Below are 115,343 nucleotides of genomic sequence, written 5' to 3' on the forward strand. Positions count from 1 at the left end.
CGTGTTAAGCGTTTACAATTTATTTATTGTATTATATAATTTAAGGGAAATCCAATATTTTTGCGGCAAAATTAAATCAATGTTTCTTTTGATATATACATCACTTTTCCGAAAACAACCTTACATTTTCAGGGAAAATACATGAATAGTTTGAGAAATTTTGGATTGAATCTCTTCCAGTCTTCCCCTATAATGCAATGTAGACGTGGATCCCGTCGTTCGCAACGATCATTTTATGTTTTTGCCGCAAACATTTATTTTACTTTTTCATGCCTCATCCCCTATGAATGCCATTACTATGACATGAAACGTCACTATTCCTCCGTTTTTTTTGACTAAAGCAAACTACTTTTCCCACCTTATGAACGACATCAAGACGAGAAAGCGTAAGCGAATAACCTACATTCCGTATTAGGAGGTTTACTATGAACACATTGTTCAACCGAAGCAAACGGACCATCGGATTGGTTTTTGCTCTCATTCTCATGTTCACCCTGTTCTTGCCTGGGGCTGCTCCAAAAGCTTCTGCCGCCACGATCACCATTGATGGCAACGTCAGCGACTGGAGCGGAATTGCTGCGCTCGCAAGCCAATCAGGCACGGCTCAGACGCTTAAAGCAACCCATGACGGGACAAATTTGTACCTGCTCGTTCAGGGCTCAGGTTTGAGTACGACTATGGGAAACTTCTGGATTAATGTCGATAACGATGCCTCGACAGGATACCAAGCGTCCGGCTGGGCGGCCACCGGAGTCGAATGGTTGCTTGAAAATCAAGGACTATACCGTTATGGCGGCAGCGGCACCGATTGGGTTTGGAATTCGGCCGCAACATTGACGAATTCCCAATTTTATCGCAGTTCCTCCGTCATCGAGGTTGCCATTCCTTTGGCCACCCTGCAGGTCGGAGCAGGCAGCACGGTTCGGGTCGGTTACATTGATAACGGTTCAGATACGGCCAGACTGCCGGCAGCAGGCCAAGCGCTGCCAGGCTATTCGCTGACCTCCGGTTCCGAAGGCGGTTCCGGCAATGAAACGGTCGCGTACCCTCTGGAGCTCGATAGTCCGCTTAACAATCCATTCAAAGGCTGGGCCCCTTCCGCCAAATCCACCGACTATGCACAGCCGCACAGACTGGTGTATGCCGGGGTTACCTGGAAGGAGCTGGAGCCCGTCAAAGGAACGTATGACTTCAGTGCAATCGAAGCAACGAATCATTTTGCCTACTGGAAAAACAAGGGCGTCAAAGTGGTGCTGCGCTTCATTCTGGACAGCCCGACCGGTCAGGCTCACCGCGATATTCCAGACTGGCTTTACAACGATATGGTCGCGCGCGGGGAATCGCCCGGAACACCTTACAGCGACGAAACCGGAGGTATGGGCACAGGAAACAATACGGGCTTTTCGCCGAATTACAGCTCTTCTTATCTCCAGGAACGGCATAAATTGGCTATCGAGGCCATTGCGGCACACTATAATACCAATGATCGCCCGGTTGCGTTCATCCAGATCGGTTCTCTTGGTCACTGGGGCGAGTTCCATACCTGGCCTTATGTAGGCCCCAATGGCGAAACCAATTACACCGGGGTTTTCCCTCCCAATGCCGTTTCGAACGTTTACGTGCAGCATTACATTGACGCTTTTGCCGGCAAGGAGGACAAGATGCAGGTCTTGATCCGCCGCAGCATCGCTTTGGCGAAAACCAACAACAAGGGCATGATCATGGGCATGTTCAACGACGTGTTTGGACACAAGGACAGTTTCGATGCGGATTGGGGTTGGTACACCGGCACTCAGAACGGGTACTGGGATGATATCGGCCAGCAGCAGCCCGCACACGCCAACTTCTGGGAGACGCGCATCTCGGGCGGCGAATTCTACGGGGGCGCTTCCGGCATGCTTGCCGCATTGACCAGCGGCAGCGGATATACGGAAACTTTGCGCCAAACCGAGCTGAGCAAACCAAGCTGGCTAGGACCCAACTCGCCGGCGTCCCTTCCGCTCAATCATGCGCTTCAAGCCAATATCGATGCCTTGAAGAAACGCATGGGTTACCACTTCGTGGTGAAGGAAATCTCTCATCCTTCCACCATTACCGGGAACACGTTTACGCCAACGATTCAGATCGAAAATAAAGGCGTGCAGCATTTCCCGTTTGCATGGGCGGTGGAAATTCAGCTGCGAAGCGGAAATACGGTCGTTGCCAAAAAGACAACGTCAGCGAACTTGACCACTTGGAAAACGGGCAGCTACACGCTGACCGATTCCATCCCCGTATCGGGCCTGGCCTCAGGCACCTATGACATCGCCATCGCGATCATCGATCCGGCAACGAATAAACCCGGGGTGGATTTTGCGAATACGAACAGGCTCGCGGACGGCGCATACAAACTCAGCAGTGTAACCAAGTAAACGGATAGACAAGAAAGAGCAGGATCAGAGGACATTATGCCTCAGAACCCTGCTCTTTTTCGCATTCTCCTTATTGCAATGCCTTTTTCCGCAACTGGCTGTAGTACAACTCACTATAGAACCCGCCTTGTGCAAGCAGCTGCTCATGCGATCCTTGTTCCAGCAGCCGCCCGTCCTTCAGCACCAGAATCCGGTCCGCCTGCCGGATCGTATTCAGCCTGTGGGCAATGACAAAGCTGGTCCGTCCCTGCATCAGCCGCTGCAATCCCTCCTGGATTTTGATCTCCGTCACGGTATCGATGCTGCTCGTCGCTTCATCCAGCACAAGCATGGACGGATCGGCCAGAATCGCGCGCGCAATGGCAAGCAGCTGCTTCTGGCCCTGGCTGATGCCGCTGCCTCCGTCCTGCAGCACTTTATCGTAGCCGTCCTTCATGCGCACGATAAAGGAGTGGGCATTGGCCAGACGGGAAGCCGCCTCGACTTCCTCATCGGTGGCATCCAGACGGCCAAACCGGATGTTCTCGCGAATCGTGCCTTGAAACAGGAACGAATCCTGCAGCACAAACGCCATATGCGAGCGCAGGTTTTCGCGCCGAATGGTCGTAATGTCGCGGCCATCGACGGTAAGCAGGCCACCTGTCGGGTCATAGAAGCGGGACAGCAGCTGGATCAACGTCGTTTTGCCTGCGCCGGTCGGTCCGACAAGCGCGATCATTTCGCCGGGTTTTGCCTCAAAACTGATGTCGTGCAGAATGTTGCGCCCCTCGTCATATCCAAAGGAAACGTGCTCGAAGCGGACCGCACCCTGCACTTGCTCCAATGCAACCGCCGCGCCTTCATCCTTTGCTTCCTCGTCTTCGTCCAATACCTCAAACACGCGCTCTGCGCCAGCAATCGCCGACAGCAGCGTGTTCCACTGGTTGGCGAGATCGTTCAGCGGACGCGTAAACTGGCGGGCATATTCCACGAAGATGATAATGACGCCGACCGTCACCGAACCCTGGATAGCCAAAATACCGCCGATCCCGGCCACGATGGCAAAGCTCAGATTGTTCAAACCGTTCATCAGCTTGGGAATGAAGCCGGATATCGTCTGTGCCCAGAACGCCGAGATGCGGATTCGCATGTTGCGTTCCTCGAAGCCGCGAATAACCCGCTCCTCTTGAGAAAACGCCTTAATGATCCGTTGCCCCGATAACGTTTCTTCAATATATCCGTTCAATTCACCCAAATTCCGCTGGCGTTCCTTAAACAGCGGTCCGGTTCTGCGTGTAATCCAGCGCATGCCGAGGGCCATCAGCGGCACCACCGTAAACGTCAACAGGGTGAGCAGCGGACTCAGCCAGACCATCACCCCGAAAGTCCCGAGCAGCGTGAGCACGCTGGAGAAAATTTGGATAGCCGAGCTGTTCAGCGTACCGCTCACATTTTCGATATCGTTCGTCACCCGGCTCATAATCTCGCCTTGCTGGCGCTTGCCGAAGAACGGGATCGGCAGCTTGTGCAAGTGGGAGAACAAGTCGTAACGCATGCGGTACACGGTTTCCTGGGCGACCTCGATCATCCAGATGTTTTGCAGCCAGGACGTCAGCGAGAAAAGCAGATAGACTGCTGCCAATGCCAGCAGGAACAACGTCCAGCCGCCTTCCCCCGCGTCACCGGAGATATAACGGTCCACGGCCATGCCGACCATGTAGGGACCCAGCAAAGCAAGGGCCGAACTGGCCAATACCATGAGAAGCACCATGCCCAGCTTGACTTTGCGCCGCGCCAGATAAGCCCAGACCCGGCTTAACGTGCCTGACCAGTTCTTCGCCCTCGCTTTGGGCTTGCGGCCTCCGCCTTCCCGGAAAACGTTCGGGTCAACCGGGGGCGGCGGCTGGCGGAAAGGTTCAATGAATGCTTTGAACATGCGGCGTACCCTCCCCGTATTGTGATTGATGGATGCGGCGGTATAACTCGGACGATTCCATCAAGTCCTCGTGTTTGCCTTGTCCGATCAGCCTGCCCTCATCGAGCAGCAGGATCAGGTCGGCCGAAGTGGTGGAGCTGATTTTCTGCGTAATGATGAAGGTGGTGCACGAGAGCTCCTCCAGCGCATCCAGCAGCTTGGCCTCCGTGGCCACATCCAGCGCGCTGGTGCTGTCGTCCAAAATAAGAATGCTTGGACGGCGAATCAACGCGCGGGCGATGGACAAGCGCTGTTTCTGCCCGCCGGACAAATTGACTCCGCGCTGTCCCAGCATCGTATCGTAACCATCCGGCAGCTTCTCGATCGTTTCATGGATCTGGGCACGACGGGCCGCTTCCTGAATCTCCTCCAGCGTAGCGTCTTCCCGTCCCCAGGCAATATTATCCTTCACGGAACCCGTAAAAAGAATAACCTCCTGCGGAACGTATCCGATCGCTCCCCGCAAGGCCGTCACGTCATACTCGTCGGCATTCGTGCCGTCGATGCGAATGATGCCCCGATCCTGGGCATACAGCCTTGGGATCAGCTGCACCAGCGTCGACTTGCCGGAACCGGTGGCCCCCATAATCGCGATCCGTTCGCCTTGCTTGGCCGTAAAACTGATGTCCGACAGCACCGTGATGTCACTGTTCGGGTAATGGAACTGAACGTCGCGAAATTCGACTGCGCCCCGAACGGCAGCTCTCTTCCCGGTACCCACAGCATTGGAAATTGCATGCGGCGTCGCTCCTGGCTGCCCCGACATAGCCTGATCGATGCCGTCCTCCGGCGTGTCCAGCACCTCATGAATCCGCTGCGCGGACGCACTGGCCCTGGAGAACGTGACGAGAATCCACGATAATGCCGACAGCGCGCCAATGGTTCGCAGCAAATAGTTGATGACGGCAACCACTTCGCCCACGCTGGCATGGCCCACGGCGATGTCCCGGCGGCCAAACCAGAGGACGGCGATGATGCACAGGTTCATGACCAGCAGCATGAACGGCATCGTTGTCTCCGTCAGGCGCAGCGCGGAGATCGTGCCTTTCATCAGCTTGCCGCTGAATCCGGCAAAGCGCTCGATCTCATGGCCCATTCGCACGAATACCCGAATCAGCCGAATGCCTGTCAGATTTTCCTGGATGACGCCGTTAACGGCATCCAGCCTGCGCTGCACGTTGCGGAACAGCAGCGCTGCCTTTTTGATCATATACACCACGCAGAGCAGCAGCACCGGAACCATGACGACCAGCAGCAGCCCCAGCTTCGCATTGACCACCACGGCCATAATAACGCTTCCAATCACAACCAGCGGGACCCTCGTCATGAAGCGCAAGCTCATGAATATTGTGTCCTGTACTTGGGTGATATCCCCGGTTAGACGGGTGATCAGCGATGAGGTCGCAAAACGGTTGAATACCGAATACGTGAACGACTGCACTTTGCCGTATAGTCTCTCCCGCAAGTCGTAACCAAACCCGAGGCTCGCATGTGATGCAAAAAACGAACTCGCAATGCCCGCGGCGAAGGCCACGACGGCACTGCCTACCAATACGCCGCCCCACAGCCAAACGACCGACAGATCTCCCTGCTGGATCCCGTGGTCAATGATTTTGGAGATCAGATAAGGCTGGGCCAATTCGACGGTCAGCTCAATCAGCATCATCACCAAGGCTGCAATCGCGGCGACTCGGTACTTTTTCAGATAAACCAACAGCTTGATCATTATGCATACCTCCAGCCCGGAGGGCTTGTTCCTTTGCCCAAGCACACGTCAAATTTACAATAGCCGCTCCGTTCGTTCCCTTTCTTGTAATCTATGTAAAATTTCACGTACCCAATACGGCTATTATAGCGCATTTTGCACGAACGAACCGCCAATATCTTCTTCCCCTATCATGATTACCCTGAAATGGACGCCAAGAACGCCTCCTTGCAAAAAGAAAAACCCGGGCAATCATGCCGCCCAGGCCTCAATATTCATAGTATGTCTACCATCTTCTGCGGTCATGGTCCCCGTAACCCGGATCATAACCATTCATGCGCTCAAACTTCTCGCCAGTCTCTTTATAAATGCGAATTAAGGCTTGTACCTTGGCAAAGTCAGCATCCTCCGGTCCAATGCCTTCCATGAACATGCGCTGAATGATTTGCTGGAAAAAATCCACTCGTGACCGAATCTGCTCCAGTTCAAGCTGCAGCACTTCATCAAAAGTATGATTCTCTATGTATCGCATAAGTTCGTCATCCTCGTCATAACGGTCTCCCAACCTGCGATCGGATAGTCGGTCTTCATAAACATCCGGTTGATCCAGGTTAATCGTGGTCCGCAATTGGGATAACATGATTTTTTCCTTGGCCAGCATGACATGAAAATCCTTGTTCTTCAGCAATTCAGACACGATCAGCCGGCACATGTCGCGGTTTTCGATCAGAATGCCGTCGAACGGATGCAGCGTCCAGCCTTCTTGCGTCCAAAACAAATTAAAGTTGAACATCTCGCTGCCGTACCTGTACTGAATGTTAATTTTGGTCTCGTCAATAATCTCGAATGAAAACTCCAGCATCTTAAGCAGACTCCTTCATGAACTCCCAAAGTTTACCTATATTCTATCAAACCATGCTTGAAAAATATAGTTCATTAGCGTTCATTCAACTCTGCAATAGACTCTGCCTTTTCACTGCTGGCTACCACGATCAGAACTAGCAGAATACCGGCAATAATGATAGGTAACATCGTATGATCCCTCCCGCAAAAGTGGCGATCCTTCTTCCTTACCAGAATGTATGCGAAGAAATTCGATGTATGCCATTATTTCCGCTGCCTGTCCAACATATACAAAAAAGATGCCTCACGGTGAGACATCTCTTCAAACTTGATTTTAGTTATTTGGTTATTATATAAACCGCACTAAACTATCACACAGGGCACTGCGAGTCCAGTACCATCTTCCGATCGCTGTTATCCCCAGATTTTTTCAAATTCCCTTTTTCTAAGGGGAAATCCGGTGATAAGCCTATGCTTCCGATGCAGCTTTCTTTCAGAAAGCTTTTAAGCGACCGCTTCGCTTCTCCAGATTGGTTCTGCCTCTCCGTTAACGTGTGTATCTTTTTTGCGGTTTATATAGGCGGTGAATTAGTCCAAAAAAGACTGGATGGCACTGCGGTCCGGCTGTCCCGCGCTCCGAATGGCTTGTTGGCTGGAACCTTCCAGAGCCAATCTCTCACTCATTTTAGCGTTAAGCGCCGTCATTTTGGCCGTATAATCGTTGCAGCTCTCGATAATTCTGCGATTGGACTGCTCGGAAAGATCCAGTGCAGACATCAGATCGCCGATGGCCTGGTTCACCGACTCGATGGACATGGCCGGCTTGGACAACAGATCGTTGGTCCGTTCCGTCGTCGTACGCAGCAGCCTTGCATTTTCCTTGAACTGATCCTCGATCGTTTTGTTGGTCGCCTCTACGGCATTAATGACCTTCTCCTGATCATTGAGCGCCATTGCAATCATCGCGGATACGGTGATCAGGTTGGCCGTTTTGTCGATCGCGTTATTGACCGAATCAATGAGCTTGTCGTTGTTGTCATTGATGATGTCCGTAGCGGCAATAGCCTGGTTGTACAGCATGATCATTTCCGTCATGGACTGTATGCGGGTAACCACTTTACGCAATCCACGTTCGAGATGTGGCCTGCGCGTTTCGTTCTCCGGTTTGGCAATCTCGGCCTCGAACAATGCCTTCAACTGGTTGCCGAAGGCAATCTTCGTCTGAATATTGTAAATCTCCTGCATGGAGGAGCGCTTCAGCTGCCGCATGTTTACGATATTTTCCTCAAGATTATCCTTCCCGTCCCGGAGGCCGTTGATGATGCTGTCGATATTTTTGCGCACCGATTGGTATCGGTAGACGTAATTTTTGAGCGGACTCTTACGCAGCAGCCTTCCTACAAAACTTACGTTTTTGCTCTGCTGCAAGCTCTCGCATTCATCGCGCAGTTTCAGGATCATGTTGGACACTTCAGCTCGGTTGCCTGACATCAGATCATTCACGGGCCGATCCAGAAGCTTGAGCGTCTGCCCTGCCTTTTCCTGCGTCTTGACGCCAAGCTTGCCGATATCGTCCATAAGCGTGTCCAGTTGGAGTGCATCGCTCTGCGCCACCTTTTGGATCAGCTGAGCTGCCTCCTGTTGTATGCGCTGCTCGTCTTCCTGTTTTAATTGAAGCAATTCCGTAGCCATGTCGTTCCCTCCTATAGCTCCGATCCGTTGTATCGCTGATGAATCAGCTCTGCCTTGTTCTGCAGCTCCATCAGATCTTTATGCTCGATGGTTGATACAATTTCGGATATTTTTGAATCCACATCCTTCAAACCGCCCAGCAATGTTCGCCGGTTCGTACGTTTCGCATCGCCGCTCAGGCGCAAGAACGGATTGATTAATCCGTTCAGGTCTTTTAGAATCAATCGCCGCACCATATGGTTAATATCCCCGTTATTCAACTCGTTCAGAGCAGGAATGACACGCTGCAAACGCGCGAATAATGCCAAGGACTTCTCAACGATTTCGTTATCCAGTTCATTCTTTTGCCCTTCGGAAATAACCATGTCTTCCAGAACCTCAAGGTACTCGATGACGGGACCAAACACAGGATCAAGCTTACTGATTTCGGCAGCTCCCTGGTCTTGAGCTGGGGGCTCCTGCCCGAATCTGACCGAAGCTGCTGTTTGCTGACCATCACCCGCTTGTCCCTGAGGGCTTCTCTGACGCTCCCCATTGTCCGTGCTTCCACCTGGCTGCCAATCCTGCAAGTTCTTTTGGTTGGCACGATTTCCACGACGATCATCATTCAGGCGAGCTGCGTCTTCGGAAGCACTCCGTGACCGGGGTGCAGCAGACGGTAACATTCCGGCAACCAATGTGGTCACTGCGGGAATGGCCCAGGACACAAATTCGGGAACAAAAGGACTGCTGACCGCAGCGACGACATATCCGATTAGCGCTCCCCATCCGATTTTTGTTTTCCGTAACATGATTAGTCCTCCTGACTATAACAGCACCTGCAACGCCAACCGCGACGCACCCTCTCAGTAGACAGACCGCCCTTAGTCGTAGATTTTCTTGCAATATCAGGATGCCTATTCTTCGAGGTGCAAGCTTTCTGATATTATAAGAAAATCACCCATCGACGCATCCCCACTGTAGACAGACCGCCCTTAGCTGTAGATTTTCTTGCAATATCAGGATGCCTATTCTTCGACGTGTAATCTTTTCTGATATTATAAAAAAACCGTTCAGAAAGTGTCAAACTATGGAAAGCAGTCCTAAGTACCGACGACCTTTCCCGGATCAATAACCAGCGGCTGTTCGACATGGCTGCCAAGAATGCCGTACTTCGGCTGCAAAGGCCCAACTTCGTATCCCAAAGCAAGCTTTACGGCCAAATACGGAAAATTGATTCCCGATAGACAGGATACATGCAGGCCACCCGACATACGCGGATTGATTTCCAGCAGTTTGGGGACGTCTCCGCGGTATTTCATCTGGATGTTGAAATTGTAAGGAATGCGGTATGCCTCCGCCACATCCTGCGCAATTTTCAGCAGTTCGGGATGCTCCTCCAGCAATCGCAAACGTCCGCCTGCCTTACGGCGCGGCACGGCGGCGAGCAGATCTCCATTCCCGCCCGCAAGGCAGTCGATGCTGTACTCGTAGCCCTCTAACCGTTCCATTACCATCGTTTTAGGGAAAGATTCCACCGAGGAGAACGCATCAAGCGCGTCTGGATAAGAAATGCGGTTCTGCGCATGGCCGAACAGCTCCTGCAATCGATCCCGGCTGTTATCGATCACCCGGAAGCCCATCCCGCCTTCCCCGTTGCAGGGCTTGAAGCATACTTCGTGCCCACGGGCAGAGAGGGCTTCGTACGCTTCCCGAAACTCGGCGGCATTGCTTGCCGTGAAGTACTCGGGAATGCTCATGATTCCTTTCTCCCGGACGGACTCGTAGAACCGGTCCTTCTCCATAAGCTGCTCCAAAAGCTCTGTATCCGTACAGACGATGACTTTGGTGCCGATCTCTTCGAACAGGTGCACATGCCTGCTTATATCAAGCATGTTCCAGCGAGGGATAAAGACATCAATTTGGTGTCGGCGGCAAAAGTCCAGACAGAAATCTACATATTCCCTTCCAGTGACTTTCGGTTCCACTTCCGCATAATCGCATCCCTGCAGCGCCATATTTCCAGGATCGGAATGTGTGCCGTAAATTTCGAACGGCATCCCATCCTCGTTGTTACGGATCAAATTCATGTAGTGATATGCAACCGAGAACCAGCGATTAAAATAAATGCGCACTTTGCTCATGAGGCAGCCTCTCCCGTCAATGCTTGATGTGTTGTCCGTACATAATCCACGATCTCGTTTGCCGCAAATATGCCGGCTTGTTCCGTAAAACGATATGGGATTTGTTCAGGATAGCGCTGCTTCTCCCGATATAACTCGCCATGCCGCGGGGCTATCGCATAGTCGGCAGCATCCAGGAGGCAGCGATCCAGCAAAGAATCCCCTGAGGCAAGGACCGGCCCGCCTCCAACCTGCTCTCGCACATAAGCCACGGCATCCCACTTGTTCACCGCCGAGGGAACAAGGTATAATTTGCGCCCCTGAATGGAAGCTTCCCAGCCCAAGCGCCCAAGCTGTTCGATCTTTTCCATGACTGCCTCCAGCGGCATGCGATCCCGATGAATGACGTATGCGTAGAACAGCCCGTCGCACAATCGTTCTCCGGCCACCCAATCCGTATTCAGTATGGGTTCAATAAGTCGTCTCGCTTCTTCGGGCGCTGCGGACTCTTCCATCAGCCTGGCCCGAACACGCTTATGCCACGTTTGATCAACAAGTCCGTCGACCAGAATATTTCCACCATTGCTGGTGATGGCAAAGGACGGCAAGAGGTCTTGTTGAAAAATAGCAATCCGCTTATACTGTTCGACTGTCCGGGTCGTCACCGGGACAAAGGTAACCTCTTCTGCAAGCGCCTGAAGCTGCCTCAGGGCAACTTCAGACATATAAGCGGACAGTTCCCCCTTAATCCATTCCGCAGGCAAAAGCCCAGGGGTTTCTTCCGACACTCCCATCGAACGGCGGGAATAGATCAACGTCTGATCCAAATCGCTGGCATAGATCATTCTCCTCCCCCCTTAACCGATTGAATGATTCCGCAACAGGAGTACGTTAGTCCGGGAAATACTTCCACAGGAACGTTACGATCCTTCGCAAGCAGCATGATGTGCTTCAAATTCGGATTATCGGGGGAATCAATGAGGATTTTCCAAGGAACACGCCGCAGCAGCACTCTTGTGGTTTCCCCGATTCCGGGCTTCACCATATTGACGTCATCAATGCCGAATGCCTCTTGAATGGAACGGATATCCTTCATGCCTTGCCAAGTCACCGCAGGGGGATGCAGCAGCGCGTCTTCTGCCTGCCGCTGCGCCAAATCCGACACTTCGGCGAAACAGCTGGATATTCTATCGACGAAATACCGGGACAAATCGGATTCGGACCACTCCTTGTACCACTTGGCACCATGGAAATCCTCCGGTCCGATCAGATCATCCCGCAGAACCGTCCGGCTCATTAATCCGGAGACGGTCGAATTCAGGCAGGCGCTTGGAATGAGGTAGTCCTCTCGCGTGCCATAGGTGGCGGAACATTGTCCCGGATCTGCAAGCACGGCCAGATCGTCATCGAGTCTGATTCCGTATCGTTCCTCCAGCATACGGCAAGCGTCCATCAGAACATGGCGTATCGCCCCCTTGCCCGTCCATCCATCAATGAATTGCAGTCTGGCATCTGCTCCATGCTGCTGCAAAATATAAAGAATCGCATTCTCGTCGATGCCTTTGCCACGAATGATCGAAATGCTGTAATGGGGAAGATCCCGATTCGTTTTCATTTTAATGTAGCGTTTGATCAAAATGCCGATCGGCGTCCCTGCGCGCGCAAGCGATACCAGAACCGGTGGCGGCCCCTGCTTCCGCAAAATCATCTCGGCTACCGTGGCGGCAGCCAAAGCCACTTTCGCGGCGGAGTGTTCAAGCGTTTCATGAAATAAAGCTATATATTCATCCGTAGGGTGATATTCCACAGGCAGCATTTCCGAATAATGCACGCCTGATTGAATGGCATGTTCACGTTCCTCGGTCTCTTTTTCCAAATTCACATTACTTAGGTCCTTTAACAGAAAAACAACGTCAGACGGGTCATAACTCCCCATCGGTACAGGCGGGTTCACCTTACGCTGCATGACTTGCTCAATAACGGATACATTCATGCCCCAGCTTCATCCTTCCTCTGAAATACCGCAGTACACCATATGGATGTGCTCACATCCAAGGCCCGACAATGCATCGATCATCGGCTGCATGCGTTCCTTCGGCATCTGTCTCTCAACCAGGACAAAAATTTCGTCGTACTGCCCTGGCACTACATTATAGATATAATTCATCACGGTCGGGTCCTCCGGCGAAGCATAACTCTTTCCGGCAACAACAGCATAGTCAGGTCTGTCGATCGTTTGAATCGGACTGCGGGTAGTCGATTGATAATAAATCCCTTCTCCCATCTCCGCCGCAACTCTCATTGGAATGTACATGAATTCCCCTGTGCCCATGACCAGTGTTCGTTCTCCTCTTCGCCGTTGGCGCAACATCTGGGCGATATCGGAAAGATCCGAACGCAGTTTAGCATTATCAGTCGATTGGATCCCGAACCTTCCCGTCATTCTGACATAGGGACCGGAGCAGCGGCGTCCTTCCGAATCCGCGGATTCCATGATGACGGAGTCCAGCTTGTCCGCTACGGATATGTGGTTGATATTCGTGCGTTCAGCGTCGTGACGGATCGGTTTCATTGGTTCTAAACGTGGTTCTCCTTGTACCCAGAACTTGCCTTTAAGCAAACTCAAAGGAATAATCTCGATTCCCAGCTCGGCTTCCAGTTCGGCGAATCGGCGCTCATCTGCCTCGGTTCGCCAGTCAAGCAGGGATGCAATGTAATACCTGGAACGCGGATACTGCCGCTGGATGTCCCGTATAATGTTTAACGTTGTATTGCCTGTAGTGATTTCATCATCCACCAGAACAAGAGGCCCGCTGCCTTCCAATGCTTCCCTTTCAAGAGCGTAACAACGGTGAGCGGTAGCATGGGAATGCTCCTCTTCGAATCGGATATTCGGCTTCACATCCGGGAAATATTCCCTTGTCGAATGAATATACGTCGCCTGTTCCTTAAACATCTCATACATGCTGTGCCCAAGAGCCGTAGCCGTTTCCGCAAAACCGACGAAACGAACCTTTTCCGGCAAAAGCATGCCCGCATCAAGCAAAACTTGGTAAGCTTGCTGCGCATGGTCAGCATCCGTGATCCCCCTGAATATCTGCCGCTTCCATTCGGATATCCGTTCATCCGCTCCCTGCACGCAATCTTCATATAATAATACCGCAAGTGCCGCGCCGCTCAGCAACGAACTGTACGGATTAACGGGAATATGTTTGCCGAGTACCTTGCTCACAAACAGAAAAGAGCGCTTTTTGTTGATCCGGGCGGCCATGGAAAACAGGCATTCCAACGGGATCTGCAGCGGATTGTGCGCAGCTTCGACCGTCACGCTGAACGTATCAAGAATAGGAAACGTATGAGTGCTGGTGCTTGGGCAAGAGCCCGACATAGTGCTGCTGTTCATGTAACACCCCATATATTTTTGATCGAATTAAAATACGACGAGCCCAACTTAAATGTGGTTTGATTTCATTCATTTTGTTGGTGTAAATGCTTTTGAAAACACCTAAAGTACCGTCGTTCCGCGCAATGATCTCTTGAGCATCCATATATTCTTCATGCGTTACGACGTACATAGCCTGTACAAGCTTGATGTGTGACGGGTGGATAATCGTCTTGCCGACGATGCCATTCTCCTTGTCCAACATCACTTCCTTCATCAAGCCATCCATCGAGTTAGTGATATATTTCATTCTCAAACTCCGGCCCGTTCTGCCCAACGTTTCTTCAAACGGAGTCTGGCGCAACTGTGGTTTGAATATCCTTTCCCGTTGGCTAAAATACTCCCAGACCGGTCCGGATATGACGTATCCACCGTCTGTGCGTCCGAAGAGATTAATGATATCCGCAATGCAATCCCGGATGATCGCCACATCATAGATCGTTATCTCAGGACTGCGCCGTAAACCGAACAAGCTAGAAAAATCGGTTGCACCGATCCGGACATTCAGCACGTATTCCGCATATTCATCAATAATACGTTTAAGATGCACCAGCGTTTCCCAACGAGTCTCACGGTAGATGATTTCGGCCGTTTCCATGATGGGCATTGCATACAACACCGGGGATTCAGAAGATTTCTGACGGTTATATTCCCGGATCAGACGGAGATAAGCTTGGCCGTTCTCCACCCCGAATTTCGGCAAAGCTACGCCTGTTAGCAGGGATACCCGATCTCCAAGCACTTCAAGTAGACGTTCCAACTGTTCCGGTGTCCGAACTCTGACAAAAAGCAAAGGAAGCCGTTCCGGAAGCAACCTTCCCGTATGCAGATCCTCTTGAATTCGGGAAAGGGATTGTGCTAGACGATGCTCCGCCAATTCAACCTCCCCATCCCCTACAGCATCTTCCAGATCCATAATAATGGTCGTTAACCCTTCGTGTTTGCCGCTTAAAATATCGTCCGCAATATGGGGACGCGTGGCCGGCATATAGAGGGCGGCTCCGACAGCGTAGGCCAGCATGTCTTTTGATGTCAGACGATCGAACGGTTCTGGTGAAGAATAGAAGAGGGAGGCCTCCTCGTCCGGGTTCAAAAAACTGAAGTATTTCAAAATATCCTCTCCTTGCTCTGTAGCTTGAGGCGATCTGCACTGTTTGCGATTCCGTCCGAGTATAAAAACCAATCCCTCCAAGATGACGGAGGGATTGATAATTTTTGATCTTTGTGTGAACAGGTTATTAAACCTGGCTTTTGTTTTGTTTTTTGTTTCGAATCGAACTGAGAATCATCGTTCCAACAAACACTGCGATCAACAGCGAGAAGAACGCAACGTTCGGGATGTGAACCCCAAATGCGCTGAGCATCATCTTGACCGAAATGATGGCAATCAGAATGAATGCCGCCTTCTCCAGTTCGGGAAACTTGTCAATCAGGCGCAAGAATACTTGTGCCACTCCACGCATCATGAGAACCCCGATGATGCCTCCAAGGAAGAGAACCCAGATCTGTTCGCTGACGCCGAACGCTGCAATGACACTATCAATACTGAATGCAATGTCCATCAGTTCGACCATAAGCACCGTTCTCCAGAAGGAATATTGCTTGCCTTCCTGCTGTTCTTCCGCTTCCGATTTGAACAAGCCTTTGTACGCGATATACAGGAGATATAGTGCTCCAAGCACCTTGATCAGCGTAAACTTCACTAAGAAGGTACCCAAACCGATGGCAATGAACCTGAAAATGTACGCTCCAAGAATACCGTAGAACAAGGCCCGTTTTTGCTGGTCTTTCGGCAAGTGCTTGACCATAACCGCGAGCACCAGCGCATTATCGGCAGACAGTAATCCTTCAAGCAAGATCAATGTACCGATAATCCCCCAGCTCACCGGATCGGATAATGTAGCTACGATCTCAGTCCAAGAGAAGAAATGCCCGTAATTCTCGCTAATGCTTCTAAAAAAATCACTAAACATGAAAAGGCGGCCTCCGCTAATTCAAAATGTTATTTACTTCCGGCTGTCCAGCGCATGTTCCAGCCATGTGCCCGGTCCAGATCGCGATGTCCTGGATAAAACTCGACAATCCGCTCAATGCTGAACGTCTCGTCATTTTGATTGCTGAACATGGCTATGCCGCACATGCCATGAGAACTGCCATACTCGTTCATCCGAACGATAATATCCGGACCGTCCTTTTGGTATATCGTGACTACCCCGTCGGCCTGGGACCAGTTGGCAACTCCATCATAAATGTACGTAAATACAAGAATCCGTTTAATCTCGGATATGCGTGCACCATTAATGCGAAGATTTTCGCCCGTTTTGACCGATCCGGTACGATCGTCGCCATCCAGAGCAATATACGGGAAGCGATTCAGTGAACCAAAGGATTCTCCCAGGGCCTGAACAACCCCTTTGCTCCCATCCTTCATTTCGTACAGGCAGCCGAGATCCAAATCTACACCTTTGCTGCGTCCAAACAGCCCGCGGCTTGTCTGTTGGTTCCAGTTTAGATTGATCAGAATCTCGCCGAGTCCGCCCGCGTTTTTCTTCAGATTGATGGAATCTCCCTTTTTCTTCAGCTCAATTTTGCTCAGATTCAATTCCGGCTTGGGCTGAGGCGGCGGTGCGGGAGGGGTTGGAGGCTGCGGAGCAGGAGGAATCGGTGCTGGCGGTACCGGTTGCGAGGAGGAAGAACTGCTATCAACATCCACCCCGAAATTTCCGCACAACGCATTCAGTCCTCCGGCAAATCCCGCCCCGACCGCGTTGAACTTCCACTCCCCGTTATGCCTGTACAATTCTCCGATCACGATCGCCGTTTCCACCGTAAAACCGCTGTCCAGATCGTAGTTCAATACGTCCTGCCCATTAGCGGCATTGGAAAAGCGGATAAAGGTGTTCTGTACCTGTCCAAAGTTCTGATTTCTCGAATCGGCATCATAGATGGTCAAACTGAACGCAATCTTCTCGATCCGGGCAGGAATGCGGCTTAGATCGATGTCGAACTGTTTCTTGGCAGGAGCGTTTGCCGCGTCTTTGTACGTAATGAACTCCGTGGACGGCTGATTATAGAAAATGAAATCCGCATCGCCGGATACTTTGCCGTTCGCCCCCAACAGGAATGCGGAAGTATCCAGATCAAGCGAAGAAGACGAGTTCCAGCCGATGCTTACCGTCATTCGCGCAAGTCCCGGGTTGGTCTTGGTCAGGTCCGCCTTCTGCCCTTTAACGACAGTTACAGCCATAGTCAATCACCTTTCCTGTCAGTTCTTCCTTATTGCGCATCCAAACCGTAGTTTTTGCAGAGCGCCGCGAGACCGCCGGCAAACCCGCTGCCAATGGCTTGGAATTTCCAATCGATGCCTGAGCGGTAGAATTCGCAGAATACCACTGCGGTTTCCGTGGAGAAATCCTCTCCAAGATCAAAACGCAGCACCTCGCGGTCGCTCGAGGCATCCACAACACGCACGAATGCGTTCGAAACTTGACCGAAATTCTGGCCACGGCCCTCATAATCATAGATCGTTACCGTAATGCCGATCCGCTGGATGTGAGCAGGCACTTTGCTGAAATCAACGATAATCTGCTCATCATCGCCTTCGCCCTCACCCGTACGGTTGTCTCCTGTATGGGTAACGGAGCCGGCTCCGCCTGTAGGGTTGTTGTAGAATACGAAATCATCCGCGCCTTTGGCTTTGCCGTCCTCATGCAACAAAAATGCGGAAGCATCAAGGTCAAAATCGGCACCGCCGCTATATTTGTTCGTATCCCAGCCCAATCCGACGACAACTTTCGTCAAACCCGGATTTGTCTTTGTAAGATCGATTCTCTGTCCTTTTGCCAAACTGATTGTCATTATTCATACCTACCTTCCCTTAAAATTCGTGATGCAGGAATCCAAAAAACGGAACTCCTGCATCAAACAGTCTTACGAAATAAATCCTCATCCTCGATTTTTATTCCTGAAAAAAACGCTTCGCAGAATAAGTCGCGCGGACGGTTCCTTACTTATTGCAAACCGTAATCACGGGTCAGCCCCAGCAGACCATCCTTGTAACCGCTGCCGATCGCGCTGAACTTCCATTCGCCATTGTGGCGATACAATTCGCCGACCACAACGCCTGTCTCGATCGAGAAGTCCTCTCCCAGGTCAAAACGGATCAACTCTTCGTTGTTCGCTTCGTTTACGATCCGGGCATAAGCACGGGATACTTGACCAAAATTCTGGTTGCGCTCTTGCGCCTCATAGATCGTGATCGTGAACGCGATTTTCTCGACGTTCGCCGGAACGTTCGGCAGGTCGATTTTGATTTGCTCATCGTCGCCGTCCCCTTCTCCGGTACGGTTGTCGCCCGTATGTACAACGGAGCCATTTTCATTTTGCGGGTTGTTGAAGAAGATAAAGTTTTTCTCGCCTTCCACTTTGCCTGCCGCATTCGCGCAGAACACGGATACGTCCAGGTCGAAATCTTTACCGCCGTCATACTTGTTGGTGTCCCAACCAAGTCCAACCGTGATTTTGGTCAAGCCAGGGTTGGTTTTCGTCAAATCCACTTTTTGACCTTTTGACAAATTGATTGCCATTATTCTCATCTCCGCTTCGAATATAATGTTTGAACTTGAATGCTATCAACCTTCTATATCAAAACTAAAATCATATGATTACGTATAACGGCGGGCCAACTCATCGATATGTACCGCATGATCACCCTCACCGATTGCGGAAAACTTCCATTCGCCATTATGTCGATACAACTCTCCGCAAATGAGAGCCGTCTTGCCGGCATAACTCTCAGAAAGGTTAAATCGAACAAGCTCCTCAGAGCCCCGTGCATCGAGAATACGGATATAGGCACGTTCGATCATTCCGAAATCCTGCTTACGGTTGATGCAATCGTAAATGTTGACCACAATGAGAATTTTGTGCACATCGGCAGGAACGGCCGTCAGGTTGATTTTGATCTGCTCGTCATCTCCCTCGCCTTCGCCGGTAAGGTTGTCCCCACTGTGAACGACGGATCTGCATGCGCTCTGCTTATTATGAAAACAAACGAGATTGCTCTCCTTCGTTAACCTGCCTTGATCGTCAAGCAAAATGGCCGAGGCGTCACAATCGATGTCCGCCTGTTTCTTTCTTCCGAAAAAACCACGGGCCACGACAGGATCCCATCCCAATCCGGCAATGATGTGAGTCAGGCCTGTCTTTCCTTTGGTCAGGTCAATCTTCTGTCCTTTAACCAGACTGATTCCAGCCACTGATACTCACCTCCTTTCAATAATGATTCAAAGCCATCCCGAAGTCTGTCTTTCAGCCTGTATTAAAGGTTGAATTCGCCTGGATTCAGACCAAGCACCGTGCATATCTCGGCTACAACTTGCCGTTCCTGATCGTCGAAATTCCCGTCTGCTGCACCAATGGCGCTGCACACACCTACAATGACCCGAGCAACTTCAGGTTTGGATTTAAACTTGCCGATCGCTTTTAATGCCTCTTGTTTCCCGATCTGCGGTGAAAACTCGAAGTTAGACACGTAGTAATTGAAACGCTCGATCACGACAGCCATGTCGAATACTTTCAATTCTTGGCTCAAATTGATGTATCCGGCCATCTTGTTCTTCTCCGATGCGTCGATCGTGCCGTCCGCAAACGCTACCAATGCGCAGCCAGCAACAACGGCATCCATAAAATCTTTGTTTTTAAACTTTTTGACTTGGTCCTCAAGTCCCTGTTTAGCTGTATTCAACCAGTTACGAAAAGAGCTCATCCTGATCCTCCATCTACCTTTTTTCATATTTACGAAAATTCAAGAGATTAAAACATGCAATTTCTCATCTAAAAAATGATAGAAATCAAAGTTAAATTATTCCTCTACTATACTCTTTTTTTTGTCATTTTTCTACATATAAAAGTAAAATATTACTCTCATTACTCTCTGTGTAACGAAAACGACATCCTATTTCGACTTTTTTTCCACAATACCCCAATATGTATTTCGCATGATTTCTCCCCATGATTTCATCATAAGAAAAAAGAACTACAATGTACATGAAACAAAATAACCCGGGCATTGCAGCCCAGGCACATTTGCTTTCTCCCATTTGTACTCTGCTTCTCCGTTCCTCTACGCCTCGCAAGAGAGGTCCTGACACCCAGAAGAATTCCATGCGACAGTCAGCCGATCCGGCTGTGCGGAGGTTACTTCGCTTTCTCGAAATCCGCCTGCTGCTGCTGATAAATCTCGTAGAAATCGTCCCATACCAGCACGTTGTCCTTCTCCTTGCTCCACCAATCTTTGTACCAAGCCTCGATTTCAGGACCGCCTCCCTGCGCCCACTTCTGCCGGGCTTCCGTATCGGCCTGTTCCACCGTATATTTGCTGCCGCCGATGATCGAGCGGGTATATATGTCGTTAATCGCCGTCGTTACGTTGGTGAGCTTCACCTGCAGCTCCTTCGGCAATTGCGGCATATGCTCCGAATGCGTGACTCCCTCGCCGACCGGCAGATCGCTCATGTACACTTCCCGCGCTTCCTTGAAAAGGCGAAGACCTTCCTTTTGCGACGGAATATCGTCGCTGAACAGCATCTCGGTATACCCGCATTTGCCTTCTTCCAAGCGGCTGTACAGCATGGAATAATCTCCGGCCCAGCTGACTTCCTGCTTGTATTTCTCCTGGTCGGAGATGCGCGGGCAGCCTTCTTCGTTGAGCGTATAATGCGTGCCTTCAAAGCCGTTCTTGAAGGTCCTGCCCGATTCCGTTTTGGTCAGGAAATCGATGTACTGCATAACGGCTTCAGGATTTTTGGCACGGGCATTGACCACGGCGGTCATTTGCACCGGGTTGTTCCAGACCATCGTATACTGCCCCACCGACGTTGACGGCAGCGCAATGACCTTCAGCTTGGCCTCGGGAACGTTCTGCATCAATGTATCCAGTTCTTTGGCGGCAAAACCGGTATAATCCGAAGTCATCGCGGCATACATGCCGATTTTTCCGTTCAGGAAATCCTGTTTGGACTTGGCTCCGTCCTTGTCGGTAAGGAAATCTTTGTCGACCACGCCCGCCTCGTAGAGGGCACGTTTGAAGGCCGTCGCCTCTTTCATGTGGTTCGGCCCAACGACGAGCTCGCCGTTCTCCACGTTCACCCAGTTGGCATTAAACATGTAGCGGAACAGTCCGGCCGTATCCCCGAATTGCAGGCCGCCGATGCCGTACGTATCCTTCACGCCGTTCCCGTCCGGGTCCTGTTCCGCAAACGCCTTGGCCACCGCGAGCATCTCCGCTTCGTTCGTCGGCACGTCCAGATTCAGCTTCTCCAGCCAATCCTCGCGGATGAAAAAGCTGGTCAACGGAAACACCTCGTTCATGCGGCCGACTTCGTACAGCTTGCCGTCGCTTTTGATGCCTGCCTTCCTAAGCTGCGGATATTTCTCCAGCAGCGCTTTGTATTCCACGCTCGAATTCGCGATCAGGTCATCCAGCGGCATCAGCTGCTTCTGATTGAACAGCGTGTTGCGGATCGGCGTCCCGAATTCGAAAATGACGTCCGGCGCGCTGCCGGAAGCAAAGAGCACATTCAGCTTGGACTGCGATTCCCAGCGCGGAACGGCCGTATATTTTACGTTCACGGGACCGTTCTCGTTGATCCATTTGGACCACATGTTGTCCTCGATCGTACCCATGCCGCTCGGCACCGCCCCGCGGTCATAGATCGTCGACGTAATGCTGCCGCGCGCTCCTTCCCCATCCGCCGGTGAGCCTTCCCCGTTTCCGCTGCCGCAGCCTGCCAGCACTCCGCCAATCAAGCCGAGTACAAGCCCCGACTTCAACCATGCCTTGATCGAAACCGCCATAGATCAGACCCTCTTTCTTTGTATGATATGAAACGAAACTGCCGGAACAACCGAATGCCACTCCAGCAACATCAAGTCAGCCCTTGATGGAGCCAAGCATGACGCCTTTCACGAAATACTTTTGCAAAAACGGGTATACGGCCAGAATCGGAATCACCATCACGATGACCGCGGCAGCCCGGATGCCTTCCGGCGTCAGGTTGGAAATCATCGTCGGATCGGTGAAATCCTGCACGTTCAGATTGGACATGATCATGTTCTGGACCAGCACTGTCATGTTGTACTTCGACGTATCGTTGATATAGATCATGACGCTCATGAACGAATTCCAATAGCCGACGCCGTAAAAGAGCGCAATCGTCGCCAGCAGCGGCTTGGATAACGGCAGCACGATGCGGAACAGCAGTCCCAGCTCGCTGCAGCCGTCGATGCGTGCCGCCTCATCCACTTCGCCGGGCAAATTTTCGAAATACGAGCGCATGATCAGCATATTGTACGTGCTTACCAATCCCGGCAACCACAGTGCCCCGTAGCTGTTTACGAGCCCCAGGTTCTGCACGACCAGATAGGTGGGAATCAAGCCCCCGTTGAAAATCATCGTGAACACCATTGCCATCGTGAAAAAGCGGCGGTGATAAAAATGCCTGCGCGACAGCGGATAAGCCGCCATGATCGTAACGGCCATGCTGAGCCCCGTGCCGATCAGCGTGATTTCCACGCTGTTCCAGAACGCGTTCAGGATCGGGGTGCCCGTTAGCAGGCTTTGATAGGAAAACCACGTAAAATCGACAGGCCACAGTCCGACCTGGCCCGACAGCACGGCCCTGGCGTCGCTCAGCGACAACGCTATAATATTGAGCAAGGGCAGGATGCAGCTCAGGGCGACCAGCGACAACAGCGCGTAATTGACGATGTAGAATATTTTTTCTCCACGGGTCGTTCTCACGTTCCCCCTCCTCACCACAAACCTTCGTTAAATCTTCTGGCAATATAGTTGGCGCAAAAAATGAGGATGAACGCAACCAGCGACTCGAACAATCCCATAGCCGTGGTCAGGCTGAACTGCGCTCCCTGAAGCCCCGTACGGTAAATGTACGTGCTGATGACGTCCGCGACCTCGTTGACGTTGGAGTTCTGGAGCATGTAGACCTGATCGAACCCGACCTCCATGACACGTCCCATCGACAGGATCAGCAGCAGGATGATCGTGGATCGGATGCCCGGAAGCGTCACATGCCAGATCTGCCGCAATTTGCTTGCCCCGTCCATCTGCGCCGCCTCGTATTGGCTCGGATCGATGGTCGTCAGTGCCGCCAAAAAAATAATGGCGTTGAAGCCCATGTCCTTCCAGATGCCCGAGCCGACGAATACGGCGATCCAGGAGCCTTTGTTGTACATGAACGGGTACGGTTCCCCCCACCATGCTTCGACCCAGCGGTTGACGATGCCATTCTCCAGCGAGAATACGGTCATAATCATCATCGCGATGATAACCCAGGAGAAAAAGTGCGGCATGTACACGATGGTTTGCACCGATCGTTTGAACGCCATGTTCTTGACCTCATTCAGCATGATCGCCAGCACAATTGGAATCGGAAAACCCACGATGATGCTGAGCAGGCTGAGGAACAGCGTATTGCGGATAATCTCCACCGTGCGCGGGTCGCTGAACAATGTTTCAAAATGCAGGAATCCTACCCAAGGGCTGTTCCAGAGGCCATCGTAGAAATTGTAGTCCTTGAAGGCGATGACCAGCCCGCCTATCGGGGCATATCGGAAAATCAGGTAAAACAGGACCACAGGCAAAAACATCAGGATAAGCGGAATGTTCATTTTGAATCGTCTGATTCGCTGCTGCCGAATTCGTTCTCTTACTTCGCTCTGGGGCGTTTGAAATCCGGGCGGTCCTGCGGTAAGCTGCCCTTTCATATGCCTCCTCCTCTCTCGGCTGTTGTGTACATAGCTGTATTGTAGAAAATTATGTAAGCGCAAACATTCGATATTTACCGATCCTTTATCAAATTTCTACGCAAAAAAAGCTCCCGCTTGGGGAGCTCTGCCTATCCTTCCCGGCCATGCTGCTTGCGATAGGCCCGCGGAGATAACCCGGTCAACTGTTTGAATACGGTCGTAAAGTAGCTCGAATTATCGAACCCGGTCTGTTCCGCGATGGCCGCCATGCTCTGGCGGGTGTTCTGAAGCAGCAGCTTGGCCTTCTCGATCCGCAGCTTGCTGACATACTGGCTGAATCCTTCGCCGGTTTCCTTTTTGAACAGGTGGCTGAGATAGTTGGGAGTCACATGGACGTGGGCGGCGACGGTTTGCAGCGTGCAGCTTCCAGCATAGTGCACGTCGACGTAATTCATGACCCGCGTAACGACATGATCCTGTTGCTCCCTCAGGAGGCGCTCCAGCAGGTGCAGCCACTCCTCGCTCTTTCGGCGGGACCACGCCGCCACCTCCGGCATGGAGTGCATCCATAGTAATGGATCCGTTCCTCTGGCAGCGCCATCCGCAGGCTCCCTGAAATTGAAGTGCTGCGTCAGCATGTCTTCCATGACCTGCAGCAGCCTGTGAATTTCGGCTTTGCCATCCGGCAGCGGCATGCGCGAGGCCTCGTCCAGCCATTCCCCGACACGCGCCTCCAGGGTCTCAAGCTGCCTGCTGAGCAGCAGCCCCGTCAACTCCGTCTTCCATCGTTCGATCCGTTCCTGTTGATTGAATTGGTTCATGATGTGCAAGTCCGCCTGCTTGCGGCGAAACCTGTCGTACGCTTTGCGCAGCACCCGGCACGCTTCGTCCAAGGAGAACGGCTTGAGCAGAAACTCAATGGCGCCATAACGAATGGCGCGCTGTGCATACTCGAATTCCCGGTATCCAGTCAAAATGATGATCATGACGTCCTGGCCGCGGTCATGAAGACGCTCGGCCAAGTCCAGCCCGTTCATCACCGGCATGTTGATGTCCGTGATGATCAAATCGGGCGAGCAGCGATCCACGGCCTGCATAGCCTCCTCCCCGTCCGCAGCCTCGCCAACGACTTCCCAGCCCAGCGGATTGCTGCCTACCATATGAACCAGGCCCTGACGGATCAAGGCTTCGTCATCGACTACCAGCATACGTCCATTCACTGTATCGTCTCGCCTCCTTGTTCGATATGTTCCCCTTCCACCTGATTCGTCAGGTACGGCAGGCAAAGACGAATCAGCGTTCCCTGCCGCGCGCCGCCGGATTCAATCTGGACCCCGTAAGGCTCCCCGTGGATCAGTTCGATGCGCCGGAGAACGCTGCGCATGCCGATATGCTGGCGCTCTTCCCCGGCTTCTTCCATCGGAGCCATAATACGCTCGATCGTCCTTTCATCCATGCCGCAACCATTATCCTCAACTTCGATGATAAGCATCTCCGGCTCGCCTGGTTGCGCATCCTTCATCCGAGCATGAATGTGCAAATGGCGGTTGTTCTTTTGGTTTGCAAATGCGTGCACAAAGACATTTTCCACAACAGGCTGCAGCAGCAGCCGGATCATCTCGCAGTGATGCAGATTTGGCGGCACGGAAATGACGACCGATAATTCCTCGGGATACCGCGCCTGCTGAATCTGCACATAATGGTTGATTAACGTCATTTCGTTCTCCAGCGTGGTCATCTTATGGACGGGCTCCAACGTATACTGAAGCATTTCGGACAGCGCCGTGACCAAGCGGGCGGATTGCTCGTCCCCGAGCATATAAAATTTCCAGAAAAACATGCTCAGCGTGTTATACATGAAATGCGGATTCAACTGGGCCTGAATAGCTTTGAGTTCCGCCTGCTTCTCGCTCAACTCGCGCTCATACACCTCATGGATCAACGTATCGATCCGGGAAGCCATCGCGTTGAACCGTTCCCCGATGAATCCCAGCTCATCCGACGTCTCGACGGGAACGCGCGTATCGAACCTTCCGTCCCTCACCCGCTTCATCGCATGGACCAGTCTGGCCAAGGGGCGCAATAACCTGCGGCTGACGACCGTGATGATGATCCAGGAGCACAGCACGCTGGCCGCCGCCGAAAAGACGGCCACCTGCACGATGATTTTGCCTTTTTGCTGGATCTGGGCCAGGGACACTTTGCTCACCAGCGTCAGCTTGGCTTTGTCCGACGTCTGTTTCGTGTACAAATGGGTCGTCCCGTTTTCATCCCGGATCTCCGTGGCTCCCATGTTCAGCCGGGTAAGCGGCGGGGGATCGGCATCCTGGTTGCGAAACGCGTAGATCATCTCTCCGTTCCCGTCCAGCAAATAAGCCGCCACATCCTCGTTCAGGCGCAGGTCTTTGAGATAGGATTCGAACAAGGACGTGTTGAACAAAATCAGCATTACGCCATAGGTTTCCAGGTCCACCGATTTCATCAATCGCCCGGCCATAATCCAGTTCGACTTCTCCTCCTGCGCGAAGGCATCCTTATTCAGGCGGTTCCAGACATACTCTCCGCCCGTTCCCTCCAGCTTATGAACGAAATCCGCCAAAAAGGCAGGGTCCATCTGTTGAAAGGAGCCGGCAAACGCACCAAGATTGAACATATTTCCCTTCAGGTCGTAAATGCGGATTCCCATAATTTCCGGCGCATCGAGACGAACCTGATAGAGTTGGTCATCCAACTCGTCCTCCAGCTTCATCTGGTCGTACGAGGAAATGCCTGCCACCTGGTCCTTTATGGCGTTCTTCACCGAAGGGTTCAGCGTGATGTAATCCGTCACCTTGTACATGTCGTTCACCCTGGAGTCGAGCCTCGCCAGCACCTGTTCTGCCGTCAATCCGTATTGGCGGCTGACTTCTTCGTTAAACAAGTCGATATGGATGCGATAGGTGATCAGCCCCGTTAATCCCGAGATGACCACCGTAGCCACAGATAAAATCAATATCAGCTTCGTCCTGAATTTAAAGCGTTTCCAAAAACGTCCTCGCCAAAGCATCAGCACCGATCCCCCTGCTCCGAGCCTCATGGCTTTTCTTGTAAAAAGATACCATACCCCTTCCCAAAAAAACAGAAAAACTCCGACCGTGTCATCTTCGGTCAGAGCCGTTTATGTTGGGTATATTTTATGGAGTCGCAGTATCTTCCTGCTCGGCCAGTGCGTTCTCCAAACGTTCCTGCTCATTCGTTGACAGCAAAATATTAAGCAAACCCATGGCATTGTTGGTCGCGGTTCTAGCTTCCTTGTAAGTCTCTGCGAAGGCCGTCTCATCCTGTTCCGGATCGATGGCGGCCAACCTGCCCCATGCCTGACGAGCCTTATCATAATGCTCGCTTAACGTAATGTCATACGGATGCTGGGCGACGGGAGCCATAGAATCAAATTTCGCCGCAGTCTCAAAAAAGTTCATGGAATCCCTGAACGAGCTGCTGGCGTAGTCCTTGTCGTTCATGGCTTTCTCGGTAAGCAGCAGCCCCTCGCGGGATATAAACAATGTTTTGACCATCGCCCGCTCCAAATTGGTTGCTTCCTCCCAGGTCACATAGGAGACATCAGGCGCCTGTGCCGTTGTAAAAAACGGAAATGCATCGTCAATCAGACGCTGGGAATCGCTATGAATCGGTATGCCCGTATTCATATCCACCACGGCATCGCTGTAATTGGCGATGTTAATGTTTTTTGCATCGTTCTGGCTAACCCGGCGGACCGGGTGATCGGACAGCGGCACGCGTATGTATCCAAGACGGTCTGCGTACTTCTCCTGCAGCTCTTCCAGGGTTGAATCAAAGCCGATTTTCCCTTGATCTGCAGCAGCATCCGCAGTCCCGGTTCCCGAATCGGATGTGCCTGCAGACGTACTTGATACATTTTGCGAATCTCCATTTCCCGCTGCAGGCGAATTCGAGCTTTCGGCTGCCGTTGCTGCCCCGCCTTGCCCTGCAGCAGACGAATCCGTCTCCTTTGCCTTCCCTCCGCATGCTGTCAGCATGACGGCCAGCACACTGACCACCGCAATTAAACGGATAGATCGATTCCATTGCATCATTCATCTTCCCCTTGTCCTTGGTTGTACGCACTTTCATATAACAAGCATGGTTCATACCCAAAACATGGTGTACATTCTATCATAAGTTTGCTAGGAGAGGATATCAGACGATGTACCCGTGCCTTTCGGTGGCCTTTCCTTCATTGCATGGATCATTAGAATTACATAAGATAACCCTTGCCCAAGCCTTTCTTTAGAGAAAAACAGACCGCGTTTTCAGCGATCGGCATTCAAATCGAGCTTCGTTGACCGCAATAGTAAATCACACTAGGTCATTACGAGTGCAGTACCGTATTCCGATCGCTGTTATCCCCAGATTTTTTCGAATCCCCTTTTTCAAAGGGAAAATCCAGTGAACAGTCTATGCTTCCGATGCAGCTTTCTTTCAGAAAGCTTTTAAGCGACCGCTTCGCTTCTCCAGATTGGTTCTGCCTCTCCGTTAACGTGTGCATGTTTTTGCGGTTTATATAGTCTAAAAAAAGCGCCATTCTCCTTGAAGAGAATGGCGCTGATGCCCAGCTTATTTGATCCCTTTGGCTTTCTCCATATGCTCTGCACGGATCTCGGAGTTCGTTGCATTGGCCGCGCACAACAACTCATGAATCGTTTGAATATCCTGTTCCGAATATCCCTTTCCCGTAGATTCGGTCTCCAGTTTTTCCGTTTTGCGAACGATGGTTTCTACCAACTCGTGATCGTAGACGACCAGTTCATCGGATTGCATGTAACGGACATCCGGGTCTACGCTAATGCGGCAGCGATTCGTAAACGTGACGACGGAGACGATTCGTATGCCTGCGTAATCGCCGAGGTGCGCCTGAATGGCCTGAACATGTCCCCGATGCTGCATGAGCGGGTTGTACATCTTGACTTTGCTGGTGCTGACCGTCCAATTGGCATCCCGCCGACCGCCGCGAATCTCCCCTGTGGTCATGCTGCGCGTCTCGATCACGAATACGCACCTCGGGCCAATGACGACATGATCCACCTGCGAATATCCCGAACGGGACTTGGAGTTGGGCACAAGCAGGTCGTTCAGGTGTTTGTAGCCATCCGGCAGAAGGTTTAACCGCTCGGCCGTTCTTGGCTCCTCGATAGCACTTAACCATTCCGAATCGATGCCCTTTCGCCGGCTGCGGGAACGTCTTAATGCTGCCGGGGCGCTTTCTTTGAGCGAACGTGTCGAAACCGCGACATTGTCGGCCGGCGCTGGTTGCGTCTTGAACAGAGACAGGATTCTCTTGAACATGGGCAAGCTCCGTTCTATAGGGAATATGAATCATGAAAAACTGGTTTATTATGTAAATACATTCGAGCAAACCGTATGTAGATCCTTCATTTCTTATTTCGGATGATTCGCGGCAAAATTAAAGGGGGATTTCCGATTTTGCCCGGTTTTTTTACGCATACCTATGAATATTTAAACAATTTTGTGACTTTTGACTCATATTTGTGCGAAAAAACGTGTCCTCATGTTTTTATAAGGACACGTTTTTAGAGATGCAATTCATTTTCCAGTTCAAGATGCTTTCGGGAAACAGACCTTGCTAATCTTTAAGCTTGCAAGTAATACGTATATAACACCTGAGTGCCTTTTTCGTCGAGTCCGTTCCGGGCTATTTCCTGATACAGCGACTCAGCCAGCGCCAATCCTGGCGTTTTCATGCCCATGGCCTTGGCAGATTCCAGTGCAATGCCCATGTCTTTAATAAAATGCTTCACGAAAAATCCAGGCTCATAGTCGCCTGCAATCATGCGGGGACCCAGGTTGCTGAGCGACCAGCTGCCCGCTGCTCCCGTAGCAATGCTTTGGAGCACGTTTTCGGGGTCCAACCCGGACGTTCTGGCGTACGCCAACGCCTCGCACACCCCCATCATGCCTGAAGCAATGGCAATTTGGTTGCACATTTTCGTATGTTGGCCTGCCCCTGCTTTTCCTTGCAGCACGATATTGGTTCCCATGCACTCGAACAACGGACGTACGGCTTCGAAATCTTCCCTTTTGCCACCAACCATGATGGACAGCTTCGCATCGCGGGCTCCGATATCGCCGCCCGATACAGGCGCATCCAGCACATGCAGCCCTTTCGATTCCGCGGCTTCCGCGATTCTCTCAGCGAGCAGCGGGCTGGAGGTGGTCATATCGATCAAAAACGTTCCGGTTTTGGCGCTGTCCAGCAAACCGTTCTCTCCCAGGTAGATCTCTTCCACATCTTTCGGATACCCGATCATGGTGATGACGACATCACATGCGGCGGCAAGGCTCGCCGGCGTATCATGCCAGATGGCGCCTTCCTTCACCAGCTCTTCCGCTTTGGAAGCGGTTCGGGTGTACACATGAAGTGGATAACCGGCCTTTTGGATATGTCGGGCCATACTTTTGCCCATCACGCCCGTACCGATAAATCCGACATGCGTCTCGCCAGGTGTTTTCGAATGGATCATCGCAGGTTTCCTCCCATTTTCTCTATGTTTTGCTTGGATGCTTGTTCAACACTTGCTTAGTTCAATGTTATAGCTTTTGGCCGCTTCCGTCCATCCTTTGCAGCCGCTCCACATTAAATACATCATGCAGGAATTGAAATTCCATATGCTGCACATCCTAACGCATACTTCCTTGATCTCTTTCGAAAGGAGGCTGCGTCCTTGAACCACTCCAAAAACCAGATTACCATCTGGTTGTCCTTTTCCATCATTTTGCTGAGTGCCGGCCTCGTGTGCCACGTCTTGTCCATTTCGGCGATCCTGGAAACGGCAGGAAGGGACGGTTGGCTTTCCGTCGTGGCTGCCGCGCCGCTCTTCATGCTGTTCCTTTGCATGCTGTTCATTATCGTTCGCCGAATTCGGGGTCAGCGATTGACGGACTGGATCAGTCGCGAATTCGGCATCATTCCTTCATGGATTTTTCGGATTACCGCCGTCATTCTGCTGCTGTCCTTGGGCACTCATACGCTGTATGAAACGACCAACTGGACGGTGTCGACCTACCTTCAGTTCACTCCGCCATACGTTCTGGCCGGGGGCGGAGCGCTCGTAGCCGCCTGGTCTGCCGCCAAGGGCATTCGCTCGATTGCCATGACCTCCAGCCTGTTGCTGCCCTTCGTCATTCTCCTGGGTTATTTTGTCGCGTCCGCCAACTTGAAGTACAAGGACTACTCCCTGCTGTTCCCGCTCATGGAAAACGGATTTGAGCCTGTCTGGAGAGGCATGTTCTATTCCCTTGCCGGATTGATGGAGATTTGGATTCTCATGCTGTTCCAGCATGACATCCGGGGCAAGATCCGCTGGTGGCATTTATTGCTGCTTGGTTTGTTCATTCTCAGCATGGCCATCGGGCCCACAATCGGCGCCATCGTTGAATTCGGTCCCGAGGAAGCCGCCAAGCAGCGCATCAGCCCTTATGAGCAGTGGAAGCTCGTGAACATCGGCAAGCTTTTGCAGCACGTTGATTTTCTATCCATTTACCAATGGCTTAGCGGTTCCTTTGCCAGACTTGCCATCTCCATTTACTTAATGGTGGACCTTCTGGATATTCGCAAGCCAAAGAAACGATACATCGCCATTTTATCCATCGCCTGCATGATGAGCGCAATGGCCATGCAATGGTGGCGGATCGACTATGTCGACTATTACGTAAAACACATTCAGTTTCCGGCCATGCTCGCTTACGTGTCCATCGTAACGATTCTGTTGACCCTGGCAGCGCTCATACACCGAAAGGACAAGGAGGTACCGGATCATGGCAATCACGACTCCATCCAACACAAATAACCGCGCCGAACCATTCCGGTTGAACGAACATAACCTGCGAACATTCTTCTCAGGCTCCGACGACGTAATCATCGCCAGCCACATGATCGGGGACGCTCCTGCCCAAATCGTCATGGTTTATTGCAGCGGCATGGTAAACAGCAAGGAGATCCAAGAGACCATTCTGCCCGCCATGGTCGATGCCTACGAGGGTACCCGCTTCCTTCGCGTTTCGGATATCGAAAAAGCCGTGCGCATCCAGTGGACGCGCCTTGATTTGCAGGACCCGGCTTTCGGCACCGAACTGATGTCCGTTCGCGTGTTTGAAGGCCACATGCTCATCGCAATCCCTTCCCTGCAGGCCATATGGAGCATCGACGTCTCGAATATGCCGACCCGTACCCCGGACGAGTCCTCGACCGAGGTGTCCATTCGTGGAGCCAAAGACGGATTCATCGAACCGATCGCGGTCAATGTGGCCCTCATCCGCTCGCGTGTGCGCACCGCCCAGCTTGCCTGCAACTTCGAAGTCATCGGCACGCGGTCCCCGACGAAGGTCGCGCTCATGTATCTCAAAAACATTGCCAATCCGGAACTCATCGAACATGTCCAGAACCGTCTTCGGCAAATCAAGACCGAACGGCTTATCACCGCCAACCAACTGGAAGAATTGTTGTCTCCCTCAAAAGTCACGCTGTTCCCGGTAACCCATTATACGGGGCGACCTGACTTTGCCGCCGAATGCTTGCTCAACGGACGTTTTATTCTGATCGTGGACGGAAACCCAAGCGTCATTATCGGTCCGGTGAACCTGTTCCTGCTGCTCAAATCGCCGGAGGATGCCAATTTCCCTTTCCTGTCGGTGAATACGGGGCGTTTGCTGCGCTTTTTTGGCCTGCTGACCACGATCTTCCTTCCGGGTTTCTATATCGCGCTGACTTCGTACCATATGGATCAGCTTCCGTTTCCGCTCGTCGCCACCATCTCTGTCGGACGGATGGGGCTGCCTATGGAATCCGGCGTGGAAATGTTCCTGATCATGCTGTTGATGGAGCTGTTCAGAGAGGCCGGGGTACGTTTGCCCAGCGCGATCGGGCAGACGCTGACCGTCGTTGGCGGCCTGATCATCGGGGATTCGGCCATCCGCGCCGGCATGGTCTCGCCGCTGATGATCGTCGTCATTGCGGTCACCGTCGTCGCCGGAGCAACCGTCGTCAACCAGGTGATGACCAGTTCCGTCCTTATACTGCGTTTCCTTTGTTACGTGCTCGGCGCTTCTCTGGGCATTTTTGGATTCATCCTGTCACTGATCCTGTTCCTGATCTACCTGACAGACCTCAAATCGTTCGGCATTCCCTACTTGACGCCATTGACTCCGCTGAATTTCAAACAAGCCGTCGCGGCGCTCTTCAAGCTGCCTAAAGGGTTCAACAAACGCAGGCCCGTCTATCTGGAAACGCAGGAGCCGAACAAGAAAGGAAAGCGGCCATGAAACATATGCTGCGCAGAAGTTTGCTTGGCATGGTGTCGTTGTCCCTGTGTCTTCTTACAAGCGGGTGCTGGAGTTCATTCGAAATTCAACAAGTGGATTACGCCAAAGCATTCGGCATCGACTACAAAGACGGAATGTACCATCTATACATGCAGTCCCTGGATTTTTCAAGCATCGCCAAAAGCGAGGGTTCCGGCAAAACGTCTTCGCCGCCTCCGGTATGGGTCGGCCATGCCGAAGGCAAAACGCTAAGTCTTGCCCTGAACGAGCTGTTCCGGACATCCCAGCTGCACATCGCGTGGGGGCACGTCACTTCCATCGTCATGGCCGAGAGCGTGTTGACCAGCAAACATATTAAAGAAGTTTTTGATATGGTGGGGCGTTTTCCCGAATCCAGATATACGGTCTGGGTATACGGCACGCGGGAGCCTTTGGAAAAAATTTTGAGCGCAACATCCATCTACAACTTGAGTCCGCTGGACAGCATTCTCCATAATCCGCTGCCAAGCTACATGGAAGAATCCCTTTTTCCTCCAGTGCTCGGCTTTCAGCTGATCGCCACGCACAACGATCCGGCAACGACCACCTATTTGCCATGTATCGCGCTGAATGACAACCATTGGACGGAGAACGAAAAGAAGCAAGATCTGTTTTATATCGAAGGGGCATTTTTCGAAAAGTCGGGTTCCTCGTTCGAGTATTTCCCCCATAGCCAGCTTCCGGGCTATCATTGGCTGCGGAAGGACATGAGAAGGGCTGCCCTGCTCCTGCAAAAGGACGGCGAAATCTACGGCGCGTTAAGCGTTGGTCTGCCCAAGATCAAAATCAAACCGATCGTTCAAGGAAACCACGTTGCGTTTGATATCAAAGCCAAGTACCTGACCGCGTTGTACGAATATCTGGTGCCTATCTCGTATGACGAAATGGTCGCGATGAGCGAGGTCAAGCTGCGGGAGCAGATACTGCAAACCTACCGCCACGGCTTGAAGCGAGGGATCGATATCTTCGGGCTGGAAGAAGAACTGTACCGCCAACATCCGAAGCTATGGCGCAAGCTGTCCAACGACGGGAGCAGGCTGATCATCGATGAAGACTCCATCCGGAAACTCGACATTCACCTGACGATCCCATATACTGGAAAATACAAAAGAAAAGTATAGCTTCATCCTGTTGATACCGGATCGGCTCTGTATCCAGGAATAGCAAAACACCCCCATATTCATTGGACGCAGGCCATGACAGGGGGTGTTGTATTCGTTTGACCCTTCGAGCTTGGAAAAGGTCATGCGCATCCAGGCATGCACAAACTCACTGCATGTTGTAATACTGCATGATTCTCATGCGCATAGTCAGGATCAACAGCTGCGGGAGCATGACCACGCCAATATAGACCAGTACGATCAGCCACAAATGCGCCGCAAAATTTTCCGCTCCGGCGGACGGTTTCGGAAGCTCGACAAAATACCACCAGCACGGGATGGCGACCAACCACGTCAGCGCGGTGGATATGAAAAACTCCTTGATCCCCCTCCATAAAAAACAAAACGCAACCCCAAAGACGATGGGTCCCTCCCATGAATGCAGGATTGGCCCGAAGCTGCTAAACCAAAAGATTGTTGCCGGGTACAACAGCGTGATTCCCCAGCGGATCAGGGGATGCTCGTATAGCTTCATCTCATTTCCTCCTTTTCGGTCCCGCGCGCATAATTTCCATTATGCGGTTCATACTACGTTCAGGAAAATATTGAGGGAGTGACCAAGGTGAAATCCAGAACATGGTTGACTGCCGGAGCAGTAATCGTCTGCTGCACGCTGCTCTGGGGATGTACGAACACAGACCGCAGCCCGTCCCCATTGGCAAATAACGCGGACGTTGTCCAGCCCGAAGGTTTCGGCGATCTGAAAAGGTTGGAAGCTTCCCACCTGGAAGCACTGGAGCGCATGGAGAAAGACCACATTCACCGCATGGTGTCCCTAAGCGCCCGCACCGATGAGGATCGCGTCATGACCGTGCTCGATCGTTCCAGCCAGAAGCTGGAGGAAATGCGGCCGTTGGCTGAAATGCTGCAATACCAGGGACATCCTGCCCTTTTGCAGCGTATTCAAGAGATGTCCAGCGACATCCTGGGCTCCCAGACTGTTCTTGCCCAAATGAAAAAGGTCGCAAACGACGGCAGCATCAAGATCCAATCGTCCAAAACGGATGCGCTGCAACACATCAACAGCTTCAACGACTATCATCGCTATATTCGGGAAGAGGTTCAGACGCTGAGCGGCGAATCCCAATCAACCAAGTCCGTGCGTTGACGGCTTGGATTCGACCATGAAACAGATTAGGTGGGTATGGTGCATTCCCGTCTAATCTGTTTTTGCATGCACATGCGCTGATCTTGTAACATAACCCCCGACAACCCGCTCGGTCCCCTATTATAGATCATCTATACCCGCCAAGGTAGCTGGTCATCCAAAAACAGGAAAATAGTCACCGTATCATTCCAATTAGAGCTGTGGCTCATTGGATGGGTATAGGCTGTTGTTACCAGAATCGGAGTTGGCTTAACGAACCTGACACGTCTTATTTGGCCTGTTTGTGCCTGCGATCATTTCTAAAGAACCTGAGACACGTTATCCGTGCAAAATCAGCTCCGGATCGCCTACTTTGGTGCATATAAGCTCGCTGATGTTCGTTAGAAATTCGGGACTGTCCATTTCCCCGAAATAAGGTTCCTGATGTTCGTTAGGCCTGCACCGCCGCTTCAAGATTCATTCCGGTCGGCTGCAAAAAGAGGCCCTCTCCGCTGTCGATCCCGTATTCAGCATCATGCCAACGGACGTTCACATCGGCCATCGGAATGATCTGAGCAGGATGCTCCATGACGAGCGATACAGGGAATACCGTTCCCCCATCTGCCAGCACGCACGCATTCTGCATTTCGTAGATCGTCGGAATCATCGCTTGTCACCCTATGGTAAAAATCCCCGAGCATACCACATCCCTATTCCGCCCGTCCCCCTTGCCTCAGTGAAGCAACTTAACGAAAAAACGGCCTGGACTGGAAAGTACCAGTCCAAAACCGCTCTGATCGGACGATGCGATATAATTATGGATTATGCCGAAAGTACGGCATTCAAACAGATTGCGCCATGTTCGCGCACGTTGACCACGATGACCGGCGTATCCAGCATGCCGCGCATCCAGTTCATGTACTCTTCGGCCTTGTCGTTCGGCACGATCGCCAGAATAACGCCGGCGAAACCGCCGCCATGAACGCGGCACGCGCCATCGTCCAATTGGGCCAAATAGTTCTCCGTCAGCGCAAGCGCGACCGAGATTTCCTGTTCGCGCACGGCACCGCTCTGATATACGTTCTGCAGCCATTTCCACGAGGAGTTGCCCGATGCCGTAATCAGGGACAGGAAGTCTGCGAAACGTCCTTCGCGCAGAGCCTGCACCTGACCGTCCACGCGTTTGTTCTCTTCCAGGAAATGAAGCGCGCGCAGCACCGCCCGGTCCCCGGCCGCTTCGCGTATCGCAGGCAGCTTGGCGTAGATGTCTTCCTCCGAAATATCGCGAACGTACTCTCCGCCGAGCGCCTCGGCCACCGCTCTCATTTCGTTCGGCACGGAGGCATAATCTTCGGTCAGGTCGGCATGGTTGCCGCCCGTATTTACGATGACCAGAGAATAACCATTCTCCTGGAAGTTCCAGTTCACAGGTTCGATCACAGGCTCGGCTGCATTGGCAAAATCGATCGAGATCAGTCCGCCGTACGCACATGCCATCTGATCAAGCAAGCCGGACGGTTTGTTCCAGAAATTATTTTCCGCATACTGTCCGATCTTCGCCAGCGTCACGACATCCAATCGGCCTTCATTGTAAAAATGGTTCAGTATCGTGCAGATCAGCATCTCGAACGATGCGGAAGAGCTCACGCCGGACGCCGAAAACACGTTGCTGGAGATGTCCGCCTGGAACCCGCCAACGTTGTATCCGAACTCCACGAAGCCTGCTGCCATGCCGCGGATCAGCCCGGTTGTTCCATCGTCTTCGCTGTTGGGCTTCAAATCCGCCAGATCGATGACGTACTTTTTGTCGTATCCCTCGGAATAAAACGTAATCACGGCGTCGTCCGTCGGCACGGCCGCTGCAATCGTATCCAGCGTAATGCTGCCCGCAAGCACTTTCCCGTGGTTATGGTCCGTATGGTTGCCGCCGATCTCGCTGCGTCCTGGCGAACTGAATAATTGCACTCCGTCCTGTGCGCCAAAATGCTGCCGGAACGACGCATCCAGCTTCTCGTAACGTGCTGCCTGCTCCTCGACGTGCTGCGCTCCGTACATTTGGGCCAGCAATGCTTGTCCCTTTGCCGATCTGATGATCTCTGTGATCTGTGTCATCTGTGTATTCCTCCCGTTTCATATGTAAGCGGTATAGTTTTGGATTATCCATGTTGTTCTGGTCGAAAAAATATCGCGTTTACCTCCCCCATTATCTCAGCTTCCGAAGGGAAAAGGTAGGGCAGTTTTGAAATTTGTAAGCGTTTTTTGAAAGATGTGTCCGAAAGGGGACTTTATGGTCCAGAACATACCTCTAGGCGACGGTCCGGCAGCTTCCGGAAGCTGCCTTCGGGGAATGGAACAGGTGTCCTTGCACGGAAAAAGCACTTGAATGCCTTCCCGATATCCACTAAATTTGTATTTAATGGAAACTGGGACTTGCAGCCTCATTTATGGGATACATACTTTTGAACATGGGAGGTCTTGATGAAAACCAAAACGAACTACGCCAAGCTCTTTGCCGCGTTCTCCATCACGTTCCTGGGGGACGGTCTCACCATAGCGGCAGTGCCTTGGCTGATTTCCACCCTCACCAGCGATACGCTGTATGCGTCCATCACGATGACCGCGTTACGTCTGCCCTGGCTGCTTTTCAGTTTGCCCATCGGCGTCCTGATCGATCGCTATTCACGCAAACACCTGTTGGTCGGTGCCGGCATGGTCCGCATGGTCCTGCTTGTTTTCATGACCTTGTGCGTGTGGAGCGGATGGATCAGCATTCCGGCGCTGGCCCTGTTTATGTTCGGCATCGGCGTCAGCCGGGTCATATTCGACAGCACCGTGCAGACGATCCTTCCACAGATCGTGGATGAACGCAAACTGGAAAAAGCCAACGGCCAGTTTACCGCAGGCCAGCTGATCACGAGCGACATTCTGGGCGTGGCGCTGGGCGGGTTCATTCTCGGCATGCACATCGTCTTTCCTTTTGCCATCGATGCGGTTACGGCAGTTGTCGCGGTCTTGCTTCTGATCGGATTGAAGGGGACCTTCACACCAGGGCAAACCGCCAATCTCGATGTACCGGCTGCGCCGGAGCATGGACAAGCCTCCAAGCCTGATCGGCCCATGACCAACTGGCGGCGGGAGCTTGGGGAAGGCATTCGGTACGTGATCCAGGATCGTTTCCTTCGCGGCTTGGCACTGCTATCGGTTACCGTGACCTTGATGTATGCCGTCATTTTGTCGACGCAAATCTTTTTCGTGCGGGAAGTGCTGCATCTCGAACCGCATGCGTTCGGTATGCTCATTGCTATTGCCACCGTGGGCAGCATTATCGGCAGCCAGGCCGTAGCCCGGATGCGCAACCATTGGAACGCCAAGCAGCTTATCTTGCTATGCGTGCTCAGCATGGGCGTAATCTATGGTCTGGTGGGCCTTACTAAGAACGCTTATGCCGTGGGGGCATTGTACTTCTGCGCGGCCTTTTTCATCGTCGTTTACAACGTGATCCGTTCCTCCATCCTGCAGCGTTCGGTGCCCAATGAGCTGTTGGGCCGAGTAGGCAGCGTGTTTCGTTTTCTTTCGTTCGGCATTAGCGCCATCGGTACGTTTCTCGGCGGATTGTTGGTCCGGGTTAGCGAAAACTGGCTGGATCGGGAACTCTCCTTGCAGCTGCCCTATCTGTTGCTGAGCGCAGTCTACCTGCTCTCCTGCTTGTTGTTTGCCGTGAATTTAAGAAGTCATCCGGCACAAACAAACCACGCCTCACGAATGTGATCCGAATAATCATCCATTGTGCATAGCCAAAAACCTTTGAGTTCTCGCTGCTGCCTGGAGCGAATCATCAAAGGTTTGATTTGCGTACCTATATAAACCGCAATCACAAATCACACCAGGCCACTGCGAGTGCAGTACCATCTTCCGATCGCTGTTATCCCCAGATTTTTTTCAAAGGGAAATCTCATTGAATGGTCGACATTTGTGCCGAAATGGACACGCTGCCGTCCTTCACGACCACCTCGTTGAAAAATGGCTCAAACAAGGAAGCCGGCACATACGTAACGCCTTTATGCGTTTGGACCGGTGCGGGTAAATCCACTTCTTGCGTCAGGTTAATGATCTTCAATTTCCCGGTAAATTGAACCGCTTGGCTGCCGCTTTTCACCAACACCCATTGAATGCCGTCTTCCACGCGAACCGCCTTCTCTGCCGGCATCCAACTTACGGTGTACCCCAACGCCTCTGCCGTTTGGCGCAAAGGAACCATCACCGCTCCTTGTACTTCATAGGGCGAAAGAGCGTGGCCGTCCGGCTCCACGATTTTTCCGTTGACCTTTAACGTGTACGACGGAGAAGCTTTTCCCGTGCCGGCGTTGGACGCTTTTGCTTTCGCTGCATACGCAGCGCCTGCCACCGTGACCACGCAAAGTGCAGCGAGCAGCATATAATATACTTTTTTCATGTTACGCCTCCTCTCTACGATTTCATCCATCGCTTGTCTTCCTTTATAAACGGGATTATACGGCGTTTTGTTTCATCATGATGATCATGGAGACCCCTTAACTCATCATAACAACAAAACAAAGGAAAGCAGGGCACACAACCTCCCTACTTCCTATGTATTTTCCAGACTGCATGGATTGGATTGAAGCAGACTCTCCTCTACCTTTAAGAAGAACCATCGGATTGTTCCGTAAGAAACAGTTGTTTGCAGAACTCCGCATACGTCGGAACCTGATCCAGCTTATAATTCATGATTTTGTTGATCAATCCTTCTACAATGGTCTGGGACAGATCGTCCCGTTCCTGCGGTCTGACCTCGCTCCTCATCTTCTGAATAACCGGTTGAAAGGCGTTGATGATGCGCAGCATGCTATCCCGATCACCACGCTGTGCTTTTTGAACTTCATCATAGAACTCAATGTTTCCTGGATTCATCTTTAATCACCGCTTTGATGACTTCGATCAGATTCCCTATGTTCAGGGAAAGCTGGTCCAGCTTTTTTTCGAATCGTGTGAACAAATACAACGTGATCATAATGGGGAAACCGACTTGACTGATCCCTGCGATTAGCGTCGAAATAGAACTTTGGTCCATCGCTTATTCCCCTCTCGCCAGTATCGTTTTCATTTTTTTCAATGCCGCGTTTCTCGTCTTCGCTACAGCCTGTTGGCTGACCTGAAGACTGCTGGCAATTTCATGATCGAAATATCCTTGTCCGTAATATAATGTCGTCACTTTCTTCTGTTTTTCCGTCAACCGCTCAAATGCCGACTCCACCTGTTCGTTCTCAAAACCTCCCCTGAACCGAATCGTCTGCTCATCCGATATCGGGGCTTCATATGAAGCTTGATATGCAGTTATCGTTTCCCCAAGTCGCGTGTCCGAATCTTCCGCGGATGGTTTGTCATAGATAAGCACATTGCGGGTGGCATAACGCTGATTGCGCCTCATCTGATCCAAACTCATGAATTTGAGCGAAAGCGTAATGTACGTAATGAACCGGTATTGGAACAAATAACGCCGAAACGACTCGTTCAGTTCTTTTTCCTTCCCCTCCTCGCCTCTGATCGACTGGATTAACAGCCTTCTGTGCTTTTCCTGCTCAAAAAAGGTGGCAACGACCCGGTTCGTAAATAACGCGGGATGCTGCTGTTTGTACTCTTCAAACTGTGCGCTCCATGTTTGCGTGGCGTAATCGCGATGTCTTTCCAGGGTGCTCATCCGACTCCCCCTCCTTCATTCTTTATATATAAGAAGGCGAAATTCAATCCCTTAAAAACAACCAAAATAAGAACACTTGTTCGTTTTATTATACTATATTTTTTTCCATTATGTACAAAATAAATAAGCAGCAGACGAAGTTATTTGCATCTTGGTAACCCATTTTCCGCTAGCGGCACGTCTGATCGTAAGTTGCTCCTTTTTAAGAAATAAATTACATGTTATCCACTTCTATGGGTTATAGATGATGTAAAATCATCTTTGTAAAATACACGAGCATTTAGAAAGGAAGCGATTTCAATAATTTTCAAGAAGCCTTCGTTTGTCCTAAGCTCCATAGCTGCAGTAAGTATTTTGTTATACGGATGTGGTACTGAGAGTTCAGAAAAGCCTATAGAACAGACCGAAAGTACATCGACGGAGACGAATAAGGGTGATGAATTCAAAAGTCAAAATCCAAAATCGTCCTATGCTAATGTAGTTAAAATTGATTCCCATCAAGAACATCCGACTGTTCGAGCCCGGATAGATACAGATCACGGTGAGCTATATGTTGTTTCCAAAGGAAAAGAAGCGATTGGCCATGTCACTACACCAAGTGTTCTAGGGAGTGAAGGAGACTTCTTTTATCAAGGGAATTATTCCGTGATTTCCAAACATCATGAGGAGATAAAAGAAATAAAAGAACTACAGGAGCTTGTGTTTATTCAACCTTCTGACCAACCTATTTCCTTCGAGAAAATCAGCTTTGAAGCCATGGACGTTTTCCTGCTCACTCCTGAATATACCTCTTCAAGAGGGTACAATTCTTATGCTTTTGGCGTGGATAAAGAAAGCGGAGAAGCATTTGCAATCCCTTTTAAAAAGGCTGACAACGTTCAGGAAACAATCAATTATGAAAAGACGAGTACTCCCGATAATGAAAGCGAAAAGCTGGTCGTAACCACGAGAAATACAGAAGGACAAGGCGATACATTAACTACAACATATAGCTTTAATAAAAACAGTAAACAGTTCGTTGCAGAATAGATAAGCATGAGAACGTGTGAACCGGTAGATCGCTAAACCTTGGGAACAAGGAAAAGAAGCTGCTGCAATTAAAAAAGGACATCAGCCCGGGCAAGGGCCAACGTCCTTTCATCGATTTTTTTGCTGCATGGAATGTTTATTATTCACGAGGAAACTCATCTAACTGATGGCTATCATCCAGTTGGATCTCCACCTTCTTGATCTTGCGACGTTCCGAGGATAACCAGTCTTTGATCGCGTTAAAATCACTGGTATCCAGGGCTGCCGTTTCGAGATCGAATCGATCGTTGTTGATCCATGCATAAGACAGGACTGGCCATGTCGGCTTCAACATGAACTGCTTTTCAAGATCGGGCGATGCATATCGAATCACTTTAAAGGAGTCTAGATCCACTGCAACGATAATGTGCCGGACGACCACACCGCCTTCATCGTTGGCATACCGAAACAGCATTTTATCATGATCGGGAGACAGCTTGTAATCCTGAAAAATGCCAACAGGCATCGTTAAACTATCGGTATGTTCGCCATCGGTTCGGATCAGGATCGTGGAGCACGCTTGGGTTCCGCAGCTATACTTCAACATCGCATACGTTTCAGCAGTAGCTACAGGAAGCTTCACAAACTGCGTGCGCGCAATCTCTGATTCGATATTTCCCTGATTCAGCAAATACTTTTTATACTGCGGGATGTCGTTAAGGTGTACTTTGAGGGACGTATCATCGCTTTTGAATTCCACGACATCAGGCAAAGAAGCCGCAGCTGAGTCGCCAGATCCGGAGCCAAGTCGTTCCATGTGTACCGCGCTTGTTTCGGCGGCCTGACTTGTTGTCATGGTGCTTGTATAGACCCAGATCAGACTCCCCGTACCAATTATAAAGAAGATCAAGAAAGCGAGGGCATATTTTTTCATCGAAGATTTTCTCCATTCCAGGTTGTTTTACGCCAGACTTCATTCGCTTTATGAGTATTCCCAAACATAAGGAGATGAAGCACATGGCACTTACAGACAGCTTGAAAGACAAATTGTTGAGAAACACCGGATTCTTTGAGGGTAACAACGGTTACTCCAACCTGAGCGGCAATTTTGACGGGCAAGGGTTATCCTTCGGCATCATCCAGTACAATTTTGGCCAGGGCAGCTTGCAACCGCTGCTGAAGGAGTATATCCAGAACAACGAAACCGAGTTCAAAGGCATATTCGGCACCACCAAGGCAGCAACCTTGAAAGACGTCGTCCTCAACAAAACGAAGACTCAACAGATTGCTTGGGGGAAAAGCATCTCTACAAGCAGCGGCGGGGTCGTCTCTGAATGGAAAAGCCTGTTCGAAGCGATGGGCGCCAAATCGGCAAACCAGGCATTGCAGCGCAAGCATGCTCAAAGTTATCTGGATCGCGCCGTTGCCTTCGCCGGAAAATTCGGCATCGTGAGTACGCAAGGCCTTGCCTTCCTATTCGATCATGCCGTTCAGTCCTGGAGCCTTGATGGCGAGAGCTCGATTATTTCCGAGATCACGTCGCTTGAGAAGGCTTGGAGAAATTCCGGCGAAACGGGCCGCTACCCTGACAAAGACCGTCTATACTCCGTCTTGAAAGGCGTCAAAGGTTCTGACCCCATCGCCCGCAGGACGGCGATCCGCAACGGTTCGGGGACAGTGCATGGCAAAAGCTATAATATTTCGTCCTTCGGATTGTCGTACTCGACCAATTTCTAAGCGTAGTCAGGCGGAACACCCCTCATTGGGGTGTTTTTCCAATTTAAGTCATTATATAATACGGGATTCCGATTGGGGTTTCAGTTCGGTATCAAAGCCGGAAAGAAGAAAACCAATATTGTAACTATTCGTAAACAAATTGGAAATAGATTAGATGGAAAAAAGCCCAACCTTCAAGAAACAAAGATCGGGCTTGGTTATGGTGAATTTGTTTAAAGGGAGCATGCCGGGCCTTTCGCCATATAGATTAAATCTTTCTTTCTATTCTTTCACACTTCGTCACAACAACCTTAAAGTGAAATCACATTTTTCTTTAATTTAATCCACGAGATAACTCTTCAATAACTTCTTTGGTTCGTTCAATCAACTTGTCAATTCTCTTCTTACTTTCAACTACTGAATCGGTGTATGACTCCTCTTCTATTTCGCAAAGATTTTGCATTGTACCAATGAATAGTGCTACTTCTAAACTATTCTTTGATGGAGGGTTACCCTGAACAAGTGGAAGAATCTCATTCATAGTAAAAATTGAAGGAAGATCCATGCTGTGCACTTTATGAATGTACACTGCCTTCAAGATTGAATTTATTGCCCAATTACACAATACCAGAGCAGCATTGAATTGATGATGAGCATTCATCCTCAAAGAAAGCCTAAGATGATACTCTGCTAACATTCGGTAATCGGAAACATGATCTTGATAGGGATTAATCCCTTTAGTGGGTAGATCTAATCTTATGTTTTCCACGATAGAAGACTTCAATGATGATTGTGTCTGACTTGGATGGTTAGAACAATGATTTGAAACAAGTTTACTCATCGTAATCCCTCCATAACGTCACGTATATTTTTCTTACCTATAGTGAAGACTATAACACAAATATAACTGTATAGTAGTTATATTTCAAATTTACTTACTATCTATTGGTTAAACACTCTTCCTCAATTCACTACACTTCTAAATAAGAGAGGTGTTGAATATGTCCGAACTTCTGGAATTAGTCGGTACTCGCATCAGGGATATAAGAAGATCCCAAAATCTATCACAAGAAGCCCTAGCAGAAAAAGCTGGATTCAATCCAAGTTACATCGGATTCATCGAGCGGGCCGAGCGTAATATTTCATTAAAGAATTTGGAGAAAATTGCATCCGCCCTAGATGTAGGCGTAAATGAATTGTTTACATACGTACAAGAGCATGGTGAACTTTCTGAGGGTGACGAGAATATAAAACGTCTGATCTCGCTACTTAGAAAACATAATCCTGAAGAAGTCTCCATGGCACTTAATGTGATTACAGAGATATTTAAAACATATGACCGAAAATAAAGCAGGCAGCTTTGGACTCTGATCTGAGTCTTAAGCTGCCTTTTAAGTTTCATCGCCACTTCATCAAAAATTCACGTAATTACGTAATTCCCCTACAAATTTTTGCGTGATAATCATTGAACATTTGTTCGTCTTACGATAAAATCATATTACATTCTACGATATTACGTACGTAAAACAGGAGGATGTCTATGAACTTTAGTTATAGTTTTCCTGCAATCCGAGGGATTCAAGCAGGTAGAGAGTTTTATACTGTCATGTGTCCACTGAGGTTAATCCCCAAAATTTTCCTCTTTGATGAGGAAGAAATTCCTGCTGAACACCGAGCTCAACGGTTAATGAATAAATCAAGGATTCCTGATATTACAAATTACATTCTTGAGAATCCTAGCGACTACATATTCTCTTCATTAACTGCATCGGTTGACGGTGAATTAATTTTTCAGCCCCAGTCAGAGGAATTCAGAGACCTAGGCTATTTAAACATTTCTTTGGATTCCAAGTTTCTCATTAACGATGGACAACATAGACGCGCCGCGATTGAAGAAGCACTGAAAATCTCACCAGAACTTGGTGATGAAACAATCTCAGTCGTGTTTTTTCATGACCTTGGTTTAGTTCGCTCTCAACAAATGTTTTCAGATTTAAATCGTCATGCCGTGAACACTACTTCATCAATCGGAATTTTATATGATCACCGTGATCAATTATCTTTGATTACGAAGAGTTTGATTACCGAAATCCCATTACTAGAACGGTACACGGATCGTGAAAAAGTATCGTTGTCTAAAAACTCTCCAAAGTTATTTGCTTTAAATCATATTTTCAATACAATCTGTAGGCTGCTAGGTAAACGGAAAGGTGAGCTAATCTCAGAACCCGAGAAAAAATTTGTGTCTGAGTTTTGGGCACTTCTTTGTGTTTCTATTCCAGAATGGCAGGACGTTTTAGATAAACAAACCTCTCCAAGAGACCTTCGAGCAGGCTCTGTCGTAGCACATGGTGTCTTCCTTGAGGCTATTGGTATAGTAGGCCACTATCTATACCGCTATCATTCGGATGAATGGGAAGTGTACGTAAAAAAACTTTCAAAGATCGACTGGAGCCGCGATAATAAAACAGATTGGTTAGGCCGTGCTTATGGACAGACTGGACGGATCAATAAGACCAATGAGACCATTCAATTGACTGCGAACCATATTAAGATCAAACTCGGGCTTCCTCTTACTGAGGCTGAGCAGAAAATTGAAAATAAAATAAAAGAAGGTACACCCATCCATGTTTAATATATTTGAGACCGGAAGCAAATTTGTCGAAGCCAAAGAGCTAGTCAAAGAAGTATATCAAGCTGATGAAAGACCTTGGGTTGTTGGTTTCAGTGGAGGTAAAGATTCTACTGCTGTTGTACAGCTAGTCTTTCAAGCTTTATCCGAACTGGAACCTTCTGCCCTGAAGAAAAAAGTATACGTCATTTCATCTGACACACAGGTAGAGACTCCTTTAATTATAGATAAAATTACGCGCACTCTTGGCCGCATACAAGATCAAGCACTCTCTTTAGGGCTACCCATTGAAACTCATAAAGTTCGACCTAAAGTTGAGCAAACATTCTGGGCATCTATTATCGGTAAAGGGTATCCAACACCTCGCCAAAAATTCAGATGGTGTACGGACCGGCTTAAAATCGAACCAGCAAACCGCTTTATCCTTGATAAGGTCGATCAGTTTGGCGAGGTTGTCATGCTACTAGGAGTTCGTGACTCCGAGAGTTCTACAAGAGCAGGAGTAATGCAATCTCATACCATTGAAGGTACAAATTTAATGCGTCACTCTACACTTCGGAATGCATTTGTTTTTGCTCCGATCCGCTCCTTTAATCTTGATGACGTATGGGAATTTTTGCTGCAGTACGAATCCCCATGGGGTGACGATAATAATGAATTACTTCAACTCTACCAGGATTCAAGCAGCGAATGTCCACTTGTAGTAGACAAAGAAGTAAAAGAAAGTGCTGGTTCATGTGGTAATAGCCGTTTTGGTTGCTGGACATGCACTGTCGTGAATGAAGATAAAGCTTTGAGCGGATTTATAAATAATGGTGTAGATTGGTTGCGCCCCTTATATGATTTTAGAAACTTTCTTGTTCAAATCCGGGAAGATCGGACGAAAAGACAAAAACATCGCATGAATGGCGAAGTTTATCTAACGACTAATTTGGGCGATATTGATCCTAATGATTTGAGTCACCCAAGGATCTATAGATCCGAAATTAAAGATTATATCGAACAACACAAAATCGACCTTGCTTCCGTTGAGGAATTGGATGTTCTGATTTTTGAAGATGAGAATCCAGATGCTGCTCCTAAGCGTTTTGGTGTTGGACCTTTCACAATGAAAGCTCGCGAAGAGATTCTGCGAAAATTGTTGCAGACCCAAGAGGAAATTCGTAGAATTCACGATCCTAATGTTGAATTGATTACATTTGAAGAACTTAAGGCGATTCGGAAATACTGGCATGACGACTTACAATGGGAAGACCGTCTTCCTCTCATTGTGGAAGAAGAAACAGGGGTAGTTTATGATTGGCATCAGAATGACCGCCCTGTATTCAAAGAAGATCAGGTAACGGATTTAGAGTCTCTTTGTAAGGAAGAAGGAGTCAACCTGAATCTTCTCAAAGAACTGATTTCCGTGGAAAAGGAATTCTCCGGGGTTAAAGTAAGAAGAGGACTATTCCAAGCATTCGACAAAACACTTAGACAAGACTTCTTACATTTATAAAGGTGGATTAAAATTAATGCTTATTCAAAAACTGGCTCTCCGAAATATAGGTGCTTATTTTGGAGACCTTAATAAATTTGATTTCCGTACTACGCCAAATCGCAATGTCGTTCTGCTTGGCGGTAAAAACGGTGCAGGAAAAACCACAATACTGGAATCTTTAAGAATCGTTCTATTTGGTTCAATGGCATACGGTTTTATGACTGATAATGAACCATATTTCCGAAAAATTAAAACCTTGTTAAATCGCAAAGCAATCAATGAAGGGCTTACAGATCAATACCAGATTACTCTTGATTATAGTTCTACAGAAGATTTCGAATTACATGAATACTCCTTAATAAGAAGTTGGAGTCTTAAAGGCGAACGAATAAGAGAAAGCTTTGCTGTAAAACGGGATAATCAGTTTTTAAGTGCCCAACAAACTGCTGATTTCCAAAATCGTTTGCGTGAAGAAATGCCCCCTAGACTTTTCGAGCTGTGCCTTTTCGATGGTGAGGATATCTCACGTATTGTATCTGAAGAAAAGATCCCTGAATATTTAAAAGAATCAGGTAAAATTTTATTTAACCTTGATCTCTTTGTAAATTTGGAAAAAGATTTAAACACGTATAGAATACAATATGCCCAGCAAAATGCTAGTGCAGCAGAAGAAGTTGCTCAGCATGAAAAGCTTGAATTGGAGATCAATCAACTAAAAGCAGATATCAATGAGAAGCAACAGCTTTTAGTAATGCATGAAGAAGAAATTAATCATCTGAATGATTCCATTAAACAAGATAAAAAGGATTTCGAGATCCATGGCGGATTACTTCAAGAAAAACGACAAGAATTGGTTTCAAGAATAAACATGATCGAGAATAAACGTAAATCCAATTCGGATCAGGTACGCCATTTCATTTCATCCCTCCTGCCCTTCTTTATTGCCAGGAAACAATTGCAGGATGTGGCTGAACAGTTGAATGCTGAAAAACAATATGAGTCTTACTACTATGTTGCAACATCCCTAGAGAAAGAAACACTAGGTTTACTTCTAAGTGAAGTACTTGGCTCAAACAAGGAGATTGAGGCAATCAAAGTAACATCTATTTTCAATGGAATCTTAGATCTAATCAAACCGAACCAAACCAATTTGCTTCATAGAGCTTCATTTGAACAACGTAGTGAAATTCATAATCTATACAAGCAAATTCAAGCACTGGATGCATCGGAATTTATCAAGCGATTCGATGAAAATGCTACGTTACTGAAAGAATCACAGGAGTTAAGGGCTCAAGTTGAAACAAACGATCAATCTAGCGAGTTCAGAGAACTTCTGGAACAAATTGAACACAAAACCAAACAAGTTGAACAAAACAAAATGATGTTGGAACAACTTGAAGCCGAAATTCAGACAATGACTGAAAGTTTAAACTCCAGGATCCTTTTGAAGGAGAAAGTTGAAGAAAAAATCCGTGAGTACCATAAATCCGAAAAATCATATGCAATGACTGAGAAATTACTTAAGGTCAGCGAGCGTTTCAGAGAGCGTCAATGGCGTAAAAAGCTTGATGATGTTGCCAATGAAACCGTGCGCATGGTGGATATGCTTTTCCGTAAGAAGGACTTTATTAAACGGATTCATATTGACCACACTACATTTGAATTAAAACTCTATAATCAAACCCATCAAGAGATTTCGAAAGAACGTTTGTCTGCCGGGGAAAAGGAAATGTTGATGCTTACAGTAATCTTGGCTATGTTTAGAGTCTCCGGATGGAAACTACCATTTGTATTCGACACTCTTATGGGAAGATTAGATCAAGATCATAAAAAAGCCTTGATGAAACATTTTGTACCACGTTGCGGAGAACAAGTTCTCATGTTTACTACAGATTCTGAAATCACACCGGAGCAGTTCCATATAATTGAGGAATACACGGCACGCTGCTATACGTTGGAATACAATGCCACTGACGAGAGCGCAGTGATTGTTAAAGATCACTACTTTGATATCGTTAGAGAGGCGGTGCAGCATTCATGAATTTCACATTAAAAACTTCCAAATATGCTAAAGAGATTCTTACGCAAATCCATTCGTCATCTGGGATTACTCCAAATATTTTAATTCGGTATGCAGTCGCTCTATCATTGAAAAAAAATGATCCTAACAGTCCCATTGAACCGATTAAAAAGGACTTTCCAGATGGGCTTGTATTGAATCGAAGCACCGTCACCGGTGAATATGACTACGTTTTTCGTGCGATGATTACTCAGGCTGCTGGACAAGAACTGACCGACGAAGAGTACTTCCCCTCTTATTTTAATGCTCACTTGGAGCGTGGAATTCGTTTGTTAGCTTCAGAGTACAAAAGTGCCGGGAATTACGAAAAATTCATTCGTAATTTGTTAATTTAACGAAAGTAGTGATTCTCATGTTGTATCTAGATAATAGTGCTACTACAAAAATTCACCCAGAAGTTCTGGAAGCAATGCTACCCTATCTCCAAGAGGAGTATGGCAATCCATCTAGCAAGTTCTATTCCCTAGCAGAGAACGCTAAAAAAGCGGTATCTACGGCACGTGAACAAGTTGCCCACCTTTTAGGATGTGACCCGGATGAAGTTGTTTTTACCAGCGGAGCAACCGAAAGCAACAACATGATTATCAAAGGTGTCGCCGATTACTATGGATATAAGGAACATGCGTCCAAATTCTTGTTAACTTCTGCTGCCGAGCACCCTTCTGTTCTCGAAACATTTGAGTTCTTAGGAGAACGTGGATATACTGCACACTTCCTAGATGTTGATTCTTTTGCAAGAGTAAGCGTACAAAGCATTGCAGAAAAGGTGAATCAAGAACAGCCGCTTCTTACCTCTATTATGTGGGGAAATAATGAAGTTGGTTCCCTAAATCCAATTGTTGAGCTTTCCAATTTATTCGCGACCAATGAATTGTTTTTTCACACTGACGCGACACAAGTTATTGGAAAAGTTCCGGTAGATTTGCGAAAACTCAGTGGGATTCGTTTTCTCTCTATGTCTGGACATAAAATTGGCGGCCCCAAGGGAGTCGGAGCCGCCATCATACGTAAACAATCTAAAGAGATTTATACTCGTCTTACCCCTCTTCTTCACGGGGGAGGACAAGAAAATAATTATCGAAGCGGAACTCTGGCTGTTCACAACATCGTTGGGTTAGGTAAAGCCGCAGAGCTAGCGTCGCAGAATTTAGAGAAAAACGCTCAACGCCTAACTCAATTGGAGAATTATCTAGTTGATATCCTTAAGACAAATCTTGGAGACAAGGTTACCTTTAATAGTGATAAACAAGATAAAATTCCAGGATTAATCAGTCTCCAATTTATCGGTGTAAACAATGAGTTGTTGCTCAAAAAATTATCTAGCTTCATTGCACTTTCATCTGGATCAGCATGCAGTTCAAGCAAACCAAGTCATGTATTGAGTGCTGCCGGTAAATCCTTAGAAGAGGTTCGCCAGACAATTAGGATTACATTAAGTGCTGATGTAAGTGAAAAAGAGTTGGATTTGTTTAGAGAAATTAGATAAGCTGTACTACTTAAAATGTTAATTCAAAATCAATAAAAAAAGGGACGATATATACGCCCCTTTTTATTTTTGTTTTGGATTCCATGCTTACTACTAAAAAGATTCACTCATGATACATAAAAGCTCTTCTAAGCAATTCTTATTTCTATTCATCTGAACTTTTGTTCATTAAAATTAATACTCAATAAATTGTGAAAATTTTATTGAATGCTAGATCAGCAAGGAATTTTGTCCTCGCATTAATATCTTCAATCGTCCATTCATTTTTCTCGTGATGTTCTCCCATAAACTCTTCAACAACTTTAAATTGAGAATCACAATATATTTTTTTCTTATCTTTAAAGTTCTTAGACCCACATTTGGTGTTTAATTCCTGAGAAAGCGGCAATAGATTACCTATTGAGTGGGCTTCTTCAACTCCACTTGATTGATGTAATATATGCTCAATACTAATGTTAGTTATCTCCAATTCATTCCCGCTTCTATAGTATCTTTCCATTTTTTTAAATAAGTATTGAATCACTTTCTTTTCTTTCGTGTAAGAATCAGAAAAACGGAGTTTATTTGTGAATTGCAGTTGAAACTCCTCATAAGTTGGCTTCTTTCCACATAAATCATTAATTAGCTCATTTATAATTCTATGGCTGTCTTGTTTGTTATTAGAATTTCTAATGTCTCTTGCAAAGCGAGAGTATTTACTTTCTAAACCTGAAGCACTAGAGGAACAGATTGTAGAAAAAATAAAATGAAACTCTTCAATGGCTTTCAGAGCCTTTTTAATGTAATCTAATGAGATTTTTCCTTCTCTTTTACCTTCCAGTAAAGATAATAACAAGGGTCTTGGAGAGACGACCCTCATTACGCTTAATGCTTGCAAAGATTGATATATCTCAACATCCTGTTGTTGCTTCCAATCCTCTGTAACTGGTGAAGTTATTGTTTTATAATGTTGTGACTCAGTTACAAGTTGATCCAAAAATGCCTTCATAATAATTTTGTCATTTCTAGGAATTCGTCTAATAAATGACTGATATATTTTTCCCTCAGTTGCGTGTTCATACTTTGAAATCCAAAAATGCCGCATAAATGTCTTGATATCTGTCTGATTTTCCCTTTCTTGAAGATTTTTCAAAAGGATGTTCCATTGCCCTTTTGCATAATCAATGGGGTGTTGATCTTTAAGCACTTTAAAAATTTGGTTTTTTATCAAGTCAGCCATCGATAAATCAAGTCCCTTGGCATTCAGTGTTTCAAAAATATTATATGCTTCATCTTCATTAGGCTCTGTAATATAAATAGTTTTGAAAGCCAACACTTGATTTCTTACTGCTGTGATGCAATCGATATAGCTTTCATCTGTTTTATCTTTATTTGAATGAGTATAATGATTTATTTCTTCAATCAATTCTTGCTTTTTAAGTTTCTTTCTGAAAAAGTTATATGCAAACGCCAGATTCTTCTCTTCAGTTGTATTTGGGGCAATATCCTTTTTTTCTTCGTTTTGAATTGCCTGTTTAATATAATTCGATGAACGTTCATTTTCTAGTCTAAAATATGAATCATCATCTGGCGTTTTCCCCTCGATATATTTATAACAACCACGTGCTTTTTTCTCCTCTTTCAAATCCTTATAAGTTTGCACTAGTGCACTTAATAAGACAGTTATTGAAGTTAATCTCTGTTGACCATCTACTACTTGTAAGTCATAGGAATTTTGGTTCCCAACCATAACTAAAGAACCTACAAAATAATTTTTAGCAGTAAACTTCTCATTTTCATATGTTATGTTGACTAATATGTCTTTCCATAATTCAGTTAGCTCATCAATTGTCCACGAATACTCCCTTTGAAATCTGGGAATAATATACCTTTTTTCTGAAGAGAATATTTCCATTATCGATTTTTGTACAGAGTGAAATTCCATGCTAAACCCCCATTAAATAAACTAACTATAAACAATAAATATTAAAAAAATCTACAACGATACTCTTTTAGACCTTGAATCTAATCTTTTTACACAGACTTTCACGTTTATCCTTCAAGAAAATACACATACAAATTCAACAAAATAAAGTACATGCTTCCCACTACCTTTACAACTCCCAAAACGCCTTATCCCGCATCCAAATCGGCTGTCCCGATCCAGCTTTTACAATACTATAGTGCTTCTGCAGCGACTTAATTCGGTTCATAATGTTATCTTCTTCTAACTTGCTTTGCGTACCGAATACCATTCGAATTTCTTTGGCAGACATTTCGGATACGTTATGCACAATCCAAGTCAAGATATAGTTTGCATAATCATTATCTGAAGTAGAGAAATGACTCAGGAACTGTGTAGATAGAATCGTTCCTACACCGTACTCCCGCCCTTCTTTCAGAATCTTCTTGATGGAATTGAAATCTTTACTAAGGAAGTTATCTGCCTCATCGACCAAGATCATTCGTGTAATCTCACGATATGGCCCATCAATTGCACTATGTCCGAACATTTGCATCTGACTATAGAAAACATCAAGCGTAATCGAAACCACTAGGTTCTGAATGCTCTCACTATAGCCAGACAAGTTAATGACTGTGATTCCATCAATCATATCGAACAGTGAGATCGTTTTGGACGAGTCTGTTTCGAACACTTCTGTCTCATACAGCTCCTTAAGGGCTGCGTACAAGGAATCGACTTTTGCATTTTCTCTCCCAGCATAAAGTTCATATACGTCGCTCATCGTAGGAGCAGGCAAATTCCAAGTCGTAGAATCACCTTTCACAATCCCCTTCTTAGCATAAGCTTCCATCATCAGATCCTTCAGAGTAATTGCTTGAACCTGTCCGAGATTGAAAGATCGTACAATCGTATCTGTTAGAGAGTTGCTTGTATGAAGCGGCAACAAAGGTTTAATCGGTTCGGCCATATACAAAGATAACGGATTAAACGGCAAATGATGCAAATTATATACTTTAGCATTTGTTTTCTCCGTAAAGTCGGCCTTAATATAATCTCCTTTATAGTCGAAGATTAATATCCCGATGGGTGTGTGGTTCACATTATCATAACTATTTCGACTCAGCTGGGTGATGAGAGATTTCGTAAACTGCGTCTTCCCTGTACCCATCGTTCCAATGATTCCAGTATTGGTGTGCATGATTTTATCCGTAGACGTAGGGAACCATTTCACCTCTTCATCCGACGTAGCTTTATGTCCAAATAATACTTCTAAAGGTTTACTTTGTTTTTCTTGTTCTTCTTGAACCTCATTATGAGTTTCCCGGGCTAAATCTACCACCGGTGCACTCGCTTCGTTAACAGTAGTGGTTGCTGCCACTTCACTTTGACCTGCATCATACGAATTATTACTCTCTGCAGCAATAAAACCTGCTTCTTCAGTTGATGAGAATGATTCATAATCATTCTTTGAATACTTATAGAGATTACTCAATAATTGCTCAGGAGACAGGTCCCCTTGATTACTCTGAATATACTCCTTCATCTCTTCTACACTTTTGAGGATGAATTCATATCCGCTCTGTTCAGGATAATCAAAGATCATCACATCATCGCTTACTCTAACATCGGTAAACACAACATCTTTCTTAAATGAAATTACTGCACCTTGTCCAATGTATTGATCTAATGTATTTACAATAGTGTAATTATCATTAAGAAGGCGTTCACGAACATCTGAATCCGTAATCTGGCTCCACATCTGTTCTGGCCATACCGAATAAAGTTTCATTTTTTCTGCACTCGCAATCGCCAGTTGCATAAAGAAATTTCGGTAGAGAACCGCTTGAAAGCTTTCGTCATCTGTTAAAAATTCCACTAACAATTGTTGTGTCTCTTTAACTTGTTCTACTGCCTTATCTTGCACTTTGGCTCCATTATGGCCGATCTTTACTTCAATCGGGTAAAAATGAACAAACAATTCCTCTTCTTGCAGCTCGATTCCAATAAATAATAAGTCATCACTGTAGGAACCAAATCTCCCCAGCTTTCTCGCAGAGAATAGTCCTTCTGATTGTCGAAGGCCTGTTCCGCCTGAAATCCTAAGGATCTCTTCCATTGAAATTGGAATCCAGATAATTTCACGATGTGCATAAGCAGCGAGCGCGAGTTTTACCGCAGAAAGAATACTGATCTTTTCTTTTGGGAAATAATTCTTCTGCGCCAACAAACGAAGCAGCCAATTACCATTAATGGCATTAAAGAAATTAATAATTGGAGGCAACATCTGATCTTCAACGTAAATTCTCTGATGTCCAAGGAACTCTTTGATGAGGCGTTGATATTGTTGAGAACGTCTGGTCACCGTGATCGCATCAAATCCGCTAGAGGACGTATATTGGTCACTATAATGAATAACAAGCAAATCCTTCTGTGTATCACTATTCTTAAAGAAACTCAAATCCACTTTTGGTTCAATAAATGTAACCCAATGTGCAGAATCATATACCTGATCCAGTTGTTGCTTGTGATTAGCCGAAATCGCTGTAACAATATTGATATCCTCTTGGTAATTATCCAGGGTTCTAGCCACTCTCAGTAAAGAATTTAGCTTAGGTACCATTTTTAAAAGCGGCGCTTCTTGTGTAGGATAGTATCTGGTTCCGAATCCTGTCTTATAATCCTCGTTAATAAATACGGAGGGAATCCCCGAGACAAGGCCAAATAAAGATACTCCTGTTATAATTTCGGAAGCATTACTTGTAGCAATCTGCTCAATTTTATTCATCTGATAAAAAGTGATATGGCTATATTCATAAGTAGACGTATCCGTGCTCTTAGAATAGAATCTTACCTTTTCCCGGAAAATATTCAATAATTCTTCCGGGTGATAACCATCCAGTTCCAATTTAAGATTAAAATGTTTGGCTATTTCTTCAGCATCTGAATACTGCGACATCTCTTCAAATACATTGTTAATTCCTTTTTCAGCATAGATGTAAATCTCGATTGGCAAAAGATTTGCCTTCTCCAGGTTGTCTTTCAATTGTTTCTTGTAGTATTCAAAAAGGCCTTGAAGTATTTCCTGACAGTCTCCCATATTAATCGTATTTATCTTCAGTGGTGCCCGACGATCCAATTCGAAAAGATATCCAAAATGCCCAGTGAACTCTTCAATTTTCTCCTGTACCAGCTTGTTCACAAAGATTTTGGAGGATTCGAACCTCGGTAAACTTTGATCAATATATGAGGCCCACTCATATGAATCCGTCATCTCAATCGCCTTATACAGTTTGGAATTGAAATGGACATAAGGCAGCAAGTTCGTCGGTCTCATGGAGTGCAATAATTCCTCATTAATCGGTTCGTCTCCAACCAACTGGTTTAATTGTATTTGGTATGCCAAATTAAGAGGATGCAATGGCGTGAATAGCCATTCCGGATTTCCATGTCCCCTTTGAATTGTTCCAACCAAAACAAGATCTCGTTGACTCTGATTGAGTGATTGTCCATTTTGTAATTGCTCTAGTTCATGCATATATGCATCAATATAATTTTTGGCTAGTGAAATATAATCCTCATCCAAATACGCTAAGCTAGGAAGCAAATTGTTGGTCCTAAAATAGCGAAGGAGATCACAATATGCCTCTTTTAAAGGTTCTGAAACCGATATAGACTCAGGCACGATCTCTCCTAAATTGTCTTCAGAGAAATACAAGTGATTAGTTTCCAGTAATTTTCGTTCTCTTTCTAAACTACGTTTAAACTCTCCCTGTGCAAAGGTCTCTCTTGTACCTTGGACAATTTTCATTTTTTCATTCTCAATACGGTACGTAAAATGCTCTTGCTTTTCACGTTTCAATTTCCATACACTGAATCCACCGATTGGAACGGGTCGCTCAACCTGATCCTGTACTGCAAAAGGAATATTTGTATGCGGCAGTTGAATATTAAAGTAGATAAGTTCCTCGTCGCTATTGTTCTCCTCACTACGAGAAACAACGAGCTCCTGATCTTCCGTAATATCAAATGTACTTTGGGATTCGACAAGATTAACTTTGATGATCTCAGCAGCATCTTTGTTAAAGAACCAATGTTCCTCATCTGAATTGATTAAAAGACAGGAACCTTTGGACTTGGATAAGTTGATAGCGTATGAAGTTTGGATCGTTTGGAGAACTTTGGCATTTGTCTCCACAACAGTGATCCTGAACTCGTATGCAGGAGATACCTCTGTTTTGTATTTCAATCCGTAAAACGTAGTTTGACCAATTTCATGTTTCAAATGCACACGAATCTTTTTGCCTGCTTGTTCAACTTGTATAGGATGTTTGATTTTAGTCTCATTAATATATTGGTTTTTAATAAAATCATTAAAGGCAAATTCAATAGTAATCTGCTCTTTTTGCTCAGGGTTAAATATAATAATGTTTCTTTTGCGTTGTTTGCTCTTTGTTTCTCCATCCGCTCTTTCCCAGTACTCCAAGCCTTCTACTGTCAGTTTTTTGCTTGCCTCTAAGTATTCTAGTCCTTTTCCTTCTAATTTCTTTTGATTTGATCTTCTCACCGAGCCAAAATCAACATTTTGCCATGTTTCTGGTTCGGAAAGTACTTTTACTCCCTGATCGTCAAAATGACGTTCCAAGCTTGTTTCTACAGCGCCATGTTGGTGGGCAAGTTCTACATCACTATAAAGCGAATGGTTTTCTTTTAGCCTCTCTTTGATTTCTTTAGGCGTTCTGGGCGTGTTAAACAACTCAGCATCGTAAAAAAGGCCGAAATTTTTATATTCATATGCCTCAAGCTTTTCATTGTTTAAAACGGTAAGTATATTTTCATAGTCAAATAGGGTCACCTTCTCATGCAGCCCTTGTTGTGCTTTCATTGACTCTATAGAAAAATTAAGCACTTGCTTCTCTTCTAATGATAAATTAGATTGTTTCATCATTTCTTGAAGGTCTTTTTCAATGGAATCAATATGGAATGGCATACCCTCTTTTGAAAATGAGGTCATTCCTTGAACTAAGCTATCCAAGTTAGAATTATGGATCAAGAGCATCGCCAAATCTGCAAATGGCTCTTCTCGAATCCCAACTTTATTACGTAATGTTGTCAGGAAGTCAGGAGTAATTTCTTCAATGTTTGATGCAATCAATACTTTTGTTTGGCCGTAATCTAAAGTTTGGGACTGATAAAATCCATCCTCCGTTGACATGGAAAAGGGACTGATTCTTTCTACATTCTTGATTTCGTTAACTAGATTTAAGACCTGTTCATCACGCTCAAATTGAATATGATACTTTTCTCCTGGCTGAATGTTGACTCCGCTCAAAAAACGATCAATGAGATGAGCAAGATAACTATAAAAATGCTTTGACATAAATGGCATCCCCACTATCACTTTTTTTCTCTAACAGGTTTAGCTTTTCAAAGTATTCAATAATAGATACTTGAGTATCTCTGTCATAAATAATTCCTCTTGTTTCGAATTCTTCAAAAAGTTTTTTCAGCCTGATTTTAGGCTCATTTTTAATGATGACTTTTGTAAGGAATAATAAATAATCCGTATCCAGGATCAACATTTTTCCAGATCTTCCCCGGGATTTGAGAAAAGATTTCTGACAAAAATGTATAAACCACGTCTTATATTCGTTATACGGCTTTGAGCGAAAAGTATTATTAAATTGGTAATCGATCATCTGAAACAATGTAGATAATTTGTTCAATACCGGTAGATCATATTGTTCTGAATTGAAATTCATTTGAGCCCACTTTACATCGGATAGCCCTTCCCGATATTGTTCTATTACCTCTTCTACAACCTTCTCAATTTCTTCGATCTCTTCAACATTACGATTACGAATAAATTCTGCAATCTCATGATAGGAATAAATTTGCCCTTCTTCCTCCACGGACATATTAAGCATTTTAAGAAAATTTACGTGAGTAAACATTCGACTGATGGATCTCTCAATATTTTTCCATCCATATTCGTAACTAACACGAGTTTTCGATAGTCTCTCTTCTTCTTCAAATGTAAAATAAATCGGTATTACACCCTTCTCGTGTTTGGTGAAGAGATGTTCATTTCTTCGTGACATTTGAGTGATATAGAAAAAGTAATAGTACGATAGCAATTTTTCAAATTGTTGTGTAAATAAATCTTGTTTTGTTGCCAGCCATTCAAAATCAGAAGCAAATAATTCCGACACTTCCGGCAGCAATACTGCATATTTTTTAGATCGGCCGTTGGAATCTTGTAGTTCAGGCAACGCACTAAATATCAATGAACTCATCAAATCGTCAGTTTGTATTTCCTTATCGCTAATATTCCAAGTCTCCTTACCATTCCACAACACTACATAAAGAAACTCGGCTAACTTTTTATTCTCATTTTCAACCGTGTTAATGTAGTAGAGCGTCTGCGGATGGAATAAAAAGAGCTGATTATTCTCGTCAATGAATAACGTCTTAATCATCTGCTTGAATTCATTCTTTTGACTTACATTCTCGAATTCAATCGAATCAAGCACCGCTTCAACTAATTGTTCTGGGTTTGCCTCTGAAGACATTTTCTTTTGTCCTACCAAGCGCAAAAACTCACCGATCACTTCTCTAAAATTAAACTGCGTGTCTTTAAACTTCGTATTGTAGGGCAAAATCTCAACAGGCAATTTAGGATTGTGTCTAATGGATGTTTCAAATTTAAACTTATCCTTGATCTCCTGTAGATTCAACTTATAATCCATATTTTCACATCTCCGTAAATGAATATTGGTTAAATAAATCATCGTAAGTCAAACGATATCTTTGCGACTTCCCAAACTTCTTACTCTCGAAAATAAGCTCATTTCTATCGTTGCCTTTACTACTAAGTTGATCAATAAATTCAACAAACTTAATAAATTGAAACTTATCTTTTTTGTTCGGCCGGTAACCATTTTTGATTCGAATTAGCAAAGAATATAATGAAAAGTCAATGTCAATTTCAACAGGTTCTCCCCCTTTTGGCCTAAATGCAATCGTAAGCATAGGAAGGAATTTCATTAATGTCTCTTCTTGACGTGGTTCAACACGCTCTAGGGCAGGTTCGATTTCTAATTTTTGTAGTGCATAATAGTGGGTTTGCGGTTGGCCAATTTGAACATAAATTAGTCCACCATGCCCCTCACCATTCCATTTATAAATAGCATCACGCACATCTTCCCTATAAAGCTTGGATAACTTACTCCAAGATTTCCTATTCCAATGGAATAAATAATTCATATATTGATCATAAACTTGATCATCAAACGAATTATGCGGTTCCTTAGGAACTAGGTAGTACAGATAAACGAATAATTTAATCAATTCATTCTTAAAGGAGTTACTCTTTTTGTCCTCGCTCTTCCAAGGAGAGTTTGGAAGCAGTGATTTCGCGAAATAGGGTGCACGGTTTACATCAATGTATTGGCTAAATAAATAAGCACCATCTTTTCGGGATCTAAAATCGATCAAATGTTTATCAAGCAACTCTGTCCGATATTGTGTTGGATTAATATGATTAATCGCTTGATGAATCGCAGATGCATCTTCTCGATCAAATAATTGAAATGGCAGCAAACATGCTGTGTACGATTGAAAGTCTTGATTCTGAATCAATTCCATTAACTTCTCATGTTCTACATTGTCCATGGAGGAAGGAACGATTATATTGTAAATAAAATCAAGCAAGGCTCGCGTTGAAATGATCAACTTTTCTTTGACCATGGCTTGGATCAATAAATCTATTATTTTTTCTTGAATATCGTCATGTTGTAACAACTCATAATTTTGGATGATCGGATTTTTTTGAGCAATTTCAGAATTTTCGTTCTTTTCTCTAAGATAAGCTTGGTAAAATGGGTTATAATCAGATCTCTGAGTGATTTTCTGGAGAATCCCTTTAATATAACTCGATCGAGGCCCATTTTCCGTCAGTTCGTACATATGATAATCACTAAAATTAACATATTTGAAAATATGATCATCCACCGACTCTTCTTCGACCATAATGGAGTCCATAATTTTCTTCGCATGAACATAGTTTTTCAGTCGTGTAAAACTCTTTCCTTCATCAGAATCTATGAAGTTATTCAATGCGCCAAGATTAATTGCCAAGACGATATTTAATTTCTGCTCTTTCTCAATCTCCTCGTCTAAAAAAGGCTTTAGTACCTCGGCCAAAGTTTCAATTGAAGTTTTCCGCGGTGAAAAGCTCTCTGTAGCGTCATTATGTAAATAGAAACGATCAGAATCAGCTAAAAAAGCATATTTATTTTTTAAGAAGGAGAGGATATGCGATTTACCATCACCAACCCCACCACATACCAAGATCAATTGAGCTTGATTGGATTGATTAGCAGCATTAATATGACGCTCAAGTTCTTCTTCTACTGGCCTCTGAACATGCATATATTTTTTAAATTCGCTGAAACCTTCCAAATTTTCGACAGCTTCTTTTGAGGACTGTTTACAGCGTTTTAGAACATCAATGAAATGAATATCGGTAGACATAAAAATCCCCCAAAACACTTATTTTTAAAACAACAAAAAAAGACACAGCTCTTCCCTAGGAACCATGTCTCTCACAATAATTTGTTACACGTGTAATAGACCATGCCTTGGTCCCGCATACATGAAGTTCAAATACTATATGAAAAGAGCTTGCAACTTTGCGAATCGTAAAACTACACAATATAACTTTTATAGGATAAATATACCACAGTTATGGTTCTTAAGATATATCATAAAAAATCAATAACATCATTGCTCAGTCTTCTCCATTCAAAATTATAATGATACTTGATAAAGTTGCTAAAATAGAGAAACTATATAAGTTAAATCCCGGATGTGGTATGCACCAGGGCAATCCGTACATCTGCTAGATGATCGGTAATCCATTTGACACTAAGCTTCGTCGACATCGATCAAATACACCCGTTCCTGAAATCCGCCGTGCGCCTCGGCTTTGTCCGCCCGCAACTTGTCCAGCTGTGCCGCATTCGCGCCGTGCACTTCAGCCAGAGAGCGAATTACTTCCAGCATATCGGCGAGTTCCTCCAATGCTTCCTGATCGTTCTTTGCGCTAAAGTATTCGTCAGACTCCTCGTGCAGCTTCATGCGCAGCTCTTGCTTGTACTCTTCCGGGTCCAAAATGCGTGTGCGGCATTCTTTCCCTGATGAAGTGATGATGTGGGGGATCTTATCCCGCACCAATTTGTTGTATATAGGCATAAGGCAACATCCTTTCTATAAAGAGGTTGTTGGGGCAGAACGCCACAATATCCATTTTTGCCATTATACCATTTACCATAGGAAAGGAAGTCGGTTAACAAGGGGAGAGGAAGGAAACATAACAGGCGTTGAGTTCAGCTTCTTTAGCTAGGCTAGGTATTTACTATTCTCAAATTATTATTTTACTAATTTACTTATTAAAAGTTATATTTTCTTGCTCAGTCTCAATCAATTTATGATTAGAGATTTGCCAGCATAGATCTTTCGCTCCATCGTGATCATCGATTAGAAAGTACCCCGTTATGTCGGAAATGGCAGCCATCTCTGATAGTTGCTTTCTCATAAAATCAAGATAATACTCTCTAATATCGGCCCCATAAAACACATAAGCTGTCCAATTGATTTGTGTCTCCGGAAAAGTCCAACCTGACTGGTACATTTCTAATTTGCTCTTGTCCAGTAAAGCATCATTATAATTCTCGGTATAATCATCCCGAATCTTTCTAACCTCGTGCACAGTTTGTTCATCGCACTCTAACCAACCTCTAACAGATACATACTTTCCCATCCTAATCCTCCAGCTATTCTAACTATAATCCCCTTTTCCTCTAAATATTTTCTCACTTTAGGATGAATCCCGTACTTGAAGCAATATTCAGCCTTAATCCGTTTTCTTCAGCATATTGTATTGTGGCTTGTAACTGTTTCTTCATTTTTTTATTGAGGAAATTATCTGGTTTAGTAATAACGGATGTTCATCTCTTGGCTTCAATTACAGCATCTGAAGTAACACTAAAGACCGACTATGATTCTTTAATGCTCTTGTTTTATCAGATAATACATTTTTTCAGAAGTATGACCGCCTCTAGTAAAAAGCTATTACAACTATTATCGGCCAATTTGTGGTAGATTGCATCACCCTCCATATGAAAATCTGACCAGCGATAATTCAAAGCCATGTTTCTAAATGTTCTTGTTGTAGTATAATGACAGTAGTAGATAAAACGTTAAACTAAAAAAAGCCAGTGGGCTACCCACGGCGAGAGATTCATACGGAATGAAAAACCACCGGTTTTGGCGCCAACCTATCGCCGGTGGTTTTTCTTGTCTTTAGAATCTTCACCAAAAGATCAAACGACACAGTTTCACCCCCTTTTATCCAAGAAAGGAAGTGATCATCTTGCTCAAATACACACGTTTCATATTTCTACTAACTTTTCTGATCGTTGTACTTACAGCTTGTAATGAGTTATCAGAGAAAGAAAGAAATAATTACTTTGAAAAGGCGATCCCGATCGGACAAAAGTATTTCATGACTCATTACGATACTGAAGTTGAATTCACTAGCTTTCAAATCAATACCCCAATGTCTTCAACCATGTTCTTACATGGATATACCAAAGATAAAAACCAATATGATGTTAGTCTTACCCTTGAGTTTCCTTCTCTTGAAGTAAAGTCTGCTGGCGGCCCTAGTGATTTCATCAAAAAACGTAAATAATAATATAATCCGACATAGATCAAACCGTTCGTGTTCCTCGTCATGTTGGAGATAGCCAGTGAAAGAATAAATTTAAACTACCCGGGAGGATCGTTTATTTCCGGGGTTTAAACATGTTTTCCACGTTCAAATAGGATCTGAATTCCTTTATATATCTGCTTACTGGGTGCGGGAATTTCTGATAGAGAGGAAACAAAAGTATTTGTAAGGAAAAGGTTAATTCAACGTGTTCACCTGTACTTACAATAGATCCCAATTAGTTTTTTATCTGAAAGGAGGAAAATCAAATTTTGACTTATGATCGAAACATTCACTTCATGGTTCTGGTCAATCCAAATCATGAATCCATCCTTTTGATGTGCGACAGTGACGTCGCTAGGTTGTGAATCGATTTTGAACAAAGGAACCCCTTTTACGGTTTCAACAAAGCTATGTTTTGGCCAAAAAGACTGCTCTGAAACCTTGGGGAAAATGAGCTCAAGCTCCCCTAATTCTCCATTCGGTCCAAGCCATATCATCGCAGACTGTGCAAGTCGATATGGAACATAATCGTCAGACATCAAATTTGTTGTCACGTTATATGTGTTTACTTGATTGGAGTATTTTACTTCGCTCTCCATTTGGATGTCTCTTACTTCCAGTACCTGTATCATTTTCTCACCATCCTGACGAATTCACCTTTCTCTACGTCTTCCAATATAATCTCACTCGCTAATTATGTAACAAATGCACAGATGGAACCGTTTAGATTTATAAGCGATCAGTCATGCAAATTTCCGGGGCTGAGGGCCTTAAATTTAATCTTTAATAAGGTGGATAGTAAACATGAGAAATAAAAAATGGTTTCTTGTCGCAGCGGCCGTTATCGCCCTAAGTGGCGCGTTTTACATGAACTCCATTTCTGCTGAAAGTCCTGCCCCATTAATCCAAGCTCAACTTGTTAAGGAAGGGGTGGCTATTTCTAAAATCACCACTCAAGAAAGCTATTTAAAGTTGGAAATAAAATCAGCCTCTACCTTAGAAAAAGCAACCATAGACGATATTAAAGCCATCCGAACAATTCTGAACAAAGTAAGAAGTGGGGCTAATGGAACCTCACAAATCAAAAATGTTGATCTCACGATCATAGGGAAAAATGGTCAAACGATTTACAATGGTGTTTCTAATGACATTACTCGAATACCCGATTTCTCATCTAAAATTGCAGGAACGCTCGATTCTGAATCAGTCCAGAACGCTATATATGGTGAATCGAAGGCAAACGGTGTGATTGTGGAATCGACAGAAGTTAAGGATAACGTTCTGGGTGGAAAAATGGCCTCGATCGTGCTCGCAGCGAAAATCTCAGAGGTGAATAGTCTGGTTCCTAAAATGGAGCAATGGATCACAGCGCTTAATGATTCTGATGATATTGGAGTTTCTCAATATGAACTGACCATTAATGATAAGAGTGATCATTCCATCTTGTTATATTTGACAACGGATTTAGTGTATCGTGATTTTTATTGGTGGCAGTCTCCGGAACTTGACGATGAAGGACCTTACTTTTAAAAAAGCAAATTGTCTGTCCCCACCCTGCCTCGCTTTCATTACGCTTGCGGTACATCGCTTCTGTTTTGCGACAATTCGGGTCATTGCCCTTTTTTGTTCAAACCATCCAGTGGAGCTTTATCAAAAAATCGTTCGTACCATCCATTTAAAGGATATGTCCCACCGTTTTTGATCACTAGTTCACGTAGTGTAATACGAAAGACGCCTCCCCTTTCCAAAAGAGTAATTAAAGGGTCATATATGCTTATATATCGATGTACATCAGGATTTTTGTCTGCGTACCTTGCCAATTGCAGGTAATATTGCATCATTCTTTGGATGTTCTTATCTTCGGACAAAAATTGAACAACATCTGAATTGCAAAGTGCTGCTATCTCTATTTCTCCTTCGGAATCACCAAGTAAGTTAGCTACATTGGCGAGACCTGGCGGTTTAGGGGCAAGTTGTGTCTCTTTAAAAAAGCTAGCTAGCCGTCTCATAAATTCGTAGCCTACGTCCGCATCTTCTTTATTGGACACTGTACCAACTAAACTCCAGTTTATATTATTCAATCTGAGAATGGCTTGATCCAGGTACATCTTTTTCACCTCGGACTAGTAATCCACCAAGAGCTTTCAGAAGTGTTATGTGCAATCACCCAACAACTTAGCTTGATCCAATCTCATTAGCTCCAAGATCAGCTTGTCCACATTTTTCAATTCTTCGTTGATGGTAGGTACAATCCCTGCATTCTGTTCCTTCTCCAATTCAGCTCTCATTGTCAAAAGGTTTTGAAACAAATCGGCATACTGCGCCTCTTCCCCGTCCCAACCTCCGTCTTCGACAATACACTCGATTCCAGCCTTGAATTCTTCAGTTAAACATTGAAGCATGCAATGGATAGTCTCACTGTTGGTTTGCCTTTTATCATAGAATTGCGAGGTATTCAAGAATGTCAGATTTTCAATTTGATCATTACAGAACAATCCGCTTTCGGCATGGTACATGCATACCTCTTTCCTTTTATCAAGAATAGCGTATATCTCTTTACAAAAAGATAAGGCAAAGAACACTGCATTTCGATCTCTGCTTGGTTGTACAAATATAGCTGTTTGCATCTGACGCTTCTTTGAATCTGCCAAGGAATCACGAGAAATGTCCAGCCAGATGTCCCTGATTTCTTCATTGTGTTCAAGAACGTAGTGGTTCACCCAGAGCCAACTGCCCGCACGTTCCATCCCCCAGTTCGATAGTTGATCTACAGCATTGAACTTGGACAACACGCCGCGCCATTTTTCAATATTTAGCTCTTCCTCCGTATAAATGACGATATTGGATCGAGACATGACATGGCTCCCTCCGGGTCTGACAATCTGCCCTCTTAATCTTTATACACTTCAGAGTCAATGAATGTTGGACTAAAAAACGATCTTGCTCATTCAATCTTCCATGAAGTTCGTTGAATTTATCGTTGGCATGTTGGTTATCCAACAACGCTAATGTCGCTAAAGCCACATGCCCTATTTGCCAAGGTCCGATAAATTTATGATCTTCCAAACGTACGCTTAGTTCAGATAATCTTTCAATGATCCCCTGGTCACAATAATTTCTTTCGATCGCTTTGAACATGGCCATAACCACGATTCTGTAACTGTAATTCTGCATGCAAAGGGCCAAAACTTCATTAGTAATGGTATCTTCGTCAAGCGCCTTTTCCAGTTCTTTGTTTGAAGGCAAATGGATGTGAATGTTGGATTGGCGGTCCCGTAGAAGACCACGATAATTCTCGTTCAACCACTTCATATACACCTCGTTAAATAGAAACTGGCCATCTTTATGGAGAAATATCTCATCACCAGATACATGATGCAAAATGCCTTGTGCTTCGAACATTTCGAGGATCGCAAAGCAAATTTCATACATGATCCTATAAGCTGTCTCGTAATCTCCTGACGGATTCAGCTCAAAAGATACTGTCTCTTGATACTCAAAGTCCTCTTCCAGAAACATCGTTTCATAAGCATAGCCAGGATGATTCGTCGGTAAAATATTCGCAAAAATGCTTATGCTCAAGCCGATGTCTAAGATGATTTCTTCAACAACCTTTGAATCGATATATTTCACAGAATCACAAAATTCAAGCTGCTGCTTTTCCAAATAAATTTTCAAACGTACAACGTCAACTTTCTCTCCATTTATCTTCAAAGAGTATTCCATGCATCCCTCCTGCGATCTTCAAGAATATACAGAAACACTCTTGTTCACCAATCCCTTGGATTAACATAACACCAATGATCCACATCATTATCCCTAAGTTTGTTCAGATCGGCCAATGTGTAGAACCAGTCTTCTTCGATCCAAACCGTAGCGGTGGGGAATTCATTGAGGAATGCATATAGAAATTTGAATAATAAATCTTCGTTGTCCACAAAATCGCCAGAAACTAACGTTTTAAAATACTCTTGTGGGGGAGAATCCCAATCGAAATCGACAAGTTTATGTGGATACGGTTCATCAGCAATACCAAAACAAATTGGCCTATCATAACTTTCATATAATGGAATATCGCTGACACAGTATTCGCAGTATTTTAATTTTCCGGCATCGTCTACTTTATTCAGGGTGTGGCTGTAGAACATTCCTTCGTTCGCGCATAACTCACCTAATCGAAGCAATAAATGGTTTATTTCAATGCTATTTCCGCTTTTGAAAAGGATGTGTGCAGAAATACCCATTTTTCCCTCCTTAGTAATAACAAGCACGCTTTCCCATTCATGATTCAATCGAAAGTTTAAACTCCGACATTCTCACACGATTTTCTCACTGGACCATAGCGGATTGTAAGGCATGTTACTTAACTTAATAAGGTCCTTAGCCGTATAACACCAATCCGCATCATCAAACCATAGGTAATCTTCAGGATGATCTCTAAAATACGCTATAACAAAATGATAATTGAACACTCCCACCACTTAGCTTTCGCTTGAAGTGGGGGATTCTTGGGTCATCGAACCTCTTGGTTCGAAGTGGACCAAGCGATCCCTGTGGTCCCCACAGTTCTCGAGCGATATGACGATCGATATGGCAACATCCTTAATGTTTCGGGCTGCATTGACATCCCGATCATGGAGGGTCTGGCAGGATGGACACACCCATTGCCGTACCGAAAGATCTTTCACCTCTCGGTGTAGCGCTCCGCATACATGGCAGGTTTGACTTGTCGGAGCAAACGTATTCGCAATCTTGAGGGTGCGCCCGTACCATTCCGCTTTATACGTGAGCTGCCTTCTGAACTCACTCCAGGACGCATCGGCGATCGATTTGGCCAGCTTGTGATTCTTGAGCATGTTAGACACCTTTAAGTCCTAGGGTACTGATCGTTTGGTTTTCACGAATCAGCTTGGTGGACAGCTTGTGCAAAAAGTCATGGCGGATATTCGCCATTCTTTCGTGGATCAGGGCGATCTTCCGTTTGGCTTTTTGCCAATTGGAACCGTCTTTCGTACGCCGGGCCATCCTCCGCTGCCAGCTCGCCAACTTCTTTTCATACCGGCTCCAGGCTTTCGGATGAGTATCCCGCATACCCTCGGAGGATACCGCAAACGTTTTAAGTCCCAGATCGATCCCTACCGACTTCTCGTTATGCGGTAAGGGCTCGATCTCCACTTCACAAATGAGCGATACAAAATACTTCCCCGCGGCATTTCGCCGTACCGTAGCCGAGAGGATGCGTCCTTCACAGGGGCGAGAGTTTGCAAACCGCAGCCACCCCAGCTTGGGGAGCTTCAGCTTACTTCCATTCACAGTGATATTTCCATTGGTATATCGGGTCGTGTAACTTTGAACCGGATGTTTACGGTTTTTGAAACGTGGAGCCTGCGTCTGCTTCTTGAAAAAACGATCAAAGCTATCGGCTACATGCCGAACAGCCGATTGTAGGGCAATACTATCTGTTTTTTTCAACCAAGGATGTTCTTGCTTTAGATCTGGAAGCTGTGTTGCACAAGTATTGTACGACAAGCCCTTGCCGGTGGCGTCAAACGTATCCTTCCATTGTCCCAGAAAATAGTTGAACACAAAACGGCAACATCCAAACATCTGATGGATTAGCTGCTGCTGTTCACGATTGGGGTAGATCCGATACTTGTATGCTTTATGGAAGAGCATGCCATACACCTGCGTTCCTTGCAGTTATTATAGCACATACGTTCGGTTTCGAATACAAAAAATGGCGATTCATCCCCCACCTAAAGCGACGCTTTTGAGGAGGGAGTCTTCTCGCCTTCAACGATAAACGCGTAGTCATCTTTAATATTTTAGATATCGATAGCCCAAAAATACTTTTCGTTTTGTGTTAGCCAAGTGAAGCTGTTGTCATATGAGTCTTCATTCACTGGATTAATATTAAATGTGAAGTACTTAAGATGCTCTTTGTTACCTGTATTTAAAAATGCAGCCTCATCCACTTCCGATAACGTTCCTTCGCCAGATACAAAATCGACCATCGCTTGACTCCGTTCTTGTTAAAATGCAAAACATGCCTGCTTTCGTAGCGGCCTGTTTAAATGCTTCTAACGCATGTTCGGGAGAATAGTTCTCTATATTTTTCAAAAAAATGATCGAGCTCATTCTATAGGGTCTCCCTTAGGCAATTTGGAATAAAACTCCTCGCTAGCTTGTTCCACACGATCAAACCGATCTCCGATTTCAATATCGTTTACAAAATCGTGATAATGATTCACGCGCTGGCTGCTCCAAAACTTGCGTTCATCAATAATTTCAGAAGCAGGACCGCTGATTTTGGCAGCAGATCGCGCAATTATAGCAGCTAATGCAAACTCGACAGGTTCACGCTCCCCTTGTACCATGACTCCCATCCAAAATCCAGATTCCTCTTCGTCCACATAAGGAAGGGTCGGATCTAGATAAGTAAACGCCAATCCAACCTCGCTTTCCATCCCTCTAAATGCGACTGCATACGCTTGACTCTCCTCAAAAAGAGCAGTATCACCAAGATCAACTCTTTGCCCGCTTAAAACCTGTTTAATGGTGACTTCAGGAGTCGTCTCTACCTTTAAAAGTCTGACAGCTTCTTTGGATATCTCTTTTTTTAATGCATTCATATGAATGATTCTCGTCATTCTTACATCAAGATCTAGGGACATACGATCACCTTCGTAATACAAAATGATACCACCAGAAGAGAATCAAACTTCATTGGTGGTTTTCAAATTTTCTGACCATTATCTATTTTATTTAAGGTTACTGATATCAAGTGGTGTTTTTTCAATAAATCGTTCGTACCATCCACTCAAAGGATATGACCCACCGTTTTTTACCACAAATTCACGTAGTGTAATGCTAAATAATCCTTCACGTTCTATGATAGTGATTAAAGGATCATACACGGTCAAATATTGCTGTGCATCAGAATTTTTTTCTGCGTACCTCGCCAGTTGTAAATAATATTTAATCATTCTTTGTACGTTAGGATCTCCATTCAAAAATTGAATCGCTTCTGAGCTGCAGTATTCTGAAAGCTCGATTTCGCCTTCGGCATCGCCAAGTAAATCAGCTATGTTCGAAAGCCCCGGTGGCTTGGGTGTAAGTTGTCTCTCTTTAAAAAAGCAAGCTAACCGTCTCAAAAATTCATAGCCTAAGTCTGCATTTTCAATGTTGGCAGCCGTTCCTACTGAACTCCAATGTATATTATTCAATCTACTGATGGCTTTTTCCAAATGCATCTCTTTCACCTCAAATTTAGTATTCATCTTTACTTCTATCCACATTGTCTTCGAAGTCCTTAGAATAGTCATAATCAGGCAATGCTCCTGGGTTTGGTGCAGTTTCATTTGCCTTATCGTGTGCATTTTTCTCTGGATTCACATCAAACCTGTCTCTTTCAGGGTTCCAGGTCGATTCATCCATTAGGGGCATTCCTGAATCCATTAGTTTTTTTTCTGTTATTTCATGATCTGCCAGTTGTTTAAACCACTTCTTCTGATCGGCTGTCAACTCTCCATTTTGAGCCTTTTTCCACACATGTGCAATATCCGGATCAGCCTGAAAGTATTGTTCTTTGTAAGGTGAGCCAAGTATAGAAAGTTTATGGGTATCGAGAAAGAGATGTTTTTTCATGTCAATAATTTCTTGCTCGGATAAACCTGTATTTTTTGCTACAGTCGATATGTCATCTAGTCCTGATTTTCTAATAGTTATATATTCTCGCTCTAAGAATGCATCAAAACCATCCTTAGGGGGCGTAATAAATACCCGCATTTCGTCGGTATATGGTCTAAACTCAGCACTCCCTGTCCTTACATCCCCCTTCCCACTCTCCGACTTCGACTTCCCTCCACTTGACCCACCTATCTCGCCATGCTTATTATCAACCGAGCGCAATGCTCTCCCAAAGAATACATAAGCCAACGCTTGACCCGTAAGAGCACCGCCATAATACCCCGTCTTGTCTTCGGTGATCATCTTCTTCTGCTCTTCAACAAACTTCTCGGCGTCCGAGCGGGCAGTTCCGGTTCCCCATAATGCATCCCATGCAAACGAAATGCCTCGTCCGACATCCACAACTCTGCCTACCGTCAACCCATAGCCCAGACTCGCCAATGTGCCGAAAGGATCATGCCACAATGCATTAGCCGCGTCCCCGATTCCGGTAACCGTTTCGCCTACAGATCCATCTAGCAAACCTACGGTAAAGTCTCTCTTCAACTCTTCCGGAATATAAAGAGCAACCTCCCCCGTGTTATCGGTCGTTCTGAAGTTATTGGCGATAAACGTGAACTCGTTCTGAATGCTGCTTAACAGTCCTAGCGTTGTGGGGAATACTTCCCTGGCCAATCTGAAATCTTGAAAAAACTTCTCCCCGGTGATCCCCGACCATTCCGACTGTAACATATAAATGGACTTCTCGAGCTCCCAAACCATTCGCTCAAGTTCCTGCTTTTTTTGCTGAACCATTCGTGCCTTCTCATCTAACAAATCAGGATGAACCATAATGCGTTGCATGCCGTCTTCACCGCCAAACTGACCTTGTTTTATATCTAAATTTTAACAAGTAAGACGGTTCATTGGAATCGACCCTGCGTTGCATTTTCCCATGACTTCTAGTCCGTAAATAACAATGCTTGTTGACTACCATACCTACATATTCGTGTAATCTCCTCAACAGGCTTACTCTTGTTAACATTTATTCTTTGGTCAAACGGACCTATGTGTGCTTCACCTATGATACTTCCACCGAAAAAAACGCTCCTTCTCACCTGTCTATTATTGAGGAACAATCAAAATTCAGATTCACTCTTTTGGTGATATGGGAAACTAAACTCTTTATCAAGTTGTTATATACTAATAAGTACCAACTTACAAATTAAGGTTATCGTTCTGTTGAGTATAGATGTGAATGAACTAAGAAACACTAGCTTCCCCAGCTGTCAGCACCTTTTCACCTTAAATAGAAAGGTTGTCTTTTATGAAAAAAATAGTCACTAAGTTAGCCTCCGTACTGGGTTACGGTGTTTTAATTGTACTTGCTATTTTTTTCCTCATAGCGCTAATTGCGATTATTATTCTGGCTATTTACGAACTTAAGAAGTGAAAAAGTTTAAGGCGACTCAATCTTGTGTCATCCTTTCATTATGAATCCCAACTATCATATGGTAATATTACCCTCAACTAGAAGGGAGAGATATGAATGCCGAGAAACTTCTCATCGCTCTTGGGATTAACGTTGTTGTCCTTCGCACTCATAAGCGGATGCACATCACCCGGGCCTTCCAATGAGACGGATGCAGAACCCCCCATGAAACAATCGGAGACGCAGCAGCCAGATGTTACCCCGGATACGTCGATGGATGAACAAGAAATTGCCGAAGCCATGAAGGCAGCGGAGACGTACAAAACCAAAGAGTATACGATCGACGAGATCCCGGAGACGCCTTTGGAGGACGAGGCCATGATGAAACGCCTTGCAGAAATGGAACCTCTATACGCCGATAATTACACCGACAAACCGGGTAATACAAGCTACGGTGTCTTAACGTTCCGAATTGCGAGCGTGCAGCAAGTTTCGATGAAACCGGAGAACCTGACCTTCGAACTCTACCAGGAAGCGGAAAATTACGTGGATTTCGATTATACGGTAGACTTGATTCTGACCCGTCAAAACGGGGAAAGCGAACGTCTTCCTTTGGAAGGCCGCCTGACCCTCGTCCGTAAGAACGGAAAATGGCTTGTCCAAGCGGATGATATCGACCCCGACTTTGGCAATCGTGTAATTACACACAAATAATTCCTCAACGCGTAAAACTTGCTGAGCAAGATGAAAAGGGAGGCCCTCGTCACCCCATCGTGACCGTAGGCATCCCTTTTTGTGGTTGGACCATCCCCCGGTCCAACCTCATGTAAGAGCCGAAAATAAAGTATTAGACTTTCAATACTTCATCAAGTGCTCAATGAGTAGGTCAGCAACTGACATAACGTCCCCCCATTCCTTCATTGAAAGGATTGGGGGTAATTTTTTTTCTTACCCGCCGGACTGACTCGTACTAAACGACCCGGAATTTGAAGAATTTTGTATCAAATCCATATCATATGGTAACTATTTTGTCTCTAAAAGCGTTGATAGTAGTGAGCGAAAGGTTATCTTGGTATCATTGTAAATAAGATGTAGTTCCAACAAAGTAATTTCACGGATTCACAGGATGATGATGTATAAATATTTACAATGTAATAATCAGGTGTTTGTCGGTCCGATTGTTCGGCTTTCAACGAACTTGCGGGTCATGGGAGGTGAAGGTTTGATCCCGCAGACGTGTGTTGTCTGTCCCTAGCTCCGTGTGTAGAACGATTCGATTTCTTATGAAGATAACCTTCCTGTGATTCCTTAGAATAAAGAAATTGCTGATAGCTTGTTTATTGTTCATGTTTCGATCCAAACCGCCGAATGTTCATATAGTAAGCTAATTTAAAACAGAGGTGTGAAATGAAGAAATCTATACTTATGTTATTGTGGTTTAGTATACTGATGCTTTTTCTGCTTCCCGTTCAAACCAACGCAGCTGCAAATCAAACGAAAATTATTTTGGATGGCCAGGAACTAACCCTGCCCAATGACGTTGAAGTCGTGAATGTACGAAACAACATCATGATTCCCATTCGCGTCGTTGCCGAAAATTTGAAATTCAATGTGAACTGGGACCAAAAAACACAGAATGTGAGCATTCAACAGGGGTCCAAAGCGATTTCGTTGACCGTAGGACAACAGGAAGCCATCGTCGAGAACAGCAACGTAACGCTTAACATCGCTCCCCAAATGATCAAGAACACGGTTGTTGTTCCTCTACGTTTTGTTAGTGAAGAAATGGGGCTTCGGGTCGGTTGGAATAACAAAGAAAAGATCGTCACTCTAACCAACACTGCCTCCGTTCCGTCCTCTCCTTCGAATGGTAACGGGAATGAAGGGACAACGAACCTTGTTCATGAAATAAACTATGCGAACAATCAGCTTGTCGTTTCTATGGATCAGGAAGTGACGCCGGTCATCACCACGTTAAAAAATCCCGAGCGGATTGTTGTGGATTTTCCTTCTACGGATTTTGGTAATATGGGGCAAGTGCTGCCAGCAGGTTCGATGGGCAAATTGGATACGAGCGACAGTCCGAATGTTAGCGAGGTACGCTATTCCCTATTCAAAAATGATCCGGCTCAAGTCCGAATCGTCATTGAATTAAATAATGTCAGTGCGGTTAATTATTCTCAACAATACGTTGCAGGCAAATTCATCCTTGATTTGAGCATGGTCAACGGCCCAACGCCTGCAACCCCTGTCACGGATGGCAAGAAAGTCGTCGTTATTGATCCAGGACACGGGGGAAGCGACCCGGGCACCATAAGCTTTACGAACAAACCTGAGAAGAATTTCACTCTTGCTTTAGGTCTAAAGGTACAAGCCCTGTTGAAACAAGAACCAGACATTGAATTGATTATGACGCGAGAAACGGATGTATATCCTACGCGTTCGGAGCGAGTTAAACTGGCTAACGATCTTAATGCGGATGTTTTTGTATCCATTCACGGAAATAGCGTAAAGGGGTCTCCTCAGGTAAGCGGTACCGAGACGTTTTATTACCAGCGTGCAAGCAGTAAAGAGTTAGCAACCATTATTCACAAACATTTGATCGAGGCTTTAGGGTTCAAAGATCGCAGCGTCAAAAATGGCAATCTTCAAGTCATTCGAGAAACCACCATGCCCGCAGTTCTTCTGGAGATCGGATTTTTAAGCAACAAAGATGAAGAAGAAGCGATGATGTCGGAGAGCACGCAAGACAAGGCCGCTCAAGCCATCGTTGACGGGATTAAAGAGTATCTGAACCTATAAAAGCCAGCGAATAAATCAAGAGGATGTGCTTCTATGAAAAAAGGAATTCAGCTCGCACTCGTAGTCTGTGCAATCAGCTTGGTGGCAGCAGGATGCGGCACCAAACCAACCTCTTCCGGACCGGTGCAGGCCTCTAATCCTGCAAGCACTTCACCGGCGGAACAGCAAGAGGAGAATAAGCAAACTCAAGAAATCAAGGTATATTACGTGGATGATCAACTAACTCAACTGGAGCAAGGTACGAAGGAAATTACGTTTGAAGACGACTCCGATAAGTACAGCCAAACGTTTGCCGCTCTCCAAAGCAGCGATCAAACCGAACACATCTCCCTGTGGAACAAGATTGATTTACTGTCATCCACGTTCGATCAAGGGGTGCTGACTTTAGATGTCCATATCCCGGAAGACGCAGCATTGGGGGCTAGCGGTGAGCTTTTAGCCTTGGATTCCCTCAAGGAGACGTTTTTTCAGTTCGAGGAAGTGACGAGTATCGATCTGCTGGTAGACGGAAATGCAGCGGAAAGTTTAATGGGGCATGCCGAACTGGACCATCCCATGAACCGAAATTGACTTGATTTTCCCGTTAAGTCTTCCCGCAAATCGTAGACATTGATCCGTAAGGATAACCAGCCTCATTTGCGTTGTCATCGTGATTTTATTCCATGACTGATCCGGCCAGTACATTACTGGTCGGATCTTTTTTACCTTACGATAGGCGTTGAGGATAACGCTGAAATGACGAAGAACAGCATCTCCCGAGTTAAACGAAAAAAAGACCTTATAAGGCTCTTCGTCCTTTAAGGTCTGCCCGTTCAGGGGCTCTTATCCGAGGATTGCCAATTGTATCTTGGATTCAGCGAATCTTTCCATAGTCCGATTATGTAGGCCTGACGGATGTGCAACATCCGTCAATGGTTCATCTTCGTTCAGTATCTTTTTTTACCCCAACGTAATCGACCTACTTCTCCATCCCCTTGCGCAAGCTTGCATAAAACGCCTGCGGCTCCGTCCCGTCCGGCAGCCCGGCAACTTGCCCGTCGCCCAGCTCCATAATGATCCAGCCACCGTTCTTCCGCTTCGCGAAGTCCATCGTGAAAAAATGGCTTTCCACCGACCGGGCCACGTCCAGAAACGAATCCAGCACCTCCGCAAATTCGCCGTCCTCGCCGGCTTCCCAGTAGTTCGAGACGAAGACAGGCTCGCCTTTCAGGAAAAAGACCCGCATTTCCCGCGACAACGGCATGCCGCTGCGAGCATGGTAGGAAAGAAACTCCAATTCCGCAAACTCCCGGAAAACAAGGCCTTCGTTCAGGTCGTCGCCCTGCCGCGTCACGAAGTTCCGCACCACTTCGGCCACCCGTTCCGCATCGGATGCATCGGGGATGTAACACGCTTCGTTCCACTCATGTTTACGGGATTTGACGTAATCCTTTACGATGATCGGGCGCTGCCCGAATGCGCTGACCGCATGTTGAACGGCATTTTCCATTTTTTTGACCTCTCCGATCGGCAGCCATGTCGACTTCGGCGTATATTCCTGGATTTTCGCGTACGATTCCGGCAGGTAATGACAGTGCTTATATTCCTCCGGCCGGTTGATCAACTTCAAGTTTTTAGCCAGCAGCGCGTCGTATAACATGGCATAATCTTTCGGTGTCAGCATCCACCCGCGATATAACACGTCTTCCCGATCGCTTGCAGACGGCAGCCGTTTCACAGCACGAGCTGGACTCTGTTCCGCTATGAGCTGCTCCAGATTTACCAGCCCTACCTCTAAGCCAGCCTTTGCAGCGGCAGCATATTCCTCTTCATACATTTCGTCCACCTTTCGTTCATCCAGCGGTGAACTGCCAAATAGGATCAACATGTCTCTCCCCCTCCCAACTGCCATTTCTCTATAACTTGCATATGCATTTCATCGGTCTCATAGATCCTACGCTTTACTCGTCCGTAACAAACGATTGTTTTCAATACCAAAGCACTTGGCATGAAGCTAGTCGAATTCTGTCAGGGACAGGGAGCACTCAACCGCTACATGCTATAACTTTGGCAGCATAAACGCGTAGTCTTCATTTTCGCAACCAGTAAGAATGTAAAATTCTCCGCCCTGCTCCGCCTTCATGGTGCCGATGCCCTGGCAAGCATTGTTCACGATCCGGCCTTTTCCGGCGTAGGCGTCCCTCGTATTGTCATAGCTGTACTGTATAGCTGTACCATCATAATTCAGTTCATAGATGATCGGATCGCCTTCGATCGTATAGATCGTTACGCGAACCTGGTCCTGTTGTTTGGCATGGACTTGGTCCATGAATTGTTCCCACCGTTCCTGGTTCGTCACCTGGCCGTGCAAATTAACGACATCGCCGTTCTGCTTCGCGTGCTCAGGGGTATACGGATCCGTGATTGCCGGCAAAGCCGTTTTAGGGGGTTCGGGAGCATCAGGCACGTTGGCCACGCAGGCCGTTAGCAGCATGATCGCCAAGAGCAGAAGCATCAGAACGGTCTTCTTCTTTTCCATAACATCACCTCATGGACAATAACGTTTGGGGTTCCTAAAATGTTCCAGAAGTTCGCTTCATTGGACCGACCCAATCACCCTCCGCATGGATTGGATCACGCCCAGATGGTACCACTCATGATATAACGTGCGCGGTATGACTTCCCCGATCGTGCTCATGCCCAGTTCGCTCACCCGGAGCAGCGATTCCTCCAGACGGCCTTTGAATTTCGCTTCCAGTACCCGGGGCTGAGCGATCAATTGCTCCATAAGTTCTGCCCAGGATGGCGGTTCATCCGCCCATGTTTCCGGGCTTGTCCCATATCCAAAAAAATGCTGATAACTCGCCGGAACTTCCGCCTGATCGTGTATCAGGTAATGAAACCACGTATCCTGATCCAGCACGATATGTCCCACGTTCCATAGGATTGAATTGTTAAACCCTCCAGGCACGACATGAACCTGCCCAGGATCAATCTCAAGACATACGTGGACCGTAAACTCCCGCACATCCCGAAGTTGATTCCATAGTACCTCTTCCTGGTATTTCATAGCTCCATCCCCCATTCTCCTGATCCGCTCTTCAAATCATTGGAATATTTCCATTTTATACGTATTGCAGCACAAAAAAAAGCAAGGCCTGATCCATGCCTCTTATCCGACAACTCGCCAAAAGTGCCCCTTCACTCCCGTAACTTTCGTCCTCTCACATACGTTTAGAAGGAAGAATGCAAAATCCGCTAAATCATCCCATATGAAAGAAGGCGACAATATGCGCTGGAGGAATCCATCCAGTCATTCGGATCTACATCAGGTTCCGTTCCCCGTCACCAGCGACGCGGGCTCGAACCTGCGAAAGGAAACTCGCCAGGCTTCCACGCTGCGCGCCCTGACCGCCGCAACGCTTGCAGCCGTACTGTTATCCGCCGACCTGCCTGCCGGGGCTGCTGCCGCTGCACCTGCACCAATCCCGCCTGCTATGCCGGCTCCCACATCCTCGGCTCCAAGCTCGGCGAATGAAGCAGCCGCGGCATCAACGGCCAGAGACAACCTGCATTACACCGCCGTCGAAGGGGCTCACTACCATTCCGTTGGCCTGCGCAGCGACGGCACCGTCTGGGCATGGGGACGCAACCTGTGGGGAGAACTCGGCGCGACGGGCAAGGTACGATATTATAATACGTACAGTCCCATCCGTATTCCCCGGTTGGAGAACATTATCGCCATTTCCGCTTCGGGCTCTTCTAACAAGGCTGCGCTTCGGGAGGATGGGAGCGTGTGGGAGTGGGGTGGAATTCAAGGCCTGACTCAAGTCGATCAGGTAAGCAATGTGAAGCAGATCTCAACTGGCGGTCACTATAACATGGCCCTGCGCGAAGACGGTACCGTGTATACATGGCAGATTGCATCATATGAGATCGAAGCCCAGAAAGCTCGAAAGCCAACAACCGTCAAAGGTCTTGCTAACATAACCTACATCGTAGCGGCTGAATCCACGGCCTATGCCGTCAAAAAAGATGGTACAGTGTGGCGTTGGGATGAACCAAGAACGCCGGGAACAGCGCCTTCCTCCCCTGTAAAAGTGAAAGGTCTATCCAACGTACGTTCCATAACCTATGGAGATGACAATCTCTACGCGATGGATACCAAGGGCAAGGCATGGCAAGTGAACGCTCAGGGCAAAGTCACCGCCTTTCATCCCGAATTGACACTGAGCCGCATTGATGCAAATGCCAGCTATGTATTATTGGCGACGACCTCTGGAGATGTCCATACTTACGGCTCTCGCACCGTTACGGGGAAACAAGGCAAAGTGAACGGCTTATCCAATATCGCCGACATTTCGGCAGGTACGTATCATGCCCTTGCCTTGGATGCAGCAGGATCGATTTGGGGCTGGGGCGGCAACAAAAATCAGGAAGCCGGCGGACCTGCAACTTCACCAGGCGGGATGACATACACTCCCATTCAAGCTCCCCTTGGCACTGATGTTTACATCAACGGCCAACTGCTGGAAGCACCCTATGCGACGGTTGCGACTGCAGCGACGGTCCAACTGCCCGCCAAAGCGGTTGCTGCCGCGTTGGGTGCTGCCTTCGCTGTCCATCGCAGCAACGATGGCTCCATCGATTATTATTCGCTTGTCCTTGGCGACGCCAAAGCCACGATCCGTCCGGGAGATACAGAGCTCCACGTGACGATTGACGGGAAAATCAAGGACAAAATCGTTCCTTTGCCGGAGCCCGTCGGCAGTTACTCCGGAGGAACCACATTGCCGTATGAAGCGCTGGAAGCGCTTGGTTTAACCGTTCATTGGGATGCACAGCGATATATACTGACCATTGACGATACCCACTGACGGTGCCGATCCACGCGAAAATCCCCTGTGAGGACGCTAGGCCGACATGGCTTTACGCGCCCCCCACAGGGGATTTGGTTTAGTTATGCTTCACGAACCGTCCATGAGCATCCCGACCTGGTTTCGGGCCGTAAAAGGAAAGGATGGTTCGTCTTTTCATTCCACTTATTTCTCGAATCGGAACCAGCCGAAATCGAAGCTGCTGCCCGGCAGGAAGATGAACGTCACCTTCTGCACGCCCGTCACCTTCTCCAGCTCGAACACGCGCTCCTCATAGCCTGCGGATTGCGTGAACTCGACCAATTGGTTCATCTGGCCGTCCGCTCCGGAGAAACGGATGTGAATCGTGTTTTTATCGATCGGCGAATGGCCGTGGATGACCAGCTTCGACGTGCCTTCCGCGCCAAAGTCCATCGCGTCGAACTCCAGCGAAACGTTGTTCCCGATGCCTTCGACGAAATCGCCCTGGATCGTGAACGTATCCCCATATAGATGGTCGCAGGAAGCGGCCGTGTTTTGCTCGTACGCCCGGCTTTGCCGTTCGAAGGAGAATCCTTTGATATGGATTTTCTGCTTCAGCACAAAACAGATCGACGTGATGCCCTGCAGACGTTTGTTCAGCTTATACGTCTCCTCTTGATACACGTTCCACTTCGTTTCTTTCTGGTACACGACATCGGCCAGCTGCTCGCTGCCTTCCTCGCCTGGCATGCCTTCCCAGATTTGCAGGAAATACTCCTCGCTCGACAGCGCAAAAATCGGAATCGTGATCGTATCCGAACCATAAGCGCCGAAATCGATGTTGCGGAAGCATACGTGCGTCTCGCCGTCACGGCTCGTCGCCACGCCGCGTTCGTTGCCGTTGCCGACTTCGCCCTTCGTATCGTCGTATAAACCGCCCGAGATAAAGCCGTACGGATCTTTATATGCCGTTCCTAGTCCCGCTGCTTTGAATTCCAGCTGGGAGATCAGCTTCGTTTTGTCTGTGCCGTTGCTGCTCGTTGCCCGCAGTCTGAACTCGCCGTCACCGAGGGCAAACACCTTCACTTCCAGTCCGTTCGCTTCGACTCGCGCAATGTTGGATTCAATGCCTGCATCGTTGACGACCGCCCACTCGATATCGCGGTAGGACGTGTTTTCCGGATACAGCTTCGCTTGGACCACCATCTCCTGCGTCGAAGGATCGAATTGTTGTCCGGCTTGGCTGATGATCTCGATTTTGCGCAAAGGAATTTCCCGGGCTGCGCCCGTAACGACAGGATACTCTTTGTTGCTCGTCAAAGTCGAAGCAGCCGCCGAGCGTTGTACATCGCCATCTGCTGCTATCGGCGCCGCAACTGCGGTGAATTCGGCCACGGCGCTCTCCAGTCCTTCGGATGTTACCTCGATGCGGATCGGGCCTTCCTCGTTCGTCGCGCCGATGATCGCCATCAGCTTGCCGCTGAACAATCTGCGGCTGAGGCCCTTGTACTGGTCGTAATCCGTGCTGTCGCCGTTGTCCAGGCCGAGCAGGCGGCCAGCGCCGGTCACGTTCACGTTCACGCGGTTGTTCGCGTTCTGCACCGGATGGCCTGCGGCATCGTCCGCCCCGATCTCGACGAAGATCAGGTCCTTGCCGTCTGCGGTCAACTCGGTTTTATCCGCTTGCAGCCGAATGCTGGCGGCATCCTTGAATGAGCGCTGTACGTCCGTCGCAATGACGTTGCCTTGCTCGTCATAAGCGATCGCTTTCAGTTCGCCTTCCTCGTAAGGCACTTTCCACCAGCCGACCAGTTGTTTGCCGTGCGCATGGTCGATATCGAACGTGCCGATGGACCGGCCGTTCAATTGCAGCTCGACCTTCGGCGCATTGCTTGCTACGCGTACGTCGATGATTTGCCCGGGGTTGAAGTCCCAATACGGGAGCAGATGAACCATCGGGCTTTTTTTGTAATCCGTCCAGGCGGACTGATAAATATAGTAGGAATCTTTCGGGAACGTTGCCGTGTCGAGCTGGCCGAAATACGAGTTTTTCGTATGGTACGGCGTCGGCTCCCCGATATAATCGAATCCGGTCCACAGGAACTGTCCAAGGGAATACGGCGTATCGCGTTCGGCCAAAATGCAGAACTCCGGCGATTTCGCCCCCCAGCTCGTCGTGCTGTTGCCAAGCGCGGAGCACTGCTCGTCATCGTCGGCAAGGATCGATTGCTCGAACGGGAAATGATAGATCCCGCGGCTCTGCACAACCGAGGCCGTTTCGCTGCCGTAAATGATCCAGTCCGGATGCTCGGCATGATGCTGGTCATAATATTTCTCGGCATAGTTGTAGCCGGCCAGCTTCACGATATCGGCGCATTTCTGCGCGTTTTCCCATGGCATGTAGTTGGAACCGATCGTTACGCCCGCGTTCTGCTTCGGATCGAATTCCAGCACGTAATCCATCAGCATGCGCGTGACTTCCTGCCCGCGCTCGTCGGCATGCGTATCGTAGATTTCGTTACCGATGCTCCACATCACCAAGCTTGGATGGTTACGGTCGCGAGTCACCCAGCTTTTCACGTCGGCATGCGCCCATTCCGGGAAAAATCTCGTATAGTCGTACGGCGTCTTCGCCCGTTCCCACATATCGAATGCCTCGGACACCACGAGCATGCCCGTCTCGTCCGCCAGATCCATGAACTCCTTGGCAGGCATGTTATGGGAGGTACGGATCGCGTTGACGCCCATCTCCTGCAGCAGCTTGAATCTGCGGCGCAATGCCGTCAGGTTGAATGCCGCGCCCAGCGCGCCGAGATCGTGGTGCTCGCACACGCCGTTCATTTTCATTTTGACGCCGTTCAGGCGGAAACCGTCGTTCGGGTCCATCGAAATTTCGCGGAAGCCGATGTTTTGCGTGATCGATTCGATCAAATGGCCATCATTGCCGTTATCCGTCAAACGCAGCTCCGTCACGAGTTGATACAAGTTAGGCTGCTCCGTGCTCCACAGCTCGGGCTGCTCTACGGTCAGCTGCTGCTCATTTTTCCGTACTCCCGCCTCCCCGGCTTGAACGGAGATGGCTGCGCTGCTTGTCGCCACGACCTGTCCATCCCGCACAATCGTATGCGTCAGCTCCGCATCCTGATGCAGGTTCACGTCCGTGTCGACTTCGACGCGCCAGTCCTCTTCCTGTTTGCGGATCGAGACATAAATGCCGTGGCTCTCGACATGGTTGCGGTCACGCGTTTTCAACCAGACGTTGCGGTAAATGCCCGCACCGGAGTACCAGCGGCTGTTCGGGCTCTGATGAACGACTTTGACGACAATTTCGTTGTCGCCCTCCACAAGCGCCTCTGTGATTTCATGCTCAAACGCGGAATAACCGTATTTCCATTCGCCCACAAGCTGTCCGTTCACATATACGGAAGAATCCATATACACCCCGTCAAAGCAAAGCAGCAATTGCTTCCCTTCATCTTTGTGTTGGAACGTTTTGCGGTACCAGCCGATGCTGTCCTCATACAGATTTTGCGAATCGTAAATCAGCCAGTCGTGCGGAAGCTCTACCTGCTCGAACGCCAGTCCTGTCGGCTCCGTGACTGCCAAGCTGCTTTTGGCGAATTGCCATCCATCATTAAAAAGGGTTCTTTGGTTCATCGTGAATTCTCACTTCCCTGAAGTTGTTATGGTTACGTTTACATAAATATACTTTTACTGCACCGAGAATGAACCATTCCATGTTCGGAAATCTTGCTGCTCGTACCGATTATACCACTAGAACGAACTTTGTAGGGTCAATAAACAAAGTTTTTTTGACAATAGTGCATTGAATCACGAAAAGCTGTAAATCTCCCCTCCGCGATTGACTGAGGGGATGGCCGGCAGTAGAATAAAATCCTTAAACATGAAGCCGCACAGACACATGCACTTGGCCATGATTACAACAGATGCGAGGGATGAAACGATGCACATACGCGAGATTGAAGAACAAGATAACCGGGCCATGGAGCAGATCATCAAACGTTCGCTGGAATCCTTCGGATTGAACATCCCCGGAACCGCCTATTTTGACCCACAGCTTGGCAGCCTGGCACAATATTACGAACGAATCCCGCTGGCCAAATATTGGGTGCTCGTTACGGATCAGGGCGAGGTCACAGGCGGCGTCGGCATCGGCCCGTTCGGCCAAAATCCGGAAATTTGCGAACTGCAGAAGCTGTACCTCTCTCCTCAAGCCCAAGGCAAAGGGCTGTCCAAACAACTGATGAACGCTGCATTGGACTTTGCCGCAGCGCATTACCGTTACTGCTATCTGGAAACCTTCGACAAACTGGAGGCGGCGAACGCCCTGTACGTGAAGTACGGTTTCCGGCCATTGGAGCAAGGCTTGGAGGAGTCCGAGCATAATGCATGCGATGCCTGGTATATAAAAGAACTCACGTAAATGGAAAATCAGTGCTTTTTTCATATAAAGCGAAGATTTTGGGACTAATTTCATCATTCTGATCGGGAACGGATGTTCATAAATCAATATATTTGCCCAACCTTATACCTAATAATTCCGGTTTCCGCCCTCCTTCTCATCATTGCAAGGCATTCAGATTCGTATTTATACCGTAAACAAGGAAAATTTATGAAGGCGATTGGCAATCAATTCCTGTCATATTTTGTGATCTCATGTTAGTTTATGTAATAGAAAATAATCACATATATAGATAAGGGGAATTACAATCGTGAAAAAATCTTGGTTGCTTTCTTTGATGATGAGCTTTGCTTTGCTGGGCGGCGCAGTGCTTCCAACAGGAGCTTCCGTTTCTGCGGCAAGCGACACTACTCCTGTTTACTACGATGAGAACAGCGCAGTAACTGAGGATACCGCAGGGGAAGATACTTCTGCAGATGAACCTGAATTTACGGCGGACGAAGCCGACCTGCTCGACTATATCGATCAATTGGAAGCGGCTGCCGTATACGAGGAAAGAGCGTTCAATTCCTTCAAAGGCGGAATGACCATTACTTCGGCCAACCGCAAATCCATTTTCCTCAAGTTGAACAATACGGCCATTCCTAACTATACCAAGTATGTGTCCAAGCTGAAATTGATTAAACCGAAGAACGCCGAGCTGCAAAAAATCCATGCCAAACTGGTCAAAGGCAGCTACACGCAGCTTGAAGCATATCAGTTGTTCAAACAGTCCGTTTCCAAAACGAAAGTGAACAGCACCCAATTGAAACAAGGCAACGACAAATTGGCCGCAGGTGCCAAACTGATCGAGCAATCCAACCAGGAATTCATCAAATATGCCAACAAATTGGGATTCGATCTGTAATCCATACAGGACTGAATGGAAAAACCCGTCTGCATGCAGGCGGGTTTTTCGTTGGCGTCGTTTCAACATGGAGCGAAATGAATGGCGCCATACAAAACAGCAAGAATGGTGCTGGGAGGAAACTGAAGCCCGTTATTTGTCACAGGTGTGCGTTACGCAAGCTTGAATTCTCTCAGGGTGAAACTGTAACGAACCTCAGACACGGTATCGGAGACCATTTTGCATGTTTGAAAATGTAATGAACCTGAGGCACGTTATTGGTTCAAAAACGTGCTTCTGCCGGCGATCTTCACCCGAATAAGACTGCTCATGTTCGTTAGCCGGGGAATAGCCTCATACATGCCCGAATAAAGTGCGCTATGTTCGTTAGATCATCGGCAGCTTGCTTTAACACGCTGCAGCCAGCTTCATCGCACAAAAAAGAAGCGCTCCCGCCAATTGCAAACCCGTCGGCGGAAGTCGCTTCGTTCTAACATACAGGTTATTCAATCATCCGTTATGCAGCCTGTTCAGTCACCAGCACCATGAGCTAATCCATCACCGGCACAGCCTGTGCGCATTTACGCGAAACAGCCCTTGCCCAACCAAAACTTAATACGAAGTCCATCCTGCGTCCGCAGTGACCACGGTGCCGTTCACGAAGCTGGATTCGTCCGATCCGAGGAACAAAGCCACCTGCGCGATTTCTTCGCTCTTGCCCAAGCGCGGGTTGATGGCCATGCCGAGCTGCTGGCGGCCTCCGCCGAACGGGCTGAAGCTTTTCATCGAAGCGCTGATATTCGTTTCTACGCCGCCCGGTGCAATCGCATTGCAGCGAATGCCTTGGGGAGCGTACATGTATCCCGTATTTTTCGTAAAACCGACCACCGCGTGTTTGGAAGCCGTATAAGCCGCGCCTGCACGACCGCCAAACAGCCCGCCTGCGGATGCGACGTTAACGATCACTCCTTTTTGTTTCTCCAGGAAAATCGGCAGCACTTTGCGCGTTGCGCGCATTACGCTGGTTGTGTTGATCGCAAAGATGCGATCCCACAGCTCGTCGGTGATCTCCCCGGCTGGCTCCATGCCGTCCATGATGCCCGCATTGTTAACCAGAATGTCCACCGTACCGTACGTGCTCACCGCGGTATCGATCAGCCTCTGGATGTCGTCTTCCTGCGCCACGTTGGCTACAACCACGATCGCTTCCCCGCCGCTCGCCTTGATATCGTCAACCACCGCTTGAGCAGTGCCTTCATTGATATCCGACACGACCACTTTGGCGCCTTCCTGCGCATACAATGTCGCAATCGCTTTGCCCATGCCCGATCCTGCGCCAGTAACTACCGCTACTTTATGTTCAAGTCTCATATGGATCTTCCTCCCTGTATTCGTTTACATAAAGTTAACAAACAAATGTTCATTAACTCTTGTCTTTAGTATAATAAGTCATGGCTAAGCCATTCAATCAGTAAACGAGGGCCGGAATGTACGTTATCGAACATATGGTGCCCATATTGTACTTTTTCGTCAAAAAAGCTGTTGAAAGGAGCATGCACTATGTCTGATCTCCCGGCACAGGACCGCCGAATCAAAAAATCGAAGGCCGCCCTCAAGGACGCCTTGATCGCTCTGATGCAAAAGAAACCTTTCAAGGAAATTTCCATTACGGACATCGTGCAGCTCGCGGACCTGAATCGCGGTACCTTCTACAGACATTATCAATATAAAGAGGATCTGTTCAACGAGCTGATCGAGGATGTCGTTCAGGATCTGGTCACTTCCTTTCGCGAGCCGTATCGGGACAAAGATGCCTTTCAAGTCCATGCCATGCCGTCTTCGGCCATCACCATCTTTAAGCATGTTCACCAACATGCGCCCTTCTATACCCTTGTCGTGAAATCGGATGCTTCATCCCATTTTCAAGAGATGATCTGCAATGTGCTGCGCGATCTTGCCCTGCAGGATCTCAACGACATTTTCCCGGATCACATCAATCATGAACTGCTGGCCAGTTATCAGTCGCATGCCATCTTCGGCATGATCCTCGAATGGATTCGTCAGGATTTCAGGCACACGCCCGAATACATGGCAAACGAGCTGTTCAAAATTATACACATGAAGTCCCCTGAAGCTTAACCGTGCATTTCTTTCTTGCAGCTCCTCGAACTTGTTGTTAAGTCCAAAACAAAACGGTTGATGCAAAGTATGCTCTGCTCAACCGTCTGTGGCATCTATGATATGTAATGTCGGATTCCTACCGGTCTATGACTTTGCCGCTGATCCATCCGTACTTTCCGCCGCTTGTCCATACTTCGTACCAAGTGCGTCCATCCGTCGGATCATACACGGAGCCGCCCCAATGTTCCAAACGGTCGCCCTTGTCCACGACGGCTACGGCAGCCCCGTTGATCGAAGGCACTTCGCGCATATTGGCATGCGCCACCGTTACGGTCAAATACTCTGCCTCGTTCCATACCGATGTGTCGCCTTCGTAATAACGGCCATCCGACTGCATGACGACTTTGCTGCTCACCCAGCCGATGCTTCCGTCGGCAGTGCTTACCTGATACCAGGTGCGGCCATCCGTCGGATCGTAATTTTTGCGATGCAAATATACAACTTCCTCGTCTTTGTACAGCACTTTTACCGAACGTCCGTGAATGCTCGGCGCTACGCGCATATTGATTTCCGAAGAGGTCGGCTTCATATAGTCGATGCTCTGCTCGGCCGACGTTTCCTCTACGGCATAGCTTGCTTCTTCCTTTGGTTTCTCTACGTTTCCGGAATCTGCTTCCTTCGGCTTGGCCGCATTGTCGTCTGCCAGCTTAACCGTCGTTTCAGGCACTGCTTCGGGCTGTTTCCCACCGCTGATCGGCTCTTGCTGAACCGTCGTCGGAGAAGCCTCTTCCGCCTTTGTGCCGCCCCCTTCCTCCTTAATCGTGATTTCAATCCCTCCACAACCGCTGACAACCACGGAGATGCCCACCAGCAGGGCAAACAGCTTGTAACTCCTCATTCGTATTCCTCCAGCTCATGATGTAAAAAAGTCGACTGCTCCGCTCCTGCAGGAGCTTCATTCATTGTAATCCCCTTGGGTAATTTTGTATATGGGGTGGGAATGAAAAACGGCCCACGCAAAGGGCCGTCTCCGGAATATCATTATCCCGACCATGGAATTGTCGCATTCGAGATTCGAAATCAAACATTCATCGTTCAGGGCCGTGCTTCTTAAACGTACTACAAGCCGAGCTTCTGGCCTTTCTCCAGCCGCTGGATCTGCTTCTCCCCCGTGTCGGCCAGTTCGCGGAACTGGCTGATCGTCTCGCGCATCCGCGGCAGCGCCTCCTGCTTATACTGGCTGATCGAGTCGAGCGCGCTCAGCACGTCGGTGAAGGCCTGCTTCATCGTATCCACCGAAATGCTGGCATTGTAGGCCTGCTTCTGGATCGCGATGCCTTGCTCCTTCAGCATTTTGGACGTGCCTGCGATCAGGTCGTTCGTGGTCTGATTCAGCAGCTCGATCTTTTGCAGCACGATTTTCTGGTTATATAACGCGCTCGCTACCGTTACGGCGATCTTCAATGCCGAGATGGTCACGTTTTTCGCTCGATCCACGCCCCGGATCAGTTCGCGATTGTTGCGGATCACGACTTCGATCGCCATGATGCCCTGCTGGTTGACCACCAGCATCTGCTGCAAATCCATCACCCGCTGGCGCAGCGGGAACAGCACTTCCTCGGTGATGAAACGCACCTTCTCCGGGTCTTCGCCGCGGATTTTGGCCGCCTCGATCTGACCATCGATCGATTCGTCCATCAGCACGCCGAGCTGGATTTCCTTTTGCAGCTTCTTCGTCAGCTCCCGCAGCGTCTGCTGTTCCAGCTCCAGCGTCGTATTGTCGTTGCGCAGCGTCGCCCGCCCTTTGTCCAGGGAGACGACGATGTCCGCAATGACGGCATCCGCCTTCTGGAACTTCAGGAAGTAGGCCCGCAGCGGGTTAAACAATTTGCCAAGGAATCCGCTCTTGGCAAAGTCGACCGCGCTGGGGTCGAGGTCTTTCAGCTGCATGTGCAGCTCGGTCAAGCCTTTGGCGACCGTCCCGCCCTCGTCTCCCGTCTTGGACAGGTGTCCGACGGAGACTTGAAGCAACGCGTTTTTCTCGGAAGAGCTGCTCATCGTCTTCATGCCGAACCCTTCGATCGACTGCAAAATTTCCTGGCGTTTCTCCAGCGAATCGAAATCGAGGGCCATGATCGCCTCCACGTTGGCACTTGCTATCTGCTGCAGCTCCGCCACCTCGGCCGGCACGGGTTTCACCTGCTCCTCAATGACTGCCTGAATCTCCTTCGTGCTCGGAATCTCCATCGAAAATGACATCCGCGTTCCCCCTCATTCATGGATTGAATTACATCTGCGCGTTGAACAGGTTGCCGATCTTGTACACGACGTCGTCGGTATCCGCATTGATGCTCGCCGCCTCGTTAATGCTCGATATGCTCTCCAGCGCCTTGATGTCGGCGTTATAACCGATCGTATAGATCGGAACCTGAGCCGTCTCCACCAGATCGCGAATGTCCTTGAGAGTGTGACCCTCGTTCGTTTCGCCGTCACTCAGGACGAAGATCAGCGGTTTCACGTTCGGGTTGTCGACCATGTAATCCTCCAGCATTTTCATCGCAACCGCGATGCCGTCGAACGTTGCCGTGCCGCCCCCTGCTTGCAAACTGTCCACCGTGCCGACGAACATGGACTGCTGGTTCGTATCGTATTTGGCAATCGGCAGATTTATGGTTACGCCGCTCGAATAAGACACGAGGCCGATGCTGTTGTCGGTTCCCAAATATTTTTGCCCTTGGCGGAGCGACTCCTTGAGCCGATTCAGCGGTTCGCCGTCCATGCTTCCGGATACGTCGGCGACAAACACGGCAGCGATCGGTTTGGCGCCGTTTTTCTTTTCTTTCCACACTTTCTGGGCTGCAAGCAGCGTGCCGCCGTCAATGGTGGCCAATTCGGATTTGTAATCCTGCAGGCCGTTGAAGCCGAATTCCTCCGCCGAACGCTGGTATTCATCCTTTTCCGCAAACGCGGCGAATTGGCGAATGATCTCCAGCTTGTTCTCCGGCAGTTGGCCGAGCGCATAGAGCGGGCTGTCGTGTCTTACGCCAAACGGCGTGAACACGTAACCGCTCTTCAGGTCGGCTGTATTGACGTACGTCTGATACTCCAGCACGAACGCATCCAACCTGCCGGACTTGGCCGCTTCCCGCATCTGGATCGTGGTAGACGCGGTAAACGGCACGTTGGCTTGGAATTTCTCGAAGCCTTGAATGGCCGTTTCGCCGAGCGGATCGGCGCTATCGTAAGTGTTCAATGCCGTAACGAGAAAATTAAGCCCCGTCGAACTCGCAAATGGATCGGTATATCCCATGGAAAGCTCATTGTTCGCAATCGCTTCGGTCACCGTTTTGACGTTTACCGAACCGTAGGTGTCCACCAGCGCATCATATTTCGCTTTCGAGATGACGATGCCGGGCACGTTGCCGACCAAACGCTGGGCGACCATATCGGTGTTCACCCCGCTCGCCGCGACCATCTCGCCCCAAAACTCGTTCGATGGCGTATAGGCATCAGGCACGTATTTCCCCGACTTGATGTAATCGGCGGCCGTACCGGAAGCGATGTTGCGTATTTTGACCGATACCGGTTTGCCATCCACTTGAATGCCTGCCTGGTTAAACGCCTCGGCCACTTCCGTCAGCCAACCGTCCACGCCGGTGCCCGATTTCTCCGGAGACGAAAAGATTTCCACGTAATCACTGGTCGTGCTTTCTACCGTGATCGGAAATTTCGAGATATCCGGCAGAGCGTCCGCCACATTCACCGGGTCAAGGTCGATTTGCCCTTTTACCGGCTCTGCCGTGCCCGGATGGATGTCCGCAACCATTTTGGCCAGCTGCTTCGACGCATTTTCAGTGCTCACTTGCGAACCCGTTTTGCCCAGGTTGGACGTCAGCGTAATGCCTGCATACACCAAGCCGAACACCAGCACCAGCATTACGATGGAGGTGATCCAAAACTTCCCCTTCTTCGCCATATTCCACAACCCCTCACTGTCTGTATAGTTTGGTATGCCTGATCAATTGATCGATCTCCTTCATGCAAGGCATATGTTCAATCTCTTCGGCTGCCACGCCGTCCAGGCGGGAGATTTCCAGCAGCAACTGGTCAAGCTTCAACAAAATTTCCTCGTTGATGTGCAGCGTGCTTTTCATATAGGACAAGTAATCCTGATAAACCTTCGCTTTCTCCTGATAAAGCTGCTCGGACATCCCGGCCGGCTTCGATTTCATCATGCTTGCATACTCCGCTTTGTCGAACACGTTCAGCCGGTTCAAGATGCTGCGGATGTTCAGATAGAGCAGTTTCTCAACCTCCATAGCCACGCCCGCAAACTTCTGGTAGCTCAGTTCGCCGGGTTCGAAGCGCTGGTTCAATACGTTAATGAGCGTTTCTTTCTTGTTTTTCATCCGGTTCAGCTGGGACATGGCAAGTGCTATATCTTCATGCAGCACCTTGATTCGCCTGTAAAAGGATAACGCCTGGGCGTAATCTTCGTGGGTTTCGATCCGTTTCACCGGCAAAGCGACGGGCTGCCTGAACAGCAGGGCATAGCTTCCATACAGCAGCGCGGCTGCACTGCCGAAGAGCAGGGTTACGGCAAGCGCGGTCGTAAAGGCGCCTCCGTCAAAACCAAGCCCGATCAAACCCGGGGAAAAGATCAGCACGTTCAGTGCGGCGAGGCCAACGATCAGTCCCAGCATTTTTATGTATCTCGTCATGGGCATCCGGTTCCTCCTTTCATAAAGGGGTGGTCCTTTCTGACAAACGAAGCTTGTTTTTGCGTTTATTCAAAATATACGTGAGAGTGGCTTATCCCATTTCCATTTCATGAGGACAACAAGTAAAAATACGCGGGAACGGAATGGGATGCGGAACAAGGCAGGAAAAGCATAGTAATCCGCTATAGAAAAAGTGTATGTAATGGGTAATACGCAGAAAAGATGCAGACGTGTCACTTTTTGTATAATCTTCCTGCAAAAAAAAATGCCCCGACGAAAGTGTCAGGGCATTAGCAAGGATATATGGATTCGCAAGCGTTCTGAAAGTCCTAAGATTCGTCGTCCAGCCTGAACAGGCTCGGGAGTGGGATGTTCAATGCGGGATACAGTACGGATTGGATCAGATCCTGTTCCGCATACAACTGGCGACTCTGGTAACTCCCCTCTTCCAGCGTATATACATGTACGGTTCGGTTGCCGGGATCCACGATCCAATATTCGCCCACGCCGTACTTCTGGTACAAGTTGAACTTTTCATTAAAGTCCTTCAGCGCCGTCGATGGAGACAACACTTCGATGATCAGCGAAGGAGCGCCACTGCATCCTTGGCGGGAAATTTGCTCTTTCGAACACACGACCGACAGATCGGGCTGCACCACATGATCCGGCGAATCAAATTGTCCACTCTCGCTAAGAAAGACGTCAAAGGGAGTCGTAAACACCATGCAAGCATCGTTTCGGAAAAACGTGCGCAGCGAAAAGTGCAGTTCTCCCACGACAAATTGATGCAAGGAAGCTGGTGCAGGCGACAAGTCATGTGCTCTTCCGTTAATCCATTCCCATGATCCTTCCCAGCTCAGCCAATCCTGAAAGCTATAAATGCCGTTTGGGTCGGGTTTTGCCATGAGATCAGCTCCTTTTATGACCGTTTTTCACTCATTTTATCACGGCTTGAACTAATCTCATCCTCATCATCACCGACGATCAGGAAAAGATCGATTGCGGTTTGCTTCTCGTCGTGCGCACCTCGGTAACTTTGCCCGCGCAGCCCTGCTCCCCGCTGGCCCGGAACATGACGGTTACGTTGTCTTTGCCAGACGTCGCTTCCTCCGGAATCGCATACGCCACGTGGAAGACTTCCCCGATTTTATTCATATGAATGCGCTGGTCACCCACTACAATACCGTCCACGAGCACTTCGAACTCCCGTTTGTACAACGACCCGTCCCGTTCGAACGGCGAATGGTCACCGCCCCAATATGCGACGGATAGATAGTTCGGTGCCGTCCCCTCCACAGCAAGCTGGTAACTGAAGTAAGCGTCGTTCACGCCATAGGCCTCGCGCCACATTACCATCTTGTTGCGCCCGTCCGCAAACGATCCCTGGAACGTCGTCTCGCGGCAGTTGCTGTCCATCCGGTGACCGATTTCGTCCTGCTGGCCGTCCGGCTCCACGCGGTCGATCGTAATGTCGTTCAGCGCTTTCTCCACCGCGTTGCCCTCGTCGTTGTATGGCCAATACACGGTATAGAATTCATGATGGATGTCGTAAAAAGGAATCAGCTTCACGGCTTGGCCGTCCGAGGTGACTGTGCCGGACAGTTCAAAGATCAATCGGTCCTTGTCCACGGGCTTGATCCATTCGGTCACGTCATCCTGCTCGGTCCAGATGACCGGCACGGGTGCCGTCTTGGCATTCAGCGCCGTCTCGTCGATGATGGTATCCTCCGGCAATCCGTCGCTTCCGAGCGCGCCCGCGAGCACGATCGGGCCGTACAGGAACGCGACCTTGTGCGCATCGTCGCGTGCGGTGTATTTGCGCAGAGCCATCGGCAGCGCAATGGTCACGGTATCTCCGGCGGACCATGTCCGTTCCAGGGAGAGATACCCGGGTTCGATGCGGGAGACGGCCTGCTCCTCATCTCCGTTGACCGTCACCGTCATCGGCTCCTGCAGCCAGCCCGGGACGCGCAGCTTGAGATTGGCCGGGGCGCTGCCCTCGGTGATCGTCAGGGTTACTTTTTCCGAGTAAGGGAATCGGGTCTCCAGCTTCAGGTTCAGCCCTTGAGAAGTCCAATCCAGGCGGGATGCGATGTACAGGTTCACGTACAGGTCCTCGCCGTCCTCAAAGTAGATCGCCTCGGCGTATTTGCCGGGATTCTCCATACCCGAGCCCGTGCAGCACCACCAAGCGGTGTCGTGCGTTCCGTAAATTTTGAAATGGCCCTGGAGCGTGGAGGAGAAATACGTTTTGTGGCCCGTATCCGGGTCCTGCGTGCCGAGAATGTGATTGTAGATCGCATTTTCGTAATAGTCCATGTAGGCGCTGTCCGGCGTCCAGTCATAGAGCTGCTTCGTCAAATGCAGCATGTTGTGCGTGCAGCAGCTCTCCCCGGTTTTGATGCCAAGGCTCTCCATGCCCTTCGCCTCGTAATGCTCCGAAATGCTCGTTGCGCCAAATACGTAGGAACGATGATTGACGGTCGTGCTCCAGAAAAACTCCGCCGCTCTCCGGTAGCTCTGCCGCGCCGGGTCCTGATTGTAGATTTCGGCTGCGCCGATGACCTTCGGAATCTGGGTGTTGGCGTGTTTGCCTTGAAGATCGTCGATTCTGCGTTCGAGCGGTTTCAGGATGATTTGGTGGGTGAACCGTTCGGCAGTCTCCAAATACTCCGGTTTGCCGGTAAACCCGTACAGCTGCGCGAACACCTCGTTCATGCCCCCGTGCTCGCATTGAAGCATGTGCTGCACCTGCTCTTCCGTCATCTTTTCCATGCCGGCCACGGCCCAATCGGCGAAGCGTACGACGACATCCAGCGCTTCTTCATTGCCCGCCAATCTGTAGGCGTCGATCAGTCCGCGATAGATTTTGTGCACGCTGTACCAAGGCACCCAGTATTCTCCAATATTGAAGCTGCCGATGTGCTCTGCCCGAAAGGCGATACGGAACGCTTCTTCGGACAAACCGCCGATGTATCCGCTGCCCGTTGCCTGCTGAATGGAGGCCAGCTCGCTGACCGCGTAATCCAGTCTTTCTTTTAACGTTTCATGGCCTGTAGCCTGGTAGGTGACGGCGAGCGCCGACATGTAGTGTCCGAGGGAATGGCCGCTGATGGAGCGGGCTTCCCACCCGGCGTACCGTTCTTTTTTGGCGGTCAATCCGTGCGCTTCGAAACATGGAGCCAGAAAACGGTCGATGTCCAGCGACAGCAGATACCGTTCTCCGACCTCCTGCGATGTTTGAAAGATGCCATCCAACAAGTCTACATGTTCCGGGCCCAGAAATCCTTTTTTCGTATCGATCATGAAGCTCACTCCTTCTTGGTATGTAATCTCAGGCTGTGTACATGCTCTCCTGTGATATAAAGGGTAAAATCCGTGGTTATCATCCAACCGCTCGAAGCTGCACTGTTCGCCTGATGGCTTGAATGTCCCCATATTATCAAATAAAATACAATTACATCAGACTCATAATCCAAGAAAAGGTGGATAAATCCGTCCTATGCGAAAGTCACTGGAACATTACCTGTGCGGCAAGTTCATCACCGAAGGCAATTGGAGCCATATGCGGCGCAGCATGCCTGTTCACGAGATCATTTTGATGCTGGAAGGTGAGATGTACATCGCGGAAGAAGAGGAGCGGTTCGTCGTTCGTGCCGATGATCTGCTGTTCCTGAGAGCTGGCCGCACCCATTACGGCTACCGGATCAGCGACGCGCCCGTTAGCTTCTACTGGGTTCACTATGATGCCGTGCAGGCAGAGTTCCGGCACTTTCCGACGCATGCCACCATTCAGGTGCCTTCCATGGCCAATCAGCTGTTCAAGCAGCTGCTGCATGTGTCGTCCTTCTCACCGGAGGAAGCCGATGCGGCTACCCTCTTGCTGCTCCGAGAGCTGAAGCGTAACATCCAGGCCGATTATCGCCCGCACAATGCGATTGTGGACCATATTTGCAAGTGGGTCGACATTCATCTGCATACAAACATTACGGTGAGCCAGATCGCGGAGAATTTTAACTTTAACAAGGACTACATCTCCAAAATGGTGAAGCGCGAGAAGGGAGTCGGACTCAAAACCTACATTCTCACGGAACGGATTCGCCGAGCCAAACAGCTACTGCTGAACACCAATGCCAGCGTGAAAGAAATTGCCGGACAGTGCGGCTTCTCCGATTACAAGCTGTTCCTGCGCATGTTCAAGCAATACGAGGGCAACACCCCGACCGAATATCGCAATCACTTGTACTCGACGCAGCTCAATCGATAATGCCTTGGTCTATAGAAATGACTGAGTCGCATATAGAAAATTTGAATGAATCCGATGAAATGGGTTGTGATACAATGCATGATAATTACATTTCTAACTTAACCCATAAGATAAAGGGGATTAAAGATGACAACGGCTGCCATTACGATTCATCCTGCCACCAAAGCCGATCACGACGACATTGTACATATCCTTGTGGCGAGTTACGCCGAGTATCGGGAGACGTTCGAACAAGCGGACCGATGGGAGGCCTACTTGAAAGATATTCGGGAATCCGTGGACAATCCGTACCTGACGGAATTGTGGATTGCCAAGATCGAAGACCGGATTGTGGGCACGGTTCAATTGTTCGAAACGGCGCACCGAGCCTATCCGAATTTTGAATTGCCGATCGATTATCCATTTATCCGTTTGCTGGGCGTCGATCCGGAGTGGAGGGGGCACGGGATTGCACGGGCATTGCTCCAAAAATGCGTGGAATCTGCCAAAGCCATGGGGAAAAATACGGTCTATCTATATACGGGCGGTCAGATGGTGAATGCCATCCGATTATATGAACGTTTCGGCTTTGTCGAGGATGCGGAGTTCAGCTCTGAGGGGAATGGAGGCAAAGCTATCTGCTACCGTTATGATTCATAGTGGAGGGATCCATGTTAAAAGGACCGCTCACCCGAGCGGTCCTTTTCGTTGAAGTGCTGCATCATTTGCATCATTCAACTTTATTTTAAATTCTTAGCTTAGCCTCCGATCTCCACCAAAATCTTCGCATGGCTCTTATCGCTCATCAACAGCTCCAGGCCGTCCTGCACGATATCATCCAATTTGATCTTTTTGGTGATGACCTGTTTCACATCAAGTGCTCCTTCTGCAATCAGCGAGATTACCTCTGGAAAGATATGGCGATATGCCAATGTCGCGGTCAGATTTGCTTCCTTGACCAGCAGTACGAAGAAGTTCACTTGAAGCGGGTTCGGAATCGCAGCGATGACCACGACTTCCCCGCCTTTTTTGACTACGGCTACAGCACTGTCCATCGTTGGCTGCACGCCAGCCGCTTCATATGCAACGTCGATTCCACCCGATTGCTGCAGGATGACTTCGGTGGCATTGACTTTGGCGCTGTTCACCGGAATCGCTCCCAATTGGGCTGCCAGGTTCAGGCGTTCCTCAAACACATCGACGGCATAGATTTGAGAGGCACCGGCAGCTTTGGCCGACAAAATGGTCAATAAACCGATCGGACCGGCTCCGTATACCGCTACCTTGTTCCCCACTTTCAGCTTGCTGTGACGCACCGCGTGAAAAGCTACAGCTGTCGGCTCTACAAGCGCGCCTTCCTCAAAGGATACGTTATCCGGTAACGGATGCACCATATAGGCTTCGACCACTACATACTCGGCAAAACCGCCATCGCCATTCAGCCCAACGAATCCGAATTCGGTACATTGATTATACCGTCCCTGGATACAGTACTCACATTTTCCGCAATGATAGAGCGGCTCCACCACGACCCGATCGCCTACGCTGATACCGCTTACATTCTCTCCCAGTTCACTGACGGTTCCTGCAAACTCGTGCCCGAGCGTGAGCGGAGCTTTCTGTCCCGAGAGCGGATGATTCTCTCCCTCCTGAATCCCTACGCCATGGTGATAAGCGTGCAAGTCGCTGCCGCAAATGCCGGCATACTCCACTTTAATCTTAACCTGACCCGCCTGAGCGACCGGAACCTCGCGATTTTCCACGCGAACGTCTTTATGTCCATACCATACCGCTGCTTTCATCACGTTCATCCCCTTTGTCTACATGCCTAATAGCAATGAATGTCATGCTTGTCTTTTTATTATATCGCCGTTCATGTATTATTCATATTTATAGATATTAATGTTAACATTAGATATATTAATACTAAACGGAGATGAGATCATGAATCTGGAACAGCTTGAATATGTCGTCGAAATCGCCAAAACCCAATCGTTCTCCGCTGCCTCGGAGCATCTTCATGTCACGCAATCCGCGATTAGCCAATCCGTTCATCGACTGGAGAAAGAACTAGGGATGACCCTGTTCGAACGCTCCAGACAAGGTACCCACCCCACGTCTGAAGGCAAACAATTTATTGCCAAAGCGTTAGACATTTTGCAACGAATCGATGAATTGAAATCGCTGAACGCCGAATCGTCCTCCCTGACCGGAGAGCTTCATGTGGCTACTTTCCCCAGTGTCATGCCTTATCTTGTCCAGTCTGCTGCAGAGATGAAGCGAGAGCATCCGCAGCTAAGCATTGCCATTGAAGAGAAAGGGTCGATGGAGATCATTGAGGATATCCGCAACAATAAAACCCATCTGGGCTTTATCGCGATCTACACCAAGCAGCTGCGGGAATTCGACGGTCTGCATTTCACGCCCATGTATTCCGGCAAGCTCGTCGTATGCACCCATCATCTGTCCGAATTGGCCAAACAGCCGCGCGTTACGCCTGACCAATTGAAAGAACATAAACTCGCCCTGTACCGGGACGGCTTCATCGAGGATTTTCTCCGGGAGTTCACGTATGATTACGGGCCACTGTCCATCCTGTTCAAAACCAATAACTCCGAAGCCATTAGCACCGTGTTAAAAAACAATATCGCGGCTACAATCGGCCACGACTATTCCTTTTACCAGCATCCGCTGTGGAAAGAAGGTTTGGTCAAAATGGTCGAGATTGCCGAGATCGAACAGCCCAAGATGCAAATCGGCTTCGTGCAGACGGAATCCAAAGAGGTCGCCGCTGCCGCAGAACGATTCGCCCGGCGTTTCAGACAGGCCATCGAGCTGGATCATCTGTAATCATGCGAACACAAAGCTCCTTGTTATACCTTCACTTTTCTCACAGCTTCGCTCATCTCGTTCGTCTGCTGCTCCAGCATGTCTGAGGTTTGCGCCACCACAGCAGCAGACTACTCCATCCGACACATCCGAGATATTTTCCATCTGTTTCTTCATAAGGTTCATGCTATGTTTGCCGGACTCAGCGGTCGCAAGTGCAGTCGTTGCCGCATCCGACACCACCATAGACGATTCAGGCTCATTGGGCAAAAAAACTCCAACGCCAAAAGCGTTAGAGTCTGTTCATTTTTTAATGATTGAATTTAGGCCAAGCATGAGCGCATCTCTAAGAATATCGGTGTAATTGTCATATTCCTTTTCTACTTTTATCTTATCAAAAACTTGTTTTATAGTCCCATCGATCACAACAGTAAGTCCCTCTACCTCAATCTCAGTATTTCCTTTACGAAATTTATCGCTAATTATGGTTAGTTTGTCACTCATGTTAGTCCTCCTCCTTTAAATGGAATGATCAAGGTAAATAAGCCTTCTGAGTAATGTCGTTATTTTTAGTTCTTGTTAATAATCCGTTGTACGTCTTCTTTGCTTTCTACCTCAAAGGTTGCATAGGACTGTATAGTTGACATTTGCTTATGACTCAGTTCGATTTATAAGGAATATCTATGTCCGCTCCAACTTCATCGATGGTTTCTTCAATGATTTCCCTAACTTGCTTGTCCAAATCCATATTCAACGCTGATTTCATTAACTCATAACTTTTTGCCAGATTCAGATTTACAACTACATAAGTATAATAATCAACTAGCTCAGCAGATGAAACATCCCACAGTTTTTGCACAATATGATCTACTCTTGATCGTAGATTAAATTCCAATAATTCGTGGGTATAAACCTTTCTATCAGCTAATTCTGATAAGGTTTCTAAAACGTCTATGCTGTCCAATTTCTCTACGTTTTCAACCAAATCCAAGTAAGCTTCAAAGTGTTTGTTTAAATCTTCTTTGGACATTACATCAGGTAAATTTTTAAAATCCGAAAGTTTCATACTTATCCTCCAATATTAACAGGTATATGAGTTATATTTTGCTGATTGTTTCTATATAGATTACCATCTGTGCCTAAGTACTTTTTGCCAATCTTAATTTGTGCAGTCCATCCATTATATGAATTACTTGTTAAAAGCTCTTCTTCCGTCAATATACCTTGTAAATTTTGCTGTGGTGAATGCCATTTTATTTCTATCTTCTTATTCTCGTAAAGAAAATTATACTTAAATCCTTCCTCTATGATTCCAGGGTCGGGCTTGAATTTATTAACACCTTCGGGAGGAACCAATCCTTTCAAATAACTTTCATTAATTCTCCCACCATTTAGCACTCCTTCAGCAAGATTGAAATTACCTGCGTTATCAACAATTGTGCTCATATTCAATTTATGTTCATGAATACTTTTTGAGAGTAGTCTTTCATTTTCCAAATAAATTTTCACATTGGATGATTTCCTCACCATCTTACTATCGACGATATTATCCATTACTCGAAGACGTTGATCTTGAAATCCATTAAACATTTGTCCTTTACCTGGTGGACGATTGAAGGCTTTTATTTTTACGCCGCCTCCTGATGAAGTTAGCAGATTATGCGGCTTAATTAAAGAAGAGGCATATCCGGTTCCAACCAACATCCCTCCCATACCTATCATATTAGCCCAGTGCTCACTAGACCAGGCATTGGTTGGAAAGGTAGCCTCCCGGATTGTGCCATGAATACCGAATGTAAGCCAATTGGCTGTATCATTGGGAGAATTGAAAGCTTTATCTGCTCGGTCTACATATCCCTGAACCAGACCACTCGGAATACCGAACGTCCAGTAATCCAGAAATCCACCTACACTATCATAACGTTTTTGATATCGATCGTCCGCAGATTGCAAAAAGGTACGACCCAACTCTGCCAAACTGTCAGTCGATTTTTGAAATACATTACGAGTATCCACTTCAGGAGCCCTGCACTCATCCGGCGGCGGTGGCGCACACTTCGGGTCATAAGATCGTGTCGCTTGCTGATCTGCCAATCTGAATTTCTCAGCATGTCCTTCTAGTTCTTTTGCAATCGATAGGGTTAATGAAGTGAAGTTATCCATTACCCTCTGTGCAACTACAAAATCAACATAAAATCTTTCCTTCGCGCTACCGTTCCACTGCCTTTCAATTTCAAATAACCGTTGTTTCAAGCTGCTGTTCATCTGAAAAATCTGACCTTGGGCTGCTGCAAACTGTTTTGAAACAGATAACAAATGTTCAGGTGTTACTTTTATCGTCGTCATGTAGTACCTCATTCTGAATTTATACTTCGTTGTTATATGAATGATGAATTGTTAGGATACTCTACGATTCTAATTTACATATGCCAATTATTTTAAAGTGAACACAGATGATTTTGTAGAGGCTGTTGGTTTATATATCTAGTTCGTACTTCGTAGTTCGTATTACCCCTCATTTCCTCAGCCAAAAACACTGTAGCGCGGACACAAAGTTGTTTAGCGATTTTCCTATTTTATGTATCTCTCATACTCTTATTCTATTCACTTTTAATTCTAACGAACATCAGACGCACTATGAGCCACAAATTAGTACCATTGAAAATGTAACGAACCTGAGACACGTTATCTCATCTCCAAAGCAAAGATATTAACCACTAACGCGCAAATAAGACTGATGATGTTCGTTAGAAAATTCAACACGGCAAAACACACTATATAAGGTGTGTCATGTTCGTCAGAGTTCCACAGGGCGATCATATCAAACGATCAGCGTCAGTTTTCACCTACAGTCGCTTCATGCCTGCTGCTCACTCTGCTGCCTCCGACTCTCGCATAACGGCAGCCCTGCACTTCTTCGTTTCCAAATCGGCCAGCCGTACAGGGATCGGCAATCGGCTCTCTTTATTGACCAGCCCCAGCACCATGCCGGTGGCCGTATCGAGATCGATCCAGTTCCCGCAGGACACGAACACGGGCTTGACGTTCTGGTGCGTACGAAGCGTGCGCCCGTATACTCTGTCGTCAACGACGATATCCGTGTAAGCTCCCGCCTTATCCGCGGGCATTACATAGTCCGTGTCGCCGATTTTCAGATAACTCTTTGCAACGCCAATCGTAGGTTTGTTCATATAAAAGGAAGCATGCGTGGCAATGCCCATATTCCGCGGGTGCAGGAATCCGTTGCCGTCGAACATGACGATGTCCGGATCGTGCTCCAACTGCTTGAAGGTGTCCATGATCAGCGGCAGCTCCCTGAACGACAAATACCCCGGAATATAAGGCACCTTGATCTCGTCCCGCAGCGATTGCACCTCCAGCACGGCATGCGTGCGAACATCCACGACACAGATGCAGCATACGGCATGCGTGGTTCCCGCGCTTTCCCAATATGCAAGATCAACGCCAGCGACAAGGCGTATATCTTCTTGATTCAGTCGATTAGTCAACTCGATGTGGCGGACCAATTCAAGCTGAATTCGATTGAACGTTTCCTCCGTCCATTGATCCGGCAATATTTGCTCCATGGCTTTCATCAGTTTTCCCCATTCCCTTCCTTTCATTGTGCATCCACGTTCTCTTAATCCCCTCTATTCTACACTGTCATTACACGCAAAAAAACAAAAAGGCACCCTGACGCCAATGTCAGGATGCCTCTCGTCATGTTCTTACGCACAGCGGTCTCCAACTCAATGCTTATGCTCCTCTTTTCGTTTTCCGAAAACGAACAAGCGACCACAAAATAAGGACGGCGAGCACCGCAAGACAAATGCTGATGCTGAACCGGTTTCCCTCATCGAAAATAAACATAATGGCAATCACGCCAAGGCACAGCACCACCGCTCCCGTAATGTAAGGGAATCCCCACAGCTTGAAGGTCGGCTGCACGGGATATTGCTTGCGCAGCTTCAACTGCGATGCCGCGATGCAGATCCAGACCAGGATGACGACGAAGCCCGGCACCGCCAGCAGCACGCGGAACAACTGGTCCTGGGCGAACAGTCCGAGCAAGGAGCCTGCCAGCAAAATGACCGCGCAAAACAGCAGCGTATTGATCGGGCTGCCGCTGCGATTCGTGCGGGCCAACGCCTTCGGCGCTTCTCCCCCGACGGCCATGGAATGCAGCATACGGGATGCTCCGTAGATACCGGAATTGGCCGCGGACAGCACCGCCGTCACCAGAATGAAGTTCATGATGTGTGCCGCGCCCGGCAACCCGGTGGACGCAAGCACCTGCACGAACGGACTGCTCTCCGGTCCAAGTTCATTCCACGGAATGAGCCCGCAAATAATAAGGATCGGCAAGGTGAAAAACAGCATGATGCGCAGAATCAGGTTTCCCACCACTTTGGGCAGCACGCGCTCCGCATTTTCCGTCTCGGTCAAGGTCATACCGATCAGTTCGGAACCGCCGTAAGAGAACATGACCACGAGCAGCGCCGAGAAAATCGATGACCAGCCGTTCGGCAGGAAGCCGCCGGACTGGGTATAATTTTGCAGATAGGGGGTATTATCGCTCGGAATGATGCCAAAGATCAACCCCGCGCCAAGCACGATAAAGACGATGATCATCGCTACTTTGATCCCTGCCAGCCAAAATTCGAATTCGCCGAAGACACCGACGCTGAGCAAGTTGACCGATATTATGAACGCGGCGCACAACAGGCTGAGCACCCACAGCGGCACCCCCGGGAACCAGTACTGCAGGAAGCTGCCTGCCGCGATGACCTCAATCACGCAGACGGAGAGCCACAGGAAACAATACATCCATCCCATGACGAAAGATACCCTGCTGCCAAAGGCCTGCTGGATGAAGTCTTTCATGTTTTTGTTTTTGTACACGGTGGCCATTTCGGCCATCGCGGCCATGACCACGAGCAACAGCAATCCCGCGAAAATGTAAGTAATGACGACGCCGGGGCCGGCCAGTCCGATCGTTTCGCTGCTGCCTTTGAATATGCCCGTTCCGATGACGCCGCCCATGGCCATCAGGCTGATATGCCTTGCCTTAAGCTTTTTTTGCAATGTTCCTTCTGTCTGAGCCATTGAATTGAAGTCCTCCCGAGTAAAACGTCTGTCTGCATAGCTTCTTGGCGTTCAAGCGCTAAACAACATAATGTCCAGTATACCCGATTATTCATGACTCAGCACGTAAGTTTTTTATATCCAAAACCACCCACATTGAGACGTCAAGGAGGATCGATTGGAAAGATGAAAAAAAGCCCTGCATTATTGCAAAGCTCCCATTTATTCGCATTTAATGCCTATTCGTTTTTGTTTTGACACATTCCGGATCGGTCTATTCCATCTCCGTCTATAATTCTTTCGTCATAAAGGCACTGTTCGGGTCCGGCGCATAATCGGCGAAAGGTCCGCAGTAACTGAAACCGAAATCCTCATACAGCTTCCGTGCGGGAATGAAAGAATCCATCGATCCCGTCTCCAGGCTGAGGCGCTTGTACCCCCGCTCTTTCGCCACCTCGATAATGTGGGCAAGGATGTTCCTTGCCACGCCTTTGCGCAAATGCGCCGCTGCCGTACGCATCGATTTCAGTTCGCCGTGCTGCGAATCCAGCTCCTTCATCGCACCGCAGCCCATCAGTTCTTCGCCTTCCCATGCGCACCAGAACGTTACCTCCGGCCTTTTCAATCCTTCCAGATCCAGCGCATGCACGCTTTCCGGCGGCGAATCGGCAAACATGCCTGCCAAATGCTCCGCGATCAATGCTTTAACTTGATTTCCGCTTAAATCGTCTACCCGAATCTCCAATCCGACCACTCCTGCCAACGTATGATACCACCCGAATATCCTGCAATCATTGCCGGAAACGCGGATGTTCAAATTTCAACTTTCTCCTATTTTACTACCATGTCAGGTTTTATCACAAGATTCATCTGTGACGTCAATCGGTTCCTATTGCCAGTTACGCCCTGATCGAATACGATGAAGCTAACTCACAGCAAAGGGGCGAGGTTATTGCGTACGTTCAACATATCGGCCAGTCGTTCAGAGGTGAAATCATACTACTAACCCCATTTCAAAGGAGAAGCCCATGACCTTGACAACATCGCATCTGTTTTATGGCAAACGCCTGAAATTGACAGCTCCCCGCGCGGAAGACGTGCAGGTTATGCTGCAATGGAATGAAGATCCCGAATACCTGCGGAATGTGGACACCGACCTCGCTGTCCCTTTCTCGGAAAAACAACTTGAGGATGAAGGCGAAACCAAACACCGGGAAGTGTATTTCCGGTTGCGCACGCGGGAAGACGATCGACTGATCGGTTTTGTCGTCATCCATGGCATCGAGTGGAACAATCGTACGGGTCAGCTCGCAATCGGCATCGGGCTTGCGGAACATCGCGGCAAAGGGTACGGCACGGAAGCGCTGCAACTGATGCTGCGCTACGCTTTCTACGAAATGAATCTGGACCGGGTCGGCCTGGACGTTATCGCGTACAACGAACGAGCCATCCGCGCATACGAAAAAGTCGGCTTTCAGTTGGAGGGACGCATTCGTTCTGCCGTATACCGCGATGGCAAGCGATATGACCGGCTGATGATGGGTATGCTGCGCGAAGAGTGGGAAGCCGGTCAATCCACCCCTATGGAGGGAAAAGCATGACAAGGAATGCGGAAGTCAGCGAATGGATCGGGCACATTCCAAGCTCACCCGCTGCGCTTTAGCCCTTCCTTGCGGCAGCAAAAAAGCCTGTTTGCACCCATGTTACGCGGGCTGCAAGCAGGCCTTTTTCATTCCGCTTATACCATGAAATGTCTTCGTTCAATGCCAGTTACGGTACCGCCAACCCGAACTTGGTTGATTTCCCCGTCCTCGTTCAGGCGCAAGCCTGCCTTGATTTCGGAAGGACAATCCATGGAATATCCTTGCCTGAAGGTGACATCCTCCACTTTCCGCAAAGATCGTTGACCATATTTATACAAATAGCAGAGCAGTGCACCGTTGGAGGTTCCTGTCGCGCTCTCCTCGGGAATATCGTAAAGCGGCGCAAAATTTCGGCATTCCGCGACTGCATCGTCTGGAGTATCCAACGCGAACAGATGATAGCCGACCACATCGTATTTTTGGCTAATGGCGGTTATGGCGTCCAAATCCGGCTGCATCTTATTCAAGAGTGTCCTGCTGCGAATCGGAACCAAAATGTCCCGCAGCCCCGTCGAAACAATCTGGATGGGCAGCCCTGCTTCCAGATCGTCGGCATCCCCCCCCAAAGATGGGGCGATTTCCTCAGCGGATATCTTTTCAAAAAATTGCGGCAAAGCCTGTGACAAATAGACGAGGCCATCGACGCCGATATCGACATCCAAAACTCCGGCTTTCGTTTCTATGGTGCAGGAGGTTTCCGCCTCTGCCAAACCCAGCGAGTGCAGCAGTCCAAATGCGGCAATCGTGGCATGTCCGCACAGATCGACCTCGTTCGTGGGCGTGAAGTAACGGATTTTGTAATCCGCAACCGAAGACTTTTCCATAAAAGCCGTCTCCGAGAAACCCACTTCCTTTGCAATGAGCTGCATTTCGGCAGCATCCAGCGCAGCAGCATCCAACACCACGCCAGCCGGGTTCCCGCCACGCTCCTCTTTTGCAAACGCATTTAATGTATATACTTCCACCTTCATGTCAAGCTCGTCCTCTCCCATCATTGAAAGGCTGATGTTCCCAAATTCGCGCAAATTAACTCTGCTGATACGATACAGCCGTCATTCCGCATGGCTCGCAGGCAAATATGTAGTACATGCCTTCACCGTACTCCTCGACCATTCCCCAATCAAGCTGGCCGACTGCCTTCATCCGAGCTGAGCAGCAGGGACAATTCGGGTATTCCGCGTCCTGTACCCAGCCGGGATGGCCGCCGATCTGGGACAAGGAAGGTTCCATCGCCCACTCGCTGCCATGAAACGGATGCCGGGGCTCCCGCGCGATTCGGAATTGGTCCGTTACCGCAGTGTACGAACCATCATAATCATCCGTGTCCATCTCTCCCGCTCTGTACGGCATCACATTATGTTCGCTCCAGACCGGCTCACCTTGCTCGTCGATCTCCATATACACTGTTCCATAACAACTGCAAACGACACAGGTCCGAGCAGCAAACCGATCCGCCTTCCAGGAAAGACCGGCCAATGCCGGGTGCCCCACATCCAGGTCGATCAACGTGGTTAACGGCCCGTTACACCACGGACAGCATGCCGAGTTAACCGCCAACATCCGCACAGGGTCGCCGTGTTCGAAAGCAGCCGCGTTCTCCTGCTCCCGTACACGAAACAAAGCATAACTCGGCTGGATAAACAAATCTCTGCGCGTTCCTTCGGCCATCAGCTCCCAGCCCCCTTCCATCGCATAATGCTCCGGAGGCACATGCAGCCGATCTCTCCACGCCGGCGGCGACTGCCTCCATTCCCGGAACTGCCGCACAACCCGCTCATCCCCGATATAAGCCAGCATCAGCAGCAAATGATTGCGGTGCTCGTCGTCCGTCTCGACCTCTCGCAACAGCCGATCCCGCAGCGAAGGTGACGCGCTTCGGAACAATATGGCCGGATAATATACTTCATATTCCAGCAATTCCGGCAAATATGCCGTAAGGGGCAGATCGTGATATCCCGATAGCAGCGTCAGGATTTCCGTCCCCGTATCCTCATCGCCGTCCCGGATCATTTCCATTGCAAGGTCAGCCATGCGAAGCTGCTCTTGTTCCGACAATGACAGATATACCTGCTCTTTCGAACGTTCATAAGGGAGGTAATGAATCAACGGATCGCGAGGCTGATCGGTATGCATGATGCTCAGAATCTCCACCGGATCCGAAATACCTTCGTACAGGTTCACGTCCCGGCGATTTGCTTCGATGTACCTGCGACGTTCCTCCCGCTCAATCTCCTGCTTGCACGGCATGCAAATGCCGCCGGTTTTGGCCGCCGTGGCCGGTAAAACGGTATTGCCGCATCCTTCCCTTGCGCACGGAATTCGTTCCGCCATGGGATCACCCTCCTTGAGGTAAAATCTTCTAGGGACGAGTATACCATACGCCTCGGAGGGAAGGATGAAGTATTCTTGCTAGCCATGGATGCATAAAAAAACACGCCACGAAGTGGCGTGCCTGAGTTGCCATGCTGTTTATTGCCCGATACCTATACCCTTTATGCCTCAATGGTGACCCAATTGCTCCCGGGTGAATTCAAAGAAGGCAAGCGCCTCATCGACGCTTGGGAATCCCGCCTGAGCTATGCTGTCACTGCCGCCGCCCTTGCCCTGATACGCCCCCAAGTTGCCTTTGAAAAAGGCTCCGCACGCCCAATGCGGCTGACCCTTCTGCGCGAGCACAACCTTGGCCTCGGAACGCGAAACAAACAGCACGATGCCTTCATGCTCGGCGGTCAGCTTGGTCGCCAGGCTTTGCATGTCTTTGACGGATTTGTCCTCAAACACTTGCGCGATGACCAGCCCTTGACGCTGTGCGATCAGTTCCTGGGCAAAATATGTATCATTCGCAGCTTTGACCGCGGATATTTCGGCCTGAAGCTGCTTCTGCTCCGCTTCCAGCTTGTCCAAACGTTCCAGCAGCTCGTCCCTGCCCGTCTTCAGCTTCGCGGAGATCGCTTGGGTTACGCGCTGCACGGCGCCGAATTCTTCGAGCGCCCGGAAGCCGCATTTGAAATAGATGCGGGTACTGCCCTTCACGCGCTCTGTTTTCAAAATTTTGATGATGCCGATCTCGCCCGTGGATGCGACATGCGTTCCGCCGCAGGCGTTGTATTCCACGCCCTCCATTTCCACGATGCGAATGTTCTCCGTCACCGACGGTTGTTTGACGAGCGGCAATCTCGTCGCTTCCTCTGCCGTAACCCACGAAGCGGCGATGCGGGCATTGCGGTAAATTTGCGTATTGGCCTCGAGCTCGATGGCGGCAATCTGCTCGGTTTCCAGTTCAGCCGAAGCGACGTCGATCGTGGCATAGTCCGTACCGAGATGGAAGCTGAGCGTCATTGCGTCCGCCAGCTTCAACGTAACGGCAGACAGCAGATGCTGACCGGTATGATGCTGCATATGATCGAACCGGCGCTCCCAATCGATCCGGCAATCCACTTTCTCTTGCTCGGGTGCACGCTCCACCTTGTGCCAAACCTCATCCCCTTCGGAAATGACGTCCAGGACGTCAACTCCGCCGATTTGTCCCAGATCGCAAGGCTGACCGCCACCATGCGGATAGAATGCCGTTTCAGCCAGCGTCACGTAGAGTCCGTCCTCTTTATCCATTTTGCCGGTAATTCGCGTATGCCACTCCCGTGTGTATGCAGAGTCATAATATAGTTTGTGCGTCATCGTCTCTTCTGTCCCTTCTCGTTCAACGTGGGCTATATGTGTATGTTGCGTAATATCCTTCGCTTAATTACATTAAACTAAGATTACACTATTGCATCCCCTCATGCCAATTTCAGGAGAAAAGACGGCAAAAAACCGCTCTGCATGCCCATATGCAGAACGGTCTTACCCGGTTTCGTTAACAACGTGCCGATGTTGTATTCGTTATTTCAGCGCCTCGGACAGTTCCGTGAAAATGACGCCGAGCGCATACGCCCCCGCATCAGGATAGCCCAAGCTGCGGTCGCCTACGGTACCGGCACGGCCCATGCGCGCAACGATGTCTTCCGTTTTCTTCGCGCCGGCCACGGCTGCTGCCGCGCCTTTGGCAAACGCGGTCTTGAAGTCATCGCCGGACCGAGCGCTCTGCGTCCAGGCATCGGCGCAAGGCACCAGCGCGTCGATCAGCGTTTTGTCGCCGACGACGGCCCCCCGGCCGAAGGAACGTTCACCGGTGGATTGAATGCCTTTGACCGCAGCCTGCATCATTTCGGCGAACTCGGAAACGCTCAGCTCTTGCTTGTCGCCCACGGCCTTGCCTGCCGCCCGGAATGCCGATCCCCAGATCGGTCCGGAAGCGCCGCCGCAGTGTTCCATGATGACAAGCGAGCATGCGTCCAGGAAGGAGCCGATATCCTTCTTTTCCTCCCCCACGATATGGCTCCATTCCCGCTTGAGCTGCCGGAAGCCTTTCGCCACGCTCATGCCAAAGTCGCCGTCCCCGGCATGGGAGTCGAGCTCGCAGAACGGTACTTCGTTTCGAATGATGATTTCGCTCATCTTGTCGATCAAATAGACGACGTTGTCCAACGTAAAACGTTCGTTTCGAATCACGGCCGCTTCATCGGAGGTCTGGACCCCAAAGGAAACCTTAGTCTCTGCACCAGAGCCCCCAGCAGATTCCAACACGTCCGTATAGTCCGTATAGACAACCGGCGCTGCGGGAGGACCGGACACCTTGAATGCAGGCGCTTCGCTCTCCTCAAACAGCAGCGACTTCAGCTCCTCGTCCAGCTTCAGAATCGTAAGGGAAGCGCCGGCCATGTCGATGCTGGTCATGTAGTTGCCCACAAACGCTGCTGCAACCTTCAGCGCCGGGTGTCCTGCCAATTCCCGCTGCACCGCATTGTTCAGCAGGTACAGCTCCTGCAGCGGCGTCGCCCCGAAACCGTTGACGAGCACCGCAATTTCTGCCGGTTCCCCGGCATCCAGCTTCAAGTCTGCCAGCAGTGCGCCGACCATTCGGCCTGCCAATTCATCCGCCGTCGCGATTTTCTCGCGCCGAATGCCAGGCTCGCCGTGAATGCCTACGCCGTATTCCATCTCGTCCTCGGCAATCTCGAACGTCGGCGTGCCTTTGGCAGGCACCGTGCAGGACGTAAACGCAAACCCGATGCTGCGCACGTTTGCCGCCGCGCGCTCGGCCGCCGCTTTCACTTCGGCCAGACTGCGTCCCAATTCTGCCGCCGCCCCGGCAATTTTATGAACGAGCACCGTGCCGGCCACGCCGCGTCGTCCTACCGTGTACAAGCTATCCTGTACGGCAATGTCGTCCTCGACCTTCACGTACTGCACTTCGATGCCGTCTTCTTCGGCAAGGTGGGCCGCGTTTTTGAAATTCATCATGTCGCCGCTGTAGTTTTTGATGATCAGAAGCGTACCCTTGCTGCCTGCCGTCGCTTTGATCGCCTGGTACACCTGAATCTGGGACGGGGAGGCAAACACGTCGCCGCAAACGGCCGCATCCAACATGCCCTTGCCCACGTAACCGGCGTGTGCCGGTTCATGACCGCTGCCGCCGCCGCTGATCAGGCTGACCTTGTCCGCCTGAATTTCTCTGCGTTTGATCACTTTGTACTTTGGCAAAAATTCAAGCTCCGGATGCGCCAGCGCGATCCCGCTGCACATTTCCAGCACGACGTTTTCGGCTTGATTGATAATTTTTTTCATTTATTTCGCCTCCCGGCGCGCTTTGTATTCACGACCGATCCGGTCCGCCGTTGCAATCGCCCCGGCCACCTCGGCCACCGTGAACGGGAACGGCATGGCATGGATGGACTCTTCCGGAATGCATGCCTTTTCGGCGACTTCCAGCAGTTCTTCCTGCGTAATCGTCTCTACGCCGATGTCGGCCAGGCTTACGGGCAGGCCCACATCCAGGCAAAAGTCGAGTACTTCGTTCAGTTCCTCGGTCGGCGCGTTTTCCAATACGAGCTGCGCGATCGTGCCGAAGGCCACTTTTTCGCCGTGGAAATAATGATGCGTGCCCTCCAGAATGGTTAATCCGTCGTGGATCGCATGGGCCGCAGCCAAGCCGCCGCTCTCGAATCCGAGCCCGGACAGCAAAATGTTCGTTTCCACGATGTTCTCCAGCGCCTGAGTAACCATGTTGCTGTCAGAGGCGGCCTTCGCTTTTACCCCGTCGCGAAGAAGCATTTCGTAGCACAGCTTCGCCAGTGCCAGCGCTGCGTTGGTGCCGAATGCAGGCGGCGTCAGTCCTTCGCGTGCGCCCATCGGCAAGCTGGCATTGACGCGTGAATAGGATTTCGCCGTAGCTCTCGCTTCAAAGTACGTGGACAGCGCGTCGCCCATGCCGGAAACGAGGAATCGCGTCGGCGCATTGGCGATGACGGTTGTGTCCACCAACACCACGCTTGGGCTTTGTTTGAAATACGCGTAATCGTCGAACGCGCCATCCGGCGTGTACAATACGGCAGAATGGCTCGTTGGCGCATCCGTGGCCGCAATCGTCGGACAGATGATCAAGGCTTCGCCTTCAGCCACGCATTTGGCCGCATCGATCGCTTTGCCTCCGCCGAGGCCGATCGTGCAGGTACATTTTTGCTCACGAGCGATGTCCTGCAACCGAGCCACCTCTTGACGGGAACACTCCCCTTTAAAACCGCTTTCAACAAAAGTAATATCGAACTTGGCTGCCGTGGCATCCAATTTTTCCTTTACGCGCGCGACATCGTCGGGATGACCGATTAACAAGGCGGAGTCGCCAAAGGATTTCACGAAATACCCCAAGTTCAACAGCTCATCTTCACCTTGCACGTATTTGGTCGGGCTGATAAATGCTTTTCTCATCACGAAAAACCTCCTATGGATAACTCGAATGGCTGATATTTCATCGCATGAACGTTATACCATTTTAAATTTGAATGAACGGCTTGTACTATCAATATATAACAGGGGCATCGCACTGACAGTGGAATTTGATAACAAATAATTATAATTTTCAATCGTAATTTTTTGCTTTTTGCCGGAAAGATGGTATGTTATTGTCATGCGAAGGTGTATCTTTGCCTCGAGCGTGTTCATTACAAAAGGCGCCTAATATACATTACCCTTTCAGTTGTTTTTTAATATGAATTCAGCCCAAGGCTCGGTTAATCTGTGAACGATGGAGGCATGCCGCCATGATTAAGGAATACCTGCACATTAACAAAATACTCGACCTCGATAAGTGGAAGCGATTGCAGGACTCGCTCGCCACCGTCACCAAGCTGGCTATCCTGACCGTGGACTACAAAGGCAATCCCGTTACAGGCCACAGCAGCTGCCAATCGTTCTGCCAGAGCGTACGCCAAGATCCCGAACTGCTGCCCTACTGCCAAAAATGCGACTCGCGCGGCGGCCTGGAAGCAGTTCGGTTGAACGAGCCTTACGTCTATTCATGCCATTTCAATATCATCGACATTGCGATTCCGATTACGATTGATGGCAAATACATCGGCGCGGTCATGGCTGGACAGGTGAAGCTGTCCAATCCCGAGAGCGCACGTGACCTGGAACAAATCGTCTCCCCCCAGAACCCTGGGCTGCATGAACGCAAACTCGCAGAATTAAGCGAACAATACGATCAGCTGCCGGTCATGACCTACGAAGAGGTCGTCAAAATTTCCAACATGCTGTCTCTGTTGTGCAATTACATCGTGGAGGAAGCCTTGAACAAAAACCTGCTGGTTGAAATGTTCGAAAAAGCCTCCGCTTCCGGAACACAGGAGTCCCTGAGCCTATCCACCATTTTGCCCGGCTACTCCATTCGGAACATCGAATCGATCAAACGGGAAATGACCAATGCCATCGCTGATGCTTACCTCAGCAGCAGTCCCAAAGAAGCAGACATTGCGAGCCCGGCGCTCCAACCGGCGCTGGACTTCATGCACAGCCACAAAAACGAACAACTGACGCTCAAAAAAGCAGCCGAGCTCTGTCATCTGAGCCCAAGCTATTTCAGCCGACTGTTCGCCAAGGAAACTGGCGAAAATTTCAGCAGCTACGCGGCGCGCCTCAAAATCAATTGGGCCAAACAGCTGCTTGAGGTCACCGACATGCCAATCGCCCAAATCAGCGACGAATTGGGATTCAACGAATCCGGGTATTTTATCAAAACATTCAAAAAATACGAAGAAATCACGCCTGCACTATATCGAAAATACATTCAGGAGCAGCGGAACTAGCTGCCCGATCCGTGGATTTTCAAAAATGGTGGTTTCCCTGCAAAAAAAAAAACGGCTGCACAGCACGCAACCGTTACTGCACAGCCGCTCTTCGGCTTATCCAATCATATCATT

Annotated in this window: 100 protein-coding genes and 1 pseudogene; 28 read left to right on the forward strand and 73 right to left on the reverse strand. The window is 48.1% G+C overall.

All coding sequences use genetic code 11. The features are described from left to right. Positions 1 to 425: 425 nt before the first annotated feature. Positions 426 to 2,411: a DUF4832 domain-containing protein gene (locus tag L6H98_RS27780; RefSeq protein WP_236420950.1), complete on the forward strand. Its 1,986-nt coding sequence runs from the start codon at positions 426 to 428 to the stop codon at positions 2,409 to 2,411. A gap of 70 nt (positions 2,412 to 2,481) precedes the next feature. Here L6H98_RS27780 and L6H98_RS27785 read toward each other — a convergent pair whose 3' ends face one another. The 24 genes from L6H98_RS27785 to L6H98_RS27900 form a co-directional block, all read right to left on the reverse strand. Next, entirely contained in the window at positions 2,482 to 4,326 is a 1,845-nt protein-coding gene (locus tag L6H98_RS27785) for an ABC transporter ATP-binding protein (RefSeq protein ID WP_236420951.1), read from the reverse strand. Beyond that, the gene (locus L6H98_RS27790; RefSeq protein WP_236420952.1) at positions 4,307 to 6,091 is read right to left on the reverse strand and encodes an ABC transporter ATP-binding protein; all 1,785 of its coding nucleotides are present in this window, start codon (positions 6,089 to 6,091) and stop codon (positions 4,307 to 4,309) included. The genes L6H98_RS27785 and L6H98_RS27790 overlap by 20 nt, the downstream gene beginning before the upstream one ends. Before the next feature lie 265 nt (positions 6,092 to 6,356). Further along, positions 6,357 to 6,932, reverse strand: a complete 576-nt coding sequence (locus L6H98_RS27795; protein ID WP_236420953.1) for a hypothetical protein — start codon at positions 6,930 to 6,932, stop codon at positions 6,357 to 6,359. 569 nt (positions 6,933 to 7,501) lie between these two features. Further along, complete coding sequence (locus L6H98_RS27800; protein WP_236420954.1) at positions 7,502 to 8,605, reverse strand: toxic anion resistance protein; 1,104 nt, start codon at positions 8,603 to 8,605, stop codon at positions 7,502 to 7,504. 11 nt (positions 8,606 to 8,616) lie between these two features. Beyond that, complete coding sequence (locus L6H98_RS27805) at positions 8,617 to 9,396, reverse strand: hypothetical protein (RefSeq protein ID WP_236420955.1); 780 nt, start codon at positions 9,394 to 9,396, stop codon at positions 8,617 to 8,619. A 291-nt stretch (positions 9,397 to 9,687) separates the two neighbouring features. Further along, positions 9,688 to 10,728, reverse strand: a complete 1,041-nt coding sequence (locus L6H98_RS27810) for an ATP-grasp domain-containing protein (protein WP_236420956.1) — start codon at positions 10,726 to 10,728, stop codon at positions 9,688 to 9,690. Continuing rightward, the gene (locus tag L6H98_RS27815) at positions 10,725 to 11,552 is read right to left on the reverse strand and encodes an HAD family hydrolase (RefSeq protein WP_236420957.1); all 828 of its coding nucleotides are present in this window, start codon (positions 11,550 to 11,552) and stop codon (positions 10,725 to 10,727) included. The genes L6H98_RS27810 and L6H98_RS27815 overlap by 4 nt, the downstream gene beginning before the upstream one ends. After that, positions 11,549 to 12,700, reverse strand: a complete 1,152-nt coding sequence (locus L6H98_RS27820) for a cysteine protease StiP family protein (protein ID WP_236420958.1) — start codon at positions 12,698 to 12,700, stop codon at positions 11,549 to 11,551. Before L6H98_RS27820 ends, L6H98_RS27815 begins: the two co-directional genes overlap by 4 nt. A gap of 9 nt (positions 12,701 to 12,709) precedes the next feature. Then, the gene (locus tag L6H98_RS27825) at positions 12,710 to 14,110 is read right to left on the reverse strand and encodes a phosphoribosyltransferase family protein (RefSeq protein WP_236420959.1); all 1,401 of its coding nucleotides are present in this window, start codon (positions 14,108 to 14,110) and stop codon (positions 12,710 to 12,712) included. Further along, positions 14,046 to 15,170 carry an HpcH/HpaI aldolase/citrate lyase family protein gene (locus tag L6H98_RS27830; protein WP_290371499.1) on the reverse strand — a complete coding sequence of 375 codons (1,125 nt, stop codon included), beginning with the start codon at positions 15,168 to 15,170 and terminating at the stop codon, positions 14,046 to 14,048. Before L6H98_RS27830 ends, L6H98_RS27825 begins: the two co-directional genes overlap by 65 nt. A gap of 217 nt (positions 15,171 to 15,387) precedes the next feature. Further along, positions 15,388 to 16,122, reverse strand: a complete 735-nt coding sequence (locus tag L6H98_RS27835) for a TerC family protein (RefSeq protein ID WP_236420960.1) — start codon at positions 16,120 to 16,122, stop codon at positions 15,388 to 15,390. A gap of 29 nt (positions 16,123 to 16,151) precedes the next feature. Continuing rightward, entirely contained in the window at positions 16,152 to 17,396 is a 1,245-nt protein-coding gene (locus L6H98_RS27840; RefSeq protein ID WP_236420961.1) for a TerD family protein, read from the reverse strand. A 29-nt stretch (positions 17,397 to 17,425) separates the two neighbouring features. Further along, positions 17,426 to 18,007 carry a TerD family protein gene (locus tag L6H98_RS27845; RefSeq protein ID WP_236420962.1) on the reverse strand — a complete coding sequence of 194 codons (582 nt, stop codon included), beginning with the start codon at positions 18,005 to 18,007 and terminating at the stop codon, positions 17,426 to 17,428. A gap of 152 nt (positions 18,008 to 18,159) precedes the next feature. Further along, positions 18,160 to 18,735: a TerD family protein gene (locus L6H98_RS27850; protein WP_236420963.1), complete on the reverse strand. Its 576-nt coding sequence runs from the start codon at positions 18,733 to 18,735 to the stop codon at positions 18,160 to 18,162. 78 nt (positions 18,736 to 18,813) lie between these two features. Continuing rightward, positions 18,814 to 19,407, reverse strand: coding sequence for a TerD family protein (locus L6H98_RS27855; protein ID WP_236420964.1), 594 nt, complete (start codon positions 19,405 to 19,407; stop codon positions 18,814 to 18,816). A 62-nt stretch (positions 19,408 to 19,469) separates the two neighbouring features. Further along, positions 19,470 to 19,916, reverse strand: a complete 447-nt coding sequence (locus tag L6H98_RS27860; RefSeq protein WP_236420965.1) for a tellurite resistance TerB family protein — start codon at positions 19,914 to 19,916, stop codon at positions 19,470 to 19,472. Positions 19,917 to 20,347: 431 nt separating this feature from the next. Further along, positions 20,348 to 22,006, reverse strand: a complete 1,659-nt coding sequence (locus L6H98_RS27865; RefSeq protein WP_236420966.1) for an extracellular solute-binding protein — start codon at positions 22,004 to 22,006, stop codon at positions 20,348 to 20,350. Positions 22,007 to 22,082: 76 nt separating this feature from the next. Continuing rightward, on the reverse strand, positions 22,083 to 22,952 hold the full coding sequence (locus L6H98_RS27870; protein WP_236420967.1) for a carbohydrate ABC transporter permease: 870 nt from the start codon (positions 22,950 to 22,952) through the stop codon (positions 22,083 to 22,085). An 11-nt stretch (positions 22,953 to 22,963) separates the two neighbouring features. Next, complete coding sequence (locus L6H98_RS27875; RefSeq protein WP_236420968.1) at positions 22,964 to 23,935, reverse strand: ABC transporter permease subunit; 972 nt, start codon at positions 23,933 to 23,935, stop codon at positions 22,964 to 22,966. A 131-nt stretch (positions 23,936 to 24,066) separates the two neighbouring features. Then, entirely contained in the window at positions 24,067 to 25,137 is a 1,071-nt protein-coding gene (locus L6H98_RS27880) for a response regulator (protein WP_236420969.1), read from the reverse strand. After that, complete coding sequence (locus L6H98_RS27885; protein ID WP_236420970.1) at positions 25,134 to 26,963, reverse strand: sensor histidine kinase; 1,830 nt, start codon at positions 26,961 to 26,963, stop codon at positions 25,134 to 25,136. Before L6H98_RS27885 ends, L6H98_RS27880 begins: the two co-directional genes overlap by 4 nt. A gap of 127 nt (positions 26,964 to 27,090) precedes the next feature. Next, positions 27,091 to 28,011 carry a hypothetical protein gene (locus tag L6H98_RS27890; protein ID WP_236420971.1) on the reverse strand — a complete coding sequence of 307 codons (921 nt, stop codon included), beginning with the start codon at positions 28,009 to 28,011 and terminating at the stop codon, positions 27,091 to 27,093. A gap of 520 nt (positions 28,012 to 28,531) precedes the next feature. Beyond that, positions 28,532 to 29,260 carry a nuclease-related domain-containing protein gene (locus tag L6H98_RS27895; protein WP_236420972.1) on the reverse strand — a complete coding sequence of 243 codons (729 nt, stop codon included), beginning with the start codon at positions 29,258 to 29,260 and terminating at the stop codon, positions 28,532 to 28,534. Positions 29,261 to 29,565: 305 nt separating this feature from the next. After that, the gene (locus L6H98_RS27900) at positions 29,566 to 30,456 is read right to left on the reverse strand and encodes an NAD(P)-dependent oxidoreductase (RefSeq protein WP_236420973.1); all 891 of its coding nucleotides are present in this window, start codon (positions 30,454 to 30,456) and stop codon (positions 29,566 to 29,568) included. A gap of 201 nt (positions 30,457 to 30,657) precedes the next feature. Between L6H98_RS27900 and L6H98_RS27905 the strand changes: the two genes are divergently transcribed. From L6H98_RS27905 to L6H98_RS27915, 3 genes are read left to right on the forward strand one after another with little or no spacing between them, the layout of a single operon-like run. Beyond that, positions 30,658 to 31,782, forward strand: coding sequence for an endospore germination permease (locus L6H98_RS27905; RefSeq protein WP_236420974.1), 1,125 nt, complete (start codon positions 30,658 to 30,660; stop codon positions 31,780 to 31,782). Further along, positions 31,751 to 33,253 carry a spore germination protein gene (locus L6H98_RS27910; RefSeq protein ID WP_236420975.1) on the forward strand — a complete coding sequence of 501 codons (1,503 nt, stop codon included), beginning with the start codon at positions 31,751 to 31,753 and terminating at the stop codon, positions 33,251 to 33,253. The genes L6H98_RS27905 and L6H98_RS27910 overlap by 32 nt, the downstream gene beginning before the upstream one ends. Next, entirely contained in the window at positions 33,250 to 34,413 is a 1,164-nt protein-coding gene (locus L6H98_RS27915; RefSeq protein ID WP_236420976.1) for a Ger(x)C family spore germination protein, read from the forward strand. The genes L6H98_RS27910 and L6H98_RS27915 overlap by 4 nt, the downstream gene beginning before the upstream one ends. Before the next feature lie 148 nt (positions 34,414 to 34,561). Here L6H98_RS27915 and L6H98_RS27920 read toward each other — a convergent pair whose 3' ends face one another. Further along, on the reverse strand, positions 34,562 to 34,927 hold the full coding sequence (locus L6H98_RS27920; protein WP_236420977.1) for a hypothetical protein: 366 nt from the start codon (positions 34,925 to 34,927) through the stop codon (positions 34,562 to 34,564). A gap of 87 nt (positions 34,928 to 35,014) precedes the next feature. Between L6H98_RS27920 and L6H98_RS27925 the strand changes: the two genes are divergently transcribed. Beyond that, positions 35,015 to 35,560 (forward strand): hypothetical protein, encoded by a 546-nt coding sequence (locus L6H98_RS27925; RefSeq protein WP_236420978.1) that lies wholly within the window; start codon positions 35,015 to 35,017, stop codon positions 35,558 to 35,560. Positions 35,561 to 35,990: 430 nt separating this feature from the next. Here the strand turns inward: L6H98_RS27925 and L6H98_RS27930 are convergent, their stop codons facing one another. Next, a complete protein-coding gene (locus L6H98_RS27930; protein ID WP_236420979.1) occupies positions 35,991 to 36,206 on the reverse strand; it encodes a hypothetical protein in 216 nt (71 codons plus the stop codon). A gap of 155 nt (positions 36,207 to 36,361) precedes the next feature. Further along, entirely contained in the window at positions 36,362 to 37,651 is a 1,290-nt protein-coding gene (locus L6H98_RS27935) for a galactokinase family protein (RefSeq protein WP_236420980.1), read from the reverse strand. Between the two features lie 366 nt (positions 37,652 to 38,017). Between L6H98_RS27935 and L6H98_RS27940 the strand changes: the two genes are divergently transcribed. Then, entirely contained in the window at positions 38,018 to 39,307 is a 1,290-nt protein-coding gene (locus tag L6H98_RS27940; RefSeq protein WP_236420981.1) for an MFS transporter, read from the forward strand. Positions 39,308 to 39,491: 184 nt separating this feature from the next. Here the strand turns inward: L6H98_RS27940 and L6H98_RS27945 are convergent, their stop codons facing one another. The 4 genes from L6H98_RS27945 to L6H98_RS27960 all read right to left on the reverse strand — a co-directional run bounded on the left by L6H98_RS27945 (position 39,492) and on the right by L6H98_RS27960 (position 41,255). Next, entirely contained in the window at positions 39,492 to 39,992 is a 501-nt protein-coding gene (locus L6H98_RS27945; RefSeq protein WP_236420982.1) for a copper amine oxidase N-terminal domain-containing protein, read from the reverse strand. 206 nt (positions 39,993 to 40,198) lie between these two features. Continuing rightward, on the reverse strand, positions 40,199 to 40,468 hold the full coding sequence (locus L6H98_RS27950) for a helix-turn-helix domain-containing protein (RefSeq protein WP_236420983.1): 270 nt from the start codon (positions 40,466 to 40,468) through the stop codon (positions 40,199 to 40,201). Continuing rightward, complete coding sequence (locus L6H98_RS27955) at positions 40,449 to 40,628, reverse strand: YvrJ family protein (RefSeq protein WP_236420984.1); 180 nt, start codon at positions 40,626 to 40,628, stop codon at positions 40,449 to 40,451. Before L6H98_RS27955 ends, L6H98_RS27950 begins: the two co-directional genes overlap by 20 nt. Positions 40,629 to 40,631: 3 nt before the next feature. Then, on the reverse strand, positions 40,632 to 41,255 hold the full coding sequence (locus tag L6H98_RS27960) for a sigma-70 family RNA polymerase sigma factor (RefSeq protein ID WP_236420985.1): 624 nt from the start codon (positions 41,253 to 41,255) through the stop codon (positions 40,632 to 40,634). A gap of 354 nt (positions 41,256 to 41,609) precedes the next feature. Here L6H98_RS27960 and L6H98_RS27965 point away from each other — a divergent pair, with 354 nt between their 5' ends. Further along, positions 41,610 to 42,284 carry a hypothetical protein gene (locus L6H98_RS27965; RefSeq protein WP_236420986.1) on the forward strand — a complete coding sequence of 225 codons (675 nt, stop codon included), beginning with the start codon at positions 41,610 to 41,612 and terminating at the stop codon, positions 42,282 to 42,284. A 139-nt stretch (positions 42,285 to 42,423) separates the two neighbouring features. On the opposite strand, the gene L6H98_RS27970 is transcribed toward L6H98_RS27965, so the two are convergent. After that, on the reverse strand, positions 42,424 to 43,197 hold the full coding sequence (locus L6H98_RS27970) for a hypothetical protein (RefSeq protein WP_236420987.1): 774 nt from the start codon (positions 43,195 to 43,197) through the stop codon (positions 42,424 to 42,426). Positions 43,198 to 43,280: 83 nt separating this feature from the next. Here L6H98_RS27970 and L6H98_RS27975 point away from each other — a divergent pair, with 83 nt between their 5' ends. Beyond that, positions 43,281 to 44,000: a hypothetical protein gene (locus tag L6H98_RS27975; RefSeq protein ID WP_236420988.1), complete on the forward strand. Its 720-nt coding sequence runs from the start codon at positions 43,281 to 43,283 to the stop codon at positions 43,998 to 44,000. 313 nt (positions 44,001 to 44,313) lie between these two features. On the opposite strand, the gene L6H98_RS27980 is transcribed toward L6H98_RS27975, so the two are convergent. Then, a complete protein-coding gene (locus L6H98_RS27980; RefSeq protein WP_236420989.1) occupies positions 44,314 to 44,820 on the reverse strand; it encodes a hypothetical protein in 507 nt (168 codons plus the stop codon). Between the two features lie 160 nt (positions 44,821 to 44,980). On the opposite strand from L6H98_RS27980, the gene L6H98_RS27985 reads away from it, so the two are divergent. From L6H98_RS27985 to L6H98_RS28010, 6 genes are all read left to right on the forward strand, one after another. Then, positions 44,981 to 45,328, forward strand: coding sequence for a helix-turn-helix transcriptional regulator (locus tag L6H98_RS27985; protein ID WP_236420990.1), 348 nt, complete (start codon positions 44,981 to 44,983; stop codon positions 45,326 to 45,328). A gap of 185 nt (positions 45,329 to 45,513) precedes the next feature. Continuing rightward, positions 45,514 to 46,614: a DNA sulfur modification protein DndB gene (gene dndB / locus L6H98_RS27990; protein ID WP_236420991.1), complete on the forward strand. Its 1,101-nt coding sequence runs from the start codon at positions 45,514 to 45,516 to the stop codon at positions 46,612 to 46,614. Beyond that, a complete protein-coding gene (gene dndC / locus L6H98_RS27995; protein WP_236420992.1) occupies positions 46,607 to 48,109 on the forward strand; it encodes a DNA phosphorothioation system sulfurtransferase DndC in 1,503 nt (500 codons plus the stop codon). The genes dndB and dndC overlap by 8 nt, the downstream gene beginning before the upstream one ends. Positions 48,110 to 48,125: 16 nt before the next feature. Further along, positions 48,126 to 50,132 (forward strand): DNA sulfur modification protein DndD, encoded by a 2,007-nt coding sequence (gene dndD / locus L6H98_RS28000; protein WP_236420993.1) that lies wholly within the window; start codon positions 48,126 to 48,128, stop codon positions 50,130 to 50,132. Then, complete coding sequence (gene dndE / locus L6H98_RS28005; RefSeq protein ID WP_236420994.1) at positions 50,129 to 50,506, forward strand: DNA sulfur modification protein DndE; 378 nt, start codon at positions 50,129 to 50,131, stop codon at positions 50,504 to 50,506. Before dndD ends, dndE begins: the two co-directional genes overlap by 4 nt. Before the next feature lie 17 nt (positions 50,507 to 50,523). Then, positions 50,524 to 51,657, forward strand: a complete 1,134-nt coding sequence (locus L6H98_RS28010) for an aminotransferase class V-fold PLP-dependent enzyme (RefSeq protein WP_236420995.1) — start codon at positions 50,524 to 50,526, stop codon at positions 51,655 to 51,657. A gap of 181 nt (positions 51,658 to 51,838) precedes the next feature. On the opposite strand, the gene L6H98_RS28015 is transcribed toward L6H98_RS28010, so the two are convergent. From L6H98_RS28015 to L6H98_RS31460, 7 genes are all read right to left on the reverse strand, one after another. Next, a complete protein-coding gene (locus L6H98_RS28015) occupies positions 51,839 to 53,581 on the reverse strand; it encodes a DUF262 domain-containing protein (protein ID WP_236420996.1) in 1,743 nt (580 codons plus the stop codon). 169 nt (positions 53,582 to 53,750) lie between these two features. Further along, entirely contained in the window at positions 53,751 to 58,979 is a 5,229-nt protein-coding gene (gene dptH, locus L6H98_RS28020; protein ID WP_236420997.1) for a DNA phosphorothioation-dependent restriction protein DptH, read from the reverse strand. Then, positions 58,960 to 60,348: a DNA phosphorothioation-dependent restriction protein DptG gene (gene dptG / locus L6H98_RS28025; protein WP_236420998.1), complete on the reverse strand. Its 1,389-nt coding sequence runs from the start codon at positions 60,346 to 60,348 to the stop codon at positions 58,960 to 58,962. The genes dptH and dptG overlap by 20 nt, the downstream gene beginning before the upstream one ends. Positions 60,349 to 60,352: 4 nt before the next feature. Then, complete coding sequence (dptF, locus tag L6H98_RS28030; RefSeq protein WP_236420999.1) at positions 60,353 to 62,134, reverse strand: DNA phosphorothioation-dependent restriction protein DptF; 1,782 nt, start codon at positions 62,132 to 62,134, stop codon at positions 60,353 to 60,355. 393 nt (positions 62,135 to 62,527) lie between these two features. Further along, complete coding sequence (locus tag L6H98_RS28035) at positions 62,528 to 62,854, reverse strand: nucleoside triphosphate pyrophosphohydrolase (RefSeq protein ID WP_236421000.1); 327 nt, start codon at positions 62,852 to 62,854, stop codon at positions 62,528 to 62,530. Between the two features lie 190 nt (positions 62,855 to 63,044). Beyond that, on the reverse strand, positions 63,045 to 63,422 hold the full coding sequence (locus L6H98_RS28040) for a hypothetical protein (RefSeq protein ID WP_236421001.1): 378 nt from the start codon (positions 63,420 to 63,422) through the stop codon (positions 63,045 to 63,047). A gap of 52 nt (positions 63,423 to 63,474) precedes the next feature. Continuing rightward, positions 63,475 to 63,567, reverse strand: a complete 93-nt coding sequence (locus L6H98_RS31460; protein WP_236421002.1) for a hypothetical protein — start codon at positions 63,565 to 63,567, stop codon at positions 63,475 to 63,477. Positions 63,568 to 64,034: 467 nt separating this feature from the next. On the opposite strand from L6H98_RS31460, the gene L6H98_RS28050 reads away from it, so the two are divergent. Beyond that, the gene (locus L6H98_RS28050) at positions 64,035 to 64,355 is read left to right on the forward strand and encodes a hypothetical protein (RefSeq protein ID WP_236421003.1); all 321 of its coding nucleotides are present in this window, start codon (positions 64,035 to 64,037) and stop codon (positions 64,353 to 64,355) included. A gap of 230 nt (positions 64,356 to 64,585) precedes the next feature. Here the strand turns inward: L6H98_RS28050 and L6H98_RS28055 are convergent, their stop codons facing one another. After that, a complete protein-coding gene (locus L6H98_RS28055) occupies positions 64,586 to 65,008 on the reverse strand; it encodes a hypothetical protein (RefSeq protein ID WP_236421004.1) in 423 nt (140 codons plus the stop codon). Between the two features lie 172 nt (positions 65,009 to 65,180). On the opposite strand from L6H98_RS28055, the gene L6H98_RS28060 reads away from it, so the two are divergent. Then, a complete protein-coding gene (locus L6H98_RS28060; protein WP_236421005.1) occupies positions 65,181 to 65,906 on the forward strand; it encodes a hypothetical protein in 726 nt (241 codons plus the stop codon). 80 nt (positions 65,907 to 65,986) lie between these two features. On the opposite strand, the gene L6H98_RS28065 is transcribed toward L6H98_RS28060, so the two are convergent. The 9 genes and pseudogenes from L6H98_RS28065 to L6H98_RS28105 all read right to left on the reverse strand — a co-directional run bounded on the left by L6H98_RS28065 (position 65,987) and on the right by L6H98_RS28105 (position 72,908). After that, entirely contained in the window at positions 65,987 to 66,484 is a 498-nt protein-coding gene (locus tag L6H98_RS28065) for a hypothetical protein (RefSeq protein ID WP_236421006.1), read from the reverse strand. A 45-nt stretch (positions 66,485 to 66,529) separates the two neighbouring features. Further along, a complete protein-coding gene (locus tag L6H98_RS28070; protein ID WP_236421007.1) occupies positions 66,530 to 67,231 on the reverse strand; it encodes a hypothetical protein in 702 nt (233 codons plus the stop codon). Continuing rightward, positions 67,182 to 68,102 (reverse strand): hypothetical protein, encoded by a 921-nt coding sequence (locus tag L6H98_RS28075; protein WP_236421008.1) that lies wholly within the window; start codon positions 68,100 to 68,102, stop codon positions 67,182 to 67,184. The genes L6H98_RS28070 and L6H98_RS28075 overlap by 50 nt, the downstream gene beginning before the upstream one ends. A gap of 44 nt (positions 68,103 to 68,146) precedes the next feature. Next, positions 68,147 to 68,668, reverse strand: a complete 522-nt coding sequence (locus L6H98_RS28080; RefSeq protein WP_236421009.1) for a hypothetical protein — start codon at positions 68,666 to 68,668, stop codon at positions 68,147 to 68,149. Between the two features lie 285 nt (positions 68,669 to 68,953). Beyond that, positions 68,954 to 70,052: pseudogene (gene tnpB / locus L6H98_RS28085) on the reverse strand (IS200/IS605 family element RNA-guided endonuclease TnpB); the annotation flags it as partial. A 149-nt stretch (positions 70,053 to 70,201) separates the two neighbouring features. Continuing rightward, positions 70,202 to 70,390: a hypothetical protein gene (locus L6H98_RS28090; protein WP_236421010.1), complete on the reverse strand. Its 189-nt coding sequence runs from the start codon at positions 70,388 to 70,390 to the stop codon at positions 70,202 to 70,204. 120 nt (positions 70,391 to 70,510) lie between these two features. Continuing rightward, positions 70,511 to 71,071, reverse strand: a complete 561-nt coding sequence (locus L6H98_RS28095; RefSeq protein ID WP_236421011.1) for a hypothetical protein — start codon at positions 71,069 to 71,071, stop codon at positions 70,511 to 70,513. A 66-nt stretch (positions 71,072 to 71,137) separates the two neighbouring features. Next, positions 71,138 to 71,656 (reverse strand): hypothetical protein, encoded by a 519-nt coding sequence (locus tag L6H98_RS28100; RefSeq protein ID WP_236421012.1) that lies wholly within the window; start codon positions 71,654 to 71,656, stop codon positions 71,138 to 71,140. Further along, a complete protein-coding gene (locus L6H98_RS28105; protein ID WP_236421013.1) occupies positions 71,646 to 72,908 on the reverse strand; it encodes a WXG100 family type VII secretion target in 1,263 nt (420 codons plus the stop codon). The genes L6H98_RS28100 and L6H98_RS28105 overlap by 11 nt, the downstream gene beginning before the upstream one ends. A 793-nt stretch (positions 72,909 to 73,701) precedes the next feature. Between L6H98_RS28105 and L6H98_RS28110 the strand changes: the two genes are divergently transcribed. The 3 genes from L6H98_RS28110 to L6H98_RS28120 all read left to right on the forward strand — a co-directional run bounded on the left by L6H98_RS28110 (position 73,702) and on the right by L6H98_RS28120 (position 76,848). After that, positions 73,702 to 74,190, forward strand: a complete 489-nt coding sequence (locus tag L6H98_RS28110) for a hypothetical protein (RefSeq protein ID WP_236421014.1) — start codon at positions 73,702 to 73,704, stop codon at positions 74,188 to 74,190. Between the two features lie 735 nt (positions 74,191 to 74,925). Continuing rightward, positions 74,926 to 76,278: an N-acetylmuramoyl-L-alanine amidase family protein gene (locus tag L6H98_RS28115; protein WP_236421048.1), complete on the forward strand. Its 1,353-nt coding sequence runs from the start codon at positions 74,926 to 74,928 to the stop codon at positions 76,276 to 76,278. Positions 76,279 to 76,311: 33 nt separating this feature from the next. Further along, positions 76,312 to 76,848, forward strand: coding sequence for a GerMN domain-containing protein (locus L6H98_RS28120; RefSeq protein ID WP_236421015.1), 537 nt, complete (start codon positions 76,312 to 76,314; stop codon positions 76,846 to 76,848). Between the two features lie 388 nt (positions 76,849 to 77,236). Here the strand turns inward: L6H98_RS28120 and L6H98_RS28125 are convergent, their stop codons facing one another. From L6H98_RS28125 to L6H98_RS28135, 3 genes are all read right to left on the reverse strand, one after another. Further along, positions 77,237 to 78,145, reverse strand: a complete 909-nt coding sequence (locus L6H98_RS28125; protein WP_236421016.1) for an ATP-grasp domain-containing protein — start codon at positions 78,143 to 78,145, stop codon at positions 77,237 to 77,239. A 171-nt stretch (positions 78,146 to 78,316) separates the two neighbouring features. Then, positions 78,317 to 78,796, reverse strand: a complete 480-nt coding sequence (locus L6H98_RS28130) for a DUF4362 domain-containing protein (RefSeq protein WP_236421017.1) — start codon at positions 78,794 to 78,796, stop codon at positions 78,317 to 78,319. 57 nt (positions 78,797 to 78,853) lie between these two features. Continuing rightward, on the reverse strand, positions 78,854 to 79,327 hold the full coding sequence (locus tag L6H98_RS28135; RefSeq protein WP_236421018.1) for a DinB family protein: 474 nt from the start codon (positions 79,325 to 79,327) through the stop codon (positions 78,854 to 78,856). Between the two features lie 220 nt (positions 79,328 to 79,547). Here L6H98_RS28135 and L6H98_RS28140 point away from each other — a divergent pair, with 220 nt between their 5' ends. Continuing rightward, positions 79,548 to 81,134 carry a hypothetical protein gene (locus L6H98_RS28140; RefSeq protein ID WP_236421019.1) on the forward strand — a complete coding sequence of 529 codons (1,587 nt, stop codon included), beginning with the start codon at positions 79,548 to 79,550 and terminating at the stop codon, positions 81,132 to 81,134. A gap of 165 nt (positions 81,135 to 81,299) precedes the next feature. Here the strand turns inward: L6H98_RS28140 and L6H98_RS28145 are convergent, their stop codons facing one another. Beyond that, the gene (locus L6H98_RS28145; RefSeq protein ID WP_236421020.1) at positions 81,300 to 84,752 is read right to left on the reverse strand and encodes a glycoside hydrolase family 2 TIM barrel-domain containing protein; all 3,453 of its coding nucleotides are present in this window, start codon (positions 84,750 to 84,752) and stop codon (positions 81,300 to 81,302) included. A 307-nt stretch (positions 84,753 to 85,059) separates the two neighbouring features. Here L6H98_RS28145 and L6H98_RS28150 point away from each other — a divergent pair, with 307 nt between their 5' ends. After that, positions 85,060 to 85,539, forward strand: a complete 480-nt coding sequence (locus tag L6H98_RS28150) for a GNAT family N-acetyltransferase (RefSeq protein WP_236421021.1) — start codon at positions 85,060 to 85,062, stop codon at positions 85,537 to 85,539. A gap of 289 nt (positions 85,540 to 85,828) precedes the next feature. Further along, complete coding sequence (locus L6H98_RS28155) at positions 85,829 to 86,425, forward strand: hypothetical protein (protein WP_236421022.1); 597 nt, start codon at positions 85,829 to 85,831, stop codon at positions 86,423 to 86,425. Positions 86,426 to 87,016: 591 nt separating this feature from the next. Here L6H98_RS28155 and L6H98_RS28160 read toward each other — a convergent pair. Continuing rightward, entirely contained in the window at positions 87,017 to 87,775 is a 759-nt protein-coding gene (locus tag L6H98_RS28160) for an SDR family oxidoreductase (RefSeq protein ID WP_236421023.1), read from the reverse strand. A gap of 189 nt (positions 87,776 to 87,964) precedes the next feature. Between L6H98_RS28160 and L6H98_RS28165 the strand changes: the two genes are divergently transcribed. Next, positions 87,965 to 88,543 carry a TetR/AcrR family transcriptional regulator gene (locus L6H98_RS28165; RefSeq protein ID WP_236421024.1) on the forward strand — a complete coding sequence of 193 codons (579 nt, stop codon included), beginning with the start codon at positions 87,965 to 87,967 and terminating at the stop codon, positions 88,541 to 88,543. A gap of 118 nt (positions 88,544 to 88,661) precedes the next feature. On the opposite strand, the gene L6H98_RS28170 is transcribed toward L6H98_RS28165, so the two are convergent. The 6 genes from L6H98_RS28170 to L6H98_RS28195 all read right to left on the reverse strand — a co-directional run bounded on the left by L6H98_RS28170 (position 88,662) and on the right by L6H98_RS28195 (position 96,552). Continuing rightward, positions 88,662 to 89,423, reverse strand: a complete 762-nt coding sequence (locus tag L6H98_RS28170) for an SH3 domain-containing protein (protein WP_236421025.1) — start codon at positions 89,421 to 89,423, stop codon at positions 88,662 to 88,664. A gap of 221 nt (positions 89,424 to 89,644) precedes the next feature. Beyond that, complete coding sequence (locus tag L6H98_RS28175) at positions 89,645 to 90,784, reverse strand: toxic anion resistance protein (protein WP_236421026.1); 1,140 nt, start codon at positions 90,782 to 90,784, stop codon at positions 89,645 to 89,647. A 28-nt stretch (positions 90,785 to 90,812) separates the two neighbouring features. Next, positions 90,813 to 92,501 (reverse strand): VWA domain-containing protein, encoded by a 1,689-nt coding sequence (locus tag L6H98_RS28180; RefSeq protein ID WP_236421027.1) that lies wholly within the window; start codon positions 92,499 to 92,501, stop codon positions 90,813 to 90,815. Positions 92,502 to 92,514: 13 nt separating this feature from the next. Next, entirely contained in the window at positions 92,515 to 93,246 is a 732-nt protein-coding gene (locus L6H98_RS28185) for a hypothetical protein (RefSeq protein ID WP_356724668.1), read from the reverse strand. 329 nt (positions 93,247 to 93,575) lie between these two features. Continuing rightward, entirely contained in the window at positions 93,576 to 94,151 is a 576-nt protein-coding gene (locus tag L6H98_RS28190) for a Uma2 family endonuclease (protein WP_236421029.1), read from the reverse strand. 79 nt (positions 94,152 to 94,230) lie between these two features. Beyond that, entirely contained in the window at positions 94,231 to 96,552 is a 2,322-nt protein-coding gene (locus tag L6H98_RS28195; RefSeq protein ID WP_236421030.1) for a glycoside hydrolase family 127 protein, read from the reverse strand. Between the two features lie 196 nt (positions 96,553 to 96,748). Here L6H98_RS28195 and L6H98_RS28200 point away from each other — a divergent pair, with 196 nt between their 5' ends. After that, positions 96,749 to 97,513, forward strand: a complete 765-nt coding sequence (locus L6H98_RS28200) for an AraC family transcriptional regulator (RefSeq protein ID WP_236421031.1) — start codon at positions 96,749 to 96,751, stop codon at positions 97,511 to 97,513. A gap of 126 nt (positions 97,514 to 97,639) precedes the next feature. Then, positions 97,640 to 98,152 (forward strand): GNAT family N-acetyltransferase, encoded by a 513-nt coding sequence (locus L6H98_RS28205; protein ID WP_236421032.1) that lies wholly within the window; start codon positions 97,640 to 97,642, stop codon positions 98,150 to 98,152. Positions 98,153 to 98,250: 98 nt separating this feature from the next. Here the strand turns inward: L6H98_RS28205 and L6H98_RS28210 are convergent, their stop codons facing one another. Then, the gene (locus L6H98_RS28210) at positions 98,251 to 99,294 is read right to left on the reverse strand and encodes a 2,3-butanediol dehydrogenase (RefSeq protein WP_236421033.1); all 1,044 of its coding nucleotides are present in this window, start codon (positions 99,292 to 99,294) and stop codon (positions 98,251 to 98,253) included. A gap of 142 nt (positions 99,295 to 99,436) precedes the next feature. On the opposite strand from L6H98_RS28210, the gene L6H98_RS28215 reads away from it, so the two are divergent. Further along, positions 99,437 to 100,342, forward strand: coding sequence for a LysR family transcriptional regulator (locus L6H98_RS28215; RefSeq protein ID WP_236421034.1), 906 nt, complete (start codon positions 99,437 to 99,439; stop codon positions 100,340 to 100,342). A gap of 282 nt (positions 100,343 to 100,624) precedes the next feature. Here the strand turns inward: L6H98_RS28215 and L6H98_RS28220 are convergent, their stop codons facing one another. The 6 genes from L6H98_RS28220 to L6H98_RS28245 all read right to left on the reverse strand — a co-directional run bounded on the left by L6H98_RS28220 (position 100,625) and on the right by L6H98_RS28245 (position 106,151). Further along, positions 100,625 to 100,825, reverse strand: coding sequence for a hypothetical protein (locus L6H98_RS28220; protein ID WP_236421035.1), 201 nt, complete (start codon positions 100,823 to 100,825; stop codon positions 100,625 to 100,627). Positions 100,826 to 100,979: 154 nt separating this feature from the next. After that, complete coding sequence (locus L6H98_RS28225; protein WP_236421036.1) at positions 100,980 to 101,387, reverse strand: hypothetical protein; 408 nt, start codon at positions 101,385 to 101,387, stop codon at positions 100,980 to 100,982. A gap of 2 nt (positions 101,388 to 101,389) precedes the next feature. Next, a complete protein-coding gene (locus tag L6H98_RS28230; protein ID WP_236421037.1) occupies positions 101,390 to 102,667 on the reverse strand; it encodes a WXG100 family type VII secretion target in 1,278 nt (425 codons plus the stop codon). A gap of 524 nt (positions 102,668 to 103,191) precedes the next feature. Further along, complete coding sequence (locus L6H98_RS28235) at positions 103,192 to 103,917, reverse strand: endonuclease V (RefSeq protein WP_236421038.1); 726 nt, start codon at positions 103,915 to 103,917, stop codon at positions 103,192 to 103,194. A gap of 160 nt (positions 103,918 to 104,077) precedes the next feature. Beyond that, positions 104,078 to 105,427 carry an amino acid permease gene (locus L6H98_RS28240; RefSeq protein WP_236421039.1) on the reverse strand — a complete coding sequence of 450 codons (1,350 nt, stop codon included), beginning with the start codon at positions 105,425 to 105,427 and terminating at the stop codon, positions 104,078 to 104,080. 268 nt (positions 105,428 to 105,695) lie between these two features. Next, complete coding sequence (locus L6H98_RS28245) at positions 105,696 to 106,151, reverse strand: GNAT family N-acetyltransferase (protein WP_236421049.1); 456 nt, start codon at positions 106,149 to 106,151, stop codon at positions 105,696 to 105,698. Positions 106,152 to 106,434: 283 nt separating this feature from the next. On the opposite strand from L6H98_RS28245, the gene L6H98_RS28250 reads away from it, so the two are divergent. Continuing rightward, positions 106,435 to 107,007, forward strand: coding sequence for a GNAT family protein (locus tag L6H98_RS28250; protein WP_236421040.1), 573 nt, complete (start codon positions 106,435 to 106,437; stop codon positions 107,005 to 107,007). Between the two features lie 137 nt (positions 107,008 to 107,144). Here the strand turns inward: L6H98_RS28250 and L6H98_RS28255 are convergent, their stop codons facing one another. The 5 genes from L6H98_RS28255 to L6H98_RS28275 all read right to left on the reverse strand — a co-directional run bounded on the left by L6H98_RS28255 (position 107,145) and on the right by L6H98_RS28275 (position 113,853). Further along, positions 107,145 to 108,020, reverse strand: coding sequence for a PhzF family phenazine biosynthesis protein (locus L6H98_RS28255; protein WP_236421041.1), 876 nt, complete (start codon positions 108,018 to 108,020; stop codon positions 107,145 to 107,147). A gap of 55 nt (positions 108,021 to 108,075) precedes the next feature. Then, positions 108,076 to 109,380: a DUF1963 domain-containing protein gene (locus tag L6H98_RS28260; RefSeq protein ID WP_236421042.1), complete on the reverse strand. Its 1,305-nt coding sequence runs from the start codon at positions 109,378 to 109,380 to the stop codon at positions 108,076 to 108,078. A 168-nt stretch (positions 109,381 to 109,548) separates the two neighbouring features. Next, positions 109,549 to 110,724, reverse strand: a complete 1,176-nt coding sequence (locus L6H98_RS28265) for an alanyl-tRNA editing protein (protein WP_236421043.1) — start codon at positions 110,722 to 110,724, stop codon at positions 109,549 to 109,551. Between the two features lie 204 nt (positions 110,725 to 110,928). Then, positions 110,929 to 112,713 carry a dihydroxyacetone kinase subunit DhaK gene (dhaK, locus tag L6H98_RS28270; RefSeq protein WP_236421044.1) on the reverse strand — a complete coding sequence of 595 codons (1,785 nt, stop codon included), beginning with the start codon at positions 112,711 to 112,713 and terminating at the stop codon, positions 110,929 to 110,931. Further along, complete coding sequence (locus L6H98_RS28275; RefSeq protein ID WP_236421045.1) at positions 112,714 to 113,853, reverse strand: glycerol dehydrogenase; 1,140 nt, start codon at positions 113,851 to 113,853, stop codon at positions 112,714 to 112,716. 332 nt (positions 113,854 to 114,185) lie between these two features. Here L6H98_RS28275 and L6H98_RS28280 point away from each other — a divergent pair, with 332 nt between their 5' ends. Beyond that, a complete protein-coding gene (locus tag L6H98_RS28280; RefSeq protein ID WP_236421046.1) occupies positions 114,186 to 115,229 on the forward strand; it encodes a PocR ligand-binding domain-containing protein in 1,044 nt (347 codons plus the stop codon). Positions 115,230 to 115,343: the final 114 nt, after the last annotated feature.

Origin of the sequence: Paenibacillus sp. JJ-223 (assembly GCF_927798175.1) — a bacterium.
In the GTDB taxonomy this organism is placed as follows: domain Bacteria; phylum Bacillota; class Bacilli; order Paenibacillales; family Paenibacillaceae; genus Paenibacillus; species Paenibacillus hubeiensis.

Coding starts and splice junctions, on each gene's coding strand:
- L6H98_RS27780 (WP_236420950.1), top strand. CDS start 426: ATGAACACATTGTTCAACCGAAGCAAACGGACCATCGGATTGGTTTTT.
- L6H98_RS27785 (WP_236420951.1), bottom strand. CDS start 4,326: ATGTTCAAAGCATTCATTGAACCTTTCCGCCAGCCGCCGCCCCCGGTT.
- L6H98_RS27790 (WP_236420952.1), bottom strand. CDS start 6,091: ATGATCAAGCTGTTGGTTTATCTGAAAAAGTACCGAGTCGCCGCGATT.
- L6H98_RS27795 (WP_236420953.1), bottom strand. CDS start 6,932: ATGCTGGAGTTTTCATTCGAGATTATTGACGAGACCAAAATTAACATT.
- L6H98_RS27800 (WP_236420954.1), bottom strand. CDS start 8,605: ATGGCTACGGAATTGCTTCAATTAAAACAGGAAGACGAGCAGCGCATA.
- L6H98_RS27805 (WP_236420955.1), bottom strand. CDS start 9,396: ATGTTACGGAAAACAAAAATCGGATGGGGAGCGCTAATCGGATATGTC.
- L6H98_RS27810 (WP_236420956.1), bottom strand. CDS start 10,728: ATGAGCAAAGTGCGCATTTATTTTAATCGCTGGTTCTCGGTTGCATAT.
- L6H98_RS27815 (WP_236420957.1), bottom strand. CDS start 11,552: ATGATCTATGCCAGCGATTTGGATCAGACGTTGATCTATTCCCGCCGT.
- L6H98_RS27820 (WP_236420958.1), bottom strand. CDS start 12,700: ATGAATGTATCCGTTATTGAGCAAGTCATGCAGCGTAAGGTGAACCCG.
- L6H98_RS27825 (WP_236420959.1), bottom strand. CDS start 14,110: ATGAACAGCAGCACTATGTCGGGCTCTTGCCCAAGCACCAGCACTCAT.
- L6H98_RS27830 (WP_290371499.1), bottom strand. CDS start 15,170: ATGCTGGCCTACGCTGTCGGAGCCGCCCTCTATATGCCGGCCACGCGT.
- L6H98_RS27835 (WP_236420960.1), bottom strand. CDS start 16,122: ATGTTTAGTGATTTTTTTAGAAGCATTAGCGAGAATTACGGGCATTTC.
- L6H98_RS27840 (WP_236420961.1), bottom strand. CDS start 17,396: ATGGCTGTAACTGTCGTTAAAGGGCAGAAGGCGGACCTGACCAAGACC.
- L6H98_RS27845 (WP_236420962.1), bottom strand. CDS start 18,007: ATGACAATCAGTTTGGCAAAAGGACAGAGAATCGATCTTACAAAGACA.
- L6H98_RS27850 (WP_236420963.1), bottom strand. CDS start 18,735: ATGGCAATCAATTTGTCAAAAGGTCAAAAAGTGGATTTGACGAAAACC.
- L6H98_RS27860 (WP_236420965.1), bottom strand. CDS start 19,916: ATGAGCTCTTTTCGTAACTGGTTGAATACAGCTAAACAGGGACTTGAG.
- L6H98_RS27865 (WP_236420966.1), bottom strand. CDS start 22,006: ATGGCGGTTTCGATCAAGGCATGGTTGAAGTCGGGGCTTGTACTCGGC.
- L6H98_RS27875 (WP_236420968.1), bottom strand. CDS start 23,935: ATGAAAGGGCAGCTTACCGCAGGACCGCCCGGATTTCAAACGCCCCAG.
- L6H98_RS27885 (WP_236420970.1), bottom strand. CDS start 26,963: ATGCTTTGGCGAGGACGTTTTTGGAAACGCTTTAAATTCAGGACGAAG.
- L6H98_RS27890 (WP_236420971.1), bottom strand. CDS start 28,011: ATGATGCAATGGAATCGATCTATCCGTTTAATTGCGGTGGTCAGTGTG.
- L6H98_RS27895 (WP_236420972.1), bottom strand. CDS start 29,260: ATGTTCAAGAGAATCCTGTCTCTGTTCAAGACGCAACCAGCGCCGGCC.
- L6H98_RS27900 (WP_236420973.1), bottom strand. CDS start 30,456: ATGATCCATTCGAAAACACCTGGCGAGACGCATGTCGGATTTATCGGT.
- L6H98_RS27910 (WP_236420975.1), top strand. CDS start 31,751: ATGGCAATCACGACTCCATCCAACACAAATAACCGCGCCGAACCATTC.
- L6H98_RS27915 (WP_236420976.1), top strand. CDS start 33,250: ATGAAACATATGCTGCGCAGAAGTTTGCTTGGCATGGTGTCGTTGTCC.
- L6H98_RS27920 (WP_236420977.1), bottom strand. CDS start 34,927: ATGAAGCTATACGAGCATCCCCTGATCCGCTGGGGAATCACGCTGTTG.
- L6H98_RS27930 (WP_236420979.1), bottom strand. CDS start 36,206: ATGATTCCGACGATCTACGAAATGCAGAATGCGTGCGTGCTGGCAGAT.
- L6H98_RS27935 (WP_236420980.1), bottom strand. CDS start 37,651: ATGACACAGATCACAGAGATCATCAGATCGGCAAAGGGACAAGCATTG.
- L6H98_RS27940 (WP_236420981.1), top strand. CDS start 38,018: ATGAAAACCAAAACGAACTACGCCAAGCTCTTTGCCGCGTTCTCCATC.
- L6H98_RS27945 (WP_236420982.1), bottom strand. CDS start 39,992: ATGAAAAAAGTATATTATATGCTGCTCGCTGCACTTTGCGTGGTCACG.
- L6H98_RS27950 (WP_236420983.1), bottom strand. CDS start 40,468: ATGAATCCAGGAAACATTGAGTTCTATGATGAAGTTCAAAAAGCACAG.
- L6H98_RS27955 (WP_236420984.1), bottom strand. CDS start 40,628: ATGGACCAAAGTTCTATTTCGACGCTAATCGCAGGGATCAGTCAAGTC.
- L6H98_RS27960 (WP_236420985.1), bottom strand. CDS start 41,255: ATGAGCACCCTGGAAAGACATCGCGATTACGCCACGCAAACATGGAGC.
- L6H98_RS27970 (WP_236420987.1), bottom strand. CDS start 43,197: ATGAAAAAATATGCCCTCGCTTTCTTGATCTTCTTTATAATTGGTACG.
- L6H98_RS27975 (WP_236420988.1), top strand. CDS start 43,281: ATGGCACTTACAGACAGCTTGAAAGACAAATTGTTGAGAAACACCGGA.
- L6H98_RS27980 (WP_236420989.1), bottom strand. CDS start 44,820: ATGAGTAAACTTGTTTCAAATCATTGTTCTAACCATCCAAGTCAGACA.
- L6H98_RS27985 (WP_236420990.1), top strand. CDS start 44,981: ATGTCCGAACTTCTGGAATTAGTCGGTACTCGCATCAGGGATATAAGA.
- dndB (WP_236420991.1), top strand. CDS start 45,514: ATGTCTATGAACTTTAGTTATAGTTTTCCTGCAATCCGAGGGATTCAA.
- dndC (WP_236420992.1), top strand. CDS start 46,607: ATGTTTAATATATTTGAGACCGGAAGCAAATTTGTCGAAGCCAAAGAG.
- dndD (WP_236420993.1), top strand. CDS start 48,126: ATGCTTATTCAAAAACTGGCTCTCCGAAATATAGGTGCTTATTTTGGA.
- dndE (WP_236420994.1), top strand. CDS start 50,129: ATGAATTTCACATTAAAAACTTCCAAATATGCTAAAGAGATTCTTACG.
- L6H98_RS28010 (WP_236420995.1), top strand. CDS start 50,524: ATGTTGTATCTAGATAATAGTGCTACTACAAAAATTCACCCAGAAGTT.
- L6H98_RS28015 (WP_236420996.1), bottom strand. CDS start 53,581: ATGGAATTTCACTCTGTACAAAAATCGATAATGGAAATATTCTCTTCA.
- dptH (WP_236420997.1), bottom strand. CDS start 58,979: ATGTCAAAGCATTTTTATAGTTATCTTGCTCATCTCATTGATCGTTTT.
- dptG (WP_236420998.1), bottom strand. CDS start 60,348: ATGGATTATAAGTTGAATCTACAGGAGATCAAGGATAAGTTTAAATTT.
- dptF (WP_236420999.1), bottom strand. CDS start 62,134: ATGTCTACCGATATTCATTTCATTGATGTTCTAAAACGCTGTAAACAG.
- L6H98_RS28035 (WP_236421000.1), bottom strand. CDS start 62,854: ATGCCTATATACAACAAATTGGTGCGGGATAAGATCCCCCACATCATC.
- L6H98_RS28040 (WP_236421001.1), bottom strand. CDS start 63,422: ATGGGAAAGTATGTATCTGTTAGAGGTTGGTTAGAGTGCGATGAACAA.
- L6H98_RS31460 (WP_236421002.1), bottom strand. CDS start 63,567: ATGAAGAAACAGTTACAAGCCACAATACAATATGCTGAAGAAAACGGA.
- L6H98_RS28055 (WP_236421004.1), bottom strand. CDS start 65,008: ATGATACAGGTACTGGAAGTAAGAGACATCCAAATGGAGAGCGAAGTA.
- L6H98_RS28060 (WP_236421005.1), top strand. CDS start 65,181: ATGAGAAATAAAAAATGGTTTCTTGTCGCAGCGGCCGTTATCGCCCTA.
- L6H98_RS28065 (WP_236421006.1), bottom strand. CDS start 66,484: ATGTACCTGGATCAAGCCATTCTCAGATTGAATAATATAAACTGGAGT.
- L6H98_RS28070 (WP_236421007.1), bottom strand. CDS start 67,231: ATGTCTCGATCCAATATCGTCATTTATACGGAGGAAGAGCTAAATATT.
- L6H98_RS28075 (WP_236421008.1), bottom strand. CDS start 68,102: ATGGAATACTCTTTGAAGATAAATGGAGAGAAAGTTGACGTTGTACGT.
- L6H98_RS28090 (WP_236421010.1), bottom strand. CDS start 70,390: ATGGTCGATTTTGTATCTGGCGAAGGAACGTTATCGGAAGTGGATGAG.
- L6H98_RS28100 (WP_236421012.1), bottom strand. CDS start 71,656: ATGAATACTAAATTTGAGGTGAAAGAGATGCATTTGGAAAAAGCCATC.
- L6H98_RS28105 (WP_236421013.1), bottom strand. CDS start 72,908: ATGCAACGCATTATGGTTCATCCTGATTTGTTAGATGAGAAGGCACGA.
- L6H98_RS28110 (WP_236421014.1), top strand. CDS start 73,702: ATGAAACAATCGGAGACGCAGCAGCCAGATGTTACCCCGGATACGTCG.
- L6H98_RS28115 (WP_236421048.1), top strand. CDS start 74,926: ATGCTTTTTCTGCTTCCCGTTCAAACCAACGCAGCTGCAAATCAAACG.
- L6H98_RS28120 (WP_236421015.1), top strand. CDS start 76,312: ATGAAAAAAGGAATTCAGCTCGCACTCGTAGTCTGTGCAATCAGCTTG.
- L6H98_RS28125 (WP_236421016.1), bottom strand. CDS start 78,145: ATGTTGATCCTATTTGGCAGTTCACCGCTGGATGAACGAAAGGTGGAC.
- L6H98_RS28130 (WP_236421017.1), bottom strand. CDS start 78,796: ATGGAAAAGAAGAAGACCGTTCTGATGCTTCTGCTCTTGGCGATCATG.
- L6H98_RS28135 (WP_236421018.1), bottom strand. CDS start 79,327: ATGAAATACCAGGAAGAGGTACTATGGAATCAACTTCGGGATGTGCGG.
- L6H98_RS28140 (WP_236421019.1), top strand. CDS start 79,548: ATGCGCTGGAGGAATCCATCCAGTCATTCGGATCTACATCAGGTTCCG.
- L6H98_RS28145 (WP_236421020.1), bottom strand. CDS start 84,752: ATGAACCAAAGAACCCTTTTTAATGATGGATGGCAATTCGCCAAAAGC.
- L6H98_RS28150 (WP_236421021.1), top strand. CDS start 85,060: ATGCACATACGCGAGATTGAAGAACAAGATAACCGGGCCATGGAGCAG.
- L6H98_RS28160 (WP_236421023.1), bottom strand. CDS start 87,775: ATGAGACTTGAACATAAAGTAGCGGTAGTTACTGGCGCAGGATCGGGC.
- L6H98_RS28165 (WP_236421024.1), top strand. CDS start 87,965: ATGTCTGATCTCCCGGCACAGGACCGCCGAATCAAAAAATCGAAGGCC.
- L6H98_RS28170 (WP_236421025.1), bottom strand. CDS start 89,423: ATGAGGAGTTACAAGCTGTTTGCCCTGCTGGTGGGCATCTCCGTGGTT.
- L6H98_RS28175 (WP_236421026.1), bottom strand. CDS start 90,784: ATGTCATTTTCGATGGAGATTCCGAGCACGAAGGAGATTCAGGCAGTC.
- L6H98_RS28180 (WP_236421027.1), bottom strand. CDS start 92,501: ATGGCGAAGAAGGGGAAGTTTTGGATCACCTCCATCGTAATGCTGGTG.
- L6H98_RS28185 (WP_356724668.1), bottom strand. CDS start 93,246: ATGACGAGATACATAAAAATGCTGGGACTGATCGTTGGCCTCGCCGCA.
- L6H98_RS28190 (WP_236421029.1), bottom strand. CDS start 94,151: ATGGCAAAACCCGACCCAAACGGCATTTATAGCTTTCAGGATTGGCTG.
- L6H98_RS28195 (WP_236421030.1), bottom strand. CDS start 96,552: ATGATCGATACGAAAAAAGGATTTCTGGGCCCGGAACATGTAGACTTG.
- L6H98_RS28200 (WP_236421031.1), top strand. CDS start 96,749: ATGCGAAAGTCACTGGAACATTACCTGTGCGGCAAGTTCATCACCGAA.
- L6H98_RS28205 (WP_236421032.1), top strand. CDS start 97,640: ATGACAACGGCTGCCATTACGATTCATCCTGCCACCAAAGCCGATCAC.
- L6H98_RS28210 (WP_236421033.1), bottom strand. CDS start 99,294: ATGAAAGCAGCGGTATGGTATGGACATAAAGACGTTCGCGTGGAAAAT.
- L6H98_RS28215 (WP_236421034.1), top strand. CDS start 99,437: ATGAATCTGGAACAGCTTGAATATGTCGTCGAAATCGCCAAAACCCAA.
- L6H98_RS28220 (WP_236421035.1), bottom strand. CDS start 100,825: ATGAGTGACAAACTAACCATAATTAGCGATAAATTTCGTAAAGGAAAT.
- L6H98_RS28225 (WP_236421036.1), bottom strand. CDS start 101,387: ATGAAACTTTCGGATTTTAAAAATTTACCTGATGTAATGTCCAAAGAA.
- L6H98_RS28230 (WP_236421037.1), bottom strand. CDS start 102,667: ATGACGACGATAAAAGTAACACCTGAACATTTGTTATCTGTTTCAAAA.
- L6H98_RS28235 (WP_236421038.1), bottom strand. CDS start 103,917: ATGAAAGCCATGGAGCAAATATTGCCGGATCAATGGACGGAGGAAACG.
- L6H98_RS28240 (WP_236421039.1), bottom strand. CDS start 105,427: ATGGCTCAGACAGAAGGAACATTGCAAAAAAAGCTTAAGGCAAGGCAT.
- L6H98_RS28250 (WP_236421040.1), top strand. CDS start 106,435: ATGACCTTGACAACATCGCATCTGTTTTATGGCAAACGCCTGAAATTG.
- L6H98_RS28255 (WP_236421041.1), bottom strand. CDS start 108,020: ATGAAGGTGGAAGTATATACATTAAATGCGTTTGCAAAAGAGGAGCGT.
- L6H98_RS28260 (WP_236421042.1), bottom strand. CDS start 109,380: ATGGCGGAACGAATTCCGTGCGCAAGGGAAGGATGCGGCAATACCGTT.
- L6H98_RS28265 (WP_236421043.1), bottom strand. CDS start 110,724: ATGACGCACAAACTATATTATGACTCTGCATACACACGGGAGTGGCAT.
- dhaK (WP_236421044.1), bottom strand. CDS start 112,713: ATGAAAAAAATTATCAATCAAGCCGAAAACGTCGTGCTGGAAATGTGC.
- L6H98_RS28275 (WP_236421045.1), bottom strand. CDS start 113,853: ATGAGAAAAGCATTTATCAGCCCGACCAAATACGTGCAAGGTGAAGAT.
- L6H98_RS28280 (WP_236421046.1), top strand. CDS start 114,186: ATGATTAAGGAATACCTGCACATTAACAAAATACTCGACCTCGATAAG.